The organism is Stenotrophomonas sp. GL_111 (assembly GCF_057835245.1).
Genome location: NZ_CM174421.1, coordinates 3543575 through 3657331 on the forward strand (window position 1 = coordinate 3543575; position 113757 = coordinate 3657331).

General features: G+C 67.5%; 101 protein-coding genes and 1 riboswitch (2 of these 102 only partly in view). Of the genes, 50 read left to right on the forward strand and 51 right to left on the reverse strand.

Annotated features, from left to right (window positions below; genetic code table 11):
- The 3 genes in view from exbB to AC3IPM_RS15765 are tightly spaced (at most 36 nt apart) and all read right to left on the reverse strand, a layout consistent with a single transcriptional unit that may run on beyond the window.
- Window positions 1-148, reverse strand: the start of a protein-coding gene (gene exbB / locus AC3IPM_RS15755; RefSeq protein ID WP_489300998.1) for a tonB-system energizer ExbB. The gene continues 599 nt to the left of window position 1, outside the view; only the first 148 of its 747 coding nucleotides appear in the window; it begins with the start codon at window positions 146-148; its stop codon lies beyond the left edge, outside the window.
- Window positions 123-536 carry a YbaN family protein gene (locus AC3IPM_RS15760; protein WP_489301000.1) on the reverse strand — a complete coding sequence of 138 codons (414 nt, stop codon included), beginning with the start codon at window positions 534-536 and terminating at the stop codon, window positions 123-125. The genes exbB and AC3IPM_RS15760 overlap by 26 nt, the downstream gene beginning before the upstream one ends.
- A 36-nt stretch (window positions 537-572) precedes the next feature.
- Complete coding sequence (locus AC3IPM_RS15765) at window positions 573-1160, reverse strand: biliverdin-producing heme oxygenase (protein ID WP_489301002.1); 588 nt, start codon at window positions 1158-1160, stop codon at window positions 573-575.
- Window positions 1161-1351: 191 nt separating this feature from the next.
- Between AC3IPM_RS15765 and AC3IPM_RS15770 the strand changes: the two genes are divergently transcribed.
- Window positions 1352-1609 (forward strand): DUF2789 domain-containing protein, encoded by a 258-nt coding sequence (locus AC3IPM_RS15770; RefSeq protein WP_489301004.1) that lies wholly within the window; start codon window positions 1352-1354, stop codon window positions 1607-1609.
- A gap of 57 nt (window positions 1610-1666) precedes the next feature.
- Here AC3IPM_RS15770 and AC3IPM_RS15775 read toward each other — a convergent pair whose 3' ends face one another.
- The 6 genes from AC3IPM_RS15775 to AC3IPM_RS15800 form a co-directional block, all read right to left on the reverse strand.
- Window positions 1667-4591: a TonB-dependent receptor gene (locus tag AC3IPM_RS15775; RefSeq protein WP_489301006.1), complete on the reverse strand. Its 2925-nt coding sequence runs from the start codon at window positions 4589-4591 to the stop codon at window positions 1667-1669.
- A gap of 169 nt (window positions 4592-4760) precedes the next feature.
- The gene (locus AC3IPM_RS15780) at window positions 4761-5747 is read right to left on the reverse strand and encodes a FecR family protein (RefSeq protein ID WP_489301008.1); all 987 of its coding nucleotides are present in this window, start codon (window positions 5745-5747) and stop codon (window positions 4761-4763) included.
- 109 nt (window positions 5748-5856) lie between these two features.
- Window positions 5857-6357 (reverse strand): RNA polymerase sigma factor, encoded by a 501-nt coding sequence (locus tag AC3IPM_RS15785; RefSeq protein WP_489301010.1) that lies wholly within the window; start codon window positions 6355-6357, stop codon window positions 5857-5859.
- Window positions 6358-6475: 118 nt separating this feature from the next.
- A complete protein-coding gene (locus AC3IPM_RS15790) occupies window positions 6476-7138 on the reverse strand; it encodes an NHL repeat-containing protein (RefSeq protein WP_489301012.1) in 663 nt (220 codons plus the stop codon).
- 46 nt (window positions 7139-7184) lie between these two features.
- Window positions 7185-8405: a helix-turn-helix domain-containing protein gene (locus tag AC3IPM_RS15795; RefSeq protein WP_489301014.1), complete on the reverse strand. Its 1221-nt coding sequence runs from the start codon at window positions 8403-8405 to the stop codon at window positions 7185-7187.
- Window positions 8406-8457: 52 nt separating this feature from the next.
- Window positions 8458-9378 carry a hypothetical protein gene (locus AC3IPM_RS15800; protein WP_489301016.1) on the reverse strand — a complete coding sequence of 307 codons (921 nt, stop codon included), beginning with the start codon at window positions 9376-9378 and terminating at the stop codon, window positions 8458-8460.
- A gap of 182 nt (window positions 9379-9560) precedes the next feature.
- Between AC3IPM_RS15800 and ppa the strand changes: the two genes are divergently transcribed.
- Complete coding sequence (ppa, locus tag AC3IPM_RS15805; RefSeq protein ID WP_038686419.1) at window positions 9561-10097, forward strand: inorganic diphosphatase; 537 nt, start codon at window positions 9561-9563, stop codon at window positions 10095-10097.
- A 151-nt stretch (window positions 10098-10248) separates the two neighbouring features.
- The gene (locus AC3IPM_RS15810; protein ID WP_489301018.1) at window positions 10249-11370 is read left to right on the forward strand and encodes an HDOD domain-containing protein; all 1122 of its coding nucleotides are present in this window, start codon (window positions 10249-10251) and stop codon (window positions 11368-11370) included.
- Window positions 11371-11430: 60 nt separating this feature from the next.
- On the opposite strand, the gene AC3IPM_RS15815 is transcribed toward AC3IPM_RS15810, so the two are convergent.
- The 6 genes from AC3IPM_RS15815 to thiC form a co-directional block, all read right to left on the reverse strand.
- A complete protein-coding gene (locus AC3IPM_RS15815; RefSeq protein ID WP_489301020.1) occupies window positions 11431-11634 on the reverse strand; it encodes a hypothetical protein in 204 nt (67 codons plus the stop codon).
- A gap of 162 nt (window positions 11635-11796) precedes the next feature.
- On the reverse strand, window positions 11797-14685 hold the full coding sequence (locus AC3IPM_RS15820; protein WP_489301022.1) for a TonB-dependent receptor: 2889 nt from the start codon (window positions 14683-14685) through the stop codon (window positions 11797-11799).
- A 68-nt stretch (window positions 14686-14753) separates the two neighbouring features.
- Window positions 14754-15635, reverse strand: a complete 882-nt coding sequence (locus AC3IPM_RS15825; protein WP_489301024.1) for an AraC family transcriptional regulator — start codon at window positions 15633-15635, stop codon at window positions 14754-14756.
- Window positions 15636-15759: 124 nt separating this feature from the next.
- Complete coding sequence (locus AC3IPM_RS15830) at window positions 15760-18060, reverse strand: winged helix-turn-helix domain-containing protein (protein WP_489301026.1); 2301 nt, start codon at window positions 18058-18060, stop codon at window positions 15760-15762.
- Between the two features lie 251 nt (window positions 18061-18311).
- Entirely contained in the window at window positions 18312-18989 is a 678-nt protein-coding gene (locus tag AC3IPM_RS15835) for an ion channel (RefSeq protein ID WP_489301028.1), read from the reverse strand.
- A gap of 96 nt (window positions 18990-19085) precedes the next feature.
- Window positions 19086-20963, reverse strand: coding sequence for a phosphomethylpyrimidine synthase ThiC (thiC, locus tag AC3IPM_RS15840; protein WP_489301030.1), 1878 nt, complete (start codon window positions 20961-20963; stop codon window positions 19086-19088).
- A gap of 94 nt (window positions 20964-21057) precedes the next feature.
- Window positions 21058-21158, reverse strand: a riboswitch (TPP riboswitch).
- A gap of 269 nt (window positions 21159-21427) precedes the next feature.
- Between thiC and AC3IPM_RS15845 the strand changes: the two genes are divergently transcribed.
- Window positions 21428-22996 carry a BCCT family transporter gene (locus AC3IPM_RS15845; RefSeq protein ID WP_489301032.1) on the forward strand — a complete coding sequence of 523 codons (1569 nt, stop codon included), beginning with the start codon at window positions 21428-21430 and terminating at the stop codon, window positions 22994-22996.
- A gap of 57 nt (window positions 22997-23053) precedes the next feature.
- On the opposite strand, the gene ggt is transcribed toward AC3IPM_RS15845, so the two are convergent.
- The gene (ggt, locus tag AC3IPM_RS15850) at window positions 23054-24760 is read right to left on the reverse strand and encodes a gamma-glutamyltransferase (RefSeq protein ID WP_489304179.1); all 1707 of its coding nucleotides are present in this window, start codon (window positions 24758-24760) and stop codon (window positions 23054-23056) included.
- Between the two features lie 680 nt (window positions 24761-25440).
- Between ggt and ilvC the strand changes: the two genes are divergently transcribed.
- The 9 genes from ilvC to leuB all read left to right on the forward strand — a co-directional run bounded on the left by ilvC (window position 25441) and on the right by leuB (window position 35114).
- Entirely contained in the window at window positions 25441-26415 is a 975-nt protein-coding gene (gene ilvC / locus AC3IPM_RS15855) for a ketol-acid reductoisomerase (protein ID WP_489301034.1), read from the forward strand.
- A 39-nt stretch (window positions 26416-26454) separates the two neighbouring features.
- Window positions 26455-28194: an acetolactate synthase 2 catalytic subunit gene (gene ilvG / locus AC3IPM_RS15860; protein ID WP_489301036.1), complete on the forward strand. Its 1740-nt coding sequence runs from the start codon at window positions 26455-26457 to the stop codon at window positions 28192-28194.
- A complete protein-coding gene (locus AC3IPM_RS15865; protein WP_489301038.1) occupies window positions 28178-28438 on the forward strand; it encodes an ACT domain-containing protein in 261 nt (86 codons plus the stop codon). The genes ilvG and AC3IPM_RS15865 overlap by 17 nt, the downstream gene beginning before the upstream one ends.
- Window positions 28439-28570: 132 nt before the next feature.
- On the forward strand, window positions 28571-29668 hold the full coding sequence (locus AC3IPM_RS15870; protein ID WP_489301040.1) for a threonine dehydratase: 1098 nt from the start codon (window positions 28571-28573) through the stop codon (window positions 29666-29668).
- 2 nt (window positions 29669-29670) lie between these two features.
- Window positions 29671-31218 carry a 2-isopropylmalate synthase gene (locus tag AC3IPM_RS15875; RefSeq protein ID WP_489304181.1) on the forward strand — a complete coding sequence of 516 codons (1548 nt, stop codon included), beginning with the start codon at window positions 29671-29673 and terminating at the stop codon, window positions 31216-31218.
- Between the two features lie 8 nt (window positions 31219-31226).
- Window positions 31227-32024 (forward strand): methyltransferase domain-containing protein, encoded by a 798-nt coding sequence (locus tag AC3IPM_RS15880; RefSeq protein WP_489301042.1) that lies wholly within the window; start codon window positions 31227-31229, stop codon window positions 32022-32024.
- A gap of 36 nt (window positions 32025-32060) precedes the next feature.
- Window positions 32061-33482 carry a 3-isopropylmalate dehydratase large subunit gene (gene leuC, locus AC3IPM_RS15885; protein WP_489301044.1) on the forward strand — a complete coding sequence of 474 codons (1422 nt, stop codon included), beginning with the start codon at window positions 32061-32063 and terminating at the stop codon, window positions 33480-33482.
- Entirely contained in the window at window positions 33482-34060 is a 579-nt protein-coding gene (gene leuD / locus AC3IPM_RS15890) for a 3-isopropylmalate dehydratase small subunit (RefSeq protein ID WP_489301046.1), read from the forward strand. Before leuC ends, leuD begins: the two co-directional genes overlap by 1 nt.
- Window positions 34050-35114, forward strand: a complete 1065-nt coding sequence (gene leuB, locus AC3IPM_RS15895; RefSeq protein ID WP_489301048.1) for a 3-isopropylmalate dehydrogenase — start codon at window positions 34050-34052, stop codon at window positions 35112-35114. The genes leuD and leuB overlap by 11 nt, the downstream gene beginning before the upstream one ends.
- A gap of 61 nt (window positions 35115-35175) precedes the next feature.
- On the opposite strand, the gene AC3IPM_RS15900 is transcribed toward leuB, so the two are convergent.
- Together AC3IPM_RS15900 and AC3IPM_RS15905 are read right to left on the reverse strand one after the other, a co-directional pair.
- Entirely contained in the window at window positions 35176-36297 is a 1122-nt protein-coding gene (locus AC3IPM_RS15900; RefSeq protein ID WP_489301050.1) for a hypothetical protein, read from the reverse strand.
- A 55-nt stretch (window positions 36298-36352) separates the two neighbouring features.
- Window positions 36353-37126: an SDR family oxidoreductase gene (locus AC3IPM_RS15905; protein WP_489301052.1), complete on the reverse strand. Its 774-nt coding sequence runs from the start codon at window positions 37124-37126 to the stop codon at window positions 36353-36355.
- Window positions 37127-37256: 130 nt separating this feature from the next.
- On the opposite strand from AC3IPM_RS15905, the gene AC3IPM_RS15910 reads away from it, so the two are divergent.
- On the forward strand, window positions 37257-38162 hold the full coding sequence (locus AC3IPM_RS15910; RefSeq protein ID WP_489301054.1) for a LysR family transcriptional regulator: 906 nt from the start codon (window positions 37257-37259) through the stop codon (window positions 38160-38162).
- Between the two features lie 25 nt (window positions 38163-38187).
- On the opposite strand, the gene AC3IPM_RS15915 is transcribed toward AC3IPM_RS15910, so the two are convergent.
- From AC3IPM_RS15915 to AC3IPM_RS15925, 3 genes are all read right to left on the reverse strand, one after another.
- On the reverse strand, window positions 38188-39240 hold the full coding sequence (locus AC3IPM_RS15915; RefSeq protein WP_489301056.1) for a hypothetical protein: 1053 nt from the start codon (window positions 39238-39240) through the stop codon (window positions 38188-38190).
- Window positions 39241-39385: 145 nt separating this feature from the next.
- Window positions 39386-42556, reverse strand: coding sequence for an efflux RND transporter permease subunit (locus tag AC3IPM_RS15920; protein ID WP_489301058.1), 3171 nt, complete (start codon window positions 42554-42556; stop codon window positions 39386-39388).
- A gap of 4 nt (window positions 42557-42560) precedes the next feature.
- Window positions 42561-43691: an efflux RND transporter periplasmic adaptor subunit gene (locus AC3IPM_RS15925; protein WP_489301060.1), complete on the reverse strand. Its 1131-nt coding sequence runs from the start codon at window positions 43689-43691 to the stop codon at window positions 42561-42563.
- A 122-nt stretch (window positions 43692-43813) separates the two neighbouring features.
- On the opposite strand from AC3IPM_RS15925, the gene AC3IPM_RS15930 reads away from it, so the two are divergent.
- The 3 genes from AC3IPM_RS15930 (at window position 43814) to AC3IPM_RS15940 (ending at window position 46647) form a co-directional block, all read left to right on the forward strand.
- Complete coding sequence (locus AC3IPM_RS15930; RefSeq protein WP_489301062.1) at window positions 43814-44485, forward strand: TetR/AcrR family transcriptional regulator; 672 nt, start codon at window positions 43814-43816, stop codon at window positions 44483-44485.
- 136 nt (window positions 44486-44621) lie between these two features.
- On the forward strand, window positions 44622-45269 hold the full coding sequence (locus tag AC3IPM_RS15935; RefSeq protein WP_489301064.1) for a protein-L-isoaspartate O-methyltransferase family protein: 648 nt from the start codon (window positions 44622-44624) through the stop codon (window positions 45267-45269).
- Between the two features lie 16 nt (window positions 45270-45285).
- Window positions 45286-46647, forward strand: a complete 1362-nt coding sequence (locus AC3IPM_RS15940; RefSeq protein WP_489301066.1) for a TolC family outer membrane protein — start codon at window positions 45286-45288, stop codon at window positions 46645-46647.
- Between the two features lie 198 nt (window positions 46648-46845).
- On the opposite strand, the gene waaA is transcribed toward AC3IPM_RS15940, so the two are convergent.
- The gene (gene waaA, locus AC3IPM_RS15945; RefSeq protein WP_489301068.1) at window positions 46846-48144 is read right to left on the reverse strand and encodes a lipid IV(A) 3-deoxy-D-manno-octulosonic acid transferase; all 1299 of its coding nucleotides are present in this window, start codon (window positions 48142-48144) and stop codon (window positions 46846-46848) included.
- 97 nt (window positions 48145-48241) lie between these two features.
- On the opposite strand from waaA, the gene AC3IPM_RS15950 reads away from it, so the two are divergent.
- Window positions 48242-49162 carry an LpxL/LpxP family Kdo(2)-lipid IV(A) lauroyl/palmitoleoyl acyltransferase gene (locus tag AC3IPM_RS15950; RefSeq protein ID WP_489301070.1) on the forward strand — a complete coding sequence of 307 codons (921 nt, stop codon included), beginning with the start codon at window positions 48242-48244 and terminating at the stop codon, window positions 49160-49162.
- A gap of 81 nt (window positions 49163-49243) precedes the next feature.
- Here AC3IPM_RS15950 and AC3IPM_RS15955 read toward each other — a convergent pair whose 3' ends face one another.
- The 5 genes from AC3IPM_RS15955 to AC3IPM_RS15975 form a co-directional block, all read right to left on the reverse strand.
- Window positions 49244-50575 (reverse strand): O-antigen ligase family protein, encoded by a 1332-nt coding sequence (locus AC3IPM_RS15955; protein WP_489301072.1) that lies wholly within the window; start codon window positions 50573-50575, stop codon window positions 49244-49246.
- A complete protein-coding gene (locus tag AC3IPM_RS15960; RefSeq protein ID WP_489301074.1) occupies window positions 50556-51668 on the reverse strand; it encodes a glycosyltransferase in 1113 nt (370 codons plus the stop codon). The genes AC3IPM_RS15955 and AC3IPM_RS15960 overlap by 20 nt, the downstream gene beginning before the upstream one ends.
- Window positions 51669-51684: 16 nt before the next feature.
- Window positions 51685-51882 carry a zinc-finger domain-containing protein gene (locus AC3IPM_RS15965; protein ID WP_489301076.1) on the reverse strand — a complete coding sequence of 66 codons (198 nt, stop codon included), beginning with the start codon at window positions 51880-51882 and terminating at the stop codon, window positions 51685-51687.
- A gap of 488 nt (window positions 51883-52370) precedes the next feature.
- A complete protein-coding gene (locus tag AC3IPM_RS15970; protein ID WP_489301078.1) occupies window positions 52371-54659 on the reverse strand; it encodes an NADP-dependent malic enzyme in 2289 nt (762 codons plus the stop codon).
- Window positions 54660-54903: 244 nt separating this feature from the next.
- The gene (locus tag AC3IPM_RS15975) at window positions 54904-56253 is read right to left on the reverse strand and encodes a dicarboxylate/amino acid:cation symporter (protein WP_489301080.1); all 1350 of its coding nucleotides are present in this window, start codon (window positions 56251-56253) and stop codon (window positions 54904-54906) included.
- A 258-nt stretch (window positions 56254-56511) separates the two neighbouring features.
- On the opposite strand from AC3IPM_RS15975, the gene AC3IPM_RS15980 reads away from it, so the two are divergent.
- On the forward strand, window positions 56512-57681 hold the full coding sequence (locus AC3IPM_RS15980) for an OprO/OprP family phosphate-selective porin (RefSeq protein ID WP_489301082.1): 1170 nt from the start codon (window positions 56512-56514) through the stop codon (window positions 57679-57681).
- Between the two features lie 59 nt (window positions 57682-57740).
- Complete coding sequence (locus AC3IPM_RS15985; RefSeq protein WP_489301084.1) at window positions 57741-60386, forward strand: hybrid sensor histidine kinase/response regulator; 2646 nt, start codon at window positions 57741-57743, stop codon at window positions 60384-60386.
- 48 nt (window positions 60387-60434) lie between these two features.
- Here AC3IPM_RS15985 and AC3IPM_RS15990 read toward each other — a convergent pair whose 3' ends face one another.
- From AC3IPM_RS15990 to AC3IPM_RS16005, 4 genes are all read right to left on the reverse strand, one after another.
- Entirely contained in the window at window positions 60435-61085 is a 651-nt protein-coding gene (locus AC3IPM_RS15990; protein WP_489301086.1) for a LuxR C-terminal-related transcriptional regulator, read from the reverse strand.
- 61 nt (window positions 61086-61146) lie between these two features.
- Complete coding sequence (locus AC3IPM_RS15995; RefSeq protein WP_489301088.1) at window positions 61147-62205, reverse strand: ABC transporter substrate-binding protein; 1059 nt, start codon at window positions 62203-62205, stop codon at window positions 61147-61149.
- Entirely contained in the window at window positions 62202-63614 is a 1413-nt protein-coding gene (locus AC3IPM_RS16000; protein WP_489301090.1) for a sensor histidine kinase N-terminal domain-containing protein, read from the reverse strand. Before AC3IPM_RS16000 ends, AC3IPM_RS15995 begins: the two co-directional genes overlap by 4 nt.
- Window positions 63574-64278 (reverse strand): response regulator, encoded by a 705-nt coding sequence (locus AC3IPM_RS16005; protein WP_489301092.1) that lies wholly within the window; start codon window positions 64276-64278, stop codon window positions 63574-63576. The genes AC3IPM_RS16000 and AC3IPM_RS16005 overlap by 41 nt, the downstream gene beginning before the upstream one ends.
- A 194-nt stretch (window positions 64279-64472) precedes the next feature.
- On the opposite strand from AC3IPM_RS16005, the gene AC3IPM_RS16010 reads away from it, so the two are divergent.
- The 3 genes from AC3IPM_RS16010 to phbB are packed head-to-tail and all read left to right on the forward strand — an operon-like array spanning window position 64473 to window position 67808.
- Window positions 64473-65657, forward strand: a complete 1185-nt coding sequence (locus AC3IPM_RS16010; protein WP_489301094.1) for an OprO/OprP family phosphate-selective porin — start codon at window positions 64473-64475, stop codon at window positions 65655-65657.
- A gap of 40 nt (window positions 65658-65697) precedes the next feature.
- A complete protein-coding gene (locus AC3IPM_RS16015; protein WP_489304183.1) occupies window positions 65698-67026 on the forward strand; it encodes a CitMHS family transporter in 1329 nt (442 codons plus the stop codon).
- A 41-nt stretch (window positions 67027-67067) separates the two neighbouring features.
- Complete coding sequence (phbB, locus tag AC3IPM_RS16020; protein ID WP_489301096.1) at window positions 67068-67808, forward strand: acetoacetyl-CoA reductase; 741 nt, start codon at window positions 67068-67070, stop codon at window positions 67806-67808.
- 429 nt (window positions 67809-68237) lie between these two features.
- Here phbB and AC3IPM_RS16025 read toward each other — a convergent pair whose 3' ends face one another.
- The 3 genes from AC3IPM_RS16025 to rsgA form a co-directional block, all read right to left on the reverse strand.
- The gene (locus tag AC3IPM_RS16025; protein ID WP_489301098.1) at window positions 68238-70541 is read right to left on the reverse strand and encodes a TonB-dependent receptor; all 2304 of its coding nucleotides are present in this window, start codon (window positions 70539-70541) and stop codon (window positions 68238-68240) included.
- Between the two features lie 188 nt (window positions 70542-70729).
- The gene (locus AC3IPM_RS16030; protein WP_489301100.1) at window positions 70730-71971 is read right to left on the reverse strand and encodes a flavohemoglobin expression-modulating QEGLA motif protein; all 1242 of its coding nucleotides are present in this window, start codon (window positions 71969-71971) and stop codon (window positions 70730-70732) included.
- 61 nt (window positions 71972-72032) lie between these two features.
- Entirely contained in the window at window positions 72033-73124 is a 1092-nt protein-coding gene (rsgA, locus tag AC3IPM_RS16035) for a ribosome small subunit-dependent GTPase A (RefSeq protein WP_489301102.1), read from the reverse strand.
- Window positions 73125-73273: 149 nt separating this feature from the next.
- Between rsgA and AC3IPM_RS16040 the strand changes: the two genes are divergently transcribed.
- Genes AC3IPM_RS16040 through AC3IPM_RS16060 form a run of 5 tightly spaced genes read left to right on the forward strand, consistent with a single transcriptional unit; the run spans window position 73274 to window position 76581 of the window.
- On the forward strand, window positions 73274-74548 hold the full coding sequence (locus tag AC3IPM_RS16040; RefSeq protein ID WP_489301104.1) for a pyridoxal phosphate-dependent aminotransferase: 1275 nt from the start codon (window positions 73274-73276) through the stop codon (window positions 74546-74548).
- Between the two features lies 1 nt (window position 74549).
- Window positions 74550-75173 (forward strand): SGNH/GDSL hydrolase family protein, encoded by a 624-nt coding sequence (locus AC3IPM_RS16045; RefSeq protein WP_489301106.1) that lies wholly within the window; start codon window positions 74550-74552, stop codon window positions 75171-75173.
- Window positions 75113-75865: a methyltransferase domain-containing protein gene (locus AC3IPM_RS16050; protein ID WP_489301108.1), complete on the forward strand. Its 753-nt coding sequence runs from the start codon at window positions 75113-75115 to the stop codon at window positions 75863-75865. The genes AC3IPM_RS16045 and AC3IPM_RS16050 overlap by 61 nt, the downstream gene beginning before the upstream one ends.
- Window positions 75862-76230: a hypothetical protein gene (locus AC3IPM_RS16055; RefSeq protein WP_489301110.1), complete on the forward strand. Its 369-nt coding sequence runs from the start codon at window positions 75862-75864 to the stop codon at window positions 76228-76230. The genes AC3IPM_RS16050 and AC3IPM_RS16055 overlap by 4 nt, the downstream gene beginning before the upstream one ends.
- A 27-nt stretch (window positions 76231-76257) precedes the next feature.
- A complete protein-coding gene (locus AC3IPM_RS16060) occupies window positions 76258-76581 on the forward strand; it encodes a hypothetical protein (RefSeq protein ID WP_489301112.1) in 324 nt (107 codons plus the stop codon).
- 21 nt (window positions 76582-76602) lie between these two features.
- Here AC3IPM_RS16060 and AC3IPM_RS16065 read toward each other — a convergent pair whose 3' ends face one another.
- On the reverse strand, window positions 76603-77385 hold the full coding sequence (locus tag AC3IPM_RS16065) for a polysaccharide deacetylase family protein (protein WP_489301114.1): 783 nt from the start codon (window positions 77383-77385) through the stop codon (window positions 76603-76605).
- A 56-nt stretch (window positions 77386-77441) separates the two neighbouring features.
- On the opposite strand from AC3IPM_RS16065, the gene grxD reads away from it, so the two are divergent.
- Window positions 77442-78368, forward strand: coding sequence for a Grx4 family monothiol glutaredoxin (gene grxD / locus AC3IPM_RS16070; RefSeq protein WP_489301116.1), 927 nt, complete (start codon window positions 77442-77444; stop codon window positions 78366-78368).
- Window positions 78369-78452: 84 nt separating this feature from the next.
- On the opposite strand, the gene AC3IPM_RS16075 is transcribed toward grxD, so the two are convergent.
- Both AC3IPM_RS16075 and AC3IPM_RS16080 read right to left on the reverse strand, forming a co-directional pair.
- Window positions 78453-78992 (reverse strand): DUF924 family protein, encoded by a 540-nt coding sequence (locus tag AC3IPM_RS16075; RefSeq protein WP_489301118.1) that lies wholly within the window; start codon window positions 78990-78992, stop codon window positions 78453-78455.
- Window positions 78993-79044: 52 nt separating this feature from the next.
- Window positions 79045-79821: an AMP nucleosidase gene (locus AC3IPM_RS16080; RefSeq protein ID WP_489301120.1), complete on the reverse strand. Its 777-nt coding sequence runs from the start codon at window positions 79819-79821 to the stop codon at window positions 79045-79047.
- Window positions 79822-80007: 186 nt separating this feature from the next.
- Here AC3IPM_RS16080 and AC3IPM_RS16085 point away from each other — a divergent pair, with 186 nt between their 5' ends.
- From AC3IPM_RS16085 to AC3IPM_RS16105, 5 genes are all read left to right on the forward strand, one after another.
- A complete protein-coding gene (locus AC3IPM_RS16085) occupies window positions 80008-81417 on the forward strand; it encodes an amidohydrolase (protein ID WP_489301122.1) in 1410 nt (469 codons plus the stop codon).
- Between the two features lie 71 nt (window positions 81418-81488).
- Window positions 81489-82712 (forward strand): amidohydrolase family protein, encoded by a 1224-nt coding sequence (locus AC3IPM_RS16090; RefSeq protein ID WP_489301124.1) that lies wholly within the window; start codon window positions 81489-81491, stop codon window positions 82710-82712.
- A gap of 36 nt (window positions 82713-82748) precedes the next feature.
- Entirely contained in the window at window positions 82749-83378 is a 630-nt protein-coding gene (locus AC3IPM_RS16095; RefSeq protein ID WP_489301126.1) for a 2-hydroxychromene-2-carboxylate isomerase, read from the forward strand.
- A 92-nt stretch (window positions 83379-83470) separates the two neighbouring features.
- Entirely contained in the window at window positions 83471-84415 is a 945-nt protein-coding gene (locus AC3IPM_RS16100) for a DegV family protein (RefSeq protein WP_489301128.1), read from the forward strand.
- 74 nt (window positions 84416-84489) lie between these two features.
- Window positions 84490-84828, forward strand: a complete 339-nt coding sequence (locus AC3IPM_RS16105; RefSeq protein ID WP_489301130.1) for a hypothetical protein — start codon at window positions 84490-84492, stop codon at window positions 84826-84828.
- A gap of 33 nt (window positions 84829-84861) precedes the next feature.
- Here AC3IPM_RS16105 and AC3IPM_RS16110 read toward each other — a convergent pair whose 3' ends face one another.
- The 4 genes from AC3IPM_RS16110 to AC3IPM_RS16125 form a co-directional block, all read right to left on the reverse strand.
- Window positions 84862-86274 (reverse strand): efflux transporter outer membrane subunit, encoded by a 1413-nt coding sequence (locus AC3IPM_RS16110; protein WP_489301131.1) that lies wholly within the window; start codon window positions 86272-86274, stop codon window positions 84862-84864.
- Window positions 86271-87326: an HlyD family secretion protein gene (locus AC3IPM_RS16115; protein ID WP_489301133.1), complete on the reverse strand. Its 1056-nt coding sequence runs from the start codon at window positions 87324-87326 to the stop codon at window positions 86271-86273. The genes AC3IPM_RS16110 and AC3IPM_RS16115 overlap by 4 nt, the downstream gene beginning before the upstream one ends.
- Before the next feature lie 17 nt (window positions 87327-87343).
- Window positions 87344-88891 (reverse strand): MFS transporter, encoded by a 1548-nt coding sequence (locus tag AC3IPM_RS16120; RefSeq protein ID WP_489301135.1) that lies wholly within the window; start codon window positions 88889-88891, stop codon window positions 87344-87346.
- Window positions 88892-89072: 181 nt separating this feature from the next.
- Window positions 89073-89987, reverse strand: coding sequence for a LysR family transcriptional regulator (locus AC3IPM_RS16125; protein WP_489301137.1), 915 nt, complete (start codon window positions 89985-89987; stop codon window positions 89073-89075).
- Window positions 89988-90136: 149 nt separating this feature from the next.
- Here AC3IPM_RS16125 and AC3IPM_RS16130 point away from each other — a divergent pair, with 149 nt between their 5' ends.
- Window positions 90137-90583: a universal stress protein gene (locus tag AC3IPM_RS16130; protein ID WP_489301139.1), complete on the forward strand. Its 447-nt coding sequence runs from the start codon at window positions 90137-90139 to the stop codon at window positions 90581-90583.
- 67 nt (window positions 90584-90650) lie between these two features.
- Here the strand turns inward: AC3IPM_RS16130 and AC3IPM_RS16135 are convergent, their stop codons facing one another.
- From AC3IPM_RS16135 to AC3IPM_RS16145, 3 genes are all read right to left on the reverse strand, one after another.
- Entirely contained in the window at window positions 90651-91613 is a 963-nt protein-coding gene (locus AC3IPM_RS16135; protein ID WP_489301141.1) for a S41 family peptidase, read from the reverse strand.
- Window positions 91610-92071 carry a MarR family transcriptional regulator gene (locus AC3IPM_RS16140; protein ID WP_489301143.1) on the reverse strand — a complete coding sequence of 154 codons (462 nt, stop codon included), beginning with the start codon at window positions 92069-92071 and terminating at the stop codon, window positions 91610-91612. The genes AC3IPM_RS16135 and AC3IPM_RS16140 overlap by 4 nt, the downstream gene beginning before the upstream one ends.
- Window positions 92072-92137: 66 nt before the next feature.
- Window positions 92138-93568, reverse strand: coding sequence for a GGDEF domain-containing protein (locus tag AC3IPM_RS16145; protein WP_489301145.1), 1431 nt, complete (start codon window positions 93566-93568; stop codon window positions 92138-92140).
- Window positions 93569-93772: 204 nt separating this feature from the next.
- On the opposite strand from AC3IPM_RS16145, the gene AC3IPM_RS16150 reads away from it, so the two are divergent.
- The 3 genes from AC3IPM_RS16150 to AC3IPM_RS16160 all read left to right on the forward strand — a co-directional run bounded on the left by AC3IPM_RS16150 (window position 93773) and on the right by AC3IPM_RS16160 (window position 96393).
- A complete protein-coding gene (locus AC3IPM_RS16150; protein ID WP_489301147.1) occupies window positions 93773-94741 on the forward strand; it encodes a L,D-transpeptidase family protein in 969 nt (322 codons plus the stop codon).
- A 6-nt stretch (window positions 94742-94747) separates the two neighbouring features.
- On the forward strand, window positions 94748-95395 hold the full coding sequence (locus tag AC3IPM_RS16155; protein WP_489301149.1) for a M23 family metallopeptidase: 648 nt from the start codon (window positions 94748-94750) through the stop codon (window positions 95393-95395).
- Between the two features lie 137 nt (window positions 95396-95532).
- A complete protein-coding gene (locus AC3IPM_RS16160) occupies window positions 95533-96393 on the forward strand; it encodes a PA4780 family RIO1-like protein kinase (RefSeq protein WP_489301151.1) in 861 nt (286 codons plus the stop codon).
- Window positions 96394-96427: 34 nt separating this feature from the next.
- Here AC3IPM_RS16160 and fghA read toward each other — a convergent pair whose 3' ends face one another.
- Genes fghA through AC3IPM_RS16180 form a run of 4 tightly spaced genes read right to left on the reverse strand, consistent with a single transcriptional unit; the run spans window position 96428 to window position 99085 of the window.
- On the reverse strand, window positions 96428-97258 hold the full coding sequence (gene fghA / locus AC3IPM_RS16165; protein WP_489301153.1) for an S-formylglutathione hydrolase: 831 nt from the start codon (window positions 97256-97258) through the stop codon (window positions 96428-96430).
- 9 nt (window positions 97259-97267) lie between these two features.
- Window positions 97268-97636 carry a YqcC family protein gene (locus tag AC3IPM_RS16170; protein WP_489301155.1) on the reverse strand — a complete coding sequence of 123 codons (369 nt, stop codon included), beginning with the start codon at window positions 97634-97636 and terminating at the stop codon, window positions 97268-97270.
- Window positions 97637-97644: 8 nt separating this feature from the next.
- Window positions 97645-98754 (reverse strand): S-(hydroxymethyl)glutathione dehydrogenase/class III alcohol dehydrogenase, encoded by a 1110-nt coding sequence (locus tag AC3IPM_RS16175; protein WP_489301157.1) that lies wholly within the window; start codon window positions 98752-98754, stop codon window positions 97645-97647.
- Between the two features lie 55 nt (window positions 98755-98809).
- Entirely contained in the window at window positions 98810-99085 is a 276-nt protein-coding gene (locus AC3IPM_RS16180) for a metal/formaldehyde-sensitive transcriptional repressor (RefSeq protein ID WP_489301159.1), read from the reverse strand.
- A gap of 130 nt (window positions 99086-99215) precedes the next feature.
- Here AC3IPM_RS16180 and AC3IPM_RS16185 point away from each other — a divergent pair, with 130 nt between their 5' ends.
- Window positions 99216-99989, forward strand: a complete 774-nt coding sequence (locus AC3IPM_RS16185; protein WP_489301161.1) for a bestrophin-like domain — start codon at window positions 99216-99218, stop codon at window positions 99987-99989.
- 16 nt (window positions 99990-100005) lie between these two features.
- Here AC3IPM_RS16185 and AC3IPM_RS16190 read toward each other — a convergent pair whose 3' ends face one another.
- The gene (locus AC3IPM_RS16190; protein WP_489301163.1) at window positions 100006-100896 is read right to left on the reverse strand and encodes a LysR family transcriptional regulator; all 891 of its coding nucleotides are present in this window, start codon (window positions 100894-100896) and stop codon (window positions 100006-100008) included.
- A gap of 108 nt (window positions 100897-101004) precedes the next feature.
- On the opposite strand from AC3IPM_RS16190, the gene AC3IPM_RS16195 reads away from it, so the two are divergent.
- Together AC3IPM_RS16195 and AC3IPM_RS16200 are read left to right on the forward strand one after the other, a co-directional pair.
- On the forward strand, window positions 101005-102066 hold the full coding sequence (locus tag AC3IPM_RS16195) for an NAD(P)-dependent alcohol dehydrogenase (RefSeq protein WP_489301165.1): 1062 nt from the start codon (window positions 101005-101007) through the stop codon (window positions 102064-102066).
- A gap of 89 nt (window positions 102067-102155) precedes the next feature.
- Entirely contained in the window at window positions 102156-102488 is a 333-nt protein-coding gene (locus AC3IPM_RS16200; protein ID WP_489301167.1) for an SMR family transporter, read from the forward strand.
- Window positions 102489-102562: 74 nt separating this feature from the next.
- Here the strand turns inward: AC3IPM_RS16200 and AC3IPM_RS16205 are convergent, their stop codons facing one another.
- Window positions 102563-103927 carry a glutamate--cysteine ligase gene (locus AC3IPM_RS16205; RefSeq protein WP_489301169.1) on the reverse strand — a complete coding sequence of 455 codons (1365 nt, stop codon included), beginning with the start codon at window positions 103925-103927 and terminating at the stop codon, window positions 102563-102565.
- Between the two features lie 234 nt (window positions 103928-104161).
- Between AC3IPM_RS16205 and AC3IPM_RS16210 the strand changes: the two genes are divergently transcribed.
- The 3 genes from AC3IPM_RS16210 (at window position 104162) to AC3IPM_RS16220 (ending at window position 106758) form a co-directional block, all read left to right on the forward strand.
- A complete protein-coding gene (locus AC3IPM_RS16210) occupies window positions 104162-104860 on the forward strand; it encodes a VIT1/CCC1 transporter family protein (RefSeq protein WP_489301171.1) in 699 nt (232 codons plus the stop codon).
- Window positions 104860-105690 carry a helix-turn-helix domain-containing protein gene (locus AC3IPM_RS16215; protein WP_489301173.1) on the forward strand — a complete coding sequence of 277 codons (831 nt, stop codon included), beginning with the start codon at window positions 104860-104862 and terminating at the stop codon, window positions 105688-105690. Before AC3IPM_RS16210 ends, AC3IPM_RS16215 begins: the two co-directional genes overlap by 1 nt.
- A 90-nt stretch (window positions 105691-105780) precedes the next feature.
- Entirely contained in the window at window positions 105781-106758 is a 978-nt protein-coding gene (locus AC3IPM_RS16220; RefSeq protein WP_489301174.1) for an MBL fold metallo-hydrolase, read from the forward strand.
- A 111-nt stretch (window positions 106759-106869) separates the two neighbouring features.
- On the opposite strand, the gene yihA is transcribed toward AC3IPM_RS16220, so the two are convergent.
- Complete coding sequence (gene yihA / locus AC3IPM_RS16225; RefSeq protein WP_489301176.1) at window positions 106870-107493, reverse strand: ribosome biogenesis GTP-binding protein YihA/YsxC; 624 nt, start codon at window positions 107491-107493, stop codon at window positions 106870-106872.
- A gap of 155 nt (window positions 107494-107648) precedes the next feature.
- Between yihA and AC3IPM_RS16230 the strand changes: the two genes are divergently transcribed.
- The 6 genes from AC3IPM_RS16230 to betB form a co-directional block, all read left to right on the forward strand.
- Window positions 107649-108443, forward strand: coding sequence for a c-type cytochrome (locus AC3IPM_RS16230; RefSeq protein ID WP_489301178.1), 795 nt, complete (start codon window positions 107649-107651; stop codon window positions 108441-108443).
- 80 nt (window positions 108444-108523) lie between these two features.
- The gene (locus AC3IPM_RS16235; protein WP_489301180.1) at window positions 108524-109168 is read left to right on the forward strand and encodes a thiol:disulfide interchange protein DsbA/DsbL; all 645 of its coding nucleotides are present in this window, start codon (window positions 108524-108526) and stop codon (window positions 109166-109168) included.
- Window positions 109169-109292: 124 nt separating this feature from the next.
- Window positions 109293-110117, forward strand: coding sequence for a thiol:disulfide interchange protein DsbA/DsbL (locus tag AC3IPM_RS16240; protein ID WP_489301182.1), 825 nt, complete (start codon window positions 109293-109295; stop codon window positions 110115-110117).
- Window positions 110118-110169: 52 nt separating this feature from the next.
- Window positions 110170-110907 (forward strand): endonuclease/exonuclease/phosphatase family protein, encoded by a 738-nt coding sequence (locus AC3IPM_RS16245; protein ID WP_489304185.1) that lies wholly within the window; start codon window positions 110170-110172, stop codon window positions 110905-110907.
- 162 nt (window positions 110908-111069) lie between these two features.
- Window positions 111070-113049 (forward strand): choline BCCT transporter BetT, encoded by a 1980-nt coding sequence (gene betT, locus AC3IPM_RS16250; protein ID WP_489301184.1) that lies wholly within the window; start codon window positions 111070-111072, stop codon window positions 113047-113049.
- 36 nt (window positions 113050-113085) lie between these two features.
- Window positions 113086-113757: the 5' portion of a betaine-aldehyde dehydrogenase gene (gene betB, locus AC3IPM_RS16255; protein ID WP_489301186.1), read on the forward strand. Its footprint extends 801 nt past the window's final position; the window shows 672 of its 1473 coding nt (coding positions 1-672); its start codon is at window positions 113086-113088; its stop codon lies beyond the right edge, outside the window.

The window sequence follows — 113757 nt, forward strand, 5'->3', positions numbered from 1 at the left end:
CCGTCCAGGTGGCCACCGAGGCGATGGCCAGCCCGATCATCACCGCCTTGACCACCGCATCGGCGGCCAGGTACATGCCCCAGGGGGTGAGCGCGTGGGGCAGTGCCGCGGCAGCGGCGACGTCAGCGGTGAGAGTCATCATCAGCATCATCGGGAGAGAAAGGAACAACGGACAACGGCCGTGGTGCCGGCCGCGACAGCACATAGGCGGCGCTGGCCGCAAAGAACAGGCCGACCCCGAGCAGCAGCGTCCACGAGGGATGCGCGCCCCAGCAGAACATCGCAAACCCGAACGCCATGCCGCCGGCGGCAAACGCCTTGCCCTTGCGCGACACCGCGCCCTGCTCGCGCCATAGGCGCAGTGCCGGGCCATAGCGCGGGTGCTCGAGCAGCTTGCGTTCGAAACGCGGCGAACTGCGCGCGAAGCAGGCGACCGCCAGGATCAGGAAAATGGTGGTGGGCATCACCGGCAGCAACGCGCCGATCACGCCCAGTGCCACCATCACCCACCCCAGCCCGAACCAGAGCCAGCGCATCAGCGCGGGCTCCGCCGGCCAGGCAGGTGCAGGGCGTCAGGCGAATTCGATTTCGACATGGCCGTGCACGCTGCGGAAGGCTGCATCCGCGGCATCGATGACCTGCTGTTCCTGCGCCTCGCTCAGCGCCACACCATCGAGCGCGGCGGTGAACTCGCGCCAATGACGCGCGGCGCCGTCCGGATGCGCGGCCAGGTGGCGCGCGCCGAAATCGGCATCCAGGCCGAGCTTGGCCGCCATCTTGTACAGGATGGTGCCGCCCAGGTTGGAGCCCTCGGCAACGTACAGCCAGCCCAGCGCGGCCGGCAGCGCCAGGTCCGGGTCCAGCCGCATCGGCACCGGCGCTGGCAGGGTCTGTTCCAGATCCCCGAGGTCGCGGGCGATCAGCGGCAGGCGCCGACGCGTGTCCAGGTCCGGCAGCAGCGCATCCAGCGCCGCGTTGGCGTACAGCGCGTCGATGTCGCGGTGGAAGCGGTACTGCACGCGCAGGAAGCGCGCGAACTGTTCGCGGCTGGCGAAGATGTCGCCGGCCATGATGCGCTTGTCCAGCGCGCCGTGACTGTCGCGCGTCGCGGTTTTCAGGCGCTGGCTGCGGGTGGCTTCAAGGGTATCGGTGGCGATCATGGCGTTCTGGCTGTGGGGGAGCGATGTACACCCGACCGGCGCGCGGAAGCGGCTGGCAGGTAGGGTCTGCAGTTGAGACGTCTGACACGTCAGCATCCCCAAGCCGGATTGCATGCGCATCGCACACCGATGACGCCATCACGGCGATACACCGATAATGGCGGCCTCGTACACCGCCAAGGCCCGCCATGATGATCACCACCGAACCGCGCATGACCAACCTGTTCCTGCAGTTGGGCCTGGACGCATCCGCCGAGGCCATCGCCGCGTTCATCCAGGCGCATCAGCTGCCCACCGACGTCGCCCTGGTCGATGCGCCCTACTGGAACGACGGCCAGCGCCAGTTCCTCGCCGAACAGCTCAAGTCCGATGCGGACTGGGCGATCATCGTCGATGAACTGAGCGAAGCGCTGCACGAGGCCGCAGTGCGACGCCAGACCGGGGTCTGATCGGCCACACCCGATACGACGACGGCCCGGTTTACACCGGGCCGTCTGCGTTCACGCTCAGTAGCGGTAGGTCAGCGCCAACCGCATGATCCGACCCGGGGCCGGCATCACGCCCAGCGCCAGCGGATCCAGGTAGTAGCGGTCGGTGAGGTTATCCACGTTGACGTCCACCGAGAACTGCGGGCTGGCCTGCCAGCTGGCAAACAGATCCACCACCGTCGCCGGGCGGTACAACTGCTGGATCGCCGACAGGCCGACATTCCATTCCTTGTCCAGCTTGCTGATCGGGCCCGCGTTGTGGGTCACCCGCGAGCCGAAGCTCAGGCGCTCATCGAACAGGCGTGCGCCCGCGGTCAGGTTGACCGTGTAGCGCGGCGGGTTCTGCGTGTTGCTGTAGGACCCCTCGAAACCACCGTCGACGCAGTCCGGCGTGTTCTTCAGCTCCTCGATCTTGCGCTGCACACCGTAGGCACGACGTTCGGCGGCGATGTCCGGAGCGCAGGTCTTGGCTTCGAAGTAGTAGTGCGCCGACAGATCGGCGAACACCTTGCCGGCGTCATAGCTGGACTGGAACTCCAGGCCCGACACCTTGAAGCGGTCGATGTTGCGGATGTAACCGGCCGACAGCGTGCGGTAGTCGCGGGTGATCAGGTCATCGATGCGGGTATTGAAGTAGGCCAGCTTGAAGGCGGCGTGGTCACCGTCGGTGAACAGGCCCTGCTTGACCGTGCTTGCGCCGATTTCCCAGGTACCGGCACGCTCGGGCTTGAGCTCGCCACCGATCGGCTTGGCCGCGGTGAACAGGCCCAGCGTGCTTTCAAACAGACTCGGCAGCTTCACGCCTTCGGCGTACTTCACATACACCATGCTGTCGTCGTTGAAGTGGTAGGTGACGCTGGCGGTCGGCATGAACGCGTTGTCGGTGCGGCGGATCGGCTGCGACCAGGTCCAGCTGGTCGGCACGCTCAGATCCTGGGCCTTGGTGATGTCGTGGAAGTTCCAGCCGGTGATGTCGGCCACCGTGCCCTTCTTGTACGGCGAGGCCAGCAATGAGGCTTCGGTGAACTGGCCGTTCGCATCCGGGTACCAGTTGAGCATGGCGATGCGCTTGGCCCGGTACGCCGGCAGCTTGGGGTCACCGTTGAGCAGCTGGGTGTAGCGGTACTGGCCGATCACTTCCTCGCCATCCGGGGTCGCCAGCTGGTTGCGGTCGTGCACGCTGACGCGGTTGAAGCGCCCGCCCAGCAGCACTTCCCAATGTTCGTCGGGCTGCCATTTCACCGACGCCACCGCGCTGTACTCCTTGCGCTCGGCATTGCGCAGGAAGCGGTTGTTGATCAGGTCATCGTGCTTGATCGGTGCGTTTTTGCCCGGGCCCACATCCTCATCGCTGAAGGACAGGCCGTAGTCGAAGGTGAACAGCCCGGCGCTGTCGGTGTTCAGCACGGTGGTATTGGACACGTCCATGCCGAAGCGCTGCTGCTTCATGTCGTTGCGGTAGGCGTCTTTGTAACCGGGATCGGTGTTGAAGGTCGGGCCGTCGTACCACTCGGTGCGGCGATCGAAGTACCACGGGGTGATGCCGGTCAGCCCGTTGTACATCAGGCTCTTGGCATCGGCGTACCAGAGGTTGGCCTTCAGATCGACCACGTCGTTGCCGGGGTTGAAGCGGTAGCGCAGGTTGTAGGCATCCATGTCGACGCTGCCCGGTTCCCATTGCGGCACGCGGTCGCGATCCACGCGGATGATCTGCGAGGCCATGATTTCGCCCTGGCGGCCACTGTAACGGCGGTAGCCGGCCTCCACGGTCTGGTTGTCGTCGATCCGCCAGGTGCCCTTCAACAGCACCGAGTTGGACTTGGACGAGGTGTTGAACACTTCGGTGTTCGGCGGGTTCAACGGCGCCAGGGTGCGGCGGGTCTGCGGGAAATCGTCGTAGCCGTGCTTGCCCGAATAGTAATTGCCGGTGTCGCGCCAGGCGTAGGCGGCGACCAGGTCGAAGCGATCCCAGTGCTTGGCCGCGGCGACGTTGAAGAACTGCCCACCGAGGCTGTTGCGGTTGGTGCCGGGGGCATCGCCATAAGCCGGCAGATCGCGCGCGCTGCCGTTGGACAGGCCACTGCGCACGCGCAGGCCGCTGTCCTGGCCCTCGCGCAGCACGTCACCGACCTTCAGCGTTTCCATCTCGACCACGCCACCGATGCCACCGGACGCATTCGCGCCGAGGCTGGGACCCTTGGTGATGGTCATGCTGGAGATCAGGTCCGGGTCCAGGTAGGTGCGCTGGGACTGACCGGCATAGCCACGGTAGGTATCCATGGTGGACTGGCCGCCGTCGATGATCACCGGGATGCGGCTCTGGCCCTGGATGCCGCGGATGTTGAGGTCCAGCGCATTGGCGGTCCGCGGATCGCCAGCGGTGACGCCGACCACGCCCTTGACGATGTCGGCGGTGGAGGTCCCGCGGAAGCGCTCGATGGTGGCGCGCGGCACGTACACGCTGGAACCGCTGTTGCGATACTGCGCCAGCGCGCGCTCGGCATCACCCCCGCCATCCACCTGGTCACCGGCCACGCGCAGCGCATCGGTCACGATCACCCCGTCCTGGCGTGCAGCGCTCGCGGCGCGCTCCAGGGTCACCGCATCCGGGCCCACCACGCGCATCGACAAGCCACTGCCCTGCAGCAGGCGTGCCAGTGCCGCCTGCGCGTCCAGATCACCGCCAACGGCGGTGGAGGTCACCCCGTTGGCGAGCGCGGCCGGATAGGCCACCTGCACGCCGGACTGGCGCATGTAGGTGCGCAGTGCTTCGGCCAGCGGCTGCGCCGGAATCTCGAAGCGATGGCTGCTGGCCATGCCGGTGGCGGCAGCGGACTGGGCCAGCGCCGGCAACGATGTTGCGGTGGCCAGGCCGGCGGCCAGCAGGGCAATGCAAAGGCGGGACGGACGCGGAAGCGTGCCCGTGCGGGAGATGAGTCGCATGTTGGAACCTGTCGGAAAGGCGATGCCGCCGGGGCGGTTTTCCCCACACACAACGGTGCGGGCACGGCGAAGTACGTGGCGGCGGCGGGTACGTTCGGGGGTAAGACGTTTGCAATGGCCGCTCCCCCAAGGCCAATGCGACGCAGACGCGTTGGTGTTGCAGCCGGCGTCAGCCGGCCGGTGCGATACGGACGATCGCCACGCCCATCGGCAGGCGGGTCACGCTGAGCCCGGCGGTCCCGGCCAGTGCATCCAGCGCCTGCTCGGGACGGTCGATGCGGAAAGCCGCATTGACCACCGGCAACCGCGACAGATCGCCGCGAACGAAGGTTGGGCCCGGCCGATAGCGGGCGATGCGCTGCACCGCTTCGTTGACCTCTACCGCATCGAGCAGCAGTTCGCCCTGGCGCCACGCCGCGATCCGGTCCGGCGCCACGTCGGCCAACCGGCTGACCCGGCCGCCAGCCGTGAACCCGGCGCGCTGGCCGGCCTGCAGGTAGGTCCAGCCGGCGCCGTCGGCGGCGGCCACGCGGACCTGGCCCTGCTCGACCATGGCTTCAACACCGCTGTCGTCGCTGGCAACGGCGAACGCGGTGGAAATGTCCTCGACCTGGCCGCCCTGCGCGCCCACCACGAAGGCACGCGGCTGCCCGGGTGCCACTTGGAACCAGGCCCGCCCCCGCAGCAGATCGATGTGCCGCACGTGGTCGTCATAGCGGATCGCAATCGCCGAATCGGCATCCAGCACTGCCCGGCTGCCATCGGGCAGCGCCACGGTCTGGATCGCATGCCCGCTGCGGTGGTCGGCCTGCACCCGCAACCACGCCTCCGGGGCCACCCAGGCCAGCGCCAGCAGCGCGGCCGTGGCCAACGCCACGCGCCGATAGCGATGCGCCCGACGCGGCGGCTGCGCGGCCGGCGTCGGGCGCGGGCCGAGGCTGCGCCACAGCGTGCGCTCGTACTCGAAGGCACGGCGATGCCCCGGCAGCGCCAACCACTGCTCGAACTGCCGCATACGCGCGGCCTCCGCCGTTCCCGAGGCCAGCCAGGCCAGCCAGTCACGGGCCTGGGCGGCAGCGGCGGCATCCACAGGCAGGTGCGCCGACGGTGCGGCGGCAGGGGAAGTGGAATCGTGGCGGGGCGGCTGCGGGCTCATGGCTGGCGGTAGTAGGCGCAGGCATGCGCGGGCGAAAGGGATGTGCCGGAACGGCCACAGTATGAGCAAGACGAACGGGGCGCGCGTTTCCCCAAGCCGCAATGCGGCATCAGCGCCCGTTACGCGCCCAGGACAGGCGCTGCAAGGCGCTGCGCATGTGGTTTTCCACCGTGGTCACCGAGACCTTCAGGCGCTTGGCCACGTCGGCCTGGGTCAGGCCCTGCAGGCGGTTGAGACGGAAGATGGTGCGGGTCGGTTCGGGCAGGTGCTCGGCGGCGGCAAGCACACGCTGCAGCTCGTCCTGGGCCATGACCTGTTCTTCGGTGGACAGCACCTCGTCCGGGCCCCACAGGTAATGTTCGGCCAGCAATCGGTTGCGACGGGTACTTTCGCGGCCGTGATCGGTGGCCAGGTTGGTGGCCAACCGGTACAGATAGGCGCGCGGGTTGTCGATCGTCTGCCCGTTGTCGACCCCGCGCGCCTTGAACCAGGTGGCCTGGATCACGTCCTCGGCGCCGCCATCGGTGCCCACGATGCGCTGGACCAGGCGCAGCAGCGCCGGGCGTTCGCGGATCAGCAGTTCGGTCAGGGTGGAGGCGTTGGAGGACATGCAGGGGACGCGCGGAGCGCGCAGGCGGGCCGGGGCGGAAGGCGCGCCATCCTACTCCGCAAATGAGAATGAGTCACGTTTCAAGCCGCTGCCCCGCCCGCCGGGTGCGTTGCCCTGTTCAGCGCGGGCGCTTTACCGCGCAGACCTTGCCGTGGCCGGCGCCGCAATAGAACAGCGCACCGCCATCGGCTTCCAGCCCGCTGACGCTGCGCCCGGCCGGCATCTGCAGCCGGGTCAGCACTACGCCGGTGTCCGGGTCGATACGGCGGATGTCACTGCGCCCGTCTTCATCGGTGCCATGCCAGAGCTCGCCATCCACCCAGGTCACGCCGGTGACAAAGCGGTCCGACGCGATGGTGCGCAGGATCGCGCCGGTGGCCGGGTCGATCTGACGGATACGGCGTTGGCGATACTGGCCCACCCACAGGCTGCCTTCTGCCCAGGCCATGCCCGAGTCGGTGCCCGCCCCCGGCGCCGGGATCGTGGCCAGTACCTGACCGGTGTGCGGGTCAATCTTGTCGATGCGCGCCTCGGCGATCTGGTACAGGTGGGTGCCATCGAAGGCGGTGCCCGCATCGCAGGCCACGGCCAGCGTGCGCACCGCCTCGCCACTGTGCGGGTCGAACGCCACCAGGGTCGGGCCCGTGGCCGCCCACACATGGTGCCCGTCGTAGCTGACGCCGTTGACGCAGTCCGAACCGTCGAACGGGCCGTACTCGCGGACCACCTCGGCAGGCTGCACGTGCGCCGCCGCGGAAAGGCTGGAGGTTTCAGTGTTCATCGTTGCAGTCTCCTGGCACATCGGGATGCGGTGCCTGCCGAGGACACTAGCCAATCGGCAGCGCGGCAGGGAGTAACAAGATCGTCGTGAATCCCGCCAGCGGCACGGCCCGCCAGCGTTGCGCGCGGCCACGGCCGCTGGCGCTGACCCGCCCCTCTTCCTCCAGCAGGGCCAGTGCGCGTTGGACGCTGCGCTGACTGGTCCCCAACGCCAGTGCCAGCGCCGAGGTGGACCAGGCTGCGCCATCATCGAGCAGAGCCGCCAGCGCCGCCTGCTCGCCTTCGATCGGCGGTACCAGCACGGCGACGGTGTGCGCCGCGCGGGGTTGCAGCCGGAATCCCTCCGGGGTTGCTTCAATCCGTGCCAGTGCGCCAAGGAGCGCACGCAGACGACCGATCTCCACCCGCAACCGCGCGCGCAGCGTGTCATCGCCGTGATTGATGCCAAAGACACGCACGATCAACGCATCGCGCTCCACCCCACCCGGCCACGCCTCGGCCAGTGCCCGGGCGAGCGCGAACAGCACCGGACGCCGGGCCAGCGATTGCCACTGCGTGCCCACACGCACCCCGCGCCGGCAGGCATCCACGATCAACGCACCCGAGGCAAGCAACGCAGGAATCTCATCGATGCGCAGCACCCGTTCCGCGCCGGTTTCGATGTAGCGCGCCGCGGGCCGGTCCAGCCCGGCCAACGCGTCATCCACTTCGTTGCACAAGGCGGCGATGCCCGCGCGCGCGGCGGCCAGCTGGGCGCGGCCCAGCGCGAGGCGGGCGTCGGCCACCTGCAGCGAGCGCAGCGCCAACGCGGCCGCGGTCAGCTCGGCCATCGCCACCAGTGATGGCGGCATGGGCCGTCCGGCCAGCCGGGCCAGGCTGCGGTCGGCCTCCTGCAGGCGCCCCAGCAACAGCTGCCGTCGCGCCACGATCAACCAGGCCTGCAGGGCGTTGGCCGTGTCGCCATACGTTTCCAGCACGGCGGCAGTGGTCGACAACGGTTGCACGGAGCCGCCCACGTCGCGCAGCGCCAGCGCCACTTCGGCCTCGGCCACGGCGCAACGCGCGCGTGCCAGCCCTTCATGGGCACCGAACTGGCGGCGCGCGCGCCGCAGCAGGTCGCGCGCAGTGGCCAGCTCTCCGAGCTGGGCCATGGCGATGCCGCGCAGGGCGAGTGCCGGTGGATCATCACGCAGCGCCACGGCCTTCAGCGCCGCCAGCACATCACCGGTAGCAAGGGCCCGCGCGGCAGCGGTGATCAGGGAGTCCATCGGCACAGGCTACCTGCCCCGCGCCGCGCCCGCACTGGGCCTGCCGGGCCACTCACAGGCAGGCGGTGAGCCCTTCGTACACCGTGGATGAACTCCCCGGCAGCGGGATATCGATCGCGTCCCTGCCCTGCAGGGTATCCAGCAGCAGGGTCAGCGGCGTGTGCGGCGCCAACGGCAGACGGCATGTCCAGTCGGCGCTGTCCACCTGTATCGCGCCACTGGCGGTGTCCACCCACGCGTTGCTGCCGGCGAAGGTCCAGGCGCACGCCTGCAGCAGGCCACGATGGGCATCGACCGAGCAGCGCAGCCGCAGCGCCTGCAGGTTGTAGTACTCGCCTTCGCAGAAGGTGTCGCCGCAGATGTTGTCGAATCCGAGCGTCAAGTCCCGTTCCAGCAGGGTGAAGCGCGGCTGGCCCTGGCCGGGGCCCGGGAAGTCACGTGCATCGACGTATCGACCGGCGGCCGCGCGCGCAGGCCTATCGGACGCACCCTGCTGCAGGCAGCGACCGACAGCTGCGCCGACGGAGACCGATGCAGCGGGAAGGGTCACGCCCAGCGCGTCCGGCCCGGCCAGGGCGGCGTGGAAGGTCTCCACCGGCACGCCTGCACCTAGCGGCAGCGGACATTCCCAGCGCCGGTTGTCGGCGATCAGCCCGCCCTGCTCCGGGTCCACGTCCAGATTGCCGGCGATGAAGATCCAGGTGCAGGCCTGCACGCTGGCGCTGGCCTCCCGCACCGAGCAGCGCAGCTGCAGCGCGCGCAGGTTGCTGTATTCACCTTCACACAGGGTGTCGGCGCAGGCCGCATCGAAGCGGTTGGCCAGGTGGGCCTCCAAGGCATAAAAGCGATCCCAGTTGGCCTCGCTGCGCGGGAAATCCACCAGATCGGTGAAGGGCTGTGCACTTGCCACAGGGCTGGAAGCCAACGACAGCAGGACCAGCAGGCAACGCAGCGGGAATGGGATCAGGCGCATGGGTGGGCTCCAGGGCAGGTACTCCAGCTTCGGCGCCGGCCCGGCCCAGGCCCATCCGGCAACCGCGCGTATACGGGTCAGGCAACCCGGAAACGGCGTGTCAGCCCGATGCCGCTGCACGCAGGCGGGCAAAGGCATAAAATGGGGGGCTATCCGCCTACATCCCCCTCTCGGAGTACACCATGGGTCTGGAACTCGTCTCGCCCGGCAAGAACCCGCCGGAAGAAATCAACGTCATCATCGAGATCCCGAAGGATTCCGAGCCGGTGAAGTACGAAGTGGACAAGGAAACCGGCGCGATCTTCGTCGACCGCATCCTGTCCACCCCGATGCGCTACCCCTGCAACTACGGCTACGTGCCGAGCACCCTGTGCGGCGATGGCGACCCGGCCGACGTGCTGGTGGTGCTGCCGCTGCCGCTGATTCCCGGCTCCGTGGTGCGTTGCCGCCCGGTCGGCGTGCTCAAGATGAGCGATGAAGCCGGCAGCGACGAGAAGATCCTGGCCGTGCCGATCTCCAAGGTGTTCAGCGGCTACGCGCACGTGGAAGACATCGAGCAGGTGTCCAGCCACTGGCTGGAGCGCATCGGCCACTTCTTCGAGCATTACAAGGATCTGGAAAAGGGCAAGTGGGTCAAGCTGGACGGTTGGGCCGGCGCCGCTGAAGCCAAGCAAATTCTGGTGGAAGCGCACCAGCGCTACCTCAGCAACAACGGCTGAGACTGAACCGCATCGCTCCGGCGCCCGTCGCCGGAGCGATGAACATCACGTTTTTTGAATGCGGCACATCACTATTTGTGCCGGATTGGGTACATTGCGTCTTCACACCGTCCACGGTGCGTTTCACCGTGGTCAGCCAGGGGACTGTGTCGTGCGTATTCTGCTTGTTGGGGACCAAGCCAGCCTGTCGGCTGAGCTGACCGATTTCATTGCCGATCTTGGGGAAGAGTGGCAACCGTTGACCGCAACCGATGGCCAGACGGCCATGAGCATCGTCGCTGCGGCGGCGGTGGATGCGGTGATTGTCTGCCCGACCCTGCCCGATCTCAATGCCACCACGTTGCTGGGGCAGATCCGTACGCTGCGTCCGGAAACCATCCGCATCGCGCTGGTCGACGCCGACCAGGGCAACCGCCCGCCACCGGCGCGCCTGATCGGGGTGGCCCATCGCTTCCTGCCGATGCCGCTGGCACCGGAAGTCCTGCTGGAAGCACTGACCAGCCTGGAAGAACTGCGCGAACTGCTCGACAGCGCGCGCCTGCGTAGCGCCATTGGCCGGATCGAGAAGCTGCCTTCGCCGCCGCATCTGTACCTGAGCCTGACCCAGGCACTGGAACACGACGACGACACCAACACCGCCGACGTCTCCAAGCTCGTCGCCGCCGATCCGGCGATTGCGGCCAAGGTGCTGCAGTTGTCCAACTCGGCGTTCTTCAACAGCGGCCGGATCATTTCCGACCTGCGCACCGCGGTGACCCGACTGGGCCTGTCGACCCTGCGCGACCTGGTGCTGGCCAGCGAAGTGTTCTCGGCGCCGCCGCTGTCGGGGGCCGAACGCAACTCACTGCAGCAGCGTGCGCTGCTGGCCTCGCGCCTGGCCGCCAAGCTGCTGCCGGAGTCGAGCGCTGAACTCGGTGCCACCGCCGCCCTGCTGGCCGATATCGGCCTGCTGCTGCCCGGCGTACGCAACGAGCGCGGCGAACCGGCCGCGGCCGATGATGACCGCCCGGGTCATGCCGAAGCCGGTGCCTACCTGCTGGGCCTGTGGGGCCTGCCGATGCCGATCATCGAGGCCGTGGCGTTCCACCTGGAACCGCAGAAATCCACGACACGCAGCTTCTGGGTAACCGGTGCGGTGCATGTGGCGCTGGCCTTGATCAATGGTGACCCGGTCGATGAGGAGTACCTGCAGCGTGCTGGCGTGCTCAATAAGCTGCCGCAGTGGCGTGACCATGCCAATGGCCTGATGGGGCTGGTGGCCACCGAAGCCTGAGCATTGCGCCCGGGGTTGCCACACAGAATGGCGCGCCGTGGGCGCGCCATTTTTGTTTCATCACTGCGGACAGGCATCCAGCACGCAATCGCGCCACACACGCTCGCAGTACCACTGAGCGCCCCCGTTGCTGATGCATTCCATACGGACCTGGTCGCAGTAGCGTCCGCCTGCGCAGACGATCAGGTCGGCTGACGCACTGCTGGCAAAGGCCAAGCTGGCCAGGAGTACGGCGGAGGTTTTCTGGGCGAGCGTCATCTTCATGTCGATCCCTCGTCGTCCGTCATTGGACGGCTGACGGTATCAAGCCATTTTCCACGGCGAACGTGAAGTTCATCACTGTTTGCGCGAAGTCAGAATTCCCTGACAAAAAGAGGGCGGACCTTGCGGCCCGCCCTCCTGGTGCTACTGCAGCGTTTCGATGGATCAGAAGCGCTGGGTGTACTTCATGTAGTAGTAGCGACCGATATCGAAGCCACCGTAGTACGAGAAGCTCGAGTTCGGCTGGCTGTACATCACCGGGCCTTCGTGGTTGAACACGTTGTTGGCACCCACCGAGATGGTGGCATCCCACGGCGTGTTGTAGCGGAACTGCACGTCGTGGAAGGTGTTCGAACCCACCTTGCGGGTCGGCTGGGCCAGGGTGTAGGCCGAGGTGAAGTCCGGCAGGTTGCACTCGGTGTCGTAGGAGCACGGCTCCTTCATGCTGGAGTAGTAACGCACGCCCCAGTTCACGCCGAAGTTGCCCAGGCTCCAGTCGACGTTGAGGTTGGAACGCACGCGGAAGTTGGCACCCCAATCGCCGGTGGCCCAGCCGGTGTGCTGCTCGACCGGCGTTTCTGCTTCGTTGTCACGCTTGTACTCGAGGTAATCGACGTAGGTGGTCTTCCAGTCGATGACGATCTTGCCGAAGGAGAACTCCGGCAGACGGTACTTGACGCCCAGGTCATAGCCCGCGGTTTCCTGGTAGCCGCCGTTGATCAGCGTACGGGTGACGTCGACCACCTGGTTGGCGGTGCGGCCTTCGGTACCACGGCTGAAACGCTCACACGCCGACTGCACGCCCAGCACGTAGCACTGGTTGAGGATGGAGGTGACCGACTCGGCAGCAATCACGTTGTCGATGCGGATCTTCCACCAGTCCAGGCTGACGTCCAGGCCCTGCACGAACTGCGGGCTGTAGACCAGGCCGGCGGTCCAGGTCTTGGAGGTTTCCGGCTTCAGCTCCGGGTTGGAACCCGACTCGAAGGCGCTGTAGGACTGGGTGCCCGGGCCGGTGGACTGTGCGCCACCGGAGGTGATCTGGTGGAAGTTCGCCGGCACGCCCGCGGCCTGGCAGGCAGCGGCAACCGAACCGTTACGCGCGGCCGAGCCGAAGCTGCTGTCGCACGGGTCGGTGTAGATGTCGAAGGTCTGCGAGGTGCCGCCGTACATGTTGGCGATATTCGGGGCGCGGAAGCCGGTCGAATAGGTCGCACGCACCAGCAGGTCGTCGATCGGCTTCCACTTCAGGCCGAACTTGCTGTTGATGGTGTCGCCGAAGGTGTTGTAGTCCGAGTAACGGCCGGCCATATCGAGCGACAGTTCCTTGGCGAAGGCCATGTCGGCCAGGATCGGCACGTTCATTTCGACATAGAACTCGTCGAGCTCGTAGCGGCCCTTGGTCGGCGCACCGGCCAGATCGGTACTCAGGCCCGACTGCAGCAGCGCATCCGGGTTGTACTCGCCGCTTTCTTCACGGTGCTCGTAGCCCGCCGCGATGGCCAGCTCACCGGCCGGCAGCGACATCAGCGAACCGCTGATGTTGGCGCTGTAGGCCTTGGTGGTGTTGGTGTAGGTGTCGTGGCTCGGCAGGAACAGGTAGGACTGCAGGGCCGGATCGGCCAGCGAACCCTGGCCAGCGGTGCCGTAAGGCAGCAGCGGGTTCCACGGGGTGCAACCGGCGATCACGTTGCCAGCGGTGCCGCAACGGGCAACGCCGCCGGCATCGACGAACGACGGGCCCACAGCATTCTGCACATTGGGGATGAACAGGTTGCCGGTGCCGGACTTGACGCCCTTGTTCTGGTTGTAGACGTAGCCCACGTCCCAGTCCCAGTACTTGTCGGCGAACTCGAACGAGCCTTCCAGGCCAGCGCTGAAGCGGAAGGTATCCTGCTCGGATTCGGTCTGGCGCGGCATCTCGGAGGTGCGACGGATGAAGTCCGCATCCTTGCCCAGCGGGTTGTAGATGCTGTTGGCCGAGAGCTTGGTGCCATAGACTTCCGACTGGTACGGATAGCCGGCGATCTGCTGGGTTGCGCTGCGCTTGGTGTACAGCACGTTCGCGGTGGCGCGGATGTTGTCGGTGAGGTCGTAGTCGCCATTGGCGAACACCGAACGACGCTGCAGCTTGTTCTGCAGCCACATTTCCTGGCTGGCGTTGGTGTAGTCGCCGGTGCCGAATTCGCGGAAGTCGCCGATGGCATTGCCGGTGGCACCGGCAGCGCGGGTGTACCAGATGTCGTCGTCGGAATTCTTCGGGGTGCCCATGTCGTCGATCAGCACGCCCTGGTTGGACGCTGCCGACCAACCGTTGGCGCCGTTGGCATCCGGGGTCGGGTGGAACGGACCGTTCGGGTAACGGCTAAACGCACGGTCCCGTGCACGGACCTCGTCTTCCTTGCTGTACTCGGCACCGAAGGTGATCGAACCGCGCTCACCGGTCTGGCCGTAAACGAAGTTGTAGACTTCCTTCTGGCCGTCGCCCTGGCCGTACTGGCCGCCGTAGACGCTGGCTTCCAGACCGTTGAAGTTCTTGCGGGTGATGATGTTGATCACACCGGCGATGGCATCCGAACCGTAGATCGCCGAAGCGCCATCGGTCAGCACTTCGATGCGCTCGATGACCGAGGTCGGGATCGCAGCCAGATCGGTGTAGCCGCCGGTGCTCACGCCCATGCGCTTGCCGTCGAGCAGCACCAGGGTGCGCTCCGGGCCAAGGTTGCGCAGATCGACGTACTGACCACCCACTTCTTCACCGGACGAGAGCGCATCGGCGCGGCTGACCGCCGGCGAACCGGTGGCTGCCAGGTTCTGCACGATGTCGGCGACGCTGGTGAAGCCCTGCTTCTCGATGTCGGCGCGCTGCAGCGCGATCACCGGCTGCGCGGTTTCCATGCTGGCCTGACGGATGCGCGAACCGGTGACCGAGATGCGGTCAAGGTCGGTGGTGCCGCTGCTGGCTTCCTGCGCGGACGCGAAGGTCGGCGACAACGCAAGCGCAATGCCGGCGGGCAGAAGGCCCAGCCGAACTGCGGGTGAACGAAATTTCATGTTTCTCTCCGAGGTACGTTAGTGACGTGTTAAGACACCTCGGAAAGTTACGATTGCGTTGCAATGAATTATTTGCGTGAGACAACCGAAGACTTTGCCGACTCTGGCGAGAGATTCGCACCCGCCGCGCGATAGCGTGACGCAGACAACCCGAAGCGGGCACGGAACGCCCGTGCGAAGCTGCAGCAGTTGTCAAATCCGCTGGCCGCCGCGACTTCGCCCACCATCATGTCGGTATCGCGCAGCAGGTCCGCAGCGCGCTCAAGGCGCAGGCGCGCGGACAGCGACTGCGGGCTCTCCTGATACAGACTCTGGAAGGTCTTGGACAGGTACCAGCTGGAGAAGTTGGTCAGTTCAGCAAGTTCACCGATGCGCACCACGCGGTGGCTGTTGCCTTCCAGGTACAGGCGCGCACGCTGCATGCGGCCGAACACCTGGCGCTTGCGGCTGCGCGACCGGCCCGGACAGCGCTGCACGCCGCTGGCCATGCCCTGCTGCAACGCAGCCAGATGCAACAGCACCGGGCGCAGTGCCTGCGCGGGCTGGCCACTGGCCAGGGCATCGCGCCACAGCCGCAGCGCCACGCGCAGTTCGCCACGGGTCATCGTGCCGCGACCGGCGTACAGGCCGCAGTCGGCCAGGTCACTGAGTGCGCGCAGCGCATCCGGGGTCAGGCTCAGGCCGATGCACAGACCGTCGCGACCAGCCTGCACCATCGGGCGCGATTCCTTCTCGAAGGCGATCCACTCGCCCTGGCGCAGCCGGAACTTGCCCTCCTTCGATTCCACCCAGGCGCTACCGCGCAGCTGCATCCAGACCGTGAACGTGGTGCCGGTCGTCTGCAGGCTGCCCAGGCGGGCTACGCCAAGACACGCGGGCAGCGGACCGTCGTCGACGATCTTGTCCAGGGAGAGCGATTGGCCTCGATCGGCCAGGGAAAGCTGACGCATGACTGCACCGTGGGGTTTGCCGTTACGGGGCACCCGTTTTGCCAAATCAGGTCAACGCGGTCAGGAATTCCATCCGAGATTCATCCGAAATCGACACGACGTCGGCACGAAAGAATCACGAAGGCTATTTTTCCTTGAAGAACAGCAGGTTGGCGGCCGAGGAAAAGACCGGGGCGACCGGCGCCGGCAGGTTCATCACGCCGATGTCCGCGCCATCGGCCACGGCCAGCGCCAGGTACACCGCACTGCCATCGGGTTGCGCACTGAAGCCGTTACCGGCGCTCAGCCGATCACGGTCCAGGCAGTATTCGGTGCCGGCGTCCGGACTGTTGATGCGCGCGAACAGCGTGGCGCAATCAGCACGATTGGACAGGTAGTCCAGGCTGCCGTTACGAGCCACGGTCCAGGTCCGGTACCGCCAACGCGAGGGCCGGTCTTCGCTGACCTGCTGGATGCTGCCGGGGCTGAGCAGGGCATCGGCCGACCACAGGCCACCGGCCGAGAGCCGGGTAAACACCACGCGTTGGGCGGCGGCGTCGAAACGCGCCTGCGATACGCCTTCGATGCTGCCCAGCAGACGCCAGGGCGTGGCCCGCCGATCAAACAACGACAAGCGCATGCGCTCGTCCGGGTCGCGCTCGACCACCAGCACGTGATCGGCATCGCCGGCATACAGCGCCTGCAGCGGCTGCGCGACCGGGACCGGCAGCGCCACCACCTGCTCATCGCGCGGCGACACTTCATAGATCACCGGGCGCGCCTGTGCATCACGCCCGGATACGAGCAACGTGGTGCTGTCAGGCGACCAGTCGGCCGCTTGGCGGGTTTCCGGGCGCAGCCCTTCCACCGGGCGCAGTGAATCGGGGCGGGTCAGATCGGCCCACCACAGCCCGTAGTTGCCGGAGCGGTCCGAGGTGAACACCAGTTGGTGTCCATCCGGTGCGAGCATCGGCTGCCCATCGCGGCCATTGGAGGCGAACAGACGCTCGGGGCGTCCCGGATGCCCGTTCTCCACCGGCACCCGGAACAAGCCGAACTGCGCCTTGCGGTGCACGAAGGCCAGCATGTTGTTGTGCCGCGACAGCGCCGGTGATTGCGCATCGTCGATCCCGACATCGCGCAGCGTGCGCGTCTCGGTGTCCAGCTCATACAGCCGCGATTCGCTGTCCACGCGTCGGCCGAACACGATATGGCGGCTGTCGCTGCGCCAGGCCCAGCCGCGGATTTCGGCCGAATCGCCGGTCAACTGCTCGGGCACCCCGCCCTGGGCCGGCATCCGCCATAGATCGCCGATCTGCGGATTGCGCACGAACACGATCCAGCGGCCATCGGGCGAGAAACGCGGTGCGTAGTCAAAGCTGTCCTCGGCGATCTCGTAGTCCAGCGCCGTCCAGTGCCCACTGGCGAGATCCAGCACGCGGATGCCGCGGTGCGCGAAGCGCCCGGCCAATGAGCCGAATACCAGCCCGCGCCCATCCGGGGTCCAATCGAAACTGAGCAGTTCGGTGCCATCGCAACGGGTCAGGTGACGCAGGCCACCGCCCGTGGCATTGGCAACCAGCACCTCGCAGCTGTTGTCCACGCCGAACCTGGCAAAGGCGATCTCGCGGCCATTCGGCGACCAGTTCGGGAAGCGGTCGGAAAACCCGTCCGGCGTCTCGGTCAACAACCGCGCCGGCGCACTTCCGGAGGTCTGCACTTTGATGGTGCCGCCATCGGGGCGGCCGCTGTCGGCCTCGTAGGCCACCTGCGAGCCATCCGGCGACAGCGTGGGATAGGTTTCAAAGCCGGCGGTGGCGGTAATCAGGCGATACGGGCGCTGCGGGCTGCCGATGACCCGGCTGCCGTCTTCGAGCACACCATTGGGGGGTGCATCCGCGCGCGGTCGCTGCAGCAGCAACGCGGCCATCACCAGCAACGCCACCAGCATGCCCAGGCCGATCACCAGCAGGACATGGCGACGGATACGCCGCCAGCGGCTGCGCGGGGAACGCACTGGCGTGGCGATCACGTCATTCCCGGGCACCTCGGCCACTACCGCATCGAGATCCGCCGGATCGGCCAGCACCGGCTCCACCACGCTGACCGGCTGCAGCAGCCGATAGCCGGTCTTGGCGATGGTCTCGATATACGCCAGGCCGCCTTCGTCGTCGCCGGCAAAGGCCTTGCGCAGCTGGGTGACCGCCTGGGTCAGCACATCGTTGGTGGGCAGCGTATCGGGCCAGACCTCGGCGAACAGTTCATCGCGGGTCACCACCGCACCGGGGGTGCGCATCAGCACTTTCAGAACACCGAGTGCCTTGGGTGTCAGCCTGCGGACCCGACGCGCGCCATCCACGACCACCTCACGCGAAGACAGCGTCAGGGTGCAATCGCCGATTCGAATGACATCGGCCGCAGGCGTCTCACTTTCGATGCTGATCATTCCGGTGGTACGAGTGAATACTGAACAACAGGAACGCAGCATTCATCACGATCAAACGTTGATCGATCGAACCGCCAGATTCCGCACAAGGCATCAGCGCAAACCGCAAAAAAACTTTGGCGCGCGAATACTAGCCTATGCCGGTTAACCGCGCCTATGCGCGTGGACGACAACAGGCTCTCTCTCGCCGACGAATTCACATAAATCGCTTCACTATTCGCGTCTTCGGGCGCGAATTTTTTATCTGCGATTCAGTTTTGTGTCCGCTTGAGCATGGTCAGACCGACCAGCCGCGATACCACCAGGGCCACGTACATGACCCCTGAAAACTGCTCCAGCATAACCAGCGCACGGGCCTGCGGATGCACCGGCACCACGTCGCTCAGGCCGACCCCGGAAAGTAAACTGAAGCTCAGATAAAGCAGCTCCATCCACGTGCGTAATTCGGTCTCGCTGGTGGCCATGAAACTGCCGGGATACCACTGTTGGCAGACCGCGAATGCGAACGCGAACGCCCAGGCCAACAAGGTGAATGTCGCCCCGGCCGCGAACAGTTCGTCGCGGGTGACCTTGTGGTCCTGGAGCATGTAGGCGATCAGGCTGCCGGCGGTATAGAAGTACAGCAGGCATTCCAGCAGCTGCGCGGTGGTAACCAGCGCCGGCCGGCCGAGCAGCGCCCCGGCGATGGAGAACGCCACCGCCGGAACGGCCAGCAGCAGTGCCAGCCCTATCCCCAGCGGACTGCGCCGCACCACCCACAATGCCAACCCCAGCACGGCGATGCCGAACGCGCCGAACAACGCGCCGCTGGCACCGGCCTCGTCCATGGCCGGGTACAGCAACACGCCCAGCAGCTGTACGCCCAGCAACCAGGCAGAGGGATAGCGGCGGGCGATGGCCAGCCAACGGGTGGTGCGTGCGATTGCCATGCGGAGTCCCCTGCCCTGTCGCCGCCGAGCTTAGCCCGGACGCCGCGCAGGCCGGATGAGGATGCCGGGGCGGCACGCGCCACCCCGGCGCACGGCTCACTCCTGGCGATAGACCTCGGCGCCGAGCTCGCGGAACTGCGCCGACTTGTCGGCCATGCCCTCGCTGAGCGCGGCCTGGTCGCTCAGGCCATGTTCGGCGGCGTACTCGCGCACGTCCTGGGTGATCTTCATCGAGCAGAAGTGCGGGCCGCACATCGAACAGAAGTGGGCCAGCTTGTGCGCGTCCTTGGGCAGGGTCTCGTCGTGGAATTCCTTGGCCTTCTCCGGATCCAGCCCGAGGTGGAACTGGTCCTCCCAGCGGAACTCGAACCGCGCCTTGCTCAACGCGTTGTCGCGTACCTGCGCACCCGGATGGCCCTTGGCCAGGTCCGAGGCATGGGCGGCGATGCGGTAGGCCATGATGCCGTCGCGCACATCCTGGCGGTTGGGCAGGCCCAGGTGCTCCTTCGGGGTGACATAGCAGAGCATCGCGGTGCCGTACCAGCCGATCATCGCCGCGCCGATCGCACTGGTGATGTGGTCGTAGCCCGGCGCGATGTCGGTGGTCAGTGGCCCCAGCGTGTAGAACGGCGCTTCGCCGCACTCGCGCAGCTGCTTGTCCATGTTCTCCTTGATCAGCTGCATCGGCACGTGGCCGGGGCCTTCGATCATGGTCTGCACGTCGTGCTTCCAGGCGATTTTGGTCAGCTCGCCGAGGGTTTCCAGCTCACCGAACTGCGCCGCATCGTTGGCATCGGCGATGCAGCCCGGGCGCAGCCCATCGCCCAGCGAGAAGGTCACGTCGTAGGCCTTCATGATCTCGCAGATGTCTTCGAAATGCGTGTAGAGGAAGTTCTCCTTGTGGTGCGCCAGGCACCACTTGGCCAGGATGCTGCCGCCGCGCGAAACGATGCCGGTAACGCGCTTTGCGGTGAGCGGCACATAGCGCAACAGCACCCCGGCGTGGATGGTGAAGTAGTCCACGCCCTGCTCGGCCTGCTCGATCAGGGTGTCGCGGAAGATCTCCCAGGTGAGTTCTTCGGCGCGGCCATCGACCTTCTCCAACGCCTGATAGATCGGCACGGTACCGATGGCGACCGGCGAATTGCGGATGATCCACTCGCGGGTTTCATGGATGTGCTTGCCGGTGGACAGGTCCATCACCGTGTCGCCACCCCAGCGGATCGCCCACACCAGCTTTTCCACTTCCTCGGCGATGCCCGAGGACACCGCACTGTTGCCGATGTTGGCGTTGATCTTGGTCAGGAAGTTGCGGCCGATGATCATCGGCTCGCTTTCCGGATGGTTGATGTTGTTGGGCAGCACGGCACGGCCGCGTGCGATCTCGTCGCGCACGAACGCCGGCGTGATGATCTTCGGGATCGACGCACCGAAGGACTCGCCGGGATGCTGGGCCAGCAGCGCCGCATCGCGGATCGCCTCCAGGCGCTGGTTCTCGCGGATGGCCACGAACTCCATCTCCGGGGTGATGATGCCGCGGCGCGCGTAGTGCATCTGGGTGACATTGGCACCGGCCACCGCACGCCGCGGGGTGATCCGCGAGGGGAAGCGCACCGCATCCAGGCGGGCGTCGGTTTCGCGCGAGCGCCCGAAGCTCGAACTCAGGCCGTGCAGCAGTTCGGTATCACCGCGCTCGGCCACCCAGGCCGCGCGCAATGCCGGCAGGCCGACCGACAGATCGATCTGCACGTCGGGATCGGTGTACGGGCCGGAGGTGTCATACACGGTGACCGGGGCATTTTCTTCGCCACCGAACAGGGTGGGCGTGCGGGTCAGCACGATCTCGCGCATCGGCACCTGCAGGTCGCTGCGCGAGCCGGGTACATGGATCTTGCGCGATCCGGGAATCGGGCGGGTCACCGACTCGGAAAGTTGCTGGGCCTGTTGCTGCAGGGCGGAAGGCTGTGCGTTCATCGGGCATCGTCCAAAGAGGTCGGGGACGAAGCGGCGGCGCACGGCGGACGGAATGCGGGCGGTATCCGGGTGTGGTGGCCCGGTGGCGCAGTGCGTCTGCAGTTGCGAAGCTTCCTACGCCGGTATCAACCGGATCAGGTTCGAAGGGACTGTCTCAACCTTGGCCATGTGGCCGCGGTACCCCCGCTTCGGGGCGAATTAGAGCACAAAGGCCCGCACATTTCCGCCGCCGCGCACGCGATTGGCACCCGCATCGGCTTGGATGTGAACAAAGCGCTTACACCACTTGGCCTACAATGCTTCGGCGCGGTATCTGCTTGGATCACTCCAACTCCCCCGTGCAGCGCCAGGCCCTGCCCCCGCGCCGTCCGGCATCGACCGGCTTGATTCGCCCCAGTTGTCGCCGTTGTGCCGCTGGAGACTGCAAGCATTCGCTCGCCCCTTCTGTTCGGAGAAACTCCTGCATGGTGTTTCGTGTTTCCATCGCGCTGGTCCTGCTGCTGGTGCTGATTGCCGGGATTGCGCCCGGTCCTTTCGACGCGGTCGTCCAGACCGGCCTGGTGCATATCATCAAGAGCGCCGGCTGGCTGTACCTGCTGGTGGTGTTCGTCACCCTGTCGTTCCTGATGTACCTGGCATTTGGCCGTTTCGGCTCGCTGCGCATCGGCGGTGAAGACGCCGAGCCGGATTTTTCCAACGCCAGCTGGATGTCGATGCTGTTCGCCGCGGGCATGGGCATCGGCCTGGTGTTCTGGGGTGCGGCCGAGCCGATCTCACATTTCGTCAAACCGCCGGAAGGCCTGGCGCCACAGAGCATGGATGCCGCGCGCGCGTCGATGCGCTATGCGTTCTTCCATTGGGGCCTGCATCCGTGGGCGATCTACGCCCTGATCGGGCTGGCGATGGCCTGGTTCCAGTTCAACCGCAATGGCCGCGGCCAGATCAGTGATCTGCTGCAGCCCTTGATCGGCCGCCATCACCGCGGCTGGATCGGCACGGTGGTCAACGTGTCGGCCGTGGTGGCCACCGCGATCGGTGTGGCTACCACGCTGGGCTTCGGCACGATCCAGATCGCGGCGGGCATCGAACGGGTGTTCGGCATCCCCTCCACCGCGCCCGTGCAGCTGACCATCATCGCGGTCGCTTTCGTGCTGTACATGGCGTCCACCGCCAGTGGCGTCGAACGCGGCATCAAGTGGCTGTCCAACTTCAATCTCGGCCTGGCAGCGCTGCTGCTGGCGCTGGTGCTGGTGTTGGGGCCGACGGCGTTCATCTTCGATACCTTCACCACCACGATCGGCTCCTACCTCAACCAGCTGGTGACGATGAGCCTGCGCATGTCGCCGTTCTCGGGCAGCACCTGGGTGGCGGACTGGACGATTTTCTACTGGGCGTGGTGGATTGCCTGGGCACCGTTCGTGGGGTCGTTCATCGCGCGGGTATCGCGCGGGCGCAGCATCCGCGAGTTCGTGCTGGGCGTGGTGATCGCGCCGAGCCTGCTGGGCTTTCTGTGGTTCTCCGTGTTCGGCGCCACCGCGTTGTGGTCGCAGATCTTCGGCCATGTCGACCTGGTCCAGGCGCTGGGCAATGGCTATGAGACGGTACTGTTCACCATGTTCGACAGCCTGCCGATGCCGATGCTGCTGTCGGTGGTCGCGCTGGTGCTGCTGGTGATCTTCTTCGTCACTTCGGCCGATTCGGCGGTGCTGGTGCTGGCCACCATGTCCACCGATGAAGCGGGTGATCCGCCGTTGTCGCGGCGCATCACCTGGGGCGTGGCGATTGCGCTGATTGCCGGCTCACTGCTGCTGGCCGGTGGGCTGGACGCACTGCAGGGCATGATCACCATTGCCGCCTTGCCGTTCGCGCTGCTGATGCTGCTGGTGATGTGGTCGCTGTACCGCGTGTTGGATATGGAATACGCGCTGCAGCGACGCCGCGCGCAGCGCGCGCGGAAGATGATGGACGAGTGGATCGAGCGCGAAATCGCAGCGCAGGAAGAAACCCGCGACGAAGCGGCGCGGGCACCCTAGGTAACGTTCATGCGGGCGGTGCAGCCACGCATGGCGTGGCTCTACCGTTCTGTGTGCTCAGTAGCCTGCAGCCTGGCCATCCTTGCGGCTTTCGGATGCACCGTAGTAAACGCCGGTGTCAGGATCGCGCAGGATCGCCTGGTAGCCGCCGTAAGGGCCATCGGCGAACACCACGCGGTGGCCCTTGCGCATCAGCGCACGCACCGTTTCATACGGGAAGCCGGTTTCCAGGTTCACCTCGCCGCCATCACGCATCGCGGTGGCCTGGCCGGTCGGCTCGGTCGAGCCCTCGTGCTGGATGCGCGGGGCATCGCCGGCCTCCTGCAGGTTCATGCCGAAGTCGACCATGTTCATCACGATCTGCGCATGCCCCTGCGGCTGCATCGCACCGCCCATCACCCCGAAACTCATCCATGGCTTGCCATCCTTGGTCACAAAGGCGGGAATAATGGTCTGGAACGGCCGCTTGCCCGGCGCATAGCCGTTGGGATGATCCTTCTGCAGCACGAACATCTCGCCGCGGTCCTGCAGGATGAAGCCCAGCCCCGGCGGGGCCATGCCGCTGCCCATGCCGCGGTAGTTGGACTGGATCAGCGACACCATCATGCCGTCCGCATCGGCCACCGTCATGTAGATCGTATCGCCTTCCTGCAACTGCTTGGGCGTGCCGGGCTGGACCTCGCGCAGGGCTTTGTCCATCGAGATCAACGCGCGCCGCTCGGCGGCGTAGCCCTTGGAGATCAGCTTTTCCACCGGCGCCGGATGGAATGCCGGGTCGGTGTAGAAGCGGGCGCGGTCGGCGAAGGCCAGCTTCTTGGCTTCCACAAACAGATGCACGTGCTCGGGTGAGCCGAAGGCGATCTTCGAGAAATCGTAGCCTTCGAGCACGTTGAGGATCTGCAGCGCGGCAATGCCCTGGCTGTTGGGCGGCAGCTCCCACACATCGTAGCCCCGGTAGTTGCTGCTCACCGGCTCCACCCACTCACCGTGGTGGCTGGCCATGTCCTCATAGCTCAGGTAGCCGCCATTGGCCTTGAAGTAGCTGCCGATGGTGCGCGCGATATCGCCCTTGTAGAACGCGTCGCGGCCGCCCTGCCCGATCTGCTCCAGGGTGTTGGCCAGGTTCGGGTTCTTCCACATCTCGCCCTTGCGCGGGGCGTGGCCGTTGATCGTGAACTGCTCCTTGAAGCCGGGGTACGGCGACAGCTTGGGCACCGAGCGGTCCCAGTAGTAGGCGATCACCTCGGCCACCGGATGGCCTTCACGGGCGTAGCGGATGGCCGGGGCCAGGTTGTCGGCCATCGGCTTGCGGCCGAAGCGCTCGTGCAGCGCGAACCAGCCATCCACCGCACCGGGCACCGACACCGGCAAAGGCCCGGTGGGCGGAATCTCCTTCAGGCCGCGGCGCTGGAACTCGGCCAGGGTGAGCGACTTCGGCGACCGGCCCGAGCCGTTGTAGCCATACAGCTTCGCGGTCCTGGGGTCCCACACGATCGCGAACAGGTCGCCGCCGATGCCGTTGCCGGTCGGCTCCATCAGCCCCAGCGCCGCGTTGGCGGCAATGGCCGCATCCACCGCCGAGCCGCCGGACTTCATCACGTCCAGCGCGATCTGGGTGGCCAGTGGCTGCGAGGTGGCGGCCATCGCGTGCGGGGCGATCACTTCCGAACGGGTGGCGAAGGTATGGCCGGTGATGCGGTCGGCGGCCTGAGACAGCGTCGGCAGGGCGCACAGGAGGGCGGCGGTCAGCAGACCACGGGCAATCGGTGAAGGCACGGCAATTCCTGATGGGTGAAAGCAATGGGGATAGTCGCCGCTGAGCGCCCTTGGCGACATCCCACAATGGTCATGGCCGCACGTCCGAACGCCACCGTTTCCGCGCATAACGACCACGCAAAATAGTGAATTCGGGTTCACCAGAACGATTTCACCCGCAACCATCCTTGTGTGGCGGGGCTTTGCGCTGGATGCAGGCGAAACTGTTGGAAATGTCGTCGCAAAGGTTGACACCGTCAAAACCGCTGTGGTTTTCTCGATCTCATGTTGCAGCGCACAGCCATCCGCGAATCCATCGAGCACGCCGACACCGGCGGCGCCTCGATCCGTTCGCTTCTTGTACTCGTACTTATTACCCAACCAACAGGTGCGGGACGGACCGGCGTGTAAGCAAGACTGCCAGGTATCCATCAAAACCCGCATCCGACCAGGTGCGGGTTTTTTCGTTTCAGAACCCTTCGTTTCGCACTCCCCCTCCCCGCCTCCCCCTTCCCCGAGTTGCCTTCCGCCATGACCCGCCAGCCCGCCACCGCCCGACCGACCCCCGCCGCCCGCACGGCGTGTGCGTGCGGTTGTGGCGCTGCGGGCGCCACCCCTTCCCCTGATCGGCCGATGTGTCCCTGAGACCGTCGGCCGATTTTTTTTCTTCTCTGCATAGGACCTTCCCCATGAGCACCCACGACCTGCCCCAGATCAAGATCGCTGTTGTCGGCTACGGCAGCCAGGGCCGCGCGCACGCGTTGAACCTGCGCGAATCCGGCTTCGATGTCGTCATCGGGCTGCGCCCGGGTGGCCCGACCGAGGTCAAGGCACAGGCCGATGGCTTCACCGTCAAAACGCCGGCCGAGGCCGTCACCGACGCCGATCTGGTCGCGGTACTGACCCCGGACATGGTGCAGAAGAAGCTCTACGAGGACGTGCTCGCGCCGCACATGAAACAGGGCGCGGTGCTGCTGTTCGCGCATGGCCTGAACGTGCATTTCGACATGATCAAACCGCGCGAGGATCTGGACGTGGTGCTGGTGGCGCCCAAGGGCCCGGGCGCGCTGGTCCGCCGTGAGTACGAGATCGGCCGTGGCGTGCCGTGCATCTGGGCGGTCTACCAGGACAAGAGCGGCAAGGCCGCCGAGTACGCGCTGGCCTATGCCACTGGTCTGGGCGGTGCGCGCGCCAACCTGATCCAGACCACCTTCAAGGAAGAAACCGAGACCGATCTGTTCGGTGAGCAGGCCGTGCTGTGCGGCGGTGCCTCGGCGCTGGTCCAGGCCGGTTTCGAGACGCTGGTGGAAGCCGGCTACCAGCCGGAGATCGCCTACTACGAAGTGCTGCACGAACTGAAGTTGATCGTCGACCTGTTCTACGAAGGCGGCATCTCGCGGATGCTGGAGTTCATCTCCGAAACCGCGCAGTACGGTGACTACGTCAGCGGCCCGCGGGTGATCGACGCCGGCACCAAGGCGCGCATGAAGGAAGTCCTCAACGACATCCAGGACGGCACGTTCACCAAGAACTGGGTGGCCGAGTACGAAGCAGGCCTGCCGAACTACAACAAGTTCAAGCAGGCCGACCTGGAGCACCCGATCGAGAAGGTAGGCAAGGAACTGCGCGCCAAGATGGTCTGGTTGCAAGGACAAGCCGCGTAACCCGCGCGGCTCCCCCACCGCTTTCGCAAAGGTCACCGCATGAATACCTCCGCCCACAGCAGCGCGCCCCGCAACGGCGCACGCTGGTTGACGCAGGCCCTGGAAGCCGAGGGCGTGCATACGCTGTTCGGCTATCCGGGCGGCACCATCATGCCGTTCTACGACGCCCTGGTGGATTCCGGGCTGAAACACATCCTGGTCCGTCATGAGCAGGGCGCGGCCCTGGCCGCCAATGGCTATGCACGCGCCAGCGGCCATGTGGGCGTCTGTGTCGCCACCTCCGGCCCGGGCGCGTCAAACCTGGTCACCGGTATCGCCGATGCGATGCTGGACTCGGTGCCGATGGTCTGCATCACCGGCCAGGTCGCCACCCCGCTGCTGGGCACCGACGCGTTCCAGGAACTGGACGTGTTCGGGCTGACCCTGCCGATCGTCAAGCACAGCTGGCTGGTGCGCAGCGTCGATGACCTGCCGCGCGTGGTCCGCGAGGCGTTCCGCATCGCCCGCGAAGGGCGTCCCGGGCCGGTCCTGATCGACCTGCCCAAGGACGTGCAGATTGCCGATGCCGCGCACCTGCCCGTGCATGTGCCGGCCGCCGTGATCCCGCCAGCGGCCCCGTGCGATGAGGCGCTGGCCCAGGCCATCGTGGCCATCGCCGAGGCCGAAAAGCCGGTGATCTACGCCGGCGGCGGCATCGCGCTGGGCGATGCGGTGGAGGACTTCCGCCGCTTCGTCGAGGCCACCGCGATCCCCACGGTGCTGACCTTGCGTGGGCTGGGCGCGCTGCCCGCACAGCATCCGCACTACCTGGGCATGCTGGGCATGCACGGCACCCGCGCGGCCAACATGGCCGTGCAGGAAAGCGATCTGCTGGTGGTGGTGGGCGCACGCTTCGATGACCGTGCCACCGGCAAGTTGAACGAGTTCGCCCCCTTCGCCCGGGTGATCCACATCGATGCCGACGCCTACGAGATCTCCAAGCTGCGCAGTGCCGATGTCGCCGTGCCCGGCAACGTCGGCATCGCCCTACGTGCGCTGATCGCCGCGGTACCGGCCACACCGCCTGCCGCGCAGGAGGCCTGGCGCAAGCGCTGCAGCGGCCATTGCGAACGTTTCGCCGCGCGCTATGACGCCCCCGGCCAGCACATCTACGCCCCGGCCCTGCTGAAGCGACTGAGCGAGCTGGCCCCGGCCGACGCGATAATCGCCTGCGATGTCGGCCAGCACCAGATGTGGGTGGCCCAGCACTGCCGCTTCAGCCACCCGCGCAACCACCTGACCAGTGGCGCGCTGGGCACCATGGGCTTCGGCCTGCCGGCCGCGATGGGCGCGCAGTTCGCCTGCCCCGAGCGCACCGTGGTGCTGGTCTCCGGCGACGGCAGTTTCATGATGAACGTGCAGGAGCTGGCGACCATCGCGCGCTGCCGGCTGCCGGTGAAGATCGTGCTGCTCGACAACAGCTCGCTGGGCATGGTCCGGCAGTGGCAGGAGCTGTTCTTCGCCGAGCGCTACAGCGAGATCGACCTGTCCGACAACCCGGACTTCGCCGCACTGGCGCAGGTGTTCGGCATTCCGGCCACCCGCATCGAGGCGCGCGACGACGTCGAAGGCGGACTGGCCGCACTGTTGGCCCAGCCCGGCCCGGCGCTGCTGCACGTGGCCATCGATGCACGCGCCAACGTGTGGCCACTGGTGCCGCCCAACAACGCCAACAGCACGATGCTGGAAAGCAACCCTGCCCATCAGTCCCAGGAGTTTCCCAATGCAATACCGGCTTGACCTGGTGCTGACCCCGGCCGAAGGCGCGCTGCTGCGCGTGATCGGCATGGCCGAACGCCGCGGCTTTGCCCCGCGCGCGATCGTCGGTGCGCCCAATGCCGCCGATGATGGCCGCTGGCACCTGCAGCTGGTGGTGGACAGCACCCGCCCGCCGGAAACGCTGTGCCGCCAGATCGAAAAGATCTACGACTGCATCTCGGTGCGCATCAGCGCGCTGGAACCTGCTGCCGGAGTCTCCGCATGAACGCCCGCACCGTGTCACCGGTGCCGGTACGGAGGTGTCTTCTCCAAGCGCACGGACGTGCAGAGGGTGCGCGCGCACGCGCGTCGGTCCCGCAGCGGGCAGCATGCGGCAACCCGCATGGCCTGGACCGCCATGCCCGCTAGCCACGCCACGCAGGACCCGGACGTAGGCGAGGTAAGCGTCGCCGACGTGCTGGCCGCGCAGGCGCGGCTGCGCCGTTTCCTGCCGCCCACCCCGCTGCATTACGCCGAGCGTTTCGGAGTGTGGCTGAAGCTGGAGAACCTGCAGCGCACCGGTTCCTACAAGGTGCGCGGTGCATTGAACGCGCTACTGGCCGGCCGCGAGCGCGGCGATGATCGCCCGGTGATCTGCGCCTCGGCCGGCAACCACGCCCAGGGCGTGGCGTGGGCGGCCTACCGCCTGAACATCCCGGCGATCACGGTGATGCCGCATGGCGCACCGGCCACCAAGATCGCCGGCGTTGCCCATTGGGGCGCCACCGTGCGCCAGCACGGCAGCAGCTACGACGAGGCCTATGCCTTCGCGCGTGCGCTGGCCGACCAGCACGGCTACCGCTTCCTGTCCGCCTTCGACGACCCGGACGTGATCGCCGGCCAGGGCACGCTGGGGATCGAACTGGCCCCGCATGCGCCGGACGTGGTGATCGTGCCGATCGGCGGCGGCGGGCTGGCCTCTGGCGTGGCGCTGGCGTTGAAGTCGCAGGGCGTGCGCATCGTCGGTGCGCAGGTCGAGGGCGTCGATTCGATGGCCCGTGCGATCCGCGGCGACGTCCGTGAGATCGCCCCGGCCGCCACCCTGGCCGATGGCGTCAGGGTGAAGATTCCCGGCTTCCTGACCCGCAAGCTGTGCAGCGCGCTGCTGGACGATGTGGTGATCGTGCGTGAAGCCGAGCTGCGCGAAACCCTGGTGCGCCTGGCACTGGAAGAACACGTCATCGCCGAGGGCGCCGGTGCGCTGGCGTTGGCCGCCGGCCGTCGCGTGGCCGGCAAGCGCAAATGCGCCGTCGTCTCCGGCGGCAACATCGACGCGATGGTGTTGGCCCAGCTGCTCTCCGACATCCGCCCACGGCCCCCGCGCAAACCGCGCCGCCGCGCGAGCGAGCGAACGCGACCGCCCCTACCAACCGTGCTCGCGCCACCCCCGATTTCCACTGCCATCCCTTCCTTCGTGACCCCATCCGACATTGCCGTCGAGGAGACCTCCTGGTGACCATGCCCAACTCCCCCCGAATTAGAATTTTCGACACCACCCTGCGCGACGGCGAGCAATCGCCCGGCTGCAGCATGAGCCCGCAGCAGAAGCTGGTGATGGCCCGTGCGCTCGATGAGCTGGGCGTGGATGTCATCGAAACCGGCTTCCCGGCCAGCTCGCAGTCCGACCGCGAGGCGATGGCGATGATCGGTCGCGAAGTCCGTCGCCCGACCCTGGCGGTGCTGTCGCGCTGCCTGCAGGCCGACATCGAGACCTCGGCGCTGGCACTGGAGGCGGCCGCCAACGCGCGCCTGCATGTGTTCCTGTCGACCAGCCCGCTGCACCGCGAACACAAGCTGCGGATGACCCGCGAACAGGTGCTGGAATCGGTGCACAAGCACGTCAGCCTGGCCCGCAGCTATATCGATGACGTGGAGTTCTCCGCCGAGGATGCCACCCGCACCGAAGAGGATTTCCTGATCGAGGTTGCCCGCGTGGCCGTCGCCGCCGGCGCCACCACCATCAACCTGCCCGATACCGTGGGCTTCACCACGCCGGAGGAAATCCGCGGCATGTTCCAGCGCGTGATCGCCGGGGTGCCCGACAGTGACCGGATCATCTTCAGCGCGCACTGCCACAACGACCTGGGCCTGGCCGTGGCCAATTCGCTGGCCGCCATCGAGGGCGGCGCACGCCAGGTGGAATGCACCATCAACGGCATCGGCGAGCGCGCCGGCAACTGCTCGCTGGAAGAGCTGGCGATGGTGTTGAAGGTGCGCAACGCCTTCTACGAGGAAGACACCCGCATCAACACCCCGCGCATCGTGGCCACCTCGCAGCTGCTGCAGCGCCTGGTCGGCATGCCGGTACAGCGCAACAAGGCGATCGTCGGCGCCAACGCCTTCGCGCATGAGTCGGGCATCCACCAGCACGGCATGCTGCGCCACCGTGGCACCTACGAAATCATGCGCCCGGAAGACGTGGGCTGGGAGTCCTCGCAGATGGTGCTGGGCCGCCACAGCGGCCGCGCCGCGGTGGAACAGCGCCTGCGCGCACTGGGCTTCTGGCTGGACGAGGACGAGCTGAAGCTGGTCTTCGAACAGTTCAAGGCGCTGTGCGAGCAGCAACGCGTGGTCACCGACGCCGACCTGCAGGTATTGATGCAGGGCAGCTCCACCCAGAACGGCTACCGGCTGGCCTCGATGACCATCAGCGATGTCGGCAGCCGCGCCAATGCGCTGGTTGAACTGTCCGACCCGGACGGTAACCGCGTGGCCGAGACCGCCCAAGGCGATGGTCCGGTGGATGCGCTGTTCGGCGCGCTGTCGGCTGCCACCGGCGTGCAGCTGATGCTGGACAGCTACCACGTGCACAGCGTCGGCATCGGCGCCGATGCCCGTGGCGAAGCCAACCTGAGCGTACGCCACGAAGGCGTGGAGTACGAAGGCACTGGCACCAGCCGCGACATCATCGAAGCTTCGGCGCTGGCCTGGCTGGATGTGGCCAACCGCCTGCTGCGCCAGCGCAATTCCGCCGCCGAACAACCTGCCGCGTCCGCCGCGGCCTGAGGACCCCCATGAGCGCCTTCGACAGCTTCAACATCCCGCCGGCCGGGCACGAACCGGCCGGCCAGCAATGGAACGCCCACGACTACGCCATCGATGCCGGCTTCGTGCCGGTGCTCGGCGGCGCCGTGGCGCGCCTGCTGGACCCGCAGCGCGGCGAGCGCATCCTCGACCTGGGCTGCGGTGATGGCGTGTTGAGCTTCGAGCTGGCGCTCAGTGGCGCACAGATCATTGGCATGGATGCCTCGCCGGAACTGATCGGCGGCGCGCGTGCGCGCGGCATCGAGGCACACCAGATGGACGCCCATGCCATGACCTTCAACGCCCAGTTCGATGCGGTGTTCAGCAATGCCGCCCTGCACTGGATGCGCGAACCGGACCGGGTGATCGAGGGCGTGCGCCGTGCATTGAAGCCCGGCGGCCGCTTCGTGGCGGAGATGGGCGGGCACGGCAACGTCGCCCACATCATCACCGCACTGCACACCGCGCTGTGTGGCAATGGACATGCGCTGCCGCCATCACCGTGGTACTTCCCCAGCGCCGACGAATACGCCGAGCGCCTGCGCGCGCACGGCTTCCAGATCCGCCATATCGAATGCCTGCCGCGCCCCACCGCCTTGCCGACCGGCATGCGCGGCTGGCTGCGCACCTTTGCCTCCCCGTTCCTGGTCGGCCTGGACGCCACGCAGCGCCAACAGGTGGTCGACGATGCGGTGGCATTGCTCGAACATACCCAGCGCGACGCGCGCGGCCAGTGGAGCGCCGACTACGTGCGGCTGCGTTTCGACGCACGCCTGCGCACCCGCTGAGACATCGTGAAACATGAACCACAGCAAGGCCATCCCATGACCCCAGCTCCCCGCACCCTGTACGGCAAACTGTGGGATACCCACATCGTCGTGCCCGAATCGGACAGCGCGCCCGCCGTGCTGTACATCGACCTGCACCTGATCCACGAAGTGACCTCGCCGCAGGCCTTCACCGAACTGCGTGAGCGTGGCCTGTCGCCGCGTCGCCCGGACCGGACCAAGGCCACCATGGACCACTCCACCCCGACCCTGCCGGCCCGCGCCGATGGCAGCCTGCCCTACGCCAGCGCGGCCTCCGAGGCGCAGGTGGCAATGCTGGCGCGCAACTGCGCCGAGCACGGCATCGAGCTGTTCGACCTGCAGTCCGCCAACCGCGGCATCGTCCATGTGATCGCCCCCGAACAGGGCTTCACCCAGCCGGGCATGACCATCGTCTGCGGCGACAGCCATACCTCCACCCACGGTGCGTTCGGTGCGCTGGCGTTCGGCATCGGCACCAGCGAAGTCGGCCATGTGCTGGCCACCCAGTGCCTGCTGCAGCGCAAAGCCAAAACCATGGCGATCAGCGTCGATGGCGCGCTGCCGCCCGGCGTCGGCGCCAAGGACGTGGTGCTGCACATCATCGGCGTGATCGGCGTCAACGGTGGCACCGGCCACGTGCTGGAGTACCGCGGCAGCACGATCGAAGCGATGGACATGGAGCAGCGCATGACCCTGTGCAACATGTCCATCGAAGCCGGTGCGCGCGCCGGCATGGTCGCCCCCGACCAGGTCACCTTCGACTGGATGGCCAACACCCCGCACGGCCCCAAGGGCGCTGACTTCGACGCCGCCGTGGCCGCCTGGTCGCAGCTGCGCAGCGATGCCGGCGCGCGCTTCGACGTGGAGGTGCAGATCAACGCCGCCGACATCCGCCCCACTCTGACCTGGGGTACCCACCCGGGTACCGCCATCGCGGTGGACCAGCCGATTCCGGCGGCCAATGATGCCGCCGCGCAGAAGGGCCTGGACTACATGCACTTCCAGGCCGGGCAGACCCTGGCGGGGACGCCGGTGGACGTGGTGTTCGTCGGCTCGTGCACCAACGGCCGGCTCAGCGACATGCGCGAAGTGGCGCAGGTGCTGCAGGGCCGCCGCGTCGCCGAGCGCGTGCGCATGCTGGTGGTGCCGGGTTCGGAAATCGTCAAGCGCCAGGCCGAGGCCGAAGGCATCGATGCGATCGTGCGTGCGGCCGGTGCCGAATGGCGCGAGCCGGGCTGCTCGATGTGCATCGCCATGAACGGCGATCTGGTTGCACCGGGACAGCTGGCAGTGAGCACCAGCAACCGTAATTTCGAGGGTCGCCAAGGCCCCGGCTCGCGCACGCTGCTGGCCTCGCCGATGACCGCCGCCTGGGCGGCGGTGAACGGCCGGGTCGCCGATCCGCGTGAGCTGTATGCCGCCCAGGAGGTGGCCTGATGAGCGGCTTCCGCACCCTGCGTTCCACCAGCGTGGTGCTGGCCGGGACCAATATCGATACCGACCAGATCATTCCGGCGCGGTTCCTGTCCACCACCGAACGCGCCGGGCTGGGCAAGCATGCCTTCAACGACTGGCGCTGGCAGGCCGATGGCGTGCCCAACCCGGACTTCGCCTTCAACCAGCCGCACAACGCCGGGCGCAGCATCCTGCTGGCCGGGCGCAACTTCGGCTGCGGCTCCTCGCGCGAGCATGCGCCGTGGGCGCTGACCGACCTGGGCCTGCGCGCCATCGTCAGCAGCGAGATCGCCGACATCTTCCGGGGCAATTCGCTGAAGAACGGCCTGTTGCCGATCGTGCTGGACGAAGCCGACGTGCAGACCCTGATGCAACGCCCCGACGACGAACTGAGCATCGATGTGGCCACGCGCGAGCTGCGCACGCCCGATGGCCGGGTCTACACCTTCCCGCTGGATGGCTTCTCACAGACCTGTCTGCTGGAAGGCGTGGATCAGTTGGGGTATCTGTTGGGCCGCAGCCCTGAAATTGAACGCTATGAGAGTGAACATGCACGCTGAGATCGTCGTACTGCCGGGTGACGGCATTGGTCCGGAAGTCGCCGCCGCCGCCGTCGCGGTGCTGGACGCGGTTGCCGGGCGCTTCGGCCACACCTTCCGCTTCACCGAACACGACATCGGTGGTATCGCCATCGACCGCCACGGCGAGCCGCTGCCGGCCACCACCCTGGATGCCTGCCGCAAGGCGCAGGCGATCCTGCTCGGTGCGGTGGGCGGCCCGAAGTGGTCCGACCCCAACGCCACGATCCGCCCCGAGCAGGGCCTGCTCGCGATCCGCAAGGCACTGGGCCTGTACGCCAACCTGCGCCCGGTACGCACCCATGAAGCCGCGCTGGGCGCATCGCCGATCAAGCCCGAGCTGCTGCGCGGGGTGGACTTCGTGGTGGTACGCGAGCTGACCGGCGGCATCTACTTCGGCGAGAAGACCCGCACCGCCGAAAGTGCCAGCGACCTGTGCAGCTACAGCGTGGCTGAAATCGAGCGGGTGCTGCGTACGGCCTTCCGCCTGGCCCGGCAGCGTCGCGGCAAGGTCACCTCGGTGGACAAGGCCAACGTGCTGGAGACCTCGCGCCTGTGGCGCGACGTGGCCGCCCGCATCGGCCGCGAGGAATTCCCGGACGTCGCGCTGGAGCACCAGCTGGTCGATTCGATGGCCATGCACCTGCTGGCCAAGCCGCGCGAGTACGACGTGATCGTGACCGAGAACATGTTCGGCGACATCCTCACCGACGAAGCCTCGATGCTGGCCGGCTCGCTCGGCCTGCTGCCGTCCGCTTCGCTGGGTGAGCCCGGCGCGGTGGGCATCTACGAGCCGATCCACGGCTCGGCCCCGGACATCGCCGGCAAGGGCATCGCCAACCCGTACGCCACGATCTTCAGCGCGGCGATGCTGCTGCGCCACTCGCTGGGGCTGGAAAAAGAAGCCGCTGCGGTGGAAGCCGCCGTGCATGCGGCGCTGGATGCCGGCGTGTTCACCGCCGATCTGGCGGCCAAGGGCGCGGCGGTATCAACCACGCAGGCGACAGAAGCGGTGCTGGCACGCCTGCAGGCCTGACCAACACCGGGATCAGGTAGTGCCGAGCCATGCTCGGCACCACCGCCCCCGATCAACCCCCTCATGGGGCGACGGAGTGGACCCGCGAAACCGTGCAGCCCGAGAGGACGACCCCCTCATCGGTACGCACCACGCTGCGGCTGCGAATCTCGGTACCGGCCGGGAACGCAGTGTTCGCGATCACACGCTCCCACATACCCGCTTCCTCCCCCTCATCACGGGCCGTCATGCCCGCAGCACGCAACACCTTTTCGACGGGCGCATTTCCCATATCGCCCGCGATATAGCCACCGTAGGCAACGGCGACCTTCCGGACAGGAAGGCCCTGCAGCACGAACGGTTCGGCAAACTCGACCACCAGGGCTGGCAATTCATCATCGCCCAGCCGGTACTGCTTTTCCTGCGCGGCGATGACGTTGCCTGGCCACCCCAGTGCAGGCCCTTCAAACACACGTTCCAGCAGATTGCGGATGCGCTGCGTGGCGCCCTCGTCCGCGCGGCATTCCAGCGCAGCCGATAGATCCTGCGTGCTGGCGACCTCGCGAAGTCGTACTGGAACCCGTTCGTCGCGCGCAGGACCGGGGTAGTCGCAGCCCAGCCGGTCGCCCTCGCCATCGCTTCGCACCACCACCGAAGCAGGCCTTGCGGCATCCGTTCCAGTCGCCGCATTCACCCATACGCGGTATGGCTGCTCGAGATCGCTTGAGCGCAGGTGCAGTGCATGCGCGGCCACAGTGCGATCGCGCTGGGTGGCACCGACTGGCATCCAGAAGCCCATGCCATCCACGAACAGGCGGCGCGTTGCGATGCCGTGCGCGCTCACGGCCTGCGGCATGTCGATGGTTGTGACGGGATGCTCCTCATCGCCGCCGCGCGTGAAACGCCATTCCCGCAGATGCGCAGGGCGCTGCTGCGCACCGCCGTACATGGCCGCGCGCAGCGTCGTACCCACGGCCTGCAATGTCTCGGGCGACGCCTTGCATTCCAGAATCGTGGCCAGATCATGCTCGAAGGCGTCGGCGGTCGTAGTCGTGTTGTCCGATGCCGCCGTAGAACCGCAGAGCAGAAACAATGCGGTTGCAACGGCGCAGCCCAGCGGGCCGGCGAGGTGTTGAATCATGGCAGCGGTGCAGTCCACACAATGCAATCGCTCATTGTGGGGGGCGCGCAGGGCGAGAGCCATGGGCGATTGCGACGCGGGCCTTTCGAGCGTGCCGACCAACGGTCGGCACCCACCGCTATTTGCTGGTGTAGCCGCCATTGACCAGAATCGTCTGGCCGGTCATCCACCAGCCTTCCGAAACCAGGAAGCGGATCCACGGCACGATATCGGCGATGTCGGTCAGGCCGGTGCGGGTGAACGCGGACAGCGCCGCGGCGGTCTTGTGGTAGGCCTGCGCGTCGGCGCTTTCAGCCGGATAGAAGAACGGCGTGTCCATTGGGCCGGGGCCGATCGCGGTGACCGAGATGCCGCGCTCGCCAAACTCCTTGGCCGCCGCGCGGGTGAAGTGTTCGACCGGTGCCTTGGTCCCCGCATAGCTGGAATAGAACGGGGTGAACGCCCCCAGCAGCGACGTCACCAAGGTGCAGACGCTGCCGCCATCGTTGAGGTGGCGCCCGGACTCCTTGAGGAAGAAGAACGCGGTCTTGGCGTTCACCGCGCTCATGTCGTCATATTCGGCCTCGCTGATCTCCAGCATCGGCTTCTTCAGCACCTTGCCCACGGTGTTGATGGCGATGTCGGGGCGGCCGATCGTGGCGACCACTTCGGCGAACAGGTTCTCCATGGCGGCGGCCGAGGTCAGGTCGGCCTGCACGGCAACCGCCTGCGCGCCGGACGCGCGAATGGCGGCCAGGGTCGCTTCGGCATCGTCGCGGCTGGCGGCACTGTTGTAGTGGATGGCGATCGCCCTGGCGCCGTGCTGGGCCAGGTCGCGGGCAATCAGGCCGCCGAGATTCTTGGCGCCGCCGGCGATCAGTACGGTTTTACCCTGAATGCGATGGTCGGTCATGGTGGGGTTCCATCAGCGGGAATACCGGGTTGGCATTCGCTCCCTGACGACAATATCGTGCAGAAACTTCGGATAAAGCCCCGCCAACTGACTTAACCTTCCAGAATCACCGAACAATTGGCCGGTAGCCATGGACCGTATCGAACGCTTCCGCATCTTCGCCCGGGTCGTGGACTGCGCCAGCTTCACCCGCGCCGCCGACCAGCTCGGCCTGCCCCGCTCTACGGTGTCCGCTGCGGTTGCCGAACTGGAACAGCGGCTGGGTACCCGGCTGCTGCAGCGCTCCACCCGACGCGTATCGACCACCGCCGACGGCGATGCCTTTCATGCACGCTGCGTACGCCTGATCGCCGAGGTGGAAGATGCCGAGGCCCTGTTCCGCGAGGACGGCGCGCTGCCCAGCGGAATACTCAAGTTCGACGTACCCAGCCGTATCGGTCGGCGCGTGATTGCACCGGCCCTGCCGGACTTCTTCGCGCGCTATCCCGGTATCGAACTGGACCTGGGCATGGGCGACCGCGCGGTCAGCCTGGTCGAGGATGGCTGCGACGGGGTGCTGCGGGTGGGCCAGCTCGGCGACTCCAGCCTGGTGGCGCGGGCGCTGGGCATGCTGGACTTCATCAACGTGGCCGCGCCGGACTACCTGGCCACGCACGGCACGCCACAGGCACCGGCGGATCTGGAGACACACCGCGCGGTCAACTACGCCTCGCCGAGCAGCGGGCGGGTCGAACCGTGGGAATGGCAGGACGGCGCCGTGCTGCGCACCCTGCCGATGCGCGGCTGGGTGCGGGTCAACACCGCCGAAGCGTCCATCGCCTGCTGCCTGGCCGGGCTGGGTCTGCTGCAGATTCCCCGCTATGACGTGCAGGATCATCTCGACGCCGGCCAGCTGGTCGAAGTGATGCCTGCGCACCGGGCGCAGGCACTGCCCGTGACGCTGCTGCATCCGCACCGGCAGCATCGTGCGCGACGGTTGCAGGTGTTTCTGGATTGGCTGGTGCCGTTGCTGCATCTGCGGCTTCAGTTGCGTTGAGATCCTGCCGGCCAACGGCCGGCACCTACCGGGAGACCTGCTCTTCGGGCCACCAACCGCGCTCTGGATAGGCCTCGGTGTATGCACACCCGGTCACCAGCGTCTGCGCGTTCCAGTGCTCCACGAAGCGCGTCCTGCTCTCGACCCAGCCATCTTCTGCAGGTGTTGAAGGAAATCCAAGAATGTACAGTGGCTCGCCGCTATCGCTCACCGCTGCCGCGAGCCCCCAGCGCTTCGCCAGCGCCGCGGCGGAACCTTTGTCAATGACGCCGACCACACCATCGTTGGCAAGCAGAAGGGTCGACACCGTGGCGCCATCGATGAGGAGGGGCGTCGGCGGCCTCCATCCTGCGCTGCTGTCATGGGCCCAGGCTTCGAGCGGAGTACCCGCTCCACCCAGGCCCAACAGCACGCTGCGCAGTAGCGCGGCCTCCTGCACACTGCCGCTGCAGCTCAATACCCGCCGAGCAATCAGCCTCATGTCCGCATCGGCAGGGAGGGTTCCCGGATCGTCCAGACCTGCGCTGGCCTGCTGCTCCATCCGACGCTCGTCTGCCATCTGGCAGCCCACTTGAACGCTGCTCGGATCGAGCCTGTCGGGCACCGCGACCTGCACCCGCATCCTCACCTCACCGCTATCGAGGGGGCGCCATGCCACCGGTTTTATCCAGGCGCCGCTCAAACCATGCACCCGCAGTCCGTTTGACGCGACGACCTCGGCAAGGGGCACGTCCGGAAGAATCGCAGTCAAGGCGCCACCGTCCACCAGCACTTCGTGGGTTTTCCGCCCGAACACGACGATCGGCTCTGGAAGCGCGAAGCCTATCCACGCCGCGTGATCATGCAGCCGGCGCGACTGTGGCAATCCGGGGTCGGTCACCAGTGCGGCCAGCACCTGGTCCTCGGCATGCCCACTCGGCCGGCATTCGATGATCGCTGCCAGCGCGTCCCGCAGCGCTTTGCCAGACAGCGTTTTCGCATCCTGCTGGGCCGACGATGCGTGGCCGGGGCCAGCCGCGATGAGCAGCATCCCGAGCAGGATGCCACGTGCTTTCAATGGCCATTCTGGTATCTGCATGGGATCCATTCAATGCAGAAGGTGCGTCGCGCGCAATACAACAACTACGAAAGCGTCCGCGTACGCGCGGCAACACCTTCGCCCCGCCGCGCCGCAACGAACAAGGGCAGCCATTGGCCGCCCCTGTTCGTCATCCACGATCCGATCAGCCCTCGCCGCTCTTCGCCTCATCCGGCTTCACCCGGAACCACGCCGCATACAGCGCCGGCAGGAACACCAGGGTCAACACGGTGCCGACGATCAGCCCGCCCATGATCGAGATCGCCATCGAACCGTAGAACGCGCTGCGCGACAGCGGGATCATCGCCAGTACCGCGGCCAATGCAGTGAGTACGATCGGGCGGAAGCGGCGCACGGTGGCGTCGATGATCGCGTGCCAGCGGTCATGGCCGGCGTCGATGTCCTGCCGGATCTGGTCGATCAGGATCACCGAGTTGCGCATGATCATGCCGGCCAGGGCAATCGTGCCCAGCAGCGCCACGAAGCCGAACGGCGCGCGGAATAGCAGCAGGAACAACGTGGCACCGATGATGCCCAGCGGCGCGGTCACCAGCACCATCGCCGCACGCGAGAAGCTGCGCAGCTGCAGCATCAGCAGCGTGGCCACCACGATCAGGAACAGCGGCATGCCGGCCTTGATCGAGTTCTGCCCACGCGCTGAATCCTCCACGGTACCGCCGGTTTCGAGCAGGTAGCCCGACGGCAGCTGCGCGCGGATGCCGTCCAGCGTGGGCAGGATCTGCTGGACCACGTCCAGCGGCTGCATGCCATCGCCGATATCGGCGCGCACGGTCACCGTGGGCAGGCGGTTGCGGTGCCAGATGATGCCGTCCTCGAAGGCGTATTCCAGCCGTGCCACCTGCGACAGCGTCACCGGGGTGCCGCTGCTGGTCGGCATGGCCAGGCTGCCGATCAGGTCCAGCTGCGCGCGCTCGTTGTCCGGCCCACGCAGCAGCATCTCGATCTGGCGGTTGCCTTCCCGGTAGGTGCTCACGCTCATGCCCGACAGCGAACTGCTCAGGAACTGGCTCACCTGCGCACTGCTCACGCCCAGCGCACGGGCACGGTCCTGGTCGATCACCAGCCGCACCACTTTGCTCGGCTCGCTCCAGTCCAGGTTGACGTTGATCACGTGCGGGTTCTCGCGCACCTTGGCCTCGACCTGGCGCGCGATCGCCTGCACCTGCGCGATGTGCTCGCCGGACACGCGCATCTGCACCGGGTAGCCCACCGGCGGGCCGTTTTCCAGCCGGGTCACGCGCATCTGCACGTCCGGGAACTGCTTGATCACGTCCTTCATCAACCAGTCGCGGGTGGCTTCACGGGCCTTGGCGTCTTCGGTGAGCACCACGAACTGCGAGAAGTTGGTGGCCGGCAGCTGCTGATCCAACGGCAGGTAGAAGCGCGGCGAACCGGTGCCCACGTAGGCCACATAGTTGGTGATGCCCTCACGCCCCTTCAGCAGCTTCTCCAGCTTGCTGGCCTGGGCCTGGGTGGCGGCCAGCGAGGCGCCTTCGGCCAGTTCGATATCCACCATCAACTCGGGCCGGGTCGAGTCCGGGAAGAACTGCTGCGGCACGAAGCGGAAGATCACCAGCGAGAACACGAACAGCGCGCCGGTCGCCGCGATCACCCACCAGCGGTGGCGCAGGCAGGCATCCAGGAAGCGGCGGAAGCGGTTGTAGAACGGCCGCTGATAGGGGTCGTGGTCGTGCGCGTGCTCGGTGGGCTTGATCCAGCGCGCGAACGCCGGGAAGCGGTCGGCCCACTGCAGGCGCCTGGCACGCCAGCGTCCGGCCAGGCTGGTCGGCTTGGGCAGCTGCGGATTGAACAGGTCCGGCAGCATCTTGTCGCCCAGGTAGGGAATGAACAGCACCGCGGCAATCCACGACACCACCAGCGCGATGGTCACCACCTGGAACAACGAACGCGTGTATTCACCGGTGCTCGATGCCGCCGTGGCAATCGGCAGGAAGCCGGCCGCAGTGATCAAGGTGCCGGTGAGCATCGGGAAGGCGGTGGATTCCCAGGCGAAGCTGGCCGCGCGCAGGCGGTCGTAACCCTGCTCCATCTTGGTGGCCATCATCTCCACCGCGATGATCGCATCGTCCACCAGCAACCCCAGCGCCAGCACCAGCGCGCCGAGCGAGATCTTGTGCAGGCCGATGCCGAAGTAGTGCATGACGAAGAACGTCATCGCCAGTACCAGCGGGATGGTCACGCCCACCACCAGGCCGGTGCGCAGGCCCAGTGAGAAGAAGCTGACCAGCAGCACGATCACCACCGCTTCGGTGAGCACCTGCACGAACTCGCCCACCGACTCTTCCACCGCATGCGGCTGGTCGGACACCTTGCGCAGCTGCATGCCGGCCGGCAGGGTCTTCTGCAGGCGCTCGAACTCGGCATCCAGCGTGGCGCCCAGCTTGAGGATGTCACCGCCTTCCTTCATCGCCACCGCCAGGCCGATCGCATCCTGGCCCATGAAGCGCATCTTCGGTGCGGACGGGTCCGCGAAGCCGCGCTTGACCTCGGCGATATCCCCCAGATGCAAGGTGCGCTCGCCGGCCTGGATCGGGAACTTGCGGATGTCCTCGATCGAATCGAACTGACCGGTCACGCGCAGCTGCACGCGATCGCTCGGGGTTTCAAAGAAGCTGGTCCCGCTCACCGCGTTCTGGTCGGCCAGGGCCTGCTGCACCTGCTGCAGCGACACGCCCAGCGTGGCCAGCTTGGTGTTGGACAGCTCGATCCAGACCTTCTCGTCCTGCAGACCGACCAGGTCGATCTTGCCGACGTCGGGCACGCGCTGCAGTTCCAGCTGGATGCGGTCGGCGTAGTCGCGCATCACCGCGTAGTCGAAACCCTGCCCGGTCAATGCGTAGATGTTGCCGAAGGTGTCGCCGAACTCATCGTTGTAGAACGGGCCGACAATTTCGCGCGGCAGCGTGGAGCGGATGTCGCCCACGCGCTTGCGTACCTGGTACCACAGGTCCGGAATCTGCTTGGAGCGCAGGCTGTCGCGCGCCATGAAGATCACCTGCGATTCGCCCGGGCGCGAGTACGAGCGGATGAACTCGTACTCGCCGGTGTTCATCAGCGCCTTTTCAATCGGCTCTGTGACCTGCCGCGAGACCTGCTCGGCGGTGGCACCGGGCCACATCGTGCGTACCACCATCGCCTTGAAGGTGAACGGCGGATCCTCGGACTGGCCAAGGTGCTTGTAGGACCATGCGCCGATGACCGCGAAGGCGATCATCGCGAACAGCACCAGCGGGCGGTTGCTCAGCGCCCATTCGGAGAGATTGAAGCGGCGCACGCGCTCAGTCTCCCTTGACGGCGGCAGCCGGCGCGGTCGCCGGGGCCAGCACCGGGCGGTTCTGCCGATCCACCGCGGTCACCGCCTGGCCTTCGCGCAGCAGATGGCCGCCGGCAGCGACCACCCAGTCATTGGCGCTGACGCCGGACAGCACCGGCACCGCGTTCGCACCAAACGCGCCCACCTTCACCGGGGTGGCCTTGAGAGTGCCGTTGGACGGATTGACCACCCACACGCTGGCGCTGCCGTCGCTGCCGCGCAGCACCGCGCCCAGCGGCAGCTGCAGGGTGCCGCTGCGCCCGGCGGTGGCGAACACCCGCGCGCTCTGGCCCAGTTCCACCTGGCTCAACGCCTCGGCAGCCAAGCTGACCCGGGTCGCGTAGGTACGCGCCTGCGCATCGGCGGCCGGCGCGATCTCGCGGATAGTGCCGGCCAGCAGCTGGCCCGGGCGGTTCCACAGTTCCACCTGCACGGCCTGGCCGACCTGGTAGTCGCGGATATTGCTTTCCGGCAGGGCGATCAGCACTTCACGGCCGCCATCGGCGGCCAGCGTGAACACCGTCTGCCCGGCGCTCACCACCTGCCCGGCTTCGGCCTGGCGGCTGGCGATCACGCCATCGGCCGGTGCCCGCAGCTGGGCGTACCCGGCCTGGTTGCGGGCGACGGCGAGATTGGCGCGGGCGGCATTGGCCTGGCCCTGCGCGGCCTTGAAGGCGGCGGTCTGCTGGTCCAGCGCGGAGCGGCTGACCAGCTGCTGCTCGGCCAGGGCGGCATAGCGCTTCTGGTCATCGCGGGCACGTACGAGGTCGGCCTCGGCGGCAGCCAGCTGCGCCTGCGACGCGGCGGCCTGGGAGGCGTAGTCGGCTGCGTCCAGTTCAGCCAGCAGCTCGCCCTTGCGCACGCGCTGGCCCGCATCGACATGGCGCTTGACCAGGTTGCCCCCGACGCGGAACGACAGCGGGCTTTCTTCACGGGCGCGGATCTCGCCCGGATACGCCGCCAGCTCCTGCCCGGCCACGGTGCCCGGATGTACCACCAGCACCGGAATCGCCGCTGCCGGCTCGGCATCCTGCTTGCCACAGGCCGCCAGCATGATCGCCAACAACCCACCGCCCATCCATCGCATGTTTTTCATGAGGCCCTGGACCTGAAGAAGTAACCCGGGGAACACGCCGGCAACATACTGTTGCAGCGCGCCCAATAGTGAACCAGCCGGTATAGTATAAATATCGAACCGATTGGTCTAGTATTGTTTGGATGATTGATGCGACCTCTCCAACCGTGCCGGCCAAGCCTGCCGCCAAGGCCTCCGGGCCGGGGCGTCCGAAGGACCTGGGCAAGCGCGCAGCGATCCTCGAGGCGGCCAAGTCCTTGTTCGTTGACCAGGGCTACAGCGGCGTCAGCATGGACAGCATCGCCGCCCAGGCAGGCGTCTCCAAGCTGACCGTATACAGCCATTTCGGCGACAAAGAGACCCTTTTCACCGAAGCTGTGAAATCGACCTGTGTCGAGATGCTGCCCGATGCGCTGTTCGTGACCGACGCCGAAGGGCCGTTGCGTGACCAGCTGCTGGGTATCGGCCAGGCCTTTTTCGGCATGATCACCTCGCCGGCGGCCGTGGCCGTGCAGCGGGTGATGATGGCCCCGGATACCGACGACCGCATCCGCGAGATGTTCTGGGTGGCCGGGCCGCAGCGCACCACCGATGCGCTCTGCGAGTTCCTGCGTGCCCGTGTGGCCCAGGGCGAGCTGGAGATCGAGGACCTGCCCACCGCGGCGATGCAGTTCTTCACGCTTATCAAGGGCGAGCTGCATACGCATATGATGTGCGGGTTGCGGCCGGCCCCGGCCGAGGTCGACACCGATGCCCATCTGAGCGTCAGCGTCGACTTTTTCCTGAGGGCGTACACGCCCCGTCACAGGCCGTGACAACAATATGAATGGACCGGAGGTCGCGGTGACTTCCGGCACTGCGACCCCGGCGCGACGGCAGCGATGCTCTCAGCGCGCCGCCGGCTCCCGGCACCGGTAAAATGGCCGGCCCACTGCGCTGGATTAGAACCTCATGACGATCGATTACTCCCACGCCCGCGAACTGATGGTTGAACAGCAGATCCGCCCATGGGATGTGCTGGAAATCCGCGTGCTCGATGTACTGGCACGCCTGCCGCGGGAAGCGTTCGTCGCTGAATCGCATCGCGCACTGGCCTACGCCGACATCGAACTGCCGCTGGGCTTCGGGCAGAAGATGATGAAGCCGGTGATCGAAGGTCGCGCCTTGCAGGCGCTGGATCTGCAGCCGGGTGATGAAGTGCTGGAAATCGGCACCGGCAGCGGCTTCCTGAGCGCCTGCATGGGCGAGCTGGCCCGCGACGTGCTGAGCCTGGAAATCGAACCGGAACTGGCCAGCACCGCGCGTGCGCGTCTGGACGCGGCTGGGCTGGGCAACAACGTTCGCATCGAAACCGCCGACGCGCTGAGCTGGGACACCGAGCGCCGCTTCGACGCGATCTGTGTGACCGCCGCGGTTGACACGATTCCCGCCCGCTTCACCCAGTGGCTGCGCCCCGGTGGCCGCCTGTTCGTGATCCGTGGCCAGTCCCCGGTGATGGAAGCGGTGCTGGTCAAGGCCGACGGCAGCATCGATTCCCTGTTTGAAACCGATATCGACTACCTGCGCGGTGCCGCCCCGGCGCCCCAGTTCCAACTCTGAGTCCAAGGAAGCCGCAATGATCCGCCGATCCCTCGCTATTGCGCTGGCCGCCGCCCTGCTGCCGATGACCGCCTCCGCCGCCGACCTGCTGCAGGTCTACGAAATGGCGCGCAACGGCGATCCGCAGCTGTCTGCAGCTGAATCGACCCGTCTGTACGACAAGGAAGGCGCCGTGCAGGCGCGTGCCGCCCTGCTGCCGCAGATCAACGGCGAGGCGACGCTCAACCGCACCCGCACCAATCCGAACCACGATCTGAGTTCGAACTCGATCACCACCAAGGGCCGCAACTACACGGTCAGCGGCAGCCAGACGCTGTTCAACTGGTCGCAGTTCGCCAACCTGCGCTCGCAGCGTGACCTGAGCAAGGCCGCGGACTTCACCCTGGATTCGGCCAACGACGACCTGATCGTGCGCACCTCGGCGGCGTACTTCAACGTGCTGGTGGCGATCGAATCGCTGTCGGCGGCGCAGACCAACGAAGCGGCGGCCAAGAAGCAGTTCGACTTCGCCGACAAGCGCCTGGAAGTGGGCCTGGCCCCGATCACCGACGTGCACGAAGCCCGCGCCCAGTACGACCAGGCCCGTGCCAACACGATCATCGCGCAGAACACCCTGGCCGATAACTACCAGGCGCTGACCGAACTGACCGGCCAGCCGATCACCGACCTGCGTGCACTGCCGGCCGACTTCCGCCCGGAACTGCCGGCCAAGTACGCCAGCGTCGACCAGCTGGTCGGCGAAGCCGTCACCCAGAACCCGTCGCTGAAGGCGCAGGAACTGAAGGTCACCGCCGCCGAATCCGGCGTATCGGCCGCGCGCGGCGGGCACTACCCGACCTTGTCGCTCGGTGCCACGGCAGGCAAGTCGGCCAGTTGGGGCGATGTGGTCGGTGCCGGTGACAGCTTCAGCCCGGACCGTCGCACCAACAGCATCGGTCTGACCCTGAACGTGCCGATCTTCGCCGGTGGCGCTACCCAGTCCGGCGTACGCCAGGCGCTGGCCCAGCGCGATATCGCCCAGGACGGTTACGAGCAGCAGAAGCGCGCCCTGGACCGCAACACCCGCAATGCCTACCAGACCCTGGTGGCCGGCATCAGCGAAGTGGAAGCACGCCGCCTGGCGGTGGTGTCGGCACAGAGCGCCTACGACGCCTCGCAGGTCGGCCTGGAAGTGGGTACCCGCACCGTGCTGGACGTGATCCAGAACCAGCGCATCCTGTTCTCCGCGCAGCTGGATTACGCCAACGCCCGCTACACCTTCCTGCAGAACCGTCTGCAGCTGGGCCAGGCGATCGGCACGCTGGACATCGCCGAGCTGCAGGACATCAACCGCCTGCTGACCCAGGCCGCCGCCACGCCGAGCACTCACGTCAACTGAGTTTCAGCGCAGCGCAGTAACCAGAAGCCACCCGCAAGGGTGGCTTTTTTTATGGGTCTTCGCCCATTCGAGGGGCGTCTCACTCCCAGATCAACAGCAGCGGATTCGTTCTGGGGCTGAGGCGAGCGTTGGGGCCGCCTTGGGGGCCGGCAGGCATTCACCGCAGAGAGGAGAAGAACCTTCTCTACAGCGGTAGCGTCACGCCACCGGTGGCGGCAGGTGCGGGGTGATCAGCGCGACCGTGCGCTCCAGCGCGCCGCGGCCATTGCTGACCAGTGCACAGCCCGCGCGCGCCATGTCCTCGCGCGCGTCCGGGTCGCGCAGCAGGGTCAGCACCGCATCGCCGACCCCGTTGGCGTCCTCGGCGATCAGCACCGCGCCGGCTTCACGCATGCGCCGGGAGATCTCGGCGAAGTTGTGCAGGTGCGGCCCGGTTACCGTGGCGGTGCCCATTGCCGCCGGCTCCAGCAGGTTGTGCCCGCCGATCGGCTGCAGGCTGCCGCCAACGAACGCCACCTGGGCGCAGCCGTAGAATGACATCAACTCGCCCAGCGTATCGATCACGAACACGTCGGTGTCGGCCTGTGGCCACCGCTGCTGGCGGCGCGTAGCCACCTTCCAGCCCTGCTCGCGGGCCAGCGCTTCCACCTTCGGGAAACGCTCGGGATGGCGCGGTGCCCACAACAGCAGCAGTTCCGGCAGCGCCTCGCGCAGGCGGCGGTGCAGGTCGATGGTGGCCTGCTCTTCGCCCTCGTGGGTGCTGGCGGCAATCCACACCGGCCGCCCGGCCGGGACCGCGGCGTGGAAGTGCGCGATGAAGTCCTGCACGTTCGGCGTGGCGATATCGAACTTCAGGTTGCCCAGTGCCTGCACCTGTTCCGGCAGCGCCCCGAGCTGCACGAAGCGCTCGGCATCGTCCTGCGACTGCGCGGCCACGCAGGTCACGGTGCGCAGCGCACGCCCGATCAGCGCACGCAGCAGGCGGTAGCCACGCAGCGAGCGCGCCGACAGCCGCGCATTGAGAATGTAGACCGGAATGCCGCGATCGCGGCAGCCGAACAGCATGTTCGGCCACAGCTCGGTTTCCAGGATCAGCGCCAGGCTGGGCTTGAAGTGGCCGAGGAAGCGGCCAACGCTGCCGGGTACGTCGTACGGCAGGTACACATGGTCCACCGCCTCGCCCCACAGCGCGCGCACGCGCTCGGAGCCGGTCGGGGTGATGGTGGTGATCACCCAGCGGATGTCCGGGCGCAGCGTGCGCAGCGCGTTGACCAGCGGCGCGGCGGCATTGACCTCGCCCACCGAGACCGCGTGCAGCCACACCCGCGGCTGGCCGGTGGGGTGCGGATAGGACGCATAGCGCTCGTCCCAGCGCTGGAAGTACTCACGCACCCGGAAACCCCGCCAGACCAGGTGGTACACGGTGATCGGCAACAGCAGGTACAGCACGACCGAGTACAGGCCGCGCAGGATCCATTCGACAGGGTCTTTACGCATGCGGGAAGGATACGGGAGCGACGCCGGGAAGACACGCCGGGGCCCGGGTCGGCCACCGCTCACCCCAAAGCCGGGCGCACGCACTAAAATCAGGGGCATGTCCGATACCGCCTCCACTGCCACCCGCCCGTCGCTGCGCGATCCCCGCCACTGGCCGATGTACGCCGTCATGCTCGGGGCCTTCGCGGTCGCCCGGCTGCCGTGGCTGCTGCAGCGCGCCCTCGGCCGCGGGGTCGGCTCGGTCGCCTACCGGCTGGCCAGCAGCCGCCGCCGTGCCGCCGAAGTGAACCTGAAGCTGTGCTTCCCGGAGAAGGACGACGCCTGGCGGGCGCGCCTGCTGCGCGATAGTTTCGACGCACTCGGCGTGGGCATCTTCGAGTTCGCGCGGGCCTGGTGGGGCAGTATCGATCGCATCCGCCCGCAGGTGCAGATTGAAGGTCTGGAGCACCTGCAGCGCATGCAGGCCGAAGGCCGCGGCGTGCTGCTGGTCTCGGGCCACTTCATGACTCTGGAGATGTGCGGGCGCCTGCTGTGCGACCACGTCGAGCTGTCGGGTATGTACCGCAAGCACCGCAATCCGGTTTACGAATGGGCGGTGAAGTTCGGCCGGCTGCGTTACGCCAAGGCGATGTACGCCAATGAAGACATCCGCGCCACCGTGCGGCACCTCAAGAAGGGCGGCTTCCTGTGGTACGCGCCCGACCAGGACATGCGCGGCAAGGACACCGTGTTCGTGCCGTTCTTCGGCCACACCGCGTCCACCATCACCGCCACCCACCAGCTGGCGCGGATGACCGGCTGCGCGGTGGTGCCGTTCTTCCACCGTCGCGAAGGCGGCCGGTATTTCCTGAAGATCGGCGCGCCGCTGGAGAGCTTCCCCAGTGAGGATGTCGAAGCCGATACCGCCCGCGTCAACAAGGCGATCGAAGACATGGTGCGCGAAGCACCCGACCAGTACCTGTGGATCCACCGCCGCTTCAAGCGCCAACCCGGCGGCCGCAGCGACTACTACCGGTAAGCCTGCCCTGCGACGAGGTGTGGATTACGTTGCCGGAACGGAGGGCTGCCACGCATGGCGTGGCACTACCGGGCGGTGTGCTCAGGGCGGGTTGGACTCTTCGCGGGCGAGCAGGCTGCCGGCGTACAGCGCGGCCAGCAGCAGGGTCAGGCCGCCCCAGAAGGTGGAATAGAACGCCAGGTGGGTGTTGAGCGGGAACACGGTGACCGCCAGCGCCAGCATCGCCGGGCGCGCTCGTTCGCGCGCGGCCGGCGGCGCGTAGCGCCATGCGCGTACGGCCTGGGCCGCGGCCGCCAGCCACAGCAGCAAACCAAGCACACCGGTTTCAGCCAGGATTTCCAGCACGATCTGGTGGGCATGCAAGGCAGGGCGATCGCCCCATACCGCCTGCACGTCCGGCGGCGTACACGCCGGGTACGCATCGCGGAAACCGCGGGCGCCGACGCCGTTGATAGGGTGCTCCTCGATCATGCACGCCGCCGCAGACCAGATCTGCGCGCGGCCGGACAAGGCCTGGTCGACGCCATCGTCCTTGCCTGCGCCCTGCCACGCCATCGCGGTGCGTGCCACCCGCTCGCGCACCTGCGGCACGGTCACCGCCAACACGCCCAGCAACAGCACCCCACCGAGCAGGCACAGCAGCAGCGCGCGCGCGCCAAGCAGACGCCAGCCCGAGAAAATCAGCACCAGCGCATAGGTCAACCAGGAGGCGCGCGAGCCGGCCAGGATCAGCACGACACCGACCGCGGCGGCGGCCAGCAACCACCCCCAACGGCCGAAGCGGCCGCCGGCGGCGAACAGCAGGAACGGCGACAGGCTGGCCAGTACCTGGCCGAATTTGAGATTGCACGGACCCAGCACGCCACTGAGGCGGTCGGCGGCGGCGGCCTCCTGCGGGGAACACAGCCCATGCCCGCTGACCAGCCACTTGAGCTGGTCCAGCGACCAGAACAGCGGGCTGCTGTCGAGCGCGGCCTGCGCCAGCGCATCCACGGTCCACAACGCAGTGATGACGGTGATACCGCCCAGGGTCAGGCGCCGCCGCTGCGGACTGCCCACGGCAATGGCCACCAGCCACATGAAGGGCAGATAGCGCAGCCCGGCGGCGGTCTTGCGCCAGGCCGTGGCCGGATCGATCGCATCGAACGCGGAAAACGCCTGCGGCAGCCAGTAGCCCAGGAACAGGATGCTGGTCAGCGCCCAGGCCGGGCTGCTGAGCAGGCGCTGCTTGCCCTGCAGGCGCAGCTGCACCATGCGCGTGGCGGCATACAACGCACCGAGCACCAGCACGCTTTCGGCGATGCCGGGCAACGGCCACAGCGCGACGAACGCGATCACCCACCACGGGGCCCAGCGTCCGGCACGGGAGGCTGGCGAATCGGGGCGCCCCGATTCAACCAGCGATGGAGGCATAGAGCTGGAGCGTGTCACGCTGCATCGCCTGCAAGGTAAACGGGATCCGCGAAGGCAGCGCCGGCGGTTGCTGCAGCATCTGCTGCGCGCGTGCCAGCAGGGCCTCGCTGTCGTGCAAGGGTACCGCGCCGGATGGCTGCAGTTGCGCCAGCAGCTCGCCGACACCGCCGTGGTTCCAGCCCAGTACAGGTCGGCCCACCGACAGCGCCTCCACCACGGTACGGCCGAAGGCTTCGGCCTTGTCCGATACCTGCAGGACCAGATCGCTGGCGGCATACGCTTCGGCGATGCGGCGGGTGGGTGCGGTCATCAGCACCGCATCGAACACGCCCAGTGCACGGGCCTGGGTTTCCAGTTCGGCCACGTAGGCCTCGCGCCCCGGCTCGCGGGTGCCGGGCATCCACAGCTTGGCCGGTGTGCCGGCGGCATGCAGCCCGGCCAGCAGCGCCAGCGCGTGGCGATGGCCTTTGAGCCGGGTGCCGCGCCCCGGCAGCAACAGCAGCGGGGCCTCACCGGCCAGCTCGGGGTGGCGTGCGGCCACGGCCAGCCGTGCGCGACGGTCCTGCCGTGCCACGCGCGGGAACTGGGCCACATCCACGCCCCGCGGGATCACCTGCAGGCGCTGCGGGTCCACGTCCGGGTAATGCTGCTGGACGAACGCGCGCACGGTCTGCGAGACGCAGATGACACGCTCGCCGCTGGTCATCACCGCGCTGTAGCGGCCCGGCGAGTTGAGCCCGTGCACGGTGGTGACCCAGTGCGGGCGCTGCGCGGCTGGCAGGTTGCGCACGGCGTACAGGCCCAGCCAGGCCGGCAGCCGCGAGCGCGCGTGGACGATGTCCGCGCCAACCTCCGCAAACAGCTTGCGCAGGCTGAGCACGTGGCGCAGGGTCAGCAGCGATTTGCGACCGATGTCCAGGGTGAGGTGTTCGGCACCGCTGGCCAGCAGCGGTTCGACCAGCCGCCCACCGGCGGACACGACAATGGCCCGGTGGCCGGCGGCAACCAGGGCGGAGGCAATTTCAAGGGTGGAGCGCTCCACGCCGCCGGAGTGCAGCGCCGGCAGCAGCTGCACCACGGTCAATCGGCGCACGGGCGGGGTCCGCAGGTCAGTCGGCCAGCACGAAAACCGCGCCGCAGTACGGGCACTTGGCCTCGCAGTTGGGCTCGTCTTCGATCGGCAGGTACACGCGCGGGTGCGAGTTCCACAGGGCCATTTCCGGCGTCGGGCAGCTCAGCGGCAGGTCGCTGCGGTGCACGGTGTAACGCTTCTCGGCGTTGGCGGGCGCGGTGGCGGTATGGCTCATGGCGTGGGCACAGAATGGAATTGCGAGGCCTGCGATTCTACCACCTTGGGCCCTGGGGGAGGCTGCCGCGCCTGGCATGGCGTTTGCCCTCAGCGGGCGCCGACGAGCCCGGCGTAAAGCGCGAACAACTGTTTGAAGTACCGCATGGTGGTGCGCTGGCGCATGGCACTGCTCCGGGAGCCGAGGGGGAATCTGGTCGGGCCCGGGGTGGCGCGCTCCGTCAGGAGCGGTGCCACGGCCGGGCCGCGTGCCGCTATTTGGCCCGGCGCAGGTTGCACGGCAGTGACGATGGTGGGTACGTCCGATGGCAGGGTTTGAACGCAGAAGGGGACCGATGCGGGCATCGATCCCCTTTTCTTCAACGCCTACCGACCAACGGTCGGTAGCTACCCCGACCCATCCAATGGAGGGGAGCCCCTTCTGTTGAAGGGGCGCGCCGAAGGCGGGGGTAGAGGTGGAATGCGCGGGCAACGCGAGGTGAGAAGGCCTCAGGCCTTCTCCGCCTCGAGTTGCTTGCGGATCTGCGCATCCACGGCCGCGATGGCGGTCATGTTGAGCACGCGGCGCGAGGTGGCGCTGGTGGTGAGGATATGCACCGGCTTGGCCACGCCCATCAGGATCGGGCCGATCGCCACACCGTCGGTGAACACGCGCACCAGGTTGTAGGCGATGTTGGCCGCCTCCAGGTTGGGCAGCACGAACAGGTTGGCGCGGCCCTTCAGCGTGCTGTCGGGCAGCAGCTTGTGGCGCAGTGCTTCGTCCCACGCGGTGTCGCCCTGCATCTCACCATCCACGTTCAACCGCGGGTTGCGCTTGAGCAGCATGCTGCGCACGCTGCGCATCTTCAGCGCGTCCTTGGAATCGTGGCTGCCGAAGTTGGAGTGCGACAGCAGCGCCACCTTCGGTTCGATCCCGAACAACTTCATGCGGTAGGCGGCCTGCAGGGTCGCTTCGCAGATCTGCTCGGCGGTGGGGTCTTCCTGCACGTGGGTGTCCACGAAGAAGAACACGCCGTGCTGGTTGATCACACCGGTCATGGCCGAGGTCGAGCTGACCCGCGGCTCCAGCGGCAGCACGCTGCGCACGTAGCCGAGCTTCTTGTGGAAGCGGCCGACCACGCCGGTCAGCATGGCGTCGGCTTCGCCGCGTGCCACCATCACCGCCGCGATCAGGGTCGGACGCGAGCGCATCAGGTTCTTGGCTGCCGCCACCGTCACACCGCGACGGCCGGTGAGGTTGTGGTAGTACTGCCAGTACTCGTTGAAGCGCGGGTCATCGTTGATGTTGGTGACCTGGTAATCCACGTCGGCCTGCATCCGCAGGCCCATGCGCTGGATCCGCGATTCGATCACGTCCGGGCGGCCGATCAGGATCGGCAGCGCCAGGCCCTCATCGACCACGTTCTGCACCGCGCGCAGCACCACTTCCTCTTCGCCTTCGGCGTAGACCACGCGCTGCTTGTCCGAACGGGCACGGTCGTAGACCGGCTTCATCATCAGGCTGGTGCGGTAGACGAACTGGGCCAGCTTCTCGCGGTAGGCGGCCATGTCGGCCACCGGACGGGTAGCGACACCGGAATCCATCGCGGCCTGGGCCACGGCGGCGGACAGCTCCACCAGCAGGCGGCGGTCGAACGGACGCGGAATCAGGTAGTCGCGGCCGAAGCTGGGGGTCTCATCGCCATAGGCCGAGCCCAGGTCGCTGGCCTCGCGGCGTGCCATCGCGGCGATCGCGTGCACGCAGGCGATCTTCATCTCTTCGTTGATCGCGGTGGCACCCACGTCCAGCGCGCCGCGGAACAGATACGGGAAGCACAGCACGTTGTTGATCTGGTTCGCGTAGTCCGAACGACCGGTGCCGATCAGGGCGTCCGGGCGTACCGAGCGCGCCACTTCCGGCATGATTTCCGGGGTCGGGTTGGCCAGGGCGAAGATCACCGGATCCTTGGCCATGGTCTTGACCATGTCCGCGGTGAGGATGCCCGGGGCCGACAGGCCCAGGAAGATGTCCGCACCGTCGACGATTTCGGCCAGCGTGCGCTTGTCGGTGTCGCGTGCGTAACGCGCCTTTTCCGGGTCCAGGTCGCTGCGGCCGGTGTGGATCACACCTTCGCGGTCGAAGGCCAGGATGTTCTCTTTCTTCAGGCCCAGCGAGACCAGCATGTTGACGCAGGACACGCCCGCCGCGCCCATGCCGGTGGTGGCCAGCTTGACCTCTTCGATCTTCTTGCCGGTGACGACCATCGCGTTCAGCACCGCGGCGCCGACGATGATCGCGGTGCCGTGCTGGTCGTCATGGAACACCGGGATGTTCATCCGCTCGCGCAACTTGCGCTCAACGATGAAGCACTCCGGGGCCTTGATGTCTTCCAGGTTGATGCCGCCGAAGGTCGGCTCCAGCGAGGCGATGATGTCGACCAGCTTGTCCGGGTCGTTTTCGTCGATCTCGATGTCGAACACATCGATGCCGGCGAACTTCTGGAACAGCACGCCCTTGCCTTCCATCACCGGCTTGCCGGCCAGCGGCCCGATGTTGCCCAGGCCCAGCACGGCGGTGCCGTTGGAGATCACGGCGACCAGGTTGCCGCGTGCGGTGAGTTCGCTGGCCTGCTGCGGGTCGGCCATGATCGCCTCGCAGGCGTGAGCCACGCCCGGCGAGTACGCCAACGACAGATCACGCTGGGTCAGCATCGGCTTGGTCGCTGCGACGCGGATCTTGCCCGGCGGCGACATGCGGTGGTAATCGAGGGCAGCCTGTTTGAAATCTTCGTTGGACATCGCTTTCTGCAGATGAATGGGCGAGAGGAACAGGGGATCATACCCCCGTTGGCGTGGTTGGACCTGTCGCTACGCTGTCGCGGACATGCTGCAACCGCACATAATTTCCGCCGTTCGGCAGCGTATGCGGCCATCGTGACAGGCTGCGATGACACCCTGCATCACCGGGTCGGCCAGAAAAAAATGCAGGGCCCGCCGCACAGGGGGAGCGGCCAGGCCCTGCAACACACACAACCGGAGTGGATCAGCGGGCCGGGGCGGTCAGCGGCGACGGCAGGTCGTCGGTGGTCAACGCCGGCAGTTCGGCCTCGCGGCCATCCAGCGCCAGCGCCAGGCGGTCGCGGTCCAGCGCGCCTTCCCAGCGCGACACCACCACGGTGGCCACGGCATTGCCGATGAAGTTGGTCAACGAGCGGCACTCGCTCATGAAGCGGTCCACGCCCAGGATCAGTGCCATGCCGGCCACCGGCACTTCCGGCACCACGGCCAGGGTGGCGGCCAGGGTGATGAAGCCCGCGCCGGTGACGCCGGCAGCGCCCTTGGAGCTGAGCATCGCCACCAGCAGCAGTGCGATCTGGTGGCCCAGGGTCAGTTCGGTGTTGGTGGCCTGGGCGATGAACAGCGCGGCCAGGGTCATGTAGATGTTGGTGCCGTCCAGGTTGAACGAGTAGCCGGTGGGAACCACCAGGCCCACCACCGACTTGCTGCAGCCGGCGCGCTCCATCTTTTCCATCAGCGAGGGCAGCGCCGATTCGGACGACGAGGTGCCCAGCACCAGCAGCAGTTCGGCCTTGAGGTAGCGGGCCAGCTTGAACACCGAGAAGCCGCACAGGCGCGCCACCGCGCCCAGGATCACCGCCACGAACAGGAAGGCGGTGAGGTAGAACGAGCCCACCAGCCAGGCCAGGTTGATCAGCGACCCCACCCCGTACTTGCCGATGGTGAAGGCGATGGCGCCGAACGCACCGATCGGAGCGGCTTTCATCAGGATGTGGACCAGCCGGAACACCGGCGCGGTCAGCGCCTCCAGGAAGCTCAGCACCGGGCGGCCCTTCTCGCCGACCAGGGCCAGCGCGATACCGAACAGCACCGCCACGAACAGCACCTGCAGGATGTTGCCATCCACGAAGGCGCTGACCAGGGTGGACGGGATGATGTCCATCGCAAAGCCGGTCAAGGTCAGCTCATGCGACTTTTCCACATAGCTGTGCACCGCGGCCTGGTCCAGGTCTGCCGGGTTGATGTTCATGCCGGCGCCGGGCTGCACCACGTGCGCCACGATCATGCCGACCACCAGGGCCAGGGTGGAGAAGAACATGAAGTACGCCATCGACTTGGCGAACACCCGGCCCACGGTGCGCAGGTGGGTCATGCCGGCGATGCCGGTGACGATGGTCAGGAAGATGACCGGGGCGATGATCATCTTCACCAGCTTGATGAAGGCATCGCCGAGCGGCTTGAGCGATTCGGCGAAGGCCGGCTCGAAGTGCCCAAGGATGGCACCCAGCACGATGGCCACCACCACCTGGAAGTACAGTTGGCGGTAGAACGGCAACGGCTTGGCCGCAAGCGGGGCAGCGGTGGGAACGTGCATGGGAAGCTCCGGCAGTATCACGAGGGAGGCCGGCCACAGCGGGCGGCATCGGACGAGGCCTTTTTACGCCGCCGTCCGCGCTGCGCAGATAGCCTATTGGTACTAGCCCCCCGGTTCAGCTGTCCCGGGTGCCTACACTGCGATCGCACCGCGCCCCCACGGCGGCGGATGCCGTGAGGCCCCGGGGCAGATTGCCCCACAGTTTTGCCGCCCGCGGCCGTTGTTGTTCTGCCCCACTCCTTGCAGCGACCCTATTCCATGCGCCCAACTCCCCTGTTCCTTGCCCTGCTCAGCCTGAGCGCCACCCCGCTCGCCGCCTCCGCCGCGGACTGGGACAACTGGCCGACCAAAGTGGCCTTCAGCGATGGCACCGAACTGGCCGCCACCGCCAACATCGCCTACGACCTCAATGATTTCTCCGGTGGCAGCGGCATCGAAGACGCCGATGCGGTCCGCCGCAAGGAGTTCGGCGCGACCCTGAAGAAAAAGGGCGTGTACGACGCGATGGTCTATTACGACTTCCAGGCCGATACCTGGCTGGACGTGTACGTGCGCCTGGAAAGCAAGGCGCTGTTCGGCCGCGACATCGGCAAGTTCCGCTTCGGCTACATGAAGACCCCGGTCGGTCTGGATGCGGTGACCAGCTCGCGCGCCGGCAGCTTCCTGGAATACGCCCTGCCGGTGCAGGCCATCTACGAAGGCCGCCGCACCGGTGTGGACTGGGTGCTGGAGCGCCCGCGCTACCTGCTGCAGGCCGGTGCCTATGGCGGTAAGGACCTGCAGGGCGACAACCCCGGCACCACCCAGGCGGTGCGCGCGGTGTGGACCCCGATCAAGGCCGACGGCGATGTGCTGCACCTGGGTGTGGCCCTGTCGCAGGAAAACCCGCGCGGCTACCGCGACGGCCGCGACGTCTCCCACGCCGCCAGCGCGCGGCTGCGGGCACGCCCGGAAGCCGGCCTGACCGATCTGCGCCTGGTCGATTCGGGCGCGCTGACCACCGCCGACAAGATCGTGCGGACCGGCCTGGAAGGGATCTGGATCAAGGGCCCGTTCTCGCTGCAGGGCGAAGCGCTGCAGGCCACCGTAAGCCGCGAAGGCAAACCGGACTTCACCGGCAACGGCCAGTACGCGATGGCCAGCTGGGTGCTCACCGGGGAATCGCGCGCCTACAGCGCCGGCTCGGTGGCCAACGTCAAGCCCGCCCACGGCTACGGCGCGGTGGAACTGGTCGGCCGCTACAGCCGCCTGGACCTGGACGATGCCGATGTGCTCGGTGGCCGCCAGCACGACTGGACCCTGGGTGCGAACTGGTACCTCACCAGCCACTTCAAGTTCCAGGCCAATTACGTGAAGGTCGACGCCAGCCGTCGCGGTGTGCGCAGCACGCCGGAAATCTTCGAACTGCGCGCACAGATGCATTTCTGATCGCGTTGCCTGCGGCGGGCGTGCACACCACGCCCGCCGCACGACCGTAGACTGCCGCCATGTACTGGCTCGGCCGCCATCGCACCCTGCTGTTGACCCTGCTGCTGATGATCGGCGGTACGGTGCTGTGTGCGGCCGCCGCCGGACACTACGCATGGCGCAGCGCGTTGGCCGCCGAAAGCGGCCAGGTGCTGCGCCAGCTCGAACTGTATGGACAGGGCCTGCAGCAGCGCATCGACCGCTTCGGCACCCTGCCCCAGGTGCTCGCACTGGACCCGGACCTGCGCCGCGCCCTGCTGCAACCGCCCGATGCGGTTGGACGCCAGCAGCTCAATCTGAAGCTGCAGCGCGCCAACCAGGTCACGCGCGCGTCCACCTTGACCCTGGTCGGCCACGATGGCGTGGCCGTGGCCGCCAGCAATTGGGACCAGGCCAGCAGCAACGTCGGCGAGAACTACAGCTACCGCCCCTACTACCGCCAGGCGCTGGCTACAGGTCACGGCCGTTTCTACGGTATCGGCATGACCACCGGCGTGCCCGGCTACTACCTGTCGCAGGCGATCGAGCAAGATGGCGCGCGCATCGGCGTGGTGGTGATCAAGATCGAACTGTCCGCGCTGGAGCAGGAGTGGCTGCCCAGTACCGACGTGGTGCTGGCCAGCGACGAACACGACGTCGTGTTCCTGGCCAACCGCGACATCTGGCGCTATCGCCTGCTGCGCCCGCTGGGGGCCACCGAACGCCGCGAGATGCTCGACAGCCGCCAGTACGCCGACCGCTCGCTGCAACCGCTGCGGGTGCGCACCGAAGACGTGCTCGAGGATGGTGGACGCATGGTGCGCCTGCTCGACCCGCGGTTGCCGCGGACGATGCTGTGGCAGAGCCTGGCCCTGCCCGAAGAACGCTGGAACCTGCACCTGCTGCACGATGCCGGCGCGGCCACCCGTGCCGGGCGCAGCGCCGCCATTGGCGGTGCGGCGGCCTGGCTCGCGCTGGGCTTCCTGGTGCTGTTCGTGCAGCAGCGGCGGCGGCTGGCCGCGCACCGGCAACGCAGCCGGCGTGAGCTGGAAAGCGTGCTCAAGCAGCACGCCGAAGAACTGCGCACCGCCCAGGATGGCGTGCTGCAGGCCGCGCAACAGGCTGACAGCGGCCTCAGCCGCAGCTTGGCGCACCTGCCGCAGGGCGTGGTGGTGATCGATCCCGAACAGAAGCTGGTGGCGTGGAATGCGCGCTATCTGGAGCTGTTCAAATTCCCGCCCGGACTGATCCGGGTCGGCCGCCCGATCGAGGAGATCTTCCGCTACAACGCGCGCCGCGGCCTGCTCGGCCCCGGGCCGATCGATGAAGCGATCGAGCGCCGCCTCAACCACCTGCGCAGCGGTCGTCCGCATATGCGTGAGAGCGAAAAGGATGACGGCACGGTGCTGGAGATCCGCGGCAACCCACTGCCGGATGGCGGCTTTGTCACCAGCTATGCCGACATCACCGCCTACAAGAACACCGCGCGCGAACTGCGCTCGCTGGCCGACGCGCTGGAACACCGCGTGGCCGAGCGCACCCGCGACCTGGACGAGGCCCGCCGCGAAGCCGAGCAGGCCAACCGCTATAAATCGCGCTTCGTCGCCTCGGCGGTGCACGATCTTCTACAGCCGTTGAATGCCGCGCGCATGTTCGTCTCGGTGCTGCGCGGCAAGCTGCATGGCGATACCCGCGAGCTCAGCGAACACGTGGATGCGGCGCTGGCCGCGCAGGACGCCATCCTGACCAGCCTGCTGGATATCTCCCGACTGGAATCGGGCACGCTGCAGACCCAGGTGCGGGCATTTGCATTGTCCCCCTTGCTGGAGACGCTGGCGCGCGAGTTCGGCATCGCCGCCAACAGCCGCGGCCTGCAGCTGGATTGGGTGGACACCCGCGCGGTGGTGGTGAGCGATGAAGCGCTGCTGCGCCGGATCCTGCAGAACTTCCTCTCCAACGCGCTGCGCTACACCCCGCGCGGCCGCGTGCTGATCGGCTGCCGGCGCCGCGGCGACCAGCTGCGCATCGAAGTGCACGACCAGGGCCCAGGCATTCCCGAGAGCCTGCACGCGGAGATCTTCGAGGAATTCCGCCGGCTCGATGACGGCGTGGAACAGGAGCGCGGTGCCGGGCTGGGCCTGGCGATCGTGGAGCGGATCGGGCGGCTGCTCGGCCACCGCATCAGCCTGCGCTCCACCCTGGGCCGTGGCAGCGTGTTCACGGTGGACGTGGCGTTCGGGGATGCGGCGCAGGTTCCACCGCCCCCGCCGCTGCCGGTGCTGCCACCCGAACCGGCCGATGACAGCCCGCTGCAGCAGTGCCGGGTGTGGTGCATCGATGATGACCCGCGCGTGTGCGCCGCTACCCGCGCGCTGCTGGAGCGGTGGGGCTGCAACGTCGAACTCGCCGATGGCCCGCAGGCGGCACTGGCGGCGGCGCGCATGCAGACGGTGCCGCAACTGGTGCTGCTGGATGTGCGTATGGGCGAATTCGATGGGCCCACGCTGTACGAACAGCTGGCCGAGCGCTGGCAGGTACGCCCGCCGGTGATTCTGGTCACCGCCGAACGCGATGACGGGTTGAAGGCGCAGGCGGCGGAGAACGGTTGGGGCTTCCTGTCCAAGCCGGTGCGGCCCCCGGCATTGCGCGCGTTGATGACGCAGTTGCTGGTGCGGCACCGGGGGTGATCGGTGATTCAGGAGCAGCCGAGCGTGGCTCGGCGCTACCGGGTGGGGTTACAGGTCTGCACCTAGCCCGCCTTCCGGCTCCAGCGCCTTGACCAGCACCGCGGCCTGGGTGCGGCTGTAGCATTCAAGCTTCTTCAGGATCGCGGTGACGTGCACCTTCACCGTGTTCTCGGCCAGGCCCAGTTCGTGGGCGATCTGCTTGTTGAGCAGGCCATCGGCCAGGCACAGCAGCACGCGGAACTGTTGCGGGGTCAGCTGGGCCAGGCGTGCGGCCAGCAAAGCATCGGATTCGGAGCGCTCGGCCGCCATCGCCGGGAACCACACGCCGCCGTCGAGCACCGTCGCCACCGCCTGGCCGATGGTCTCGGCCGGGGCCGACTTGGGAATGAACCCGGCCGCGCCGAACTGCTGCGCGCGCCGGATCACCCGCGGATGATCGTTGGACGAGACAATCACCACCGGGATGTCCGGATGCGCACCGCGCACGTGCAGCAGCGAGGAGAAGCCGCGCGCACCGGGCATGGTCAGGTCCAGCAGCACCAGCTCGATTTCCGGGTGCTGGTCCAGCGCCGCTTCCAGCGTGGCGGCACTGGCAACCTCGATCACCTGCGCCTGCGGCAACGACTGGCGCAGCGAATGGACGACCGCCGCGCGCAGCAGCGGGTGGTCATCGGCAATCAGCAGGGTCAGGTCGGTCATGTGGCCAAGTGTAATGTGTCTGGAGAACAGCCCCCTTCGTGTTGAAGGGGGTGCGCCGCGATTACCGGCCTTGCTGCCGCATGCTGCCGCGCCACGCCTCCAGGAACTGGCGGCGCTTGAGCCCGTCCAGGTACACCAGCAGGCCCGGGCCCAGCTGGATCGGGCGGTAGCTGCGCTCGGGCGAGCGCCCGCGCTGCTGGCCCTGCCCCGGCAGGATCGGCATCAGCCGTGCCTCGCGCGACAGCACCTGCTGGCCACGCGGCGACAACAGGTAGTCCAGGAACCGGCGTGCCTCTTCGGGATGGCGGCTGCTGCGCGGAATCACCGCGGTGCGCAGCACCACCAGCGTGTAGTCCTCCGGCTCGATGATGCCCAATGGGGCGCCGGCATCGATGCGAGCCTGTGCATACGAGCCCAGCACGTTGTAGACCAGCGACAGCTCACCGCTGCTGACCCGGTCCAGCAGCACGCCGGTACGTTCCTCCAGCTGCACCTGGTTGTCGCCCAGCGCGCCCAGCAGCGCGCCGGCCATGCTGCCGCGCTGGCCATCCTGGGTGGCCAACAGGTAGCCGACACTGCTGCGCTCGACATCGTAGGTGCCTACCCGCTTCAACAAGGGGGCGTCCGGCGCGCGCAGCAGGTCCAGCAGCTGCCGGCGCGTATGCGGCACCCGCGCGGCAGGCAATGTGCGGGTGTTGTAGACCATCGCCACCGGCTCGTAGCTGATCCCGAACGCCTCATGCCGCCACTGCGCCCACGGCGGCAGCGCATCGGTCTGCGCCGAACGGTGCGCCAGCGCGTGGCCGTCGTTGACCAGCTTGGTCTGCAGGTCCATGCCGCTGCTGATCAGCATGTCCGGAGCGGCCGGGCCCGTGCGGTCGCGCAGGTAGCGCGCGTAGATGTCCTGGGTGATCACGTCCTCGTAGAGGATCTCGGTGCCCGGGTGCAGCCGCTGGTAGTCGGCGATCACCGTGGCGAACACCTCGATGTCGGTCGAGCCGTGGATGCGCAGCTGCGCCACCGGCGTGCCCTTGGCCGGGAAGCGCTGCACATCGCCGGGCGCGGCCAGCGCCGGGGTGGCCAGCATCAGCAGGCCCAGCAGGCAGATCCAGCGCGTCATGGGTACATCCTTGGCAGGCGGATGGTGGCGATCAGGCCCCCGCCGATACGGTTGCTCAGGTCGATGCGGCCGCCGTGGCTGTCGACCACGCGTTTGACGATGGCCAGACCCAGCCCGGCACCGCCGGCCGGTGCGCCTTCACCGCGGGCGAAGCGCTCGAACACGCGCTCGGCATCGGCGGCGGCGATGCCGGGGCCGTGGTCGGCGACGGTCAGCACGCAGTCGGTGGCTTCCTCGGTCAGGGCGATCTGCAGCGCGCCATCCCCGGCATACTTGAGCGCGTTGTCGATCAGGTTCTTGATCGCCTCGCGCAGCAGCAGCGCGTCGCCGCGTACCCAGGCGGCCTGGGCACTCACCGCCAGCTGCACGCGCGGCGTGGGCAGCGCCTGTGGCAAGGCTTCGTGCAGGGCCTGGTGCACCGTCTCGGCCAGGTCGACCGGAGCGAAGCGCTGCAGGTTGGCGCGGTGGATCACGCTGGCATCGCTGAGCAGCTGGTTGAGCAGGCGGCTCATGTGGGTGGCGTTGCGCTCGATCGCATGCAGGCTGCGGCGCATTTCCTCGGGCTCTTCCTCATCCAGCGCCAGCTGTGCCTGCGCCCGCAGTGCCGCCAGCGGCGTGCGCATCTGGTGTGCGGCCTCGGCCATGAACGCGCGCAGGGTTTCATTGCTGCTCGACAGCCGGCCCATGAAGTGATTCAGCGCGCCGACCATCTTGTCCATCTCGCGCGGCACGCGGGTATCCAGCGGTTTCAGGTCGGACGGCTCGCGCCGCGCCAGCTCGCGCTCCATCCGCACCAGCGGGCGCAGCGCGCGGTGCACGCCCAGCCCCACCAGTGCCAAGGACAGCAGCGACAGCACGCCGATCGCCAGCAATGCGCGGGTCACCATGTCCTGTGCCAGCGCTTCGCGGGCACGCCGGGTCTGCCCGACCTGCACCCGCACTTCACCCTGTGCCGACGGCGACGACACGCGCCGGGAGACCACCACGAAGCGCACCTGCTCCCCGCTGTAGTCCGCGTCGAACAGCTGCGGGCGGTCATTCGGCAACTGCGGCGGCGCGGGCAGGTCGGGATAGCCGGTGACGGTGGCATTGCGTCCATCGGAGACGCGGTAGAACACGCGGTCTTCCGGTGCCATCGCAAGCAGGTCCAGCGCCGCATACGGCAGGTCAACCTGCCACTGCGCTTCCACCAGCGCCACCGAGTCCACGATCGACAGCGCCGAAGACACCAGCAGGTGGTCGTAGGAACGGTTGGCCGCGCGCTGGCCGTAGTCGCGCGCGCCGAACAACAGCACCACCGCGAACAACGCCAGGAACGCGCCCAAGTACAGCCACAAGGTGTGCCGGATCGAGCCGGAGGTGCGCGGGTCAGTCGCCATCGGGCGGCGCATCGGTGGCGGTCGAGGCATCAATGGCTTCAAGCAGGTAGCCGCTGCCACGCACGGTGACGATCCGCAGCGGGGCGTCGGCCAGTTTGCGCCGCAGCCGGCCCACGTACAGCTCGATCGCGTTGGGGCCGGCCTCGTCGTCGAAGCCGAACAGGCCGTTGCCGATCTCGTCCTTGCCCACCACCTGGCCCAGCCGTCCCATCAGGATCTCCAGCAGGCGGAACTCGCGGTTGGGCAACTCGATCGGCTGCCCATCGAGGCTGACCCGGTGCGAGGCATTGTCGAACTGGAACGTGCCGATCTGCACCACTTCGCTGGCCTGGCCGCGCGCGCGCCGCAGCAGCACCCGGCAGCGCGCCTCGAACTCGCGGAAGTCGAACGGCTTGCCCAGGTAATCGTCGGCGCCGACATCGAGCGCCTGTACGCGGTCTTCGATGCCATCGCGCGCGGTCAGCATCAGCACCGGGGTGCTGTCGCCACGCTCGCGCATCCCGGCCAGCACGCGCAGGCCGTCCAGTTTGGGCAGGCCGATATCCAACACCACCAGGTCGAAGCTCTGGTAGCGCAGCACGCTGGCGGCGGCCAGCCCATCGCTCTGCCAGTCCACCGCGTGGCCGCTGCGGCGCATGCGGCGGACGATGGCATCGGCCAGGTCCGGATTGTCTTCCACCAGCAGCAGGCGCATCGGTCGGAGGGGGTTCGAAGAAGGGGAACAGTGCGCGAATCCTAGCGCGAAGCGCCCTGCCGGGTCGCTGCGTTGCAGTGCAACACGGCCTGACAGGTGGATGACAGCTTCCCCGCACTAGGCTGCGCCATCGCATCGCACCCCGTGCCGATGCCGTTGCCGTCAACACCCCATATGTGTACCTGGGAGGGTCCATGGAACTGAATGCACTGCGCTCGCGCGCACCGGCCGCCTGTACCCTGATGCTGCTGAGCGCCCCGCTGTGGGCCGCCGAGGGCACCGAGGATGAGCGCCCGGTCACCGCCAGCCTGGGCGGCCGCCTGCACCTGGATTTCGCTGATTTCAGCAATGACAGCCGCGGCACGCCGAACAAGGATGACACCGAGATCCGTCGTGCCTGGATGGATGTCTCCGGCAAATTCTTCGTGGTCGACTACAAGCTGGAAGCCGATTTCTCCGGCGACCGGGTCGAGGCCAAGGACGTGTTCGTCAGCCGCAGCTTCGGCGATGCCGGCAAACTGACCGTCGGCCAGTTCAAGCAGTTCTTCTCGCTCGATGACCGCACCAGCTCCAACTACGGCACCTTCCTGGAACGCGGCAACGCCGGCACCACGCTGGCGCCGCTGTACCGGCTGGGTGCCTCCTGGCAGGCCGCCCGCGGCGATATGACCTGGGCTGCCAGCGCCTACAGCCTGGAAAGCATCGACGCCTGGCAGGTCAAGGGCCGCGCCGCCGGTGGCCGGGTCACCTGGGCACCCGATGCCACCGCCGGTGACGTGCTGCACCTGGGGCTGTCGCTGGCCCACGAGCGCTACGACAACCCCGGCGCCAACGGGGTGCCCGGGCTGAAGATCCGCCCGCGCCCGGATGGCCACCTGTCCGACAACAACCGCATGACCCTGGTCGATTTCTCGGCCGGTCGCGACACCGACGTCAACAAGTGGTCGCTGGAATACGCGCAGGTGCGCGGCCCGCTGTCCTGGCAGGGCGAGTTCAGCGGCGCCACCTTCGATGACGGCAGCCAGCGTGGCAAGGTGCTGGCGGGCTATGGCCTGGTGAGCTGGTTCGTCACCGGCGAGTCGCGCGTGTACGACCGCAAGACCGGCCGCTTCGGCCGGGTCAAGGATTTCCAGCACAAGGCCGGTGCCTTCGAAGTGGCCCTGCGCTACGACCAGATGCGCGGTGACCAGCACCTGATCGGCCAGCCCGACCTGCGCGATGGCCTGACCGAGGCCTGGACGCTGGGCGGCAACTGGTACATGCGCCCGAACCTGCGTTTCATGCTCAACCTGATCGAAAGCCGCAACCGCGACCGTCTGGCCGACGCCACCGTGGACCGCACCCGCGCGGTGACCGGCCGCCTGCAGTTCGATTTCTGAGCCTTCCCTTCCGCACTACCCCTTCAGGAGTCTGCAGATGATGCTGAGCATCCTCGGCTTTGGCATGGTCATTACATTCATGTATTTGATCATGAGCAAGCGGCTGTCGCCGCTGGTCGCGCTGATCACCATTCCCATCTTCTTCGCGCTGATCGGCGGCTTCGGCGCCGGCATCGACGAGATGATGCTGGAAGGCATCAAGAAGATCGCCCCGACCGGCGTGATGCTGATGTTCGCCATCCTGTACTTCGGGGTGATGATCGATGCGGGCCTGTTCGACCCGCTGGTGCGGATCATCCTGCGCCTGGTCAAGGGCGACCCGATGAAGATCGTGCTCGGCACCGCGGTGCTGGCGATGCTGATCTCGCTGGACGGCGATGGCTCGACCACCTACATGATCACCGTGTCGGCGATGCTGCCGCTGTACCAGCGGCTGGGCATGAACGCGTTGAACATGACCTGCGTGACCATCCTTGCCGGTGGCGTGATGAACCTCACCCCGTGGGGTGGCCCGACCGCACGTGCGGCCACCGCGCTGCACGTGGACCCGGCCGACGTGTTCGTGCCGCTGATTCCCTCGATGGTGATCGCCTGTGCCGGCGTGCTGCTGCTGGCCTGGTACCTGGGCCTGAAGGAGCGCCGCCGCCTGGGCGTGGTGACGCTGCCGCAGGGCGGTAGCTGGATGGACGGCAGTGTGTCCGACGATGGCAACGCGCTGCCGACGGTGGAAGACGCCGAAGACACCAAGCGCCCGAAGCTGCTGTGGGTGAACCTGGCGCTGACCGTGGCGCTGATGACCGCGCTGATCATCGGCGTGCTGCCGATGCCGGTGCTGTTCATGATCGGCTTCGCGATCGCGCTGGTGATCAACTATCCGAACCTGGCCGAGCAGCGCCGCCGCGTGGTCAGCCACGCCGGCAGCGTGCTGTCGGTGGTGGCGTTGATCTTCGCCGCAGGCATCTTCACCGGCATCCTCAACAACACCGGCATGGTGGAGGCGATGTCGCACAGTTTCCTGGCGATCATTCCCGACAGCTGGGGCCCGTACCTGGCGGTGATCACCGCCGTGGCCTCGATGCCGTTCACCTTCTTCATGTCCAACGACGCCTTCTACTTCGGCGTGCTGCCGATCCTGTCCGAGGCGGCCGGCAACTACGGCATCACCCCGGTGGAGATGGCGCGTGCCTCGCTGGCCGGGCAGCCGGTGCATCTGCTCAGCCCGCTGGTGCCCTCGACCTATCTGCTGGTGGGGCTGGCCAAGGTTGAATTCGCCGACCACCAGAAGTTCACGCTGAAATGGGCGGTAGCGATCTCGCTGCTGTTGATGATCGGCGGCCTGCTGTTCGGGCTCTACCCGTTCGCCGCCTGATCCGATTCCATCCTGATACCTTCATCCGGGAGCACGCTGCAATGACGCTTCGCATCGCTTATGTCACCAGTGGAATGGGCAGTGTCGGTACTGCCATCTGCCAGAAGCTGGCCCGCAACGGCCACACGGTCGTGGCCGGCTGCGCACCAAACTCACCGCGCAAGGCCGCCTGGCTGCGCGAGCAGCGCGAGCTGGGCTTCGACTTCATCGCCTCCGAAGGCAACGCCACCGACTGGGCGTCCAGCGTGGCGGCATTCGCCAAGGTCAGGGCCGAGGTGGGCGAGATCGATGTACTGGTCAACAATGCCGGCGGCAGCCGCGACGTGCTGTTCCGCCAGATGAGCCAGGACGACTGGAACGCGGTGATGGGGGCGAACCTGCATGCGCTGTTCAACATCACCAAGCAGGTGATCGACGGGATGACCACGCGTGGCTGGGGCCGGATCGTCAACATCGGTTCGGTGAGCGCGCACAAGGGCCAGATCGGGCAAGTGAACTTCGCCACGGCCAAGGCGGCGATGCACGGTTTCAGCCGTGCGTTGGCCAACGAGGTGGCCGCGCGCGGGGTGACGGTGAACACCATTTCGCCGGGCTATATCGCCAGCCAGTCGATCAGCAGTTTCCCGCCGGATGTACTGGACCGGTTGGCCGGCTCGGTGCCGATCCGTCGCCTGGGCAAGCCGGAGGAAGTGGCCAGCCTGTGTACGTGGCTGGCCTCGGACGATGCGGCGTATGTGACCGGTGCGGACTATGCGGTCAATGGTGGCTTGCATATGTTCTGACGCCCCACAGGCACCACAAGCAGATTTGACCTCCCCCACGAGGTGAGCCGCGGCGCTGTCTGGCGCTGCGGCTTTTTTTTGGCCAGCGGATTCGTTCTGGGTGTGAGGCGAGCGGTGGGGCCCTACACGGCAAAAATGCGCCATGGACCTTTCCCGCAAAGGCAGCCACGCATGGCGTGGCTCTACCCGTTTTTCAGTGAGGGGCCATTCCCTGTCGAAGGGCTGGCGTGGGTGGGTAGGCGGGACTGTCCACGACATGGATGTCGTGGACAAGCCTCCATGGATGGATTTACGGCGTGTCCCGCCTACCCGCCCACGCCAGCCCAAACCCGCAGGAACGACACCCCGCTCTTGATCTTCACTGTGCGCTCGGATCCATGGCGTGACAGCCACGCATGGCGTGGCTCTACCCGGATGTGGCTGCTGCGGTCAGAACTCCGCACCGAAGGTCATGAACAGCTGGCGCGGGGCGCTGGCGTGGATGGCGTAGCGGGTGCCGCCCGGGTCGGTCGGGGCGAAGGCGCTCAGCTGGCCGGCGTAACGCTTGTCGGTCAGGTTGGTCGCGTTGAGCGACACCTTCAGGTTCTGCAGGCCCATGCCCGCACCGAAGTTGTAGCCCACGCCCGCGTCGAAGGTCGTCACGCCTGCCACCGACTGATCGTTGGTATAGGTGTAGTAGCGCTTGCCGGTGTACTTGGCACGCAGGCTGGCGGACCAGCCATCGCGGTTCCAGCTGATCTCACTGGAGGCCATGCGCTGCGGGGTGTCCACGGTGATCTTGCCGGCCACCGGCACGATCGCACCACCGGAGGTGTAGTCGTCCTCGTAGGTGGTCTTGTTCCAGGAAATCGCGTTGTACCACTGCAGCCCGTCGATCGGCTTGAGGATGAAGGTCAGCTCCGCACCACGGCTCTTCACCGAACCGACGTTGATGAAGCGCGTGATGCACTCCGGACGCGTGCCCACTTCGATGCTCGAGCACGGGTTGAGCGACAGCAGACGGTTGTCGAACATCACGTGGTACACCGCGATCGAGGCCTGGTACTTCTCGCCGAAAGTACGGAAACCGGCTTCCAGGCTCTTGGACTTCTCCGGGTCCAGCCCGGCGCTGGCCGCGAACGATTCCCGCGACACCTGCAGCGGGCCACCGCTGCCGCCGCCGACGAAGGCCGCGATGTTCTCCGAGTACGAGGCGAACAGCTCCTGGTTCTGGGTCAGTTTGAAGCCGATACCGGCCTGCGGCAGCACCGATTCCTTGGCCGTCAGCGTGCCCGAGGCGTAGCTGGCTTCAGTGCCCGGCTTGGCGTTGGCGGTCATCCGCGTGTTCGGACTCTTGATGCCGACATCCACGGTCAGGCGGTCATCCAGGAAGCGCATGCGGTCCTGCACGTAGAACTGGCGCGTGCGGATATCGAAGTCCTGGTCGAACAGGCGACGGTCCGGATTATTCAGGTAAGCGTCGTCCAGGAACGGACCGGTGATGTAGTAGAAGTTGCGCTCGATGTTGTGGTCGTTGCGCTCGTACCACAGCCCCGCTTCGAGTTCGTGGATGCCCCACTTCCAGCTCAATGCGGCGGTGATGCCCTGGCGGTTGATGGTGTAGTTGGAGCTGCGGATGGAGATCGGCAGCGCCTGCGCGGTACCCGGGTTGGACGGCTGGCCCGGTGCCCACCAGTGGCCCTGGCCACGGTTTTCATGGTGGTAGCCGAGCAGCTTCAGCCGTGCGTTGTCGCCCAGGGCGAGGTCGGCATCCAACGAATACAGGTTGTCATCGCGCAGCGCGCGACTCTGGTAGTAGGCGTCATCGATGCTGTTGACGCCACCGCTGAACTTGCACTTCTGCGCGTTCAAGGTGCCCGGCGCGCAGTAGGCCGCTGCCACGGCGCGGTCCCAGTCGGGTGCGTAGATGTTCCAGTCGTAGCCCAGGCCCCGCGCGAGCATGCTCTTGGACAGGTAAGCGTAGTTGGCCTGGCTCACCCGCGACGTGGCCGCGAACGCGCCGAAGCGGTGGTCACCCACATTCCACACCGCCTTGGCATTGAACTGGCGCGTGGTCTGGTTCTGGTACGGCGCCGCCCACATGTCCGCGTCCTGGTGCACACCGGACACATAGGCCGAGAAGCCGTTGAGGTCGCCGGTGTCCACGCGCAGGTAACCGCGGCGCTGGTTGTCATTGCCCACGGTGACGCTGGCACGGCCGCCGAATTCGGTGGACGGGTCCTGCGAGAAGTACTGGATGGTGCCGCCCAGGTTGCTGGTCGAGGCCACGCCCAGCGAACCAATGCCCTGCGACAGTTCGGCACCCGCCAGGTTTTCTGCAATCAGCGCACGCGCGATGCTCAGGCCGTTGTAGTTGCCGTAGCTGTTGTCGCCCAGCGGAATGCCATCGAGCGTGTAGCCCAGGCGGCTCTTGTCGAAGCCGCGCAGGGTGATGCTCTGCGATTCTTCATTGGCACCGAAGGCATCGTTGGACTGCACCGACACGCCCGGCAGGCGGTCGAGGATCTTCTGGCCGCTGGTGCCCGGCGGCAGCACTTCCTTGTCCACCGCGGTGATGCGCTGGACCTGGCGGGTTTCGCCCTGCCCGATCACCGACACCGTATCCAGGGTCTGCGCGCTCAGCGCGGTGCTTGCATCGGTGTTGGCGTCGGTAGTGGCCGCTACATCGGCAGCGTGGGCGTTGGCCGCGCACAGCGCGATCGCCACCGCAATCGTCAGGGGTCGGGTAAGCATGGTCATCCGTTGCAGGGGGGGAAATGACCTGCGCAATGCAGGTGCATGACCATCATGCGAGCGGAACATGAAAGCATTTTGACGGTGGGTGTCGCGGGGGATGAATGGCGTGCGGCGCACGATTGTGCGGCGTGCGGCTAGGAGGCTGCCGGCCAGCGGCCTACGGGCTTGCCGGCCAGCGGCCGGCACTACTCGGGGGCTAGCTGGTCCATGCGGATGCGGTTGGCGAACAGGGAGAATGCCAACATGCCGGCCAGTCCGTTGGCGCGGCTGACCCAGTGCGGCAACCAGCGCGGCGGGCGCAGGATGCCTTCTTCGAACAGCGGTGCGAAGGCGATGGCATCGGTGAGCGCCATCTTGCCGGCGAACAGCCAGCGGCACACCTGCAGGCGATCTTCGGCCAACATGTGGCGGAAGAAGGTGTGCACCGAGACCAGGCCGCGCAGGTACACGGTGTCCTTGGTGAAGGCCGCACCGCCGCTGGGCGGTACGCCGCGGAACACACGCTGGGCCGAGGCGAAACTCTCTTCGTTGTTCTGCCCGGCGGCGCAGAAATAGCGGAACACCTGGATGAAATCAGCACCCTCGCGCGCCATCGCGATGGCTTCGGTGCGCAGGCTGATGCGCTTGAGGCGTTCGATGTCGATGCTGCCGGTGATCTGTTCGGCGAAAGTGGCCAGGCCTTCCTGGGTGGCGGTGACCCGGGGCGAGGACAGCGCCAGGCTGGGCAGGTGCGGCTGTTCGCGCCCATTGAGCGCGGTCAGCGAGTGCACCAGCGCTTCGTGGTGGAACAACTGCGCACGATCGTAGGCGCTGAAGCGCGCACTGGTGCGCAGGCGGATCCGGTTCGGGCCGGCCGCCGCCTTGGAGATCAAGTCCGGGTCCAGCTGCACGGTGATGATGCGTGATTCGAAGAACGCGTCCAGGTCACTCTGCAGCTGCAGCTGCAACGCGGTGGCCGAGACCGGCACCTGTTCTTCCGGGGCCAGCAGTTCGTGGTCCAGTTCCTGCGCGATCTGGATGAAATGGCGGGCCGCGTCGCGGGTGCTGGGGCCATTGCCTGGCAGCGGCTGTTCGGGCGCACCGAACAGCTCCACCGAGTAGCGGTCAACCTCGGCAGTGCCCAGTGATTCGAGCAGGCCGGCGGCCAGGTCCCAGCTGTGCGCCGAGCGCTGCACGTACAGGCCGATCGGGTGGCCGGGATCGCACTGCGCACTGATCGCGGCCAGCGCGCGCCGGGTGTCGCCGAAATCCAGTTTAGGGTAGTCCACCTGCGGCAGCACCGGATTGCCGCGCGCCACGCTGGCCAGGAACGGGGCCTGCAGCGCCGCCGGCCAACTGGTCAGGCCCAGCAGTTTGATGCCCCCCACCGCCTCCACCAGCCGCGCGTCCAGCGCGGTGTGATGGGCCACCTCACGATCCACGGTCATCGGCGTGTTCATGGGCGGACAGTAGCAGGGTCAGGGCCGCAATGGCGGGGTGGTGCCAAGGCTAGCGCTTGTTCTTCCCGGGTCGCCACTGCGCGCCCTTGCCCACGTGCTTGCGCTCGATGGCCTGCTGCGCCTGGCGCACCGCCAGCTTGGCCGCCGCGGCCGCCACCTCTTCCTTCAATTTGAAGTAGTTCAACAGGCGCTCTTCATCCAGCGAGCCGTCGTCGATGGCCGCACGGATCGCGCAGCCCGGCTCGCGCTGGTGCGCGCAGTCGCGGAAACGGCATTGCGCCGACAGGGCTTCCACATCGGAGAAACCGCCTTCGCTCAGAGCCTCTTCACCGGTCGGCTTGAGTTCGCGCATGCCGGGGGTGTCGATCAGGCAGGCGCCGGCCGGCAGCGGAATCAGCGCACGGTGGGTGGTGGTGTGGCGGCCGCGCGAGTCGTTGCTGCGCACATCGGCGGTCTTCATCCGCTCCTCGCCCAGCAGCGTGTTGGTTAGGGTCGACTTGCCCGCGCCGGAGGAACCCACCAGCACCACGGTGCGACCCGCGCCCAGCCACGGCAGCAGCGCCGAGGCGCTGGCCGGGTCCTTGCCGTTGATCGCCAGCAGCGGGATGTCCTGCGCGGCCAGTTCTTCCAGCACCGCCAGGGCATCTTCGCTGTATTCGGTCTGGTCGGCCTTGGTCAGCACCACCACCGGCTGCGCGCCGCCGCCGCCCACCAGCAGCAGGTAGCGCTCGATCCGGCGCGGATTGAAGTCCGCATCCAGCCCGCAGACGATGAACACCGTATCGATGTTGGCCGCGATCACCTGCTGGTGGTAGTGCTCACCGGCGGCGCCGCGCTTGATCGCGGTACGCCGCGGCAGCAGCGCCAGGATCTTGATGCCGTCCAGCAGCACCCAGTCGCCCACCGCCGCGCGCTCGTGGCTTGGGAAGCGCGGGCGCTGCCATTCCGGCGGGGATTCGGTCTTGATTGCCGCGTCCGGCGCATCGGCCACGATGTAGCCGGTGCGGTGCTGTTCGATCACCCGGCCCGGGCGGGCCTGCGGGTACTGTTCAAACAGGGCCTGCCAGCTGGCCAGCTCGGGGGCGTCTGCCCAAGGCCAGCCTATGGTCTGCAGCGCGTGGTAATCGATCGGTTCGCTCATTGGCCCATTCTAGAGGGCTACCTCCCCCTGCGTCTCAGCCACGTCGGCCAACTGCCCGCCAGCATTGGGAAATCGGTCCCGGAACGGCCTGCCCCGCAACGCACCAATTCCGCTAGTATGCGGATTCCACGCCCAAAACCGGCCCAGTCATGTCCACGCCCCCGCTGAAGCCGCTCGCCACCCGTGAGCGCCTGTCCGAAGTCCGCTACGAGATCCGGGGCGAACTGGCGCGGCGAGCGCGTGAGCTTGAGGCCCAGGGCCGCAAGCTGATCAAGCTCAACATCGGCAACCCCGGCAATTTCGGCTTCCGCGCCCCGGAACACCTGCAGCGCGCGATCGCCGACGACATGGGCCGTACCGACCCCTATACCCACCAGCAGGGCCTGCCGGAAGCCCGCGAAGCGATCGCGGCCGCCTACGCCCGCCGCGGCGCCCCCGATGCGCACCCGGACCGGGTGTTCGTGGGCAATGGCGTCAGCGAGCTGATCGACCTGTCACTGCGTGCCCTGCTCAACCCGGGCGATGAAGTGCTGGTGCCCTCGCCCGACTACCCCCTGTGGTCGGCGGCCACCATCCTCAACGACGGCCGCCCGGTGTATTACCGCTGCGCGCCGGAGAACGGCTTCCAGCCCGACCCGGTCGAGATCGAGTCGCTGGTGTCCTCGCGCACCCGCGCCATCGTGCTGATCAATCCCAACAACCCCAGCGGCGCCAGCTACCCGCGCGCGCTGCTGGAGCGCATCGTGGCCATCGCGGTCAAGCACAACCTGCTGCTGATGGTCGATGAGATCTACGACCAGATCCTCTACGACGGCGCCGTGTTCCAGCCGGTCGCCCCGCTGGCCGGCGAGCATCCGTGCATCACCTTCAGTGGCCTGAGCAAGGTGCACCGCGCCTGCGGCTGGCGGGTGGGCTGGGCGATGCTGTCCGGCGCGGCCGAGCGGCTGGGCGAGTTCCGCGCGGCGATGGACCTGCTCAGTGCGCTGCGGCTGTGTGCCAACGTGCCCGGCCAGTACGCCATCGACGCGGCCGTGAACGGCCCGGACACCATCACCCCGCTGTGCACGCCCGGCGGCCGCCTGTACGAAACCCGGCGCGCGGTGATCGAGGCCTGCACGGCCAGCGAACACCTCTCGCTGGTGGCCCCGGCCGGTGCGCTGTACGCGTTCCCGGCCGTGGTGGGCCCGGCCGCGCGCGCGTTCGACGACCACGATTTCGCGCTGGAACTGATGAACGAGGAAGGCGTGCTGGTGGTCCCGGGATCGAGCTTCAACGTGCCCTACCGCCATCACTTCCGGGTGACCCTGCTGCCCGAGCCGGAGGTGATGCGCGATGTATTCGCGCGCATCGACCGTGCGCTGGCCCGCCGCGCCGAGGCCAACACCAAGGTGGTGCCGCTGAAGCCACGCAGCGCGGTGGCCTGAGGTGGCGCTGCGCTACCTGGCCCTGGGCGATTCCTACACCATCGGTGAAGGCGTGGACGTGGCGGGACGCTGGCCGGTGCAGCTGGCCACGGCCCTGCAGGAAGCCGGCATCGTGGTGGACAGCCCGCAGATCATCGCCACCACCGGCTGGACCACCGACGAACTCGAGGCCGGTATCGATGCCGCCGCACCGCAGGGGCCGTTCGATCTGGTCACCCTGCTGATTGGCGTCAACAACCAGTACCGCGGCCGCAGCGTCGAGGACTACCGCACCCAGTTCAGCGCACTGCTGCAGCGCGCACTCGGCTTTGCCGGCGAACGTGCACCGCGCGTGCTGGTGCTGTCGATCCCGGACTGGGGCGTGACCCCGTACGCGGTCGCCTCCGGCCGCGACCGCGTGCAGATCGGCCATGAACTCGATGCCTACAATGCCGCTGCGGAGGCGGTCTGCGCCGAACACGATGTGGCCTTCATCGACATCACCGACCTCAGCCGCGATTACGGCGGTGAAGCGGTGATGCTGGTCGAGGACGGCCTGCATCCGTCGGCCACGATGTACACCTTGTGGACCCAGCGCGCCTTCCCGGTAGCGCGGCTGCATCTGGCCGACGAGGTGGCCCACTGAGCACGGACGCACTGCCACTGGCCAGGGAACAGGCCCGCCGGATCGCCGAGGCCTTCCGCCCCGCGCAGCGTTTCGGCAACCGTCGTGACTACTACTACAGCCGCGGCAAGCTCGGCAGCGATCCGCTGTATCCGGGCGTGCTGGCTGCGCTGGCCCCCGCCAAGGGGCCATTGCTGGATATCGGCTGCGGGCTGGGCTTATTGGCTCATGTACTGCGTCAGCACGGCATGCAGCAGGCCTACCACGGCGTGGACATCGACGCTGACAAGATCGCCCGCGCACAGCGCGCCGCCACGCGCGCCACCCTGGCCGATGTGCGCCTGGACTGCGTGGATGCCAGCGCCGCCCTGCCCGCACACCACGGCAGCGTGGCCCTGCTCGACGTGCTGCAATATCTGCCTGCGAGCGCGCAGACCACGTTGCTGCACGCTGCCGCTGCCCGGGTGGGCGCCGGTGGCCGCTTGGTGATCCGCACCACCCTGGCCGACAACAGCGGCCGCGACCGCACCACCCGGATCACCGACATGCTCGCCCACCTGGTCGGCTGGATGGGCACGCGCCCACGCCACTATCCCGATGCAGCCAGCATCCGTGCGCCGCTGGAAGCGGCCGGCCTGCAGCTGCACATGTCCCCGCTGTACGGCAACACCCCGTTCAACAACTGGCTGATCTGCGCCGAGCGCGTTGCGTGACCCCGCACTCGCCCCGACATTCCGCGCTGGGCATCGCGGCACTGGTGGTCAGCCTGTGCGGGCTGGTGATGTTCGTGCTCAGCGCGCACGTTGCGCATACGCCCGCACATGCCGAGATGCGCGAGCTGCCGGTGCTGTTGCTGGTGCTGTTCTTCATCAGCGCGGGGCTGGCCCTGCTGGCCACCCTGCTCGGTATCGGCAGCGTGCTGCAACACCGTCGCCGCCGGGTGACCGGGGTGCTCGCGCTCGGCCTGTCGATCACCCTGCTGCTGGCCCAGTTGTCGCTGGGCAGCTGGATGCGCCAGCAGTGGCAGCGCTCACACCCGCCGGCCGCGACCGGCCACAGCCAACCCGCGCTCGGCTGAGCCGGCGCCCGCATGCAGGGAGCTCACATGCAGATCCGTCATTCCGGCCAGGGCATCGCCGCACTCCTGCTGGCCGCGCTGGGTGCCTTGCTGTTGCTGCTGATGGTGGTTGCTGCCGGCTATGTCGAACTGACCACACCTGGCGGTCTGCAACAGCAGCCCACCGCCGCGCTGCTGCTGACCGTGCTGGTGCTGGCCAGCATCGCGCTGGAGCTGGTTGCGCTGGCGCTGGGCATTGTCGGCGTCACCCGCCGCGACCGTCGCCGGCTGTTCCCGGTTCTGGGGCTGGTGTTGGCCAGCGCCACGCTGCTGGGCGTGCTCGGGCTGACCGTGCTGGGCATGATGAACTGAGCAACGCCGTGGCTGCCGGGGTCAGTCGGCGTCCGGCAATGCGGCCACCAGGCCTTTGTCCTGCAGCGCCTGCAGCACCGCTTCGATGATCGCCAGGTTGTGCCCGTGCGCGGCACCCTCGTGCAGCAGCACGATCGCACCCGGGCCGAGGTCGGCCACGATGCGTTCGACCACCGCCTGCGGCTGGCAGTCCACGCCGTCATAGCCGCGCGCGCTCCAGCCGACCCGGGTCAACTGCCACTGCTGCAGCGCCGGGGCCACGAACGGGTTGGTCATGCCCACCACCGAGCGGTACCAGCGCGGCGGCGTGCCGGCGATGGCCGTCAGCGCCTGCTGGCACTGGCCGATTTCGGCCGCCATCGCGGCCCGTCCCAGCCGCCAGAAGCGGGTCTGCGGATGGCGCTGGCTGTGGTTGCCCAGGCTGTGCCCGCGCGCCAGCATCTGCTGGATCAGCGCCGGTTGGGCCTGGGCGCGTTCGCCGACCACGAAGAAGGTGGCCTTGGCCTGGTAGCGGTCGAGCAGGTCCAGCACCGCCGGGGTTTCCGCCGAAGGGCCGTCATCGATGGTCAGCCAGACCCGCGGCGCCGGGCCGGGCAGACGGCTCAGGACCGGGGCATAGAAGCGGCTGTTGGGCAGGAACACCGGCACCATGAACAGTGCGTGCGAGGCCAGCATCAGCGGCAGCCCGATGGCCCAGCCCCAGGCGACCCAGGCCAGCACCACCAGCACCTGCGACAGTGCCAGCCAGGGCAGCCAGCGCCAGGGGTGGCGGGGAATGCGATGCAACGTTTCCGGTACGGTCATGCCCCATGATGCCATGCCGCGTAGAATAGCCGGTTCGATACTCCGGACCGACGATCATGTCCCTTGACCCTGCCCTGCGCTCGCGCATCGAATCCATCCTCAACGCCAACCGCGTCGTGCTGTTCATGAAGGGCCAGCCGAGCATGCCGCAGTGCGGCTTCTCGTCCAAGGCCGTGGGTGTCCTGCAGGACCTGGGCGTGGAATTCGCCCACGTCAACGTGCTGGCCGACCAGGAGATCCGCGAAGGCATCAAGGCCTATGGCGACTGGCCGACCATCCCGCAGCTGTACATCGACGGCGAACTGGTCGGCGGCAGCGACATCATCCTGCAGATGGCCGGCAGCGGTGAGCTGAGCAGCGTGCTCGGCCTGGCCGCGCCGGACCGCAGCGCGCCCAACATCACCGTGACCCCGGCCGCCGTGGAGATGCTGCGCGGTGCGCTCGCCGATGCACCCGGTGCGTCGCTGCAGCTGGGCATCGATGCACGCTTCCAGCCGAACTTCCAGCTGGCTCCGCACGATGACAACGCGATCGCCGCCGAGTCCAACGGCCTGCGCGTGCAGTTCGACCTGGCCAGCGCCCGTCGCGCCGAAGGCATCACCATCGATTGGGTGGACGATATCCGCGGCAAGGGTCTGGCGATCGACAATCCGAACGCCCCCAAGACGGTGCAGGAACTGAGCGTGCGTGACGCCGACGACCAGCTGCGTGCCGGCAGCCTGATCGTGGTGGACGTGCGCCCGGCCGACGAGCGTGCCATCGCCGCGATCGGTGCCCCGTTCGACACCTTCGACGGCGACAACCGCGCGCGTCTGGAAGCCCTGCCCAAGGACACCGCGCTGGCCTTCCTGTGCCACCACGGTGGCCGCAGCGCGCAGGCTGCCGAGCAGTTCCGTGCCCTGGGTTTCAGCAAGGTGCACAACATCACCGGCGGCATCGACGCCTGGTCCAACGATGTGGACAACAGCGTGCCGAAGTACTGATCAACGGCTGCAACGCAGAACCAAAAAACGCCGGCAATGCCGGCGTTTTTCATGGGTATCGGGATGCCTCCGCAGACCATGCCGTCAACCGGCGAAGCCACCTTCGGCCAGATAATCCAGTTCGGCCGCCGTGGGCATTCTGCCCAGCACCGCATTGCGGTGCGGGAAGCGGCCGAAGCGACGGATGATGTCGCGGTGCAGTTCGGCGAACTGCAGGTATTCCTTGTCGCCCAGCACGTCGAACATGGCCACCGAACGCTCCTGGTCCTGCGCATCCTCGGAGTGCTCGAACGGCAGGTAGATGAAAGCGCGCAGCTTGGGCACCAGCTGCAGGTCCAGGCCCTCCTCCACCGCGCGCATGGCGTAGTGGCGGGCCAGGCCGTCGGTGGCATAGGAATGGGCGGTCTCGCGGAAGCAGTTGCGCGGGAACTGGTCGAGCAGGATCATCAGCGCCAGCGCGCCCTCCGCGCTGCCCAGCCAGTGTTCGCGGGCCCGGCGGGCCGCAGCGTAGTGCTCCTCCAGGAAGGTCTGGCGGAAACGCGCATCGAAGGCGTCATCGCGCGCAAACCATTTCTGCGGGCCGGCATCGCGCCAGAACTCCACTACTTGTGCCGCCACGTCCATTCACTACCCCTGTGGGCGGCGCGTCGTTGGACGCCCACCCGTACCATTGCCGTTACTCGTCAAAGCGCAGGTGGCGGACCGACTTGCCGTTGCGCCGTATAAGCTTAAGCGCCTCGATACCGATCTGGATATGGTTTTCGACGAACTGCGAGCTGACCTTGGCATCGGAGGCCTCGGTCTTCACCCCGTCGGGAATCATCGGCTGGTCCGAGACCAGCAGCAAGGCCCCGCAGGGGATGTGGTTGGCAAAGCCGGCCGCGAACAGGGTGGCCGTCTCCATGTCGATGGCCATGCAGCGCATCAGCCGCAGCTTCTCCTTGAACGCCTCATCATGCTCCCAGACCCGGCGGTTGGTGGTGTAGACGGTGCCGGTCCAGTAGTCGTGGCCGAGGTCGCGGATGGTGGTAGAGACCGCCCGCTGCAGCGCGAACGCCGGCAGTGCCGGCACTTCCGGCGGCAGGTAGTCGCTGGAGGTGCCCTCGCCGCGGATCGCCGCGATCGGCAGGATCAGGTCGCCCAGCTGGTTCTTGCGCTTGAGCCCACCACACTTGCCCAGGAACAGCACCGCCTTGGGCATCACCGCCGAGAGCAGGTCCATCACGATCGCCGCATTGGGGCTGCCCATGCCGAAGTTGATCAGGGTGATGTCATCGCTGGTGACGCTGGCCATCGGCCGGTCCAGGCCCAGGACCGGTGCCCCGGTGAGCTGGGAGAAGGCGTGCAGGTAGCCCCCGAAATTGGTCAGCAGCACGTGCTGGCCGAACTGGTCCAGCGGCACGCCGGTGTAGCGTGGCAGCCAGTTTTCGACGATTTCCTGTTTGTTCTTCATGCGCGGATGCCCTTGTTGCAGAGGGTGATTCCCGTGCAATTCTCGGTATGTGCCACGAATAAGCAAGGGAAACACGGCCAACGCACCGCGCATGCCCCCACCCTGCTGTGCACATCGTCACTTGGCAAGCCGCCCTGCGCACCGCTAGCGTCAAGGGGTTGAGTCCATGTGGCATCGGGGAGAACCATGCACAAACTGTTGAGCGCCGGCATCGGCCTGGCACTGTCATCGATCTGCATCGCACCGGCCCCGGCGGCCTCGCGCTTCGTGCAGGATCCCTACCCCAGCACCTATGCGCCGATTGCCTCGGCCCCGGTGCTGATCCACAACGCCACCGTGCTGACCGGCACCGGTACCCGCCTGGACAACGCCGATGTGCTGCTGCAGGACGGCCGCATCGCCGCCGTGGGCCCGGCGCTGGACGCCCCGGCCAACGCGGTACGGGTGGATGCGGCGGGCAAGTGGGTCACCCCCGGCATCATCGATGTGCATTCGCACCTGGGCGTGTACCCCAGCCCCGGCGTCAGCGCGCACAGCGACGGCAATGAAATGACCGCGCCGGTCACCGCCAACGTCTGGGCCGAGCACTCGGTGTGGCCGCAGGACCCGGGCTTCGCCGCCGCGCTGGCCGGTGGCGTCACCGCCATGCAGGTGCTGCCTGGCTCGGCCAACCTGGTGGGCGGGCGCGGGGTCACCCTGAAGAATGTGCCCGCCACCACCTACCAGGCGATGAAATTCCCGGGTGCGCCGTGGGGCCTGAAGATGGCCTGCGGCGAGAACCCCAAGCGCGTCTACGGCAGCGGCAAAGGCGTGGCGCCCGGCACGCGCATGGGCAACGTGGCCGGCTACCGTGCCGCCTTCATCGATGCCAGCGAGTACATCGCCAAGAACGCCCCCAAGAAGCCGAAGAAGAAGCGCTGGTTCAGCGCGGACGACAAGGGTGACAGCGCCGGCGACGCCGGTGGCAAGCGCGACCTCAAGCTGGACACGCTGGCCGGCGCGATCCAGGGCGACATCCGCGTGCATATCCACTGCTACCGCGCCGACGAAATGGCCACCATGCTCGACCTGTCCAAGGAGTTCGGCTTCAAGATCGCCGCCTTCCACCACGCCGTGGAGGCCTACAAGCTGGCCGACCGGCTCGCTGCCGACCGTGTCTGCGGCGCGCTGTGGGCCGATTGGTGGGGCTTCAAGATGGAGGCCTTCGACGGCATCCAGGACAACATCGCGCTGGTCGACCGCCCGGCCAACAGCTGCGCGATCGTGCATTCCGATTCCCCGGAAGGCATCCAGCGACTCAACCAGGAAGCGGCCAAGGCGATTGCCAACGCGCGCCGCGCCGGGATCGAGATCGCGCCGGAACGGGCAATGATGTGGTTGAGCTTGAACGCGGCGCGCTCGCTCGGCGTGGACAAGCTGACCGGCAGCCTGGAGGCCGGAAAAATGGGCGATGTGGTGGTGTGGAACGGCAGCCCCTTCAGCTCCTACGCGCTGGCCGAACAGGTGTATGTGGACGGCCACCAGGTCTATGACCGCCAGGACGTCCGCCGGCAACCGCTGTCGGACTTCATGCTCGGCCAGGAGGCACGCCCATGAGCGCGGTGACGTTCCTTGCATCGTGGTGCCGGGCAGCGCGTTGCCGTACATGGCTCGGCACGACCGTATTGATGTTGGCCGCGCTGCCGGTGCAGGCCCAGGACCTGTTGATCCGCAATGCCACCGTGCATACCGCCAGCGCGCGCGGCAGCCTGGAGCACACCGATGTGCTGGTCCAGGGCGGGGTGATCCGCGCGGTCGGCCGTGGCCTGTCCGCACCGGCCGGGGCCAGCGTCGTCGAGGCCGCCGGCAAACCGCTCACCCCGGCGTTGTTCGGGGGCATCACCGACATCGGTATCGATGAAGTCTCCGGCGAGTCGGCCACGGTGGACAGCACGCTGAAGCTGGCCGATCAGCCGCTGCGACCGGAGTTCGACGTCACCCTGGCCTACAACCCGGCCTCGGTGCTGGTGCCGGTGGCGCGCCTGGACGGAATCGGCTTCACCGCGTTGGGGGCCAACAGTGGCGGCGGCTTCATCGCCGGCCAGGGCGGCGTGGTGCGGCTCGATGGCAGTGCCGATCCGATCGGACCGCGCGCGCTGTACATCCGCCTGGGCGCGTCGGGCGCCGAACTGACCGGCAGCTCACGCGCCGCGCAGTGGATGCTGCTGGAACAGATGGTCAGCGAAGCCCGTGGCCGGGTTCCGGCCGATTCCCCGCACGCCCTGCTCACCCCGGCCGGGCGCGCCACGCTGGCCCGTTACCTGAGCGGCCAGGGCCGGCTGGTGGTGGAGGTCGATCGCGCCGCCGACATCCGCCAGCTGTTGCGCTGGGCCGCCCGCGAAAAGGTCAGCATCGCCATCGTCGGCGGTGCCGAAGCCTGGCAGCTGGCCCCGCAACTGGCCCAGGCCAAGGTGCCGGTGTTCGTGGATGCGCTGGGCAACCTGCCCACCAGCTTCGACCAGCTCGGCGCCCGCCTGGAAAATGCCGCGCGGCTGCAGGCCGCCGGAGTGCAGGTCAGCTTCGCGCAGCGCGACGATGCCTCGCACAACGCCCGCAAGATGCGCCAGCTGGCCGGCAATGCGGTCGCCAACGGGCTGCCCTGGGCCGATGGCCTGGCCGGGCTGACCCGGGTTCCGGCGCAGGTGCTGGGCGTGGGTGACCGGATCGGCAGCATCGAGCCGGGCAAGCTGGCCGATCTGGTGCTGTGGGAAGGCGACCCGCTGGACGTGGGCCACTATGCCGAGCAGGTCTGGCTGGGCGGCCGGGCAATGCCGATGCGTTCACGCCAGACCGACCTGCGCGACCGCTACCTGGCCCCTGCCGGCCCCGAACCGCGCGCATACTCCCGCTGAGCCCCGACGGGGGCGACCGTCTGCAAGGATCCGCCGATGATGCTGCGCTGGTACTTCGATTTCGTCTCGCCGTTCTCCTACCTGCACTGGCAGAAGCTCAAGGCCCTGCCGCAGTTCGAGCGGATCGTACCGGTGCCGATCGCCTTCGGTGCGGTCCTGCACCACCTGGGCAACCTGGGCCCGGCCGAAATTCCGGCCAAGCGCCGGGCGATGTACCGGCACCTGCTCTGGCAGGCCCAGCGCGAAGGCGTGCCGCTGCGCTTCCCGCCCGGCCACCCGTTCAACCCGCTGGCCGCGCTGCGCCTGTGCCTGGCCGCCGGGGGCAGCGCGCAGTCGGTGGAGACCCTGTTCAACTGGATCTGGCGCGACGGCCATGCCGGCGACAGCGCCGCCGCGCTGGCACTGCCGGGGGCGATGCTGGACGTGGCGGACGTGGCCAGCGCCATCGCCGCGCCGGACGTCAAGGAACAGCTGCGGCGCAACACCGATGCGGCCATCGCTGCCGGGGTGTTCGGGGTGCCGACCCTGGCCATCGACGGTGAGCTGTACTGGGGCAACGATGCGCACGATCTGATGCAGGCCGTACTGTCCGATCCCGACACCGTCCGTGGCGGCGAATGGGACCGGCTGGCCAGCCTGCCGGTGGCGGTCGAGCGCAGCCGCTGAGACCGGCCGCGGCACCTGGTCAGGCAATCGGTCGCGTTTTGAGATAGCTTTCACAGTTCCGAACCTACAACCGGCCTTGAGGGGGGCTCAGGATGCGCATCGGAATCGTCGTCGACTCTGCCTGCGACCTACCGCAGGACTTCATCGAACAACACAACATCGTGCTGCTGCCGATCACGGTGCGGATTGGCGAAGCCGTACTCGCCGACCACCGCGACGAGCAGGCCACACTGAGTTTCCTGCACGCCCACGTCGCCGAGCACGGTGCCGAGGCCGAGACCATACCGTTCAGCGTCAACCAGATCCGCGACCTGTTCCTGGGCAAGCTGGTGATCGATTACGACCATGTGTTCTGCATGACGATCACCAAGACCCGCAGCCCGATCCACGACAACGCGATGCAGGCCAGCTTCGCGATCCTCAACGACTACAAACCGGTGCGGCAGGCGGCCGGGCACAACTCGCCGTTCGCGCTGCGCGTGCTCGATACCCAGAACCTGTTCGCCGCCCAGGGCGTGACCGCGGTGGAAGCGGTGCGCCTGCGTGACAGCGGCGCCAGCGTGCAGCAGATCCGCGAGCGGCTGGAGCTGCTGGCCCACAATGTGCACGGCTACATGATCACCCGCGATCTGTACTACATGCGCGCCCGTGCCCGGCACAAAGGCGACCGCAGCGTAGGCCTGCTCAGCGCCGCGCTGGGCAGCGCGCTGGACATCAAACCGGTGCTGCACGGCTACCGCGGCGAAACCGGCCCGGTGGCCAAGATCAAGGGCTTCGACAACGCGGTGCAGAAGCTGTTCGACTTTGTCAGCCAGCGGGTCAAGGGTGGCCTGATGACACCCACGGTGTGCCTCAGCTACGGCGGCGAGCTGGCCGACCTGCGCGCCCTGCCCGGCTACGCCAACCTGCGCCAGACCTGCGAGACGCACGCGGTGCAGCTGTTCGAGGCGGTGATGAGCCTGACCGGCATGGTCAACGTCGGCAAGGGCGCGGTCACCATTGGTTTCGCCGACGAGCCCCACACTTTCAACGGCTGAGTGGCCGCCGGCGCATCTGCACACCGATTGCACTGCGTTTCTGCCAGCCTTGGCGCATTCCCACGGAGATTCACATGCCAGTGCAGTATTTCGTCAGCCTGCCGGACCCGTCCAAGGCCCGCGGCAATGATGCCGACCTTTCCTTCCACTCGCAGAGCGCGGCTGGTTTTGCCGAAGAACTGCAGGACGCGCTGCGCACCACCGCGCTGTTCGAGAAGTGGCGCGCCAAGCAGCCCGACCCGGACGCGGTGGAATCGCAGTGGGGTGCAACCGACCCGGATGCCAGCGTGACCGGCTCGCAGGATGACCTGCGCATCAACCTGGTCGCCACCACCCGCATCGACAGCGAGGTGTTCAAGCAGCGCCTGCGCATGCTGGCCGGCCACCATTGGGAACTGCGCGACGTGCGTTGATTCCCCCACCAGGGCACCCCGCGTGCCCTGGTATCACCACCCACCGCCCAACGCGCGGTACAGATCCACCCGGGCGATCGCCGCCGCGGCCTGGCTGTCGGCCAGCGCGGCCTGGTTGTCCAGCGCAATGCGCTGGGTAGTCAGCACGTCCAGCATGTCCACCACCCCGCCCTGGTACTGGCGCTGCGCCGCCGCCAACGCACGGCCGCTTTCATCGACGGCCACCTGAAGGCTGCCGCTGCGTTGCTGCTCGGCGGCATAGGTGTCGATCGCATCATCCACTTCGTGCCAGGCCTGCAGCACCGTGCGCTGCAACTGCAGCGCCGCCTGTTGTTGCTGCAGCCGGCTCAGGGCCAGGTTGGCCTTCAGCCGCCCGCCCTGGAAGATCGGCAGGCTGATGGCCGGGCCAATGCTGAAACGGTGCGCGTTCCAGCCGTCCAGATCGTCCAGCTGACGCGCCTGGAAACCGGCATCGCCGTTGAGGGTGATGCGCGGCAGGAAGTTGGCCTTGGCCACCCCGATCGAGGCCGTGGCGGCATGCAGCGCAGCCTGTGCACGGCGGATGTCCGGGCGGCGTTCGGCCAGTTCGCTGGGCAGGCCGGTGGCCATCACCGGCAACGCCGGCCAGTCGCGGCCGATGCCCGCCAACGTCGCATCCAATGCCTGCGGTGGGCGTGCCAGCAGCAGCGCCAACGCGTTGCGCAGCTGGGCATCGCGATGCTGCAGCGGGGCCCGCCGTGCCTCCAGCGCGGCCACCTGTGCCGCCGCGCTGGACACCTGCAGCGTGCTGGCCACGCCCTGTTGCTGGCGGGCCTGGGTCAAACGCTGGATGTCGCGGGCAATGCGCAGGTTGTCCTCGGTGATGCGCAACAGCTGGCGGGTCGCGCGCAGCTGCAGGTAGCGGCGCGCGGTTTCGGCCAGCACCGCGGTCTGTACCGCATGCGCATCTTCATCGGCGATCTGCACGTGCGCATCGGCGATCTCCACCTGGCGGCGCACGCGCCCCCACAGGTCCAGCTCCCAGCTCAGGCCGAGGCCTGCCTGGAACAGCCCATAGTCGTCGCGCCCGGCGTTGCCGGACGGATCACTGAGGCCCACCTCGCTGTTGCGCGCGCGCAGCCCGCTGGCCGTGGCGGTGACACCCGGCCAGCGCTCGGCCGCCGAAACCCCACGCGCGGCGCGGCTTTGCTGCACACGGTTGGCCGCCAACTGCACGTCCAGGTTGGCCTGCAGCGCCTGGTGGGCCAGCTCGGCCAGAAGTGGATCCGCGAAACCCTGCCACCACTGCGCGTCATCGGCGAGCGGCCCGGCGCTGACCGCACTGCCCTGCCACTGCGCCGGCAGGTCCGCTGGCGGGCGGACGAAATCCGGGCCCAGCGTGCACGCCGCCAACGCCAGGCACAGTGCGCTGCTGGCCAACACACGGAGCGGACGGATGCGCCTCATGCGCCTTCCCCGGCCAGCCCATGGCGGCCGCTGTCGAGGTCGACGCTGGCCTCCACCGACATCCCCGCCCGCAGCTTGCCGGCCAGCGGCTGGTCGCGTTCCAGCACGATCTTGACCGGAATCCGCTGCACCACCTTGGTGAAATTGCCGGTGGCGTTCTCCGGCGCGATCGCGGCGAAGGTCACCCCGGTGGCCGGCGCGATGCTGTCGATATGCCCGCGCAGGGGCTGGTCCGGAAACACGTCCACGCGCAGGTCCACCGCCTGCCCCGCGCGCATCCGGGTCATCTGGGTTTCCTGGAAATTGGCGACCACGAACGCCTGCTGCAACGGCACCACCGCCAGCACCGCGGTGCCCGGGCTCAGGTAGGCACCCACGCGGATCGCGCGACGGCCGACCACGCCATCGATCGGCGCACGCAGCTGCGTATGCGACAGATCCAGCTCGGCACGCGCCTGCGCCGCTTCGGCGCGTTGCACCGCCGCCTGCGCCGACTGCACACCCGCACTGAGAATGGCGATGCGCTGGCGTGCACCAAGCAGTGCCGCGCGGCCCTGGTGCACGTGCGCGCTGGCCACCGCCTGGCGCGACTGTGCCTGCTGCGCGTTCTGCACGGTACCGGCACCGTCGCGGGCCAGCTCGCGGTAGCGGCGCTGGTCGGCCTGGGCCAGGGTCAGTTCGGACTGGCTCACATCCACCGCGGCCTGCGCCTGCTCGATCAGCGCGCCCTGCTGGACCAACGCCGCCTGCGCATTGGCTACCTGCGCACGCGCGTTGGCCAGGTCGGCGCGCGCACCGGCCAGGGCCACCTGGTAGTCGCGGTCGTCGATGCGGGCCAGGACATCACCAGCCTTGACCGGTTGGTTGTCCTGCACCCGCACCTCGCTGACGAAGCCGGCCACCTTGGGCGCCACCACGGTGAAATCGGCGGTGACATAGGCGTTGTTGGTGCGCTGGTGGCGGCCATCGCGCAGCAGCAGCCAGCTACCGGCCAGCAGCGCGGCAACGCCGACGAGCAGGATCACGGGCACGTGTTTTCGTTGTACGGACATGGGGGAGTTCCTTGAGATCAGGCCACGGCACGTGGCGGGAAGACGCGGGTGGGCAGCCACGGAATCAGCGCGATCAGGGCGATCGCCACCAGGGCCACCAGCAGATAGAGATCGGCCGAGGTCAGCGCGACCACCTGCGCATGCAGGCGCGCGCTCAACCCCGGCGATGCAGTGGCGTCGAGCCATGGCGCATTGCCGAGGCGGTCGACCAGCGCGTTGGAATGGAAGTGGCCACGCATCGTCGTGACCGCTTCGAGCAGGCCAGCGGCGAGCACCGCGGCGAAGCCCTTGACCGTGTTGAACCACGCCGAGGCGAACGGGCCATCGGCCGGCGCCAGGCTGCCGGTGGCCAACAGCAGCAGCGGCAGCACCGCCATCGGCTGGGCGAAGATCTGCACCAACTGCAGCAGCACGAAGTTGTCGCGGTTCCAGTCCGTGCCCAGCCGCGCGCCCAGCCAACAGGCCAGCGCCAGCAGCGCCATGCCGATTGCCTGCACCCAACGGCAATCGACCCGGCGCAGGTTGAGCAGCGCCGCCACCAACGGCAGCGCCAGCAGTTGCGGAATCGCCACCCACAGCAGCAGCGGTGCGGTCTGCAAAGGGCGGTAGCCCTGCACCTTGGTCAGGAAGCTGGAGGGAATCAGGATCACCGCCAGCAGCACGAACAGCACCCCCGCCAGGGTGATCAGCGAATAGGTCAGGTTGCGGTTGGCCAGCAGTTGCAGCTTGAAGAACGGCAGCGGATGCGACCATTCGTTGTAGAAGAACAACCCCAGCAGGCCCGCACCGCCGCCGAGCAGCACGCAGATCAGCGGCGAGGCGAACCAGTCCAGGCGTGGCCCCTGCACCAGCCCGATCACCAGCATCACCAGCGCCGGCAAGCCCAGCGCCAGGCCCCAGCCATCGAACTGGCGGAACCGCTCCAGCCGCAGCGGGTCCTGCGGCAGGCCCCAGCCCACCATCGCGATCGCTGCCAGGCACCACGGCACGATCTGCCAGAACGCCCATTGCCAGCCCACGTAGTCCACCCACAGCGCCGCCATCGGTGTGCCGAGGCTGGGCCCGAAGGTGGCGGTCAAGGCGTAGCCGGCCAGGCCGTACAGCTTGATGCCCGGCGGCAGGAAACGCAGCGCCACGCTCATCAGCAGCGGCGGCAGCGCGCCGCCGGCCAGCCCCTGCAATGCGCGCAGCAACAGGAACGACGGCAGGTCCGGGGCAAACGGGCACAGCACGCCCAGCAGCATGAAGGCGGCGATCATGCACATCGCAAATCGGCGCAGCGAGAACGTCGCCGCACACCACGGCGCGAACGCCATCGCGCTGACCGACATCGCGGTGTACAGCGCCACCACCCAACTGCCGTCATCGACGCTGAAGCCCATCGCGCCACGGATGTCAGCCAGTGCGACCTTGGTGACGTTTTCGTTGATGCCCGAGATCAGCACCGCCAGCAGCACGCCGCACAGGCCGACCGTCAGGCGCAGACCGAACGCCGCCGGCAGCGCCGCGGACGGCGGGCCGGAAGCCGCTTGCGGCATGAGCGACGGCGCGGGGATCGCGCTCATGCCACACCGCCGACGAAAGCGCGCGGCCGTTCAAACAACACACACATGGGGTCCACTCCACGACAGGGAGCGGCAGTCTAGGCAGCGCGGCTGCTGCGAAAAATGGTGTTCCTGCGATCCCTGGCGTGCGTCATACGCACGCCTCAGTGCTCAGTCCGAATGGCCCGTGTGCGGCCGCGAATCAGGCCAGGCCGGGCGCTGCATCGCACATTGCCTTGATGCTGCGGCGCAGCCACCGATGCGCCAGATCGCTGTCCAGGCGCGGGTGCCATGCCTGTACGACAATCACGCTGCGCACCGGAATCGGCAGCTCGAACAACCGCAACGGCACCCCCAGCCGTTCGAGCCGGCCGAGCATCACGCTCGGCATCTGCGGCAGGATCAGATCCGAATCGGCTGCGGCGAACATCGCCGAGTGGAAGGTCGGCATGATCTGCGCCACCCGCCGTTTCAGGCCCAGCGCGGCCAGCTCCTCATCGATCGGCCCGTGTGGCAGACCCCGTCGCGACACCGCGATATGGTCGAAGGCCGCGAAGCGCTCGGCGCTGATGTCCTCGTCGAAAATCGGATGGCCTTCGCGCGCGGCGCCGAAGAAGGAGGTACTGAACAGGTTCTGCACCTTGGTATCGGCGCCATGCTTGCCTGCGGTGCCGATGTGCAGGTCGATCCGCCCCTGCTGCATTGCATCGTCGTCGCCATCCCCTTCGGGCGCGAAGCGCAGCACCGCACACGGTGCCTGGGCCTGGAACAACTCGCGCATGCGCCCGCCATAGCTGCCGACGAACACGTCGTTGGCGCGGATATTGAAGGTGCGCTCCAGGGTGCGCATGTCGACCTCGCGGCCGGCATTGAACACCAGATGGGCCTGCTCGATCACCTCGCGTACCTGTTCGCGCAGCTGCAGCGCGCGCGGGGTTGGCGCCAGCCCGCGACCGGAGCGCACCAGCACCGGGTCACCCACCGCCTCGCGGATACGCCCCAGGGTGCGGCTCATCGCCGGCGCGCTCAGGTTCATGCGGCGCGCGGCGCCGACCACACTGCCCTCCTCGATCAGGACGTCCAGCGCGAGCAACAGGTTCAGGTCAGGCATGGCCACGGCATCATCAACCTCTACTGGGTCGTATCACTTTACGGCAAGCCACCCACCCTATCCGTGCGTTGAACGCACGCCTCGCCTGCAGCCCAGGGCATAGGTGCGTGCAGCCCAATACGCCACCATCCGGCCTCCCCACACCGAGATCGGCCATGTTCAACACGCTTCTGGTGGCCATCGATGGCGGCGCCCAGCACGACCAGGTGCTGGCCCTGGCCGCGTCGCTGGCCACACCACGCTCGCGCCTGCACCTGGTGTGCGTGCTGGACCCTTCCTATGCCCTGGACGATGACGCGCCGCGCGGCGACCGTGACGAGTACCCGGCCGCCAACGCAGAGCGCCTGCAGGCCCAGCAACTCCTGGAACGTGCGCTGGGCACCCTGCGCGAGCGCGGTATCGACGGCGTCGCCAGCCACCCCGCCGGCGACCCGCCTGCGGTGTTGTGCGACTACGCGCGGCAGCATGGCTGCGATGTGATTGTCATCGGCCACCGGCATCTTTCCCGGGTGGAGCGCCTGTTCGAGCGCTCGGTCGGCCAATGGACCATCGACCATGCGCCCTGCCCGGTGCTGGTGGAAGTGCGTGAGGCGGGCCTCTGAGCGCAGCCGGAAAATGCACGCCTGCAGCGCACAGCTTGATCGTCTGCCGCGCCACTTCACCCCTGCCTCAGGGTGAAGTGGCCACTGCCTTGCCCGCCAGCTCCAACGCCACCTCCAGCGCCTGCTCCGGCGCGGTGCGCACATCCGGCGTGACCCCGACACCTTCCCAGTCGCGCTGGGTGATCGGATTGATCGAGCGGCCTTCCGGCAGGGTCAGCAGGAAGCGGTCCGCCACCGCGTGCTGGGCGGTGGGATGTGCGCCACCCCCGGTCTGCTCACCCACCACCACCGCGCGACCCATCGCCTGCAGGTCGTAGGCGAACTGTTCGGCAGCGGAGAAGGAGCGCTTGGAGACCAGGATGTAGACCGGCTTGCGCCCGCCAAAGCGGCGCCCCGTCACGGTGGCCGCGGTGAAGGTGCGGGTGGTGGTGGAGCTGGGCCGGTCGTAGACCGCGCTCATCTCACGCACGTCATCGAGCAGGTACGTCGCGAGCAGGCGCACCATGTCGTCCATGCCCCCGCCGTTGCGGCGCAGGTCGATGATCAATGCCGGCGACTGCGCAAGCAGGCTCATGGCCGCCTCGGCAAGATCACCGCCCATGGCGGTGGGGGCGAAGACACTCAGCTCCAGGTAGCCGATGCCGTTCTGCAGGCGCTCGACCTTCTCGAAACCGTGGTTCACGCCGGTGCCGTACCAGCGTTCCAACAACACCGCTTCACTGGCGTCGGCCGACGCCCCGGGCGTGCGCAGCATCAGATCGAAGTGGCCATCACCGGACAGGGTACGCATGCGCTGCTGTACCGCCTTGGCGAAGGCGGCATCGTCGGCCGCCGCACGGAAGTGGTCCTGGCGTGCGTCATCGCGCAACTGCGTGGCCAACGCCGCACCGCGTACCGGGTCGACGTAGCGGGCGGCGATCAGATCGGCGGCGGCGCTCAGCACCTGCGCACGCGTGGCGGCCGGCGCGGGTTCAACGGCATGGGCCGCGGGAGTTCCCGCCAGCGCCAGCAGCAACAGGGTGCGGATCATGCGGTTGTCTCCTCGATACGGGTGCGGAAGCGGGTGCGTTCCAGCGCGGCGATCGCCTCGGCAACACAGGCCGACAGCGATGTGGACAGCTCCGCATCAAGGGCGGCCGCGGCGGCATTGGTCGCCGCCCAGCGCCGCTCCAGCAGCGGCAAGGCCCGGGTCAGCTTGGCGGCCGCGACGATGATGCTCTCGCGAGCATCTTCGCCACGGTCGCCCACTACCCAGCCGCCCTGCTTCATCTGCGCCACGCTCTGGCTGACCGCCGAATGGGTCATGTGTGCGTGCGCGGCGATCTGCCGGATCGAGGCCGGGCCCAATGCCCCCAGCGCCTTGACGATCGGGGTGTAGCGCGGCCGATAGCCGAGTCCATCCTCGGCATAGAGCTGTTCCAGATCCCCGTCCAGCAGCGTCAACAGATGCCGCAGCGCGGTCCCAAGCGTCGGCGTTGAAGTGTCCATGCCGCATATATAACAGTACTGTTATATATCCGCAACGACCTTTGACCCGAAGCGTTCCGGCAGCGCTCAAGGCGCCATGACCCCCTCTGCTACCTGGTTGCGCCCGCGATGCTTGGCCGTATACAGCGCCGCATCGCTGGCCGCCAGCAGGGTTTCCGGGTCGGACTTGAGCACCGACTCGACCCGCGCCATGCCGATGCTGATCGTCACCGTGACCGGTACCGTCGGGTCGGTGGAGGGCAGCCGCAGGCGCTCCACCGCATTGCGCATGGTTTCGGCCAGGGCCAGCACCCCCTCCCGGGTGGACGAGGGCACCACCACGGCGAACTCTTCGCCGCCATAGCGCGCCACCACATCGCTGCCGCGGGTAGCGCAGCCGGCCAGCGCGCGCGCCACCGACTGCAGGCACAGGTCGCCGAGCGGGTGGCCGAAGCGGTCGTTGAAGTCCTTGAAATGGTCGATGTCCACCATCAGCAGCGCCATGCCGTTTCCGTTGCGCCGCGAGCGGCTCCACTCGGCCTGCAGCGCCTGGTCGAACTGGCGGCGATTGGCCAGCCCGGTGAGGCCATCGATGCGTGCCAGCACATCCAGCTGGTCCTGGCGTTCCAGCGAGCGCACCTGCATCACCACGCTGCGCAGGCCCGATCCGATCGTGGCCAGCATGAACCCCATCACCGCCAGGTGCGGATGGTCGTGCACCATCAATGCCGACACCACCAGCAGCGCCGCGGGCAGGATCAACGGGCTGCCCGCACGCACCGCCAGCGCCAGCCGGCGCGGGGTCCGCGGGATGGCCGCCTCGGTGGCCGGGCGCAGTGCCAACACCGCCACCAACAGGAACGGCACATCGATGATCAGGTCGATCATGCCGCCATAGCTGCCGTCGTTGGCGCGATGGTTGATGTAGGCGGCCATGCCCAGGTACACCCAGCCGAACAACGCCAAGGTGCGGAAGAAGGCACGCCGTGGGCCGTCCTCACTGGCCACGAAGCGAACCGTCGCGAACACGGCGATGAACAGGTTTTCGATGTCGAACATCCGCCGCAGGCTGTCCACCCCGGCCTCGCCGGCATCGGTGAGCGTGGCGAACGAGAACGTGTAGACGAAGAACAGATATCCCAACAGCAGCGCCAGTGCGCCGTCGATCATCACCAGGTACCACGGCTCATGCCGTGGATGGGCCATCGCAAAGGTCAGCGGCACCCCATACAACACATACAGCAGCATGCTCACGCCCGGCGTGGCCCCGACATTGCCCAGGACGATTTCCTGGTACATGTTCACCGCCATGCCACCGGCCCACAGCAGCATCCCCGCCGCCAGCGCGATCCAGCCCACCCGGGCCTCGCTGCGCCGGCTGCGCCACAGGCAGGCCACTGCGGCCAGCAATGGCACGAGCAGCAGGAAGGAGAACGACACCGCCACGGCGTGGCCGGGCAGCAGCGCGAGGGCCAGCCCATGGCAAACCACGTACAACACGGCCCAGCGTATCGCCATGCGCGTCCCCCGCCGGTGGTGTGCTTCAACAATACCGTTTTTCGCCCACAACGCCGATGACGAATGTGATGCACCTCACAGCATGGTGAAGAGGTGGTCGACACCGCACGGCCGGAGCAGCCGCTCAGCTGCCCGTCAGCGTTTTCACGGTCGCTGCGCACGACGCTGCGGCATGGTGAAGGCCACCCTGCATGGGAGCCCCGGATGCCGCTACGCCTGCACACTTCCACCGCACTGATCGCTGTCGCGCTTGCCTTGACCGCTGCCACACCGGTCCTGGCGCAGTCCCCGGCGGCCCTGCCCGCCCCGCTGGACGAGGCTGCCGTGTCCACCGAGGTGCGCTCGGACCTGCATGCACAGGTCCTGTTGGACCGCGCGCACTTCTCGCCCGGCCAGATCGATGGCCTGCCCGGCTCCAACCAGAGGCGCGCCGTGGCGGGCTTCCAGGCCGCTCACGGACTCACCGTCAGCGGTGAACTGGATGACGCCACCTGGCAGGCCCTGCAGCCGGACGCCACCGCACCGCTGGCCCGCTACACCCTGACCGCCGAGGATGTCGCCGGGCCGTTCCAGCCGATCCCGAAACGGCCCGCCGAGCAGGCCAAACTGAAGGCGCTGGGCTTCGGCTCGGTCGCCGAAGCCTTGGGCGAGCGCTTCCACGCCGACCCGGCACTGCTGCGTGCGCTCAATCCCGGCGTGGACCTGGGCAAGGCCGGCAGCCAGATCCAGGTACCCAACATCGCCCCCGGCACGCTGCCGAAAGCGGCCAAACTGGTGATCGACAAATCCGATTCGACCCTGCGCCTGTACGACGCGCAGGGCAAGGTCTACGCGCAGTTCCCGGTGTCCTCGGGCAGCCGTCACGATCCGCTGCCGATCGGCACCTGGAAGATCCTCGGCATCTCGCGCGAGCCGACCTTCCACTACAACCCCAAACTGTTCTGGGACGCCAGGCGCGGCGATGCCAAGGCCACCCTGCCACCGGGCCCGAACAACCCGGTCGGGCGGGTCTGGATCGACCTCTCCAAACCACACTACGGCCTGCACGGCACACCGGAGCCCGGCCACGTCGGCAAGACCGAATCGCATGGCTGCGTGCGCATGACCAACTGGGATGCGCTGCAGGTGGCCGAGGCGGTCGACGCTTCGGTACCCGTAGTGATGCAGGAGTAACCACACATGACCCTGTTGCGACTGGCGGTGGCGGGACTGGTGATCGGGGTGGCGGGCGGCTGGTGGCTGGGCACGCGGCCCGCAGCACTGCTGGCCAGCGCAACGCCCGCCCCGTTGGCGGTGGCGGCCGAGCCCAGCGCGGGCCCGGCATCGCCCAGCCCGTCTGCCCCCGCCGCCGCCAAACCGCCCGTGCCTGCCATTGCCGCCGGCACGGAGGGCCTGCTCCTGCCGGTACAGGACATCGCCCGCACGCAGCTGCAGGACACCTTCACCGACGCCCGCAGCGAGGGCCGCGTGCACGATGCCATCGACATCCTCGCCCCCGCCGGCACCCCGGTGCTGGCGGTCGCCGATGGGCATATCGAGAAACTGTTCGACAGCCAGCGCGGCGGCCTGACCGTCTACCAGTTCGCCCCCGGCGGGCGCTACTGCTACTACTACGCGCACCTGCAGCGCTATTCCGACGGGCTGGCTGAAGGCCAGGTGGTCACCCGCGGGCAGGTGATCGGCTATGTCGGCAGCACCGGCAATGCCAGCGCCGAGGCCCCCCACCTGCATTTCGAGATCCACCGGCTGGGCCCGGAAAAACAGTGGTGGAAGGGCGAATCGCTGAACCCTTATCCGCTCCTGCGCGGTGAGGCGACCCTGCCCTGATCCCCGCCGGGAGGGTCTTCACAGCCCATGGCTGAACCAGCCCGGCACATCGCCGATGGCCGGCCCGCCCCGAAGATGCGAAAATCCCCGCCCCTCCCAGGTGGACCGTTTGGCGTCCACCACATCCACGAGACTCCGTGAAGACCCCCCAAGGCTTGCAGGCGCTGATCGACGACGGCGTGATCGATGAAGTGTTGCGTCCGCTCAAGAGCGGCAAGGAAGCGGCCGTGTACGTCGTGCGCAGTGGCGACGATGTGCGCTGCGCGAAGGTATACAAGGACATGGCCCAGCGCAGCTTCCAGCAGCGCGTGCAATACCAGGAAGGCCGCAAGGTGCGCGGCAGCCGTGAGGCGCGCGCGGTCGGCAAGGCCAGCAAGTACGGCCGCAAGCAGCAGGAAACCGCCTGGAAGAACACCGAGGTCGAGGCGCTGTACCAGTTGCGCGATGCCGGCGTGCGCGTGCCCGAACCGCATGGCTACTACCACGGCGTGCTGGTGATGGAACTGGTCACCGATGCCGAAGGCTTCTCCGCCGCCCGCCTGGGCGAAGTGGAACTGGAAGCCGACCAGGCCCGCGCCTTCCACCAGGTGCTGGTGCGCCAGGTGGTGCGCATGCTGTGCTGCGGCCTGATCCACGGCGATCTGTCGCCGTACAACGTACTGGTCGGCCCGGACGGCCCGGTGGTGATCGACTTCCCGCAGGTGGTCAGCGCCGGCGGCAACAATGCCGCCCGCAGCATGCTGCTGCGTGACGTCAACAACCTCACCGCCTACCTCGGCCGGTTCGCCCCGGAGCTGCTGGACAGCTGGTATGGCGAGGAGATGTGGGCGCTGTTCGAGGCCGGCGACCTGCTCCCGGACAGCGAACTGAGCGGCACCTTCGTGCACGATGAAACCACCATCGACCTGGACAGCGTGCGCCACGCCATCAACGATGCGCGCGAAGAAGCACTGATCCGCCAGCAGGGTCGCGAGGCGGCGGAAGAAGACGAGGATTGATCCGGCCTCGGGCCCAGCCACCCATGGGGTGGCTCTACCCCTGCAATGCCTTGGCGTGGTACGCGATGTGCTCGCCGATGAAACTGCTGATGAAGTAGTAGCTGTGGTCATAGCCCGGCTGCAGGCGCAGCTGCAGCGGGTGCCCGGCCGCGGTGCACGCCGCCTGCAGCCACTGCGGCTGCAGCTGGCTGTCCAGGAACTCATCACCGCCGCCCTGGTCCACCAGCAACGGCAGGCGCTCTTCGGCGGTGGCGACCAGTTCGCTGGCATCCCAGGCCGACCACGTGCTGCGGTCCTCGCCCAGGTAGGCAGCGAAGGCCTTCTGTCCCCATGGCACGCGGGTCGGTGCGACGATCGGTGAGAACGCCGACACGCTGCGGTAGCGGCCGGGGTTCTTCAACGCGATCACCAGCGCACCGTGGCCGCCCATCGAGTGGCCACTGATGCTGCGCGCCTGCGATGCAGGAAGATGCGCTTCGATCAGCGCCGGCAGTTCGTCCACGATGTAGTCATACATGCGGTAGTGCGCCGCCCACGGTTGCGCGGTGGCATTGAGATAGAACCCCGCGCCCTTGCCCAGGTCGTAGCCGTCCGCGTCCGCCACGTCATCGCCGCGCGGGCTGGTGTCCGGTGCGACCAGAATCACCCCGTGTTCGGCCGCGTAGCGCTGCGCCCCGGCCTTGGTGATGAAGTTCTGCTCGGTGCAGGTCAGCCCGCTCAGCCAGTACAGCACCGGCAGCTTCTGCGCGGCGGCCTGCGGCGGCAGGTACACCGCCACCTTCATGTCGCAGCCCAGCACCTGCGAACGGTGCTGGTAAACGTCCTGCCAACCGCCGCAGGCGGCGCGATGTTCGATGCGTTCCATGGAAGCTCCTCAGGGGCGGTCGCGCAGGGGCGCGCCGCCGGTGTTGATGTCGTGGTCCAGCTGCGCCAACAACTGCAGCAACGGCTCGCATTCGGCCTGGCCATCCAGGTTGCGCCGCGCGGCTACCGCCACCTGGCTGTGTGGTGGCCACTGCCGATCGCGGCGCGCGTCCTGCAGCCGCGGCAGGAACACCTGCACCAGCCAGTGCTCGAACGGCATCTCATCGATACCGAATGCCGAGTCGACGTGGCGTGGCGCGCCCACCGGACCCTGCAACCAGCCCAGCGCGCGCAGGGCCTGCTCGATCTGGTCGACCAGCGTGTCGCGCCGCGATTCCGACGGCACCTTGGGGCGTTTCCAGAAGTCGGTCAGGCCCATGTCGCGGCTCAGTAGTGAACCACCGAGCGGATCGACTTGCCGTCGTGCATCAGCTCGAACGCCTCGTTGATCTGTTCCAGGCCCATGGTGTGGGTGACGAACGGCGCCAACTCGATATCGCCCTTCATCGCGTCTTCGACCATGCCCGGCAGCTGGCTGCGGCCCTTCACGCCACCGAATGCGGTGCCCTTCCACGAGCGGCCGGTCACCAGCTGGAACGGACGGGTGGAGATTTCCTGGCCCGAACCGGCCACGCCGATGATCACCGACTGGCCCCAGCCACGGTGCGCGCATTCCAGCGCCGCACGCATCACGTTGACGTTGCCGATGCACTCGAAGGTGTGGTCCACGCCCCAGGTGGTCATCTCCACGATCACCTGCTGGATCGGCTTGTCGAAGTCCTTCGGGTTGATGCAGTCGGTAGCACCGAACTGCTTGGCCAGCTCGAACTTGGACGGGTTGGTATCGATGGCGAAGATGCGCCCGGCCTTGGCCTGGCGCGCGCCCTGGATCACCGCCAGGCCGATGCCGCCCAGCCCGAACACGGCCACGCTGTCCCCCTCGGCTACCTTGGCGGTGTTGTGCACCGCGCCGATGCCGGTGGTGACGCCGCAGCCGAGCAGGCACACGTGTTCCGGGTTGGCCTCCGGGTGGATCTTGGCCAGCGAGACTTCGGCCACCACGGTGTACTCGCTGAAGGTCGAGCAGCCCATGTAGTGGTAGATCGGCTCGCCGTTGTAGCTGAAGCGGGTGGTGCCATCGGGCATCACGCCCTTGCCCTGGGTGGCGCGCACGGCCACGCACAGGTTGGTCTTGCCCGAGGTGCAGAACAGGCACTCGCCGCACTCGGCGGTGTACAGCGGGATCACGTGGTCGCCCGGCTTGACGCTGGTGACGCCCTCGCCCACTTCCACCACGATGCCCGCGCCCTCATGGCCGAGCACGGCCGGGAACAGGCCTTCCGGATCATCGCCGGACAGCGTGAATGCATCGGTATGGCATACCCCGGTATGGGTGATGCGCACCAGCACTTCGCCCTTCTGCGGCGGGGCAACGTCGATCTCGACGATCTTCAGCGGTTCACCAGCGGCGAAGGCAACAGCGGCACGGGATTTCATCGGGAACACTCCAAGGCAAGGAACAAGACAGGACAGCGCGCGGTCGCCCGCGCGTTTATTTCAGGTAGGAACGGATCAACACGCTCATCTCGCGCACGCGCTCGGCGCGCTGTGCGTCGGACTGCGCCGGCTGGCCGAACTCTTCGCGCAGGTGGGCTTCCATCACCTCGGACATCAGCCCGTTGACGGCCCCGCGGATCGCAGCAATCTGCTGCAGCACCGGCGCGCACTCGGCACCGCCTTCCAGCGCGCGGTCCAGCGCATCGCACTGGCCGCGGATGCGGCGTACGCGGGCCAGGACACGCTTCTTTTCCTGCGGGGAATGCGGCATGACGGCGCCACCAGGTAACTATACTGGGGGTGAGTATACAGGACACCCCCAGATCCCAGGTGATGGATCTGCCGCTGCCGCCACCGACGTGCTATATCGGCAGGGTGCACCACTACCGGGGATGACCGTGATGCCGTTCGACCTCCTGTTCTACCAGCGCCTCCCCTTGTGGGTGTTGTCGCTGTCGTTCTTCGCAGGGCTGGTCATCGCGCGCGAGGCCGGGCGCCTGCTGCGGCGGCGACTCACCGCCAGGCGCGGCGTCACCCTCGATGATGATTCCTTCGCGATGAGTTCGGTGCTCGGGCTGCTGGCACTGCTGATCGGCTTCACCTTTTCCATCGCGCTACAACGCTACGAAGACCGTCGTGAACTGGTGATTGCCGAGGCCAACGCGCTGGGCACCACCTGGCTGCGTACCCAGCTGTTTGACGAGGCGCCGCAGCAGAAGATGCAGTCGGCACTGCGCCGCTACGTGGACAACCGCGTGGCGTTCGGCCAGGCGCAGGGCGCCGATGAGGAACGCCGCCTGTACCGCCAAAGCGAGACGCTGCAGACCCAGTTGTGGAAGACCGTAGTGGAGGCCGTGGCGCCGTTCCGGACCACGCCGCTGGCCGGGCTGATGATCACCACCACCAATGAATCCATCGACCTGGCTGCCACCCGCATGGCCACGCGGCAGGCCCATATTCCCGGGCGCATCGTGTGGATGCTGACCCTGTTCGCGATGGTCTCGGCCGGGATGCTCGGCTACCACCAGGGCCATCGGCGCACGGCCACCACGCTCATGCTGTTCCTGATCACCCTCGCCGTGGCCCTGGTGATGGACCTGGATAAACCGACCTCCGGCATGGTCTCGGTGCCGCAGACGCCGATGCTGGATCTGCAACGCAGCCTGCAGCCGTGAGCTGCGCCAACGCGGCTCACACCGGTTCGCGCACCATGTCCACAAAGGCCCGCAGGGCCGAGGACATCTGCCGCTGGCGCGGGTAATACAGCACGAAGCCGGGGAACGGCGGGCTCCAGTCTTCCAGCACCGCCTGCAGCCGGCCATCGTCCAGGTACGGCCGCGCGGAGTCTTCCAGCACGTAGGCCAGCCCGAGCCCGTCAACCACGGCCTGCAGGATGGTGTTCTGGTCGCCCAGGGTGAGCCGGCCGGGCACGTCGATCTCCAACGCCTGGCCGTCGCGTTCGAACTGCCACTTGTAGAGGTGGCCGCTGGCGAAGCGGAACCGCACGCATTCGTGGCGGATCAGATCGCGCGGATGCAGTGGAATCTCGCGCCCCTGCAGATACGTCGGTGCGCCGACGATCAATCCACGCAACGGCGGGCCCAGTGCAACGGCCACCATGTCCTCGGGCACCGACTCGTGCAGGCGCACGCCGGCATCGAAACCGCTGGCCACGATATCCACCAGGCCATCGTCCTGCGCCAGTTCCAGGCGGATGTCGGGATGGGCCAGCAGGAAGCGCGCCAGGCGCGGGCCGAGCTGGGTGTGGACGGCGGCGCGGGTGGCGTTGATCCGCAACAGGCCGGCGGGCGCGGCGCGGAAGTGGTTCATTTCCTCCAGCGCGTCATGCACCTGGCCGAGCGCGGGTTGCAGGCGCTCCAGCAGTCGCTGGCCGGCTTCGGTGAGGGCCACGCTGCGGGTGGTGCGGTGGAACAGCCCCACCCCCAACCGCTCCTCCAGCGCGCGGATCGCATAGCTCACCGCCGAGGTCGAGAGCGCCAGTTCGGCGCCGGCCCGGCGGAAGCTGCGATGGCGGGCCACCGCGGCGAACGCGGCCAGGTGGGTGAGGTTGTCAGTGGCCATGATTATCCCGTTTCACTTGATGAATCATGCCGATATCCTGACTGTCTGTGCACGGGATGCGGGCGTATTGTAAAGCGCCTTTCTACAAAACCTGCCAAGGATCCCCACATGTCCCTCGCCCATGGTTACGCCGTCCACGACCAGACCGCGCCGCTGGTGCCCTTCTCCTTCGAGCGCCGCCCGGTGGCCGCCGGCGATGTCCGCATCCAGATCCTGTACAGCGGCATCTGCCACTCGGACCTGCACCAGGCCCGCGACGACTGGGGCAATTCCAAGTTCCCGATGGTGCCCGGCCACGAGATCATCGGCCGGGTGACCGAAGTCGGTGCCGGCGTCACCGCGTTCAAGGTTGGCGATTTCGCCGGCGTGGGCTGCATGGTCGATTCCTGCCGCAAGTGCGCCGCCTGCGACGAATCGCTGGAGCAGTACTGCGAAAAGGGAGCCACCTTCACCTACAACAGCACCGAACGTGACAGCGGCGCCCCCACCTTCGGCGGCTACTCGGACCACATCGTGGTCGAGCAGCGCTTTGTGGTGAAGGTGTCCGACAAGATCGACCTCAAGGCCGCCGCCCCACTGCTGTGCGCGGGCATCACCACCTACTCGCCGCTGCGCCACTGGAAGGTGGGCCCGGGCCAGAAGGTTGGCGTGATCGGCCTCGGTGGCCTGGGCCACATGGGCGTGAAGTTCGCCAAGGCGATGGGCGCCACCGTGGTGATGATCACCACCACCCCGGAAAAGGGCGCCGATGCCAAGCGCCTGGGCGCCGATGAAGTGCTGGTCTCGCGCGATCCGGCGCAGATGAAGGCGCATGCCGGCAGCTTCGATTTCCTGCTCAACACCATTCCGGTCAGCCACGACACCAACCCGTACATGGGCCTGCTCAAGCGCGACGCCACCATGTGCCTGGTCGGCGTGCTGACCGAACTGGAGCCGCCGCTGATGGGTGCGGCCATGATGTTCGGGCGCAAGCACATCACCGGTTCGGCGATCGGCGGCATGGCCGAAACCCAGGAGATGATGGACTTCTGTGCCGAGCACAATATCGTCAGCGATGTGGAAGTGATCGACATCAAGACCGTCAACGAAGCCTGGGAGCGCATGGCCCGTAACGATGTGCGCTATCGCTTCGTGATCGACATGGCCACGCTTGGCGCACAGGCGGCCTGAACCGGGCCGCTGCCGGGCGCTGCTGCAGCGCCCGGTGCACGTCGGTGGCAAACGTACAATGCGCGCATCGTCCAAACGGTGCGCGCGCCATGAATGTGTATCTGCTGTTGGGCCTGGCGATCGTGTTCGAAGTGATCGCCACCAGCCTGCTCAAGGCCTCTGAAGGCTTCACCCGGCTGTGGCCGACGCTGGGCACCGTGGTCGGCTACGCCGCCGCGTTCTATCTGCTCGCACTCACCCTGAAAACCCTGCCCACCGGCATCGCGTATGCGATCTGGTCCGGTGTGGGCATCGTGCTGATCTCGGTGATCGGCTGGGTGGTGTTCAAGCAGAAACTCGACGCCCCGGCTCTGCTCGGCATGGGCCTGATCATCGCCGGGGTGGCGGTGATCAACCTGTTCTCCAAGAGCAGCGCGCACTGAACCTCAAAGCGTGCCGACCAACGGTCGGCACCTACCTAAGGGGTGGGTGCCGACCGTTGGTCGGCACGCTGTGATTAGTAAGCGAATTCCTTGAACACCGGGTCGATGTCGCCGTTCCATTCGCCATGGAACAGCGCCAGCTTGCGATCGGCCGGGGTCAGGCCAGAATCGACGATCTCCTGCAGCACATCCAGGAAATAGCTTTCGTCCTGGCCGTCGGCATTCAACGCGGCGCGGCGCTTCAGGCCGGCCACGGCGATCTTGACCGCTTCGCGGGCCAGGTCACGCACGGTGCCGTTGCGGAACGGCAGCTTCAGTGCATGCCGGGGCACGCCATCGCGCAGGGCGTGGCGCTCGGCCAGGCTGAAGTCGCGCACCAGGTCCCAGGCCGCATCCAGCGCGGCATCGTCGTACAGCAGCCCCACCCAGAATGCCGGCAACGCACACAACCGGCTCCACGGCCCGGCGTCGGCGCCACGCATTTCCAGGTACTTCTTCAGGCGCACTTCCGGGAAGGCGGTGGTCATGTGGTCCGACCAGTCGCGCTGCGTCGGCAGCTGGCCCGGCAGCACCGGCAGCTTGCCCACCATGAAGTCGCGGAAGCTCTGCCCGCTGGCATCGTGGTACTTGCCATCGCGGTAGGAGAAGTACATCGGCACGTCGAGCAGGTAGTCCACGTAACGCTCGTAGCTGAAGCCGTCTTCGAACACGAAGTCGAGCATGCCGGTGCGGTCGTTGTCGGTGTCCGTCCAGATGTGCGAGCGGTAGCTCTGGTAGCCGTTCGGCTGGCCTTCGGTGAACGGCGAGTCGGCGAACAGCGCGGTGGCGATCGGCTGCAGCGCCAGCGACACGCGGAACTTCTTCACCATGTCCGCTTCGGTGGCGTAGTCCAGGTTGACCTGCACCGTGCAGGTGCGCGTCATCATGTCCAGGCCGAGCGTGCCGACCTTGGGCATGTACTCGCGCATGATCTTGTAGCGGCCCTTGGGCATCCATGGCATTTCATCGCGCCGCCATTTGGGCTGGAAACCCATGCCGAGGAACCCCAGCTGCAGTTCGCCAGCGACCTGGGCCACTTCGTTGAGGTGGGTGCCGGTTTCCACGCAGGTCTGGTGGATGCTCTCCAGCGCCGCGCCGGACAACTCCAGCTGGCCGGCCGGTTCCAGCGTCACCGAGGCGTTGTCGCGCAGCAGGGCGATGGTGCGGCCGTCTTCCTGCACCGGTGCCCAGCCGAAACGGGTCAGGCCCTGGAGCAGGGCTTCGATGCCGCGGTCGCCGTCGAAGGTCGGCGGACGCAGGTCGTCCAGGCGGAAACCGAACTTCTCGTGCTCGGTGCCGATGCGCCACTGCGTCTTCGGCTTTTCGCCGGAAGCCAACGTGGCGACCAGTTCGTTTCGGTCGGTGATCGGCGTCTCGGCGACGTGGCTGGGGCTCGACAAGGGGAGGCTCGCAGGATTCTGGTCAGGGCGGGGATGTGGGGTTGCAGGCCCCGCATCGCAAGGGCGCACTATATCGTGGCGCCCCCCGGCGTCGTGTCACCGTGACGGATTTCAGCATCCCACGGAATGCAGTTGCGCATTGGCGGCCCTGCCCCACCGCGCACCGCCGGCCGTTGCCAGCGCGGCTGCGAGTCATTCCGCCGCCCCCGCCAGCGAGCCCCTAAGATGGCCCGCATGAGCCGATCCAGACATCCGGAAGTCCATCGCTCCGACCGCGTCGGCTGGCTGCGCGCCGCCGTGCTGGGCGCCAATGACGGCATCGTCTCGGTGGCCGGGTTGGTGGTCGGTATCGCCTCCAGCGGCGCCTCGGCATCGACCGTGCTGGCCACCGGCATCGCCGGCACCGTGGCCGGGGCCATGTCGATGGCGGCCGGTGAGTATGTCTCGGTGCAGTCCCAGGCCGACACCGAGCGGGCCGACCTGGCGGTGGAGCAGCGCGAACTGCATGAAGACCCGCACAGCGAACTGGAAGAGCTGGCCGCGATCTACCGCCATCGCGGGCTGGCGCCGGCACTGGCACGTGAGGTGGCCGTACAACTGACCGCGCACGATGCCCTGGCCGCGCATGCACGCGATGAGCTGGGCATCACCGAAGAACTGCGCGCACGGCCACTGCAGGCGGCGATGGCCTCGGCCGGTGCCTTCGTCAGCGGTGCGGCGCTGCCGGTGCTGACCGCCCTGTTCGCCCCGCACGCACAGGTGGCGCAGGTGACCACCGTCGCGACCCTGGCCGGGCTCGGCCTGACCGGCGCGATGGCCGCGCGGGTCGGCGGTGCCCGCCCCCTGCGCGGCGCGCTGCGGGTGATGTTCTGGGGTGCCATGGCGATGGGCGCGGCGGCATTGATCGGCCAGATGTTCGATACTGCGTTGTAATGGACCTTCGCGTACGCCCCGATTCCCTGCTGGCCGAGATGGCGAGCCTGGCCGACTGCGCGCGCGCCGACGGTTACGCCTGCATCACCGCGCGCCGTGAACATGGCGCCTCGTCGGTGGAGATTCCGCAGCCGCAGTTCGCGATCCTGCTGCAGGGGCGCAAGCAGGTCGCCTGCGGGCAGCAGGCGCTGGCGCTCGTTCCCGGCGATCTGTTCCTGATCACCCGCCGCTGCCGCATCGATGTGGTCAACATTCCCGACCCGCACAGCGGCGTCTATCTCAGTGCGATCGTGCCGTTGTGCGCCGAAGCGCTGGCCGCGGCACGCGTGTTGTGGAACGAACCGCTGCCCGATGCCGGCGACGCGCTGGCGCAGCTGTCACTGGCCGACCACGGCGATACCCTGCGGCAGTGGCGCACGGCGCTGGAGCACGGCCGATACACCGAAGCACGGCTGGCGCTGGCCTCGCTGGTGCTGGCGTTCTGCCGACGTGGCCATGGCAGCCTGCTGGTGCCGCCCGAGCCGAGCCTGGGCGAACGCATCCGCGACCTGATCGCCGCACAGCCCGAGCGTGATTGGCAGTCGCGCGATTTTGAGGAACAGCTCGGCCTGAGCGGTGCGACGCTGCGCCGGCGGCTGGCCGGCGAGCAGTCCAGCGTGCGTGAGCTGCTGGTCGATGCGCGGCTGGCGCATGCGATGACCCTGCTCTACACCACCCGCCTGCCCCTGAAGACCGTGGCCGCGCGCGTGGGTTATCGCTCGCTGGGCAGTTTCAACAAGCGCTTCGCCGCGCGCTATGGCCTGGAACCGGCGGCGATCGGCAACAGCTGAGCGCAGCGCGCGGCATTCTGAGCGGATTGCCGCGCGCGCTTCAGCCAGCATGGGCACACCGCGGCACGGCCGCATTGTATGGAAACCGCCATGTCATTCCCGCGCGTTCGCACCCTCGCCATCGCCCTGCTGCTGTCCACGACAGCTACCGCTGCCTTTGCCACGACCACCCACACCCCGCGCGAGCAGGTGCCAGGCGTGTACCACCAGCAGATCGGCACGCTGCAGGTCACCGCGCTGTTCGACGGCACCGTGGCGCTGGGCCGCAGCGCGGTGGTGGGTGTGGAGCCGGCCGCGGTGACCCGCCTGCTCGACCACCGCTACGTGCCCGAAGACAGCAAGGGCCTGCAGACGGCGGTCAACGCGTACCTGATCCAGCGCGGCGATCACCTGACCCTGGTCGATACCGGCACCGCGCAGTGCTTCGGCCCCGGCCTGGGCCAGGTGCTGGGCAACCTGCGCGCCGCTGGCTACGACCCGGCGCAGGTGGATGACGTATTGCTCACCCACGCGCACCCGGACCACCTGTGTGGCCTGCTGGATGCGCAGGGCCAGATGGCGTTCGCACATGCCACGGTGTGGTTGTCCGCGGCCGATGCCGCCTATTGGCTGGACCCGGCCAGCGAAGCCGGCGCCCCGCAGGGCCTGCGCTTCGCGTTCGGGCTGGCGCGCAAGGCCGTGGCGCCGTATGAGGCCGCGGGCAAACTGCGCCGCTTCAGCCCTGGCCAGGCACTGCCGGCCGGGGTGACCGCGCTGGACAGCCACGGGCATACCCCGGGCCATGTGTCCTGGCAGATCGACGGCGGCAAGGGCCAGCAGCTGCTGGTGTGGGGCGACATCGTGCATTTCCACGCCGTGCAATTCGCCCAGCCCGCCGCTGCCTACGAGGCCGACAGTGATCGCACGGCGGCCATTGCCAGCCGCCGCGCGATGATGGCGCAGGCGGCGGACAAGGGCTGGTGGGTAGCCGGTGCGCACCTGCCGTTCCCGGGGCTGGGCCATGTGCGCCATGAAGGCGACGCGTTTGCGTGGGTGCCGGGCGAGTTCGCGCCGCTGCCGGCGCGCTGAGCCGACATGCGGCAACCGGGTGGTGCCGGCCGCTGGCCGGCGCCTCTTTCAGCTGGATGTACCGGGAGCCGGCCAGCGGCCGGCACTACCCCGTAGCTTGCCGGCAGGCGGTTACGCGCTTTCCGGCGCCGGCTTGTTCAGGCCGAGCCAGCCGCCGATGATGCCGCGCGCTTCGTCCACGCCCTGGCGGGCCGGGCCGGAGAAGGTCTGCACGCTGACGGTGTCGCCGAAGGAGGACTGCAGTTCCTTGCGTACCTTCTGCAGGGCAATGCCCTGCTGGCCGCGGCCGAGCTTGTCGGCCTTGGTCAGCAGTGCGTGCGCGGGCAGGCCGCGCTGCACGGCATAGGCCAGCATCTGGCGGTCGTAATCCTTCAGCGGGTGCCGGATGTCCATCACCACCACCAGCCCACGCAGGGCCTCGCGGGTGCGGAAGTACTGGTCGATGAAGGCCTGCCAGTGGGCCTGCAGGTCCAGCGGCACCTTGGCGTAGCCGTAACCGGGCAGATCGACCAGTTTGGCTTCCGGGGTGATCCCGAAGAACACCAGCTGCTGGGTGCGGCCGGGGGTCTTGGAGACCCGGGCCAGGCTGTTCTGGCGGGTCAGGGCGTTGAGGGCACTGGATTTGCCGGCGTTGGAACGCCCGGCAAAGGCAACTTCGGCGCCAACATCCTCGGGCAATTGCCGGATGTTGTGGGCCGAAAGCAGGTATTGGGCACGTTCTAGGAGCAATGACATGGGCATAGGATCGCATGTCCGGGCTGGATCCGCGCTGTCTCCGCCGGTTTTTGCTGCACCCTGCGTTGACCGTGGCGTGAAAGCGCATGGATAATCGGGCGATCCCCGCGGTTGCGGTCCCGCAACTGCCAGGCCGGTCCACACGGAGCTTCCGCATGCGCCATGCTCGCGTTCTTGCCGTTTCCGCTGTTGCTGTCTCATTGCTGGCCGCTGTTGCGGTGGCCCAGACCTCGATCACCCCGTTGCCGGACAACGGGCCGATCAAGACCGCCTCGTTGGAGGTCGACTTCAGTAAAACCACCTGGGGCGATGCCAAGGCCGGCCAGACCAAGGCGGCCGCCTGCGCGGCCTGCCACTCGGCCGACGGCAACTCCACCGTGGAGATGTATCCCAGCATCGCCGGGCAGAGCGAACGCTATGTGGCCCAGCAGATGGCCCTGATCGCCAATGGCCAGCGCAGCTCCGGCGCTTCGGCGGCGATGGTGCCGTTCGTGCAGGACCTCACCCCGCAGGACATGCGCGACATCGGTGCGTATTTCGCAACGCAGAAGGCCAGCGCCGGGCTTGCCGACGATGGCCTGGTCGGCGAAGGTCCGTATGCGGGCAAGAAGTTCTATGAAATCGGCCAGCAGCTGTACCGCGGTGGCGATGCCGAACGTGGCATTCCGGCGTGCATGGCCTGCCACGGCCCCACCGGCGCCGGCAATCCGGGCCCGGCCTATCCGCACATCGGTGGCCAGCACGCGGCGTATGTGTCGCGGCGGCTGCAGGAGTACCAGGCCGGGGTCACCCATGAAACCGACAAGGCCCACTTCCAGATCATGGCCACGATCGCCAAATCGTTGACCGAGCAGGAGATCCAGGCGTTGGGCAGTTATCTGCAGGGGCTGCACAACCGCGCCGACGATGTCGCCGCGGTGGCAACGGCAGGCCCCGCCAAGGCACCGTGACCCCGCCACTGAGGGCGGGGTATGTTTTCAGCACGCCGGCGATGGGCCGGCGTTGTTTTTTCCGATGGAGATGGATGTAGATGACGTTGATGCCCCGCCTGATGCTGTTGCTGCTCGCCCTGAGTCCCCTGTCCACGCTGGCCGCCGCGCCGGCCGCGCTGGTGGAAGGCAAGGACTACGAGCTGATCGCCGAACCCGGCCCCTATGCGCCGCTGGCCGGCAAGGTGGAGGTGGTGGAGATGTTCGGCTACACCTGCCCGCATTGCGCGCGCTTCGAGCCGCAGCTGGAAGCCTGGGCGGCCAAGCTGCCCAAGGACGTGCGGTTCACCCCGGTGCCGGCCGCCTTCGGCGGCGTCTGGGATTCGTTCGCCCGCGCCTACTTCGCCGCTGACGAGCTGGGCGTGGCCAAGCGCAGCCACCGCACCATGTTCGATGCCCTGCACGAGCAGCGCTCGCTGCCGATGCAGAACATCTCGCCGGAAGAACTGGCCTCCTTCTACAAGGGTTACGGCGTTGCGCCGGAACGCTACCTCGCCGCGCTCAAGGGCGATGCGGTGGAAGAGAAGGTCAAGGCCGCACGCGCCTTCGCCGTGCGCACCCAGGTGCCGGGCACGCCGGCGCTGGTGGTCAACGGCCGCTACCTGGTCAAGGGCGATTCGTTCGAGGCGCTGCTGCGCAACGCCGATGCGCTGATCGCCCGTGCACGCAGCGGCAAGGCCCCCTGAGCACACGCTCGCTGAACCATCACGCACCCTGCACGCGGGACGCTTGTTGCCGCGTGTCATCATCCCCCCCTGGCCGGCGCCTGCGGCGCTGGCCCCACCATGCTCATCCGCTGGAGATGCTTCGATGAAAATCCGTTTCGCCCTGACGCTCATGGCCGTGCTGCCGATCCTCGTGGCGTGCAAGGCCCAGGATGGCACCGCCAACACCGCCGCGCCGACCGAACCGGCCGCCGCCAGCAGCGCCCCGGCCACCGAAGCCGCCCCGGCCGCCACCGGCGCGCCCGCCGCCTCGGAAACGGCCGCAGCTGAAACCGCCGCCGCCAATGCCACCACGCCCGCGCCGGCGCCGGCCTCGTCGCGCCCGACCGGCCCGGAGCCGGTGCTCGGTACCGACTACCTGGTGATCGAGAACGGCCAGCCGTTCCAGCCGGCCACCGGCAAGATCGAAGTGGCTGAAGTGTTCGGCTTCGTGTGCCCGGCCTGCGCCGCGTTCCAGCCGCTGATCGGGCCGTGGAAGGCGGGCCTGCCCAGCGACGTCAACTTCGTCTACGTGCCGGCCATGTTCGGCGGTACCTGGGACGACTACGCCCGCGCCTTCTACGCCGCGCAGAGCATGGGCCTGGAAGAAAAGACCCATGACGCGCTGTACGCCGCCATCCACGCCGAGCAGAGCCTGAAGGGCGAGCGCGGCCGTGATTCGGTGGAGGACATCGCCAAGTTCTACGCCAAGCACGGCGCCGACCCGAAGCAGTTCGCCAGCACCATGGGCAGCTTCGCCGTCAATGCCAAGACCAACGCCGCCAAGCAGTTCGCCCAGCGCAGCCAGATCACCGGCACGCCGTCGGTGATCGTCAACGGCAAGTACCTGGTCAAGGGCAAGAGCTTCCCGGACATGCTGCGCATCGCCGATCACCTGATCGCCCGCGAACGCGCCGCCAAGGGCGGTTGATCCACTCGAGCCTGCAACCGTCGTGAACTCCCCCCACACGCGGACCCTGCGCCTGCTGACGGCCAACATCCAGGCCGGCAGCAGCACCCGCCGCTACAGTGACTATGTGACCCGCAGCTGGTCGCATGCACTGCCGGCGGGGCGCAAGCGCACCAGCCTGGACGCCATCGCCCAGCTGGCCCGCGGTCATGACATCGTCGGCCTGCAGGAGGCCGACCCCGGCAGCCTGCGCTCGGGTTTCACCAACCAGACCCACTATCTGGCCGAGCGCGCCGGTTTCAATTACTGGAGCCACCAGCCCAACCGCCGCATGGGCGGGGTGGCCTCCAGCGCCAATGGCCTGCTCAGCCGGATCGAGCCCGTTGAAGTACAGGACCACGCCCTGCCCGGCCGGATCGGCGGGCGCGGCGTGCTGCTGGCCAAGTTCGGCGATGGCAGCGAAGGGCTGGCGGTCGCGGTGGCGCACCTGTCGCTGGGCACCAACTCGCGGATGTCGCAGCTGGCCTTCATCGCCGACCTGCTCTCCGAGCATCCCAACGCGGTGCTGATGGGCGATTTCAACTGCCTGGCCGAACGCCCGGAAATGCAGGTGCTGTACCAGAAGACCACCCTGCAGCCGCCCGGCTGTGCGGTGCCGACCTTCCCCAGCTGGCGCCCGGACCGGGCGATTGATCACATCCTGCTCAGCACCGGCCTGCAGCAACGCAGCGCCGAGGCGGTACCGGCGGCGTTCTCGGACCACCTGGCGCTGGCCATGGCCATCGACGTCCCCAACTCCGCGCTGCGCTGACGCCGTACCGCGCCGGGTACACCCAGCGCCATCGATGCCGAAACCGACACCCCGCCGCCCAGACGCGGCGGGCATTCCCGGTTGTGCACACGCAGCATCCACGGCCGCTATGCGATAACGCTCGCCTTCTGCCTCTGTGGCAACCCGAGCATCCCCCACCCCATGAGTACCGTGGAGCCGCATCCGCCCGAGGTGCGCACACTGCGTCCCGTGTTCCTGCTCGCCGCGACCCTGGTCACGGCGTTCGCCCTGCTGGTGGCGCTGTTTCCGATCCAGTCCGGCGTGCTGCTGCTGGATGCCCAGACCTGGGCCTCGCGCAATGTCGGCTGGTATTACCTGCTGGCGATGACGGTGTACCTGGTATTCGTGGTCGGCGTGGCGCTGTCCGGCTATGGCCACGTCAAGCTGGGCGCGGACCACGACGAACCGGAATTCAGCTATCTGTCCTGGGCCGGCATGCTGTTCGCGGCGGGGATCAGCATCACCCTGTTCTTCTTCTGCGTCTCCGAGCCCCTCACCCATTACCTGATGCCGCCGCAGGGCGGCGTCGGTGGCGGCGAAGCCAGCGCGCGCCAGGCCATGCAGCTGCTGTTCCTGCACTGGGGCCTGCACGGCTGGGGCGTGTTCGCACTGGCGGCGATGGCACTGGCCTACTTCGCCTACCGGCACAACCTGCCGCTGGCACTGCGCTCGGCGCTGTACCCGCTGATCGGCAAGCGCATCAACGGCCCGATCGGCTACACGGTGGATGCACTGGGCATCGTGGCCACGGTGTTCGGGCTGGGCGCGGACATGGGCTTCGGCGTGCTGCACCTCAATGCCGGCCTCAACACCTTGTTGCCGGTGCCACACGCGCCCTGGGTGCAGGTGGTGCTGATCGTGCTGATGATGGGCGCGGCGATCACCGTGGCGGTGTCCGGCGTGGAAAAGGGCGTGCGCTGGATGTCGGACATCAACATGCTGCTGGCCATCGCGCTGCTGCTGTTCATGCTGTTCGCCGGCCCTACCCAGTACCTGCTCAGCACGCTGATGCAGAACCTGGGTGACTACCTGGGCAACGTGGTCGGCAAGAGTTTCGATGTGTATGCCTACGGCGGGCGACCGGACTGGCTGGGCAACTGGACGGTGTTCTACTGGGCCTGGTGGATTGGCTGGGCACCGTTCGTGGGGCTGTTCATCGCACGCATCTCACGCGGCCGCACCATCCGCGAATTCGTGTTCGGGGTGCTGCTGATCCCGCTCGGTTTCACCCTGGCGTGGCTGTCGATCTTCGGCAACAGCGCACTCGACCAGATCCTGCACCACGACCAGGTACAGCTGGCGCAGATGGCGGTGGACAACCCACCCACCGTGCTCTACGCGCTGCTGGACAACTACCCGTGGAGCCGCGCGGTGATCACCGTCACCGTGATCGTCAGTTTCATCTTCTTCGTCACCTCGGCCGATTCGGGCACCGTGGTGCTGTCCACGCTGTCCTCGCACGGTGGCGCGCCCGAGGACGATGGCCCGCGCTGGCTGCGGGTGTTCTGGGGCGTGATGACCGCGGTGGTCACCGCCGGGTTGCTGCTGGCCGGCAGCATGGATGCGCTCAAATCGGCGGTGGTGCTGGCCTCGCTGCCGTTCTCGGTGGTGCTGCTGCTGATGGTGTGGGGACTGACCCGCGCGCTCGGCGAGGAATCGCAGCGCAAGAAGGCCTCGCAGTACTCGCCCATTCCCGTCATCGGACAGTCGCGGCACCAGCGCGGCTGGCGCCAGCGCATCACCCAGGCCGTGCACTTCCCGGTGCGCGATGAGGTGTACCGCTTCATGGATACCGACGTGAAGCCGGCCATCGAAGCCGTTGCCGCGCAGTTGCGCGAGCAGGGTCTGGACGTGCAGACGAAGTTCGAACCCGGCCAGATGGAACTGGTGGTGGACCATGGCGAACAACAGGTGTTCACCTACCAGGTGATCATGCGCGGTTACCTCACGCCCTCCTTCGCCGCGCAGCGCTTCCGCAACCAGCGCTACTACCGCGCCGAAGTGCACCTGTATGAAGGCGGCCAGGATTACGAGCTGGTTGGCTACAGCCGCCAGCAGATCATCAACGACATCATCGACCAGTACGAGCGTCACCTGCAGTTCCTGCATCTCACCCGCTGACATCGTGCTGTCACCCGCTGCAAAGGAGTCATCGACATGCCCACCCTTCCCGACCAACAGCTCTACATCGGCGGCCGCTACGTCGCCGCGCAGGGCGGAACCGCCTTCGCGGTCACCAATCCGGCCACCGGCGAGGTGCTGGCCAACGTGCACAGCGCCAACAGCGACGACCTCGATGCCGCGGTGGAAAGCGCACAGGCCGGGCAGAAGGTGTGGGCCGCGCTGACCACGGTGGAGCGCTCGCGCATCCTGCTGCGCGCGGTGGCCCTGCTGCGCGAGCGCAACGATGCACTGGCGGAACTGGAGAGCCGCAACACCGGCAAGCCGCTCAGCGAAACGCGCAGCGTGGACATCGTCACCGGCGCCGACGTGCTGGAGTACTACGCCGGGGTGATGCACGGGCTGGAGGGCAGCCAGGTGCCGCTGCGCGAGAGCAGCTTCTTCTACACGCGGGCCGAACCGCTCGGCGTGGTCGGGGCCATCGGCGCCTGGAATTACCCGATCCAGATCGCGCTGTGGAAGGCCGCCCCGGCGCTGGCCGCGGGCAACGCGATGATCTTCAAGCCCAGCGAAGTGACCCCGTTGACCGCGCTCAAGCTGGCCGAGATCTTCACCGAGGCCGGGCTGCCCGATGGCGTGTTCAACGTGCTGCCCGGCGACGGTGCCGGCGTGGGCCAGGCGCTGACCGAGCACCCGGGCATCGAGAAG

Coding starts and splice junctions, on each gene's coding strand:
- AC3IPM_RS16150 (WP_489301147.1), top strand. CDS start 93,773: ATGCCGCTACGCCTGCACACTTCCACCGCACTGATCGCTGTCGCGCTT.
- waaA (WP_489301068.1), bottom strand. CDS start 48,144: ATGCGTAAAGACCCTGTCGAATGGATCCTGCGCGGCCTGTACTCGGTC.
- AC3IPM_RS15975 (WP_489301080.1), bottom strand. CDS start 56,253: ATGCACGTTCCCACCGCTGCCCCGCTTGCGGCCAAGCCGTTGCCGTTC.
- rsgA (WP_489301102.1), bottom strand. CDS start 73,124: ATGAGCGAACCGATCGATTACCACGCGCTGCAGACCATAGGCTGGCCT.
- AC3IPM_RS16175 (WP_489301157.1), bottom strand. CDS start 98,754: ATGAAATCCCGTGCCGCTGTTGCCTTCGCCGCTGGTGAACCGCTGAAG.
- AC3IPM_RS15925 (WP_489301060.1), bottom strand. CDS start 43,691: ATGAAAAACATGCGATGGATGGGCGGTGGGTTGTTGGCGATCATGCTG.
- AC3IPM_RS16145 (WP_489301145.1), bottom strand. CDS start 93,568: ATGGCGATACGCTGGGCCGTGTTGTACGTGGTTTGCCATGGGCTGGCC.
- AC3IPM_RS16040 (WP_489301104.1), top strand. CDS start 73,274: ATGTCCACGCCCCCGCTGAAGCCGCTCGCCACCCGTGAGCGCCTGTCC.
- AC3IPM_RS15995 (WP_489301088.1), bottom strand. CDS start 62,205: ATGACGCGCTGGATCTGCCTGCTGGGCCTGCTGATGCTGGCCACCCCG.
- AC3IPM_RS16230 (WP_489301178.1), top strand. CDS start 107,649: ATGCGCCATGCTCGCGTTCTTGCCGTTTCCGCTGTTGCTGTCTCATTG.
- AC3IPM_RS15795 (WP_489301014.1), bottom strand. CDS start 8,405: ATGGACTCCCTGATCACCGCTGCCGCGCGGGCCCTTGCTACCGGTGAT.
- AC3IPM_RS15985 (WP_489301084.1), top strand. CDS start 57,741: ATGTACTGGCTCGGCCGCCATCGCACCCTGCTGTTGACCCTGCTGCTG.
- AC3IPM_RS15785 (WP_489301010.1), bottom strand. CDS start 6,357: ATGTCCTCCAACGCCTCCACCCTGACCGAACTGCTGATCCGCGAACGC.
- AC3IPM_RS16170 (WP_489301155.1), bottom strand. CDS start 97,636: ATGGGCCTGACCGACTTCTGGAAACGCCCCAAGGTGCCGTCGGAATCG.
- AC3IPM_RS16240 (WP_489301182.1), top strand. CDS start 109,293: ATGAAAATCCGTTTCGCCCTGACGCTCATGGCCGTGCTGCCGATCCTC.
- AC3IPM_RS15870 (WP_489301040.1), top strand. CDS start 28,571: ATGCCCGCTAGCCACGCCACGCAGGACCCGGACGTAGGCGAGGTAAGC.
- AC3IPM_RS16030 (WP_489301100.1), bottom strand. CDS start 71,971: ATGACCGTGGATCGTGAGGTGGCCCATCACACCGCGCTGGACGCGCGG.
- yihA (WP_489301176.1), bottom strand. CDS start 107,493: ATGTCATTGCTCCTAGAACGTGCCCAATACCTGCTTTCGGCCCACAAC.
- AC3IPM_RS16095 (WP_489301126.1), top strand. CDS start 82,749: ATGATGCTGCGCTGGTACTTCGATTTCGTCTCGCCGTTCTCCTACCTG.
- leuB (WP_489301048.1), top strand. CDS start 34,050: ATGCACGCTGAGATCGTCGTACTGCCGGGTGACGGCATTGGTCCGGAA.
- AC3IPM_RS15950 (WP_489301070.1), top strand. CDS start 48,242: ATGTCCGATACCGCCTCCACTGCCACCCGCCCGTCGCTGCGCGATCCC.
- thiC (WP_489301030.1), bottom strand. CDS start 20,963: ATGAACGCACAGCCTTCCGCCCTGCAGCAACAGGCCCAGCAACTTTCC.
- AC3IPM_RS16185 (WP_489301161.1), top strand. CDS start 99,216: ATGCCGTTCGACCTCCTGTTCTACCAGCGCCTCCCCTTGTGGGTGTTG.
- AC3IPM_RS15880 (WP_489301042.1), top strand. CDS start 31,227: ATGAGCGCCTTCGACAGCTTCAACATCCCGCCGGCCGGGCACGAACCG.
- AC3IPM_RS16075 (WP_489301118.1), bottom strand. CDS start 78,992: ATGGACGTGGCGGCACAAGTAGTGGAGTTCTGGCGCGATGCCGGCCCG.
- phbB (WP_489301096.1), top strand. CDS start 67,068: ATGACGCTTCGCATCGCTTATGTCACCAGTGGAATGGGCAGTGTCGGT.
- AC3IPM_RS15835 (WP_489301028.1), bottom strand. CDS start 18,989: ATGGCAATCGCACGCACCACCCGTTGGCTGGCCATCGCCCGCCGCTAT.
- AC3IPM_RS16235 (WP_489301180.1), top strand. CDS start 108,524: ATGACGTTGATGCCCCGCCTGATGCTGTTGCTGCTCGCCCTGAGTCCC.
- AC3IPM_RS15765 (WP_489301002.1), bottom strand. CDS start 1,160: ATGATCGCCACCGATACCCTTGAAGCCACCCGCAGCCAGCGCCTGAAA.
- AC3IPM_RS15830 (WP_489301026.1), bottom strand. CDS start 18,060: ATGATCAGCATCGAAAGTGAGACGCCTGCGGCCGATGTCATTCGAATC.
- AC3IPM_RS15770 (WP_489301004.1), top strand. CDS start 1,352: ATGATCACCACCGAACCGCGCATGACCAACCTGTTCCTGCAGTTGGGC.
- AC3IPM_RS16110 (WP_489301131.1), bottom strand. CDS start 86,274: ATGAGGCGCATCCGTCCGCTCCGTGTGTTGGCCAGCAGCGCACTGTGC.
- AC3IPM_RS15845 (WP_489301032.1), top strand. CDS start 21,428: ATGGTGTTTCGTGTTTCCATCGCGCTGGTCCTGCTGCTGGTGCTGATT.
- AC3IPM_RS16115 (WP_489301133.1), bottom strand. CDS start 87,326: ATGTCCGTACAACGAAAACACGTGCCCGTGATCCTGCTCGTCGGCGTT.
- AC3IPM_RS16155 (WP_489301149.1), top strand. CDS start 94,748: ATGACCCTGTTGCGACTGGCGGTGGCGGGACTGGTGATCGGGGTGGCG.
- leuC (WP_489301044.1), top strand. CDS start 32,061: ATGACCCCAGCTCCCCGCACCCTGTACGGCAAACTGTGGGATACCCAC.
- AC3IPM_RS15955 (WP_489301072.1), bottom strand. CDS start 50,575: ATGCCTCCATCGCTGGTTGAATCGGGGCGCCCCGATTCGCCAGCCTCC.
- AC3IPM_RS15940 (WP_489301066.1), top strand. CDS start 45,286: ATGATCCGCCGATCCCTCGCTATTGCGCTGGCCGCCGCCCTGCTGCCG.
- AC3IPM_RS16065 (WP_489301114.1), bottom strand. CDS start 77,385: ATGACCGTACCGGAAACGTTGCATCGCATTCCCCGCCACCCCTGGCGC.
- AC3IPM_RS16005 (WP_489301092.1), bottom strand. CDS start 64,278: ATGCGCCTGCTGCTGGTGGAAGACAATCCGGACCTGGCCGATGCCATC.
- AC3IPM_RS16215 (WP_489301173.1), top strand. CDS start 104,860: ATGGACCTTCGCGTACGCCCCGATTCCCTGCTGGCCGAGATGGCGAGC.
- ilvG (WP_489301036.1), top strand. CDS start 26,455: ATGAATACCTCCGCCCACAGCAGCGCGCCCCGCAACGGCGCACGCTGG.
- leuD (WP_489301046.1), top strand. CDS start 33,482: ATGAGCGGCTTCCGCACCCTGCGTTCCACCAGCGTGGTGCTGGCCGGG.
- AC3IPM_RS16135 (WP_489301141.1), bottom strand. CDS start 91,613: ATGATCCGCACCCTGTTGCTGCTGGCGCTGGCGGGAACTCCCGCGGCC.
- AC3IPM_RS16085 (WP_489301122.1), top strand. CDS start 80,008: ATGCACAAACTGTTGAGCGCCGGCATCGGCCTGGCACTGTCATCGATC.
- AC3IPM_RS16195 (WP_489301165.1), top strand. CDS start 101,005: ATGTCCCTCGCCCATGGTTACGCCGTCCACGACCAGACCGCGCCGCTG.
- AC3IPM_RS16000 (WP_489301090.1), bottom strand. CDS start 63,614: ATGCCTCGACCGCCACCGATGCGCCGCCCGATGGCGACTGACCCGCGC.
- AC3IPM_RS15875 (WP_489304181.1), top strand. CDS start 29,671: ATGCCCAACTCCCCCCGAATTAGAATTTTCGACACCACCCTGCGCGAC.
- AC3IPM_RS16210 (WP_489301171.1), top strand. CDS start 104,162: ATGAGCCGATCCAGACATCCGGAAGTCCATCGCTCCGACCGCGTCGGC.
- AC3IPM_RS16100 (WP_489301128.1), top strand. CDS start 83,471: ATGCGCATCGGAATCGTCGTCGACTCTGCCTGCGACCTACCGCAGGAC.
- AC3IPM_RS15910 (WP_489301054.1), top strand. CDS start 37,257: ATGGACCGTATCGAACGCTTCCGCATCTTCGCCCGGGTCGTGGACTGC.
- AC3IPM_RS16015 (WP_489304183.1), top strand. CDS start 65,698: ATGCTGAGCATCCTCGGCTTTGGCATGGTCATTACATTCATGTATTTG.
- AC3IPM_RS15935 (WP_489301064.1), top strand. CDS start 44,622: ATGACGATCGATTACTCCCACGCCCGCGAACTGATGGTTGAACAGCAG.
- AC3IPM_RS15820 (WP_489301022.1), bottom strand. CDS start 14,685: ATGAAATTTCGTTCACCCGCAGTTCGGCTGGGCCTTCTGCCCGCCGGC.
- AC3IPM_RS15990 (WP_489301086.1), bottom strand. CDS start 61,085: ATGACCGACCTGACCCTGCTGATTGCCGATGACCACCCGCTGCTGCGC.
- grxD (WP_489301116.1), top strand. CDS start 77,442: ATGTCCCTTGACCCTGCCCTGCGCTCGCGCATCGAATCCATCCTCAAC.
- ilvC (WP_489301034.1), top strand. CDS start 25,441: ATGAGCACCCACGACCTGCCCCAGATCAAGATCGCTGTTGTCGGCTAC.
- AC3IPM_RS16120 (WP_489301135.1), bottom strand. CDS start 88,891: ATGAGCGCGATCCCCGCGCCGTCGCTCATGCCGCAAGCGGCTTCCGGC.
- AC3IPM_RS15825 (WP_489301024.1), bottom strand. CDS start 15,635: ATGCGTCAGCTTTCCCTGGCCGATCGAGGCCAATCGCTCTCCCTGGAC.
- AC3IPM_RS15800 (WP_489301016.1), bottom strand. CDS start 9,378: ATGCGCCTGATCCCATTCCCGCTGCGTTGCCTGCTGGTCCTGCTGTCG.
- AC3IPM_RS15865 (WP_489301038.1), top strand. CDS start 28,178: ATGCAATACCGGCTTGACCTGGTGCTGACCCCGGCCGAAGGCGCGCTG.
- AC3IPM_RS16200 (WP_489301167.1), top strand. CDS start 102,156: ATGAATGTGTATCTGCTGTTGGGCCTGGCGATCGTGTTCGAAGTGATC.
- AC3IPM_RS15905 (WP_489301052.1), bottom strand. CDS start 37,126: ATGACCGACCATCGCATTCAGGGTAAAACCGTACTGATCGCCGGCGGC.
- AC3IPM_RS16010 (WP_489301094.1), top strand. CDS start 64,473: ATGGAACTGAATGCACTGCGCTCGCGCGCACCGGCCGCCTGTACCCTG.
- AC3IPM_RS15775 (WP_489301006.1), bottom strand. CDS start 4,591: ATGCGACTCATCTCCCGCACGGGCACGCTTCCGCGTCCGTCCCGCCTT.
- AC3IPM_RS15970 (WP_489301078.1), bottom strand. CDS start 54,659: ATGTCCAACGAAGATTTCAAACAGGCTGCCCTCGATTACCACCGCATG.
- AC3IPM_RS16140 (WP_489301143.1), bottom strand. CDS start 92,071: ATGGACACTTCAACGCCGACGCTTGGGACCGCGCTGCGGCATCTGTTG.
- AC3IPM_RS16180 (WP_489301159.1), bottom strand. CDS start 99,085: ATGCCGCATTCCCCGCAGGAAAAGAAGCGTGTCCTGGCCCGCGTACGC.
- AC3IPM_RS16025 (WP_489301098.1), bottom strand. CDS start 70,541: ATGCTTACCCGACCCCTGACGATTGCGGTGGCGATCGCGCTGTGCGCG.
- AC3IPM_RS15980 (WP_489301082.1), top strand. CDS start 56,512: ATGCGCCCAACTCCCCTGTTCCTTGCCCTGCTCAGCCTGAGCGCCACC.
- AC3IPM_RS16060 (WP_489301112.1), top strand. CDS start 76,258: ATGCAGATCCGTCATTCCGGCCAGGGCATCGCCGCACTCCTGCTGGCC.
- fghA (WP_489301153.1), bottom strand. CDS start 97,258: ATGGAACGCATCGAACATCGCGCCGCCTGCGGCGGTTGGCAGGACGTT.
- AC3IPM_RS15930 (WP_489301062.1), top strand. CDS start 43,814: ATGATTGATGCGACCTCTCCAACCGTGCCGGCCAAGCCTGCCGCCAAG.
- AC3IPM_RS16105 (WP_489301130.1), top strand. CDS start 84,490: ATGCCAGTGCAGTATTTCGTCAGCCTGCCGGACCCGTCCAAGGCCCGC.
- AC3IPM_RS15815 (WP_489301020.1), bottom strand. CDS start 11,634: ATGAAGATGACGCTCGCCCAGAAAACCTCCGCCGTACTCCTGGCCAGC.
- AC3IPM_RS15900 (WP_489301050.1), bottom strand. CDS start 36,297: ATGGCTCTCGCCCTGCGCGCCCCCCACAATGAGCGATTGCATTGTGTG.
- AC3IPM_RS16190 (WP_489301163.1), bottom strand. CDS start 100,896: ATGGCCACTGACAACCTCACCCACCTGGCCGCGTTCGCCGCGGTGGCC.
- AC3IPM_RS15915 (WP_489301056.1), bottom strand. CDS start 39,240: ATGCAGATACCAGAATGGCCATTGAAAGCACGTGGCATCCTGCTCGGG.
- AC3IPM_RS15965 (WP_489301076.1), bottom strand. CDS start 51,882: ATGAGCCATACCGCCACCGCGCCCGCCAACGCCGAGAAGCGTTACACC.
- AC3IPM_RS15760 (WP_489301000.1), bottom strand. CDS start 536: ATGCGCTGGCTCTGGTTCGGGCTGGGGTGGGTGATGGTGGCACTGGGC.
- ppa (WP_038686419.1), top strand. CDS start 9,561: ATGGGTCTGGAACTCGTCTCGCCCGGCAAGAACCCGCCGGAAGAAATC.
- AC3IPM_RS16220 (WP_489301174.1), top strand. CDS start 105,781: ATGTCATTCCCGCGCGTTCGCACCCTCGCCATCGCCCTGCTGCTGTCC.
- AC3IPM_RS15790 (WP_489301012.1), bottom strand. CDS start 7,138: ATGAACACTGAAACCTCCAGCCTTTCCGCGGCGGCGCACGTGCAGCCT.
- AC3IPM_RS15780 (WP_489301008.1), bottom strand. CDS start 5,747: ATGAGCCCGCAGCCGCCCCGCCACGATTCCACTTCCCCTGCCGCCGCA.
- AC3IPM_RS16080 (WP_489301120.1), bottom strand. CDS start 79,821: ATGAAGAACAAACAGGAAATCGTCGAAAACTGGCTGCCACGCTACACC.
- AC3IPM_RS16130 (WP_489301139.1), top strand. CDS start 90,137: ATGTTCAACACGCTTCTGGTGGCCATCGATGGCGGCGCCCAGCACGAC.
- betT (WP_489301184.1), top strand. CDS start 111,070: ATGAGTACCGTGGAGCCGCATCCGCCCGAGGTGCGCACACTGCGTCCC.
- AC3IPM_RS16090 (WP_489301124.1), top strand. CDS start 81,489: ATGTTGGCCGCGCTGCCGGTGCAGGCCCAGGACCTGTTGATCCGCAAT.